Below are 109,106 nucleotides of genomic sequence, written 5' to 3' on the forward strand. Positions count from 1 at the left end.
CCTTGTCTTTGTGCGGAGGGAGAGAAGGGGACCCTTGGGTTGGGTGGGGGGGGGGGGGGGTGGGGGGTGGTTTTTGGGTTCCCACCCAAAACCCCCCCCCACGACCCCCCATTCGGGCCTAAACCAGTCATTGAGTCAGCGAAAAGTGTCCTTTATGGACACTCAGGGGTGCGGTCGGCTCCTGTCGGCCAGGGCAACCGTGCGCGTGACCTGCGGCAATCCTCATCGCTTACGATCAAGACTCCCATCCAAGATCAACTTAAGCTACGTGGCATTGCGCGATCGCCCGGTGCGTCGCGAAAGCCACTTTCGCGACGTCAGGTGTCCCGAAAGTGGCTTTCGCGGCATCGCCTACTTCGTGCAGTGGATCCCGGCTTCACCCCGGTACATCACGAAGCTGATCTTCACCGAGTACAGGTGGATGGTCACGCACTGATCGGGCGTGTACCCGTAGGCGGAGGCCTGGTCGTAGGCCTGCTGCAACGCCGTCCGCTTCGCCGACGCCGCCGTCTTCTCCACGGTGGTCCCGAGGAACGCCCGGGTCTCTTGGGCGCTCGCCACCCCCGGTGCGAGCGTCATGAGTCCCGCGAGGACCACGGCGGCCCCTGTCGCGCGGGCGATCGTTCTGTTCATCGTTTCCCCTCCTGGTGTCAGCGCTGGCAGTAGAGCCAGACGGTGGCGCTGTAGTAGTGCGTCTGCGACCGGACGTCGGAGGCTCGGACGTAGCACTGCGAGTCCAGCCAGCCCGTATTGCGGGCGAAGGTGCGGGCGACCTTTTCCGCCGAGGTGATGGCGTCCGACGGACCCGGGCCGATGCCGCTGGCGTAGAAATCTCCGGTCTCCACGGCGAGAGCCGGGGTCGCCGACACGGTCATGGCGGCCACCGCCAGTGCCGCCGCGGTCAACAACTTCTTCATGGGAGCTCCCCCTCCAGGGTGTCAGCCAGAATCGACCGACTCCCTTCAGTTATTCATCTCAGCTAACGTGATGACCGTAAGGGGCCGCCGGATCGGCTGTCAACTCACATGAACGACAATCTCGCTGAGATTCATCTCAGCTTAAGGAGGTGAAGATGGCCGAACCACGGGCGACCACGCTCACCGACCGGATCGACCGCCTCTTCCAGGTGGTCCGGCGGCCCAACGGCGAGCAGTACAGCCACGAGGAAGTGGCGCGGGCCTGCCGGGAGAGCACCGGCGAGTCGTTTTCCGCCGCCTACCTCTGGCAACTGCGGACGGGCCGCCGGGACAACCCGACCAAACGGCATCTCGAAGCGCTCGCGGCGTTCTTCCAGGTGCCGCCCGCGTACTTCTTCGACGACGAACAGGGAAGGGCTCTTGCCGAAGAGGTCGAGTTACTGGGAGCGTTGCGCAACACCGCGGTGCGCAACCTGGCGTTGCGCGCGGTGACGCTGTCCGAGGAGGGGCTCGGCACCGTGACCGACATCGTCGAGGCGATCAGGCGGCGCGAGTCCAAGCGTGACCAGGGGGAGTAGCCATGTTCGGCAGGAAGAGCGCGCTCTGGCGCAGATGTGAGCGGATCGCGTCCGCCGTGCGGCTACCGGAACCGTTCGACGTCACCACGTTGTTCGGCGAGGTCGCGGCGATGCGCGGGCGCCCCATCGAACTGGTGGCGCTCGAGGCGCGGCCTGGGGCGCCGTGCGGGGTGCTCGCGGCCACCGACCGGGCGGACTACGTGTTCTACACGCGGGACACGTCTCCGTTGCACCAGCGGCACATCCTGCTGCATGAACTCGGCCATCTGCTGTGCGGGCACGTCGAAGGCGAGGTGCGGCCGGAGGCGATCGCCGCGATGGTCGCGCCCTCGCTTTCGGCGGATCTGGTCCGCCGGGTCCTCGGCCGCACGACGTACGCGCAGGAGCAGGAGAAGGAAGCCGAACTCTTCGCGTCGTTGCTCATGCGCCGAGCCGTGAACGCCGGGCCGGAATCCGATCGGCTGCGCCACGCCCTCGGTTCGTGATCAGCTATCTGTCCGCCACGATGCTGGCGTTGATCGGCGTCACCCGGCTGATGACGGTGCGTGCCGGGCCGAGGCATCTGGCCACGTTCTTCCTCAGCATGGCGGCAGGCCTCGCCGTCTCCGCCGACGCCACGGTCCGGCTCCTCGGCGACGACCTGCTCCCGCGGCTGGTCACCAACGCGCTGCAACTGCTCGCGATGCGCGCGCTGGTCCAGGTGGTCCGCAGTACCCGGTCACCGGAAAAGCCGACGCCGTTCTGGCCCATCGTGCTGTGCTGGGCGTTGATGGTCCTGTGCTACCTGGACATCGTTCCGCATCGGCTCGAAGTGGGCACGCCCGCGTTCCAGTGGCGCTGGAGCGTCGTCGCGTACCAAGTGGTCCTCACGGCGTACGGGGTCACCTGCCTGGTGCTGTTCACGCGCACGCTGGCCCGCAGTGCCGCGGGCCGTCCACAAGGGACGTTCCGGACCGGCCTGCGGATCCTGGTCTGCGCCGCCGTCACGACCATCGCGTGGGTGCTGTTCTCCGGGCTTCCCTCGCTGTGGCTGGAGATCACCGACCTCGCGGACCTCGATTTCCTGCCACGCGCCCGCCTGGTCGGCCTCGGCGCGATGGTGCTGTGGGTCCTCGGCGGACTGTTCACCACCTGGGACGGCGCGCTCCGGCTGGCGCGCGCGTGGCGAGGGATCCGGGCGGTGACACCGCTGTGGAAGGCACTCGTCGCCGCGCATCCGCAGATCGCGCTGCCCGTGCGCCACGACCTCGAATTCACGTTGTACCGCAGGGTGATCGAGATCCGTGACGGTCTACTCGCGTTGCGGGCACACGTTCCGCCGCAGCTCGGGGACTGGCTGCGCACCCCGGTCGACGAGCCCACGCGCGCCGCCGCCGAACTCGCGGCGGCGCTGGTGATGCGTGCGGCGGGGCGCAGCTGGCCGCACCCTCCGGCCGGGCCGGAGGGCGCGCATCCCGGCGTGCGGGAGGAAAGCGCCTGGCTGAGCGCCGTGTCGTCCGCCTTCACGAACTCCCGCGTCGTGCGGGAGGTACGGGAACGCGCGCTGGCCGAGGCCGGGCACCTTTCCTGACGGTCAAGGCCTGCCGAGTTCCAGTGTGGCGTTGTGCAGCGACGAGTACATCGGGTCGGAAGTGAAGTCCGGCCCGGTCTCCTCGCCGAGGTAGACGTCGATGTGCCGGTCGCCGCCGAGACCGGGCGTGAACTCGTCCATGATCCGCCAGGAGGCGACCACCGGACGCTGGTGGTCTACGACGCGGGTGAGCGGGACGCGCCGAATCCGCCCGCCGGCGCGGACGAGGCCGGAATGGCCGAGGCGCACGCGATGCAGACCGCGAACCTGGTCTCGCGGGCGGGCAGCTGGACGATGCGGGCCGCGGCCGATTACCGGGCCGGTGAGATCGGCGGATACCAGGCGCTGGTCTACGTCGGCGCGATCAGCGAGGCCGCACTCCCGGCCGCGTTTCTCGCGGACGTGGCGGCCGCGAAGGTGCCCGTCGTCTGGATGGGCGAGAACATCCACCGCCTGGCGGAACAAGACCCCGGTATCACCGCGCGGTGGGGATGGACGCCGGTCGGCCGCACCCCGACCTCGCCGACCGAGGTCCGCTACAAGAACGTGCCGCTCGAACGCAATCCCGAGGTCGGCTCAATTCCGTTGATACGGCGGGAAAACCCGGCGGTCAACGAAGTGCTCGCGGACGGGGTCGCCGTCGGGGAGCACACGCCGTGGGCGGTGCGCTCCGGGACCTTCACCTACCTCGCGGAGGCGCCGTTCTCCTACGTCAACGAGGGGGACCGGTACCTCGCCGCCGCCGACATCCTGCTCGGCACGCTCGCCCCGAAGACCGCGGAACGGCACCGCGCGCTCGTGCGGATCGAAGACATCGGGCCGCGTACCGATCCCGGCCAGATCCGCCGGATCGCCGATCTGCTCGGCGGGCAAGGGATCCCGTTCTCGCTGGCGGTCTATCCGTACTACGCGGACCCGCACGGCGTCGCCAACGGCGGCAGGCCGACCTTCGCCCGGCTCGTCGACAGCCCGGCCTTGGTCGACGCGCTGCACCACGCCATCCGGCGCGGCGCGACGATGATCATGCACGGCTACAGTCACCAATTCGAGGAGATGGCGAACCGTTACGGCGGGGCGAGCTCCGCGGACTACGAGTTCTACACGGCGATCGTGGACAAGAACAACCACGTCGTGGAGACCGGCCCGGTCCCCGGTGATTCCGCGGAATGGTTCCGCGGGCGGATCGCCACCGGGCTCGGCGAGTTCCGCCGGGTCGGGCTGCCGGAGCCGGAAGTGTTCGAGTTCCCGCATTACGGCGGTTCCGCGGTGGACTACAAAGAGGTCAGTTCGCATTTCGCGGGATACTGCCCCCGCGGCGCCTGCGGCTCCACCGCGACCGTGTCCTATCAGACCAAATACGGTCAGTACTTTCCCTACCCGGTAAGGGATGTCTATGGCGCGGTGGTGATCCCGGAGAATCTTGACCATATCGCGCCGGAGCCGTTCAACCAGCACCCGGCCCGGCTGCCCGCGGATCTGCTCGCCGACGGCGCGAAGTCCAAAGTGGTCCGTGACAACGTGGCGAGCTTCTTCTTCCACCCGTTCCTGCCGCTGGAGCACCTGAGCACGGTCGTCCTCGGCCTGCGGGCGCAGGGATACGAGTTCACCACCGCCAGCGAGGTCGCCAGGGGCTGACCTCGGCGGCAAACGTATCGGTTGCGATGGCCGTTCGCGACACATGCCCGGCCCGTGGGGCTCACCGCCACCTGGGCCGGGCACTCGTCCTGCCTCCGCTGACGTTGCGAAAGCCACTCGGGGTGACCCCGCACTTCGGTCCCGGCCGTCGCCGTCGTGCGTGCGTGGTTTTCGCTCACCGCCGCTCAGATATCGGTGGTGGACACCAAGATCTGGGCGAGTCTCCCGTCCCCCCACACCAAGCCGAGCTGATGCCCGGCGAAGTCGTAGTTGACCCAGGTCTCGCCGGTGGCGCGGTTCTGCCAGCTGTCGTGCGCAACGGCCCCGTGCGCCAGCACGAAGGCGTCGACCGACCCACGATGCCCGCCGAGGTCGAGCCCGGAGATCACGCGGTCCGCGTTCGGGCAGCGCGCGACATCGACACTGACCCTCTTCACCAGCCCGTCGAGCACCGTGATGTCGACGCCGTCGACACTCGGTTCCTTGCGGCCCACCAAAAACCGCCGGACGGCCGAGTCCGGGAAGAGCCCGCGCAGGTCCGCGTACGCCGCGGAGTCCTCGGGCGCACCCAGCGCCGCGCATATCGTCACGATGACGCCGGTCAGCGGCGTCCCGGGGGCAGGGGGCGGATCGGCCGCGGGCTTCTCGGTCTTCCTGGGTGCCGGCCGCGGGTCCCGGCCGCCGAAGCCTGCCACGCGGTCCCAGATCCAGTCGGCCATCGAGTCGGCGACGGGCTCGTCGGGCTGTCCTGGCCGGCGCCGGACCAGCGCCCCGAACGCGACGACGACCAGGTACGCCCCGGCGTCGTCGGTCATCACCTGTTCCCAGAGTTCGTTCTCGGGCCAGTCGGGGTGCGCCGCCCGGTCGGCCTCGATCTCGGCGTCCATGGCGACGATCTCGGCCGCGGACATCAGGCGGAACGGCTCTGCCTGCCCCCAGGCGGCACCCGAGCCGGGCTGCTGGCCGTCGTGCCAGGCCACAAGCAGCTTCGCGACCATCGAGCCGACCTTCTTGTCCGCCAGATCGGCGGCCGTGGCGCCCGGCCGAAGGGTGGCACGCAGGTCGGCGGGCAGCACGGCGTCCAGCGCCGCCAGCGCGGAAGGCAGGTCGGTGCCGAGCCGCTGGTCGCGGATCTGCTGCCAAGCCATCTCGAGCGCGCCAGTGCCCTGGAGGTCCGACAGGGTGATGTCGTCGCCGCTCGCTTTCTCGAGGATCCGCAGCATCGCCCGAGCGGCACCCACCAGGCTCTGCAGCAGGTCGTCGGTCGGATCCTCACGCAGCAGCCGAAGACCGAGTTGTTCGGCGTCATCGAACCGGTACTGCGCCAGGTAGGCGTAGCCGAGCAGCATGGCGACCCAGGAGTCCGCCGCGTTGGCCCGGATGGCCTCCTCGGCCGCGGGAGCGAACCGTTCGGGGGGTGCGAAGCTCTCCAGCAGGTACTCCGCGCGTTTCGCCAGCGCCTTGGGGAGGTCATCCGGCGCCGTCCGCGCGCACAGTGCCACCGCCTCGTCGAGTTGCCGCCACCCTTCCTCGTGCGCCCCGGAGAGTGCCTGGGCGGAGCCCAGCTTCATCCAGTCGTCCCAGTCCTCGTGGCTCTCGCCCAGCACGGTGCGCGCCCATCGCAGCGCCTCGTCATGGTTGTGCTCCGCCGATTCCAGATGCCGAAGCGCACGAGCCGCCATCGTGAACCAAGTGTCGCGCCGGCCGGCCACCCGGAGGAACAGCCGCCGCGCCTCGTCGACTTCGCCGCACACCTGGCGGTGATCGCCGAGCAGCATCAACGCGCTGCTCCGCTCCGGCTGGGCCGCGAGCACCCGCAGCGCCAGCTCGGCGATCTGGGGATGCGTCGGCTGGGCTCCGATGAGTTCCCAGGCCAGGTCGAGGTCGCGCTCCACGTCGTCGCTCATCGCATGCCTCGCTTCACCCGGTATGCCCGCAGTTGGTCGAAGGTCCCGTCGTCGACGCCGTACTCCAGTACCGGCGCGACCTGGTCGAACCAGGACGTCGTCGACGGGGTGATGCCGCCGACCGCGGCCAGCAGCGCGTCGGTGGTGACGGGCACCAGCTCACCCCTGCTCATCGACTCGACCATCGCCTTTTGCAGCACGGTGGTCGTCAGGTGGCTGAGGTCGGCACCGGAGAACCCTTCGGTCGCCGCCGCGACGGCCACGACGTCGACATCGTCGGCGGGTTTGCCCGCCAGCGCGCCCTGGACGATCGCCGCCCTGGCGACCGCGTCCGGTGGCAGCACCAGCACCGTCTTGTCGATCCGGCCCGGACGGCGCAGGGCGGAGTCGATGTCCCACGGCCGGTTCGTCGCGGCAAGGAAGTAGACCCCGTCGTTCTTGCCCGCCATGCCGTCTAGCTCTTCGAGCAGCTGAGTGACGAGCATCCGCATCGCGTGCGATCCGCCGCCACCGGAGGTACGCCGTCCACCGAGCGCGTCGAACTCGTCGAAGAAGATCACGCACGGCGTCGCCGCGCGGGCGTGGCGGAACACGCTCTGGATCGCCTTCTCGCTCTCCCCGATCCACTTGCTGAGCAGGTCCGCGAGGGTCACGTGGAGGAAGGAGGCGCCGAGATCGCCGGCGATCGCCCTGGCGATGAAGGTCTTGCCGCACCCGGGCGGGCCGTACATCAGCAGCGACCCGCCGGGCGTCTGCCCGAACGCCGCCGCCAGCTCGGGATTGCGCAGCGGAGCGAGGAACGCGGTGTCCAGGTGCTGCTTGACCTCGGCGAGACCCGCGACGTCGGCCAGCGTCACCGCCGGGCGCTCGGCGTCCCACAGCGACGCCGGCACGGCGGCGCCGCTTTCCTGACGGTCTTCGTCGGCCGGGGCCGGAACCGGGTTCGAGGTGCGCAACCGCGCCGCCATCAGCCGGGCGCGCAGCAGCCGGACCCGCGCCGGATCACCGCCGTGGGCCTCGAACGCCGCCAGTTCGGTGGCGGCGCGGGCCGGCTCCCGCTCCAGCAGAAGCGTCACGAAGTCTTCGCGCAGCGCCAGATTGCCCGGGTCGGCCTCCACCTCGCGCGCGATCACCTCGACGAAGCCGTCGTCCGGATCTGCGTCGTTCACCGCGCGGCTCCTTCGCTCCTCGCCTCGCCGAGGCGGTCGAGTACGGCGACCAGCTCGGGGCTGTTGTCTCTGGTCATTCGGTTCTCTCTCGTCTGAGCCGCGTTCGTGTCGGTTTCGCGACCAGGAAAGCATCCCTTCGATCATCGGGGTGCCCAGGGTGGGGTCGTGGACGGCCCGGCGCCTTTCGACACGCCCGATCATGATCCCTGTCAGGGGTGAATAGGGGACGGTCCCTGATGTGCGCCGGCTTCGCCGGATGGATCGTGGCGTGGTGACAGCATGGACAACCGGGTCATCCCGGCCCGCGACCACCGAAACTCTCGATCGAGCGATGTTCTTCGGCGGCAACGCGCCGATGGAAGGCGTGCTGAATTCGCTGGCGATGGAGCCTTTCATCACCGGGTCGCAGCCGCACTCGAGGGCCGCCGACATCACCGAGGTCTCGCCGGACGCGACATTGCTGCCGCCGGGGGTCGGCGCGGACCTGACGTATGAGCTCGACGGGCGGCATTCGCACCTCGCCTTCGGACCGGAATGGACACTCGTCGCGTTGCGGCGACGCGCCGGTGCCGCGACCGTATGCGTGTCCGCCACCTCCGGCGCCCTGGCGGACGAGGTGCTCGCGGCCGCGGTCCGAACGGCACGGACGGGGACGCCGGGGGAGTCGGCCGTACCCGTCGGTTTCTGGCACGTGCAAGGGTGTGGTGGCGCCGGGGTGCGTGCGCCCAGGACCATGGACTTGCCGCCGTGGCAGGAGATCCGCGGCAACTACCCGCGGTCGGCGGTGACCGCGCTCGACACGCTCATGACGGTGCGGCCGCAGGACATCACCGGCAGGCTGGTGCTCCTCCATGGCCCCGCGGGCACCGGCAAGACGACCGCCGTGCGCGCACTCGCGCACGAATGGCGGGACTGGTGCCAGGTCGACAACGTCCTCGATCCCGAGGTCCTGTTCGCCGATCCGGGCTACCTGACGTCGGTGGTGCTCGGTGAGGAGCGAGCGGACAAGCGGAAATGGCGGCTGCTCATCCTCGAGGACTGCGACGAACTGGTCGGCGCCGACGCGAAACGCGACTCCGGACAGGCCCTGTCCCGGCTGCTCAATCTGACGGATGGCCTGCTCGGTCAAGGCCTGGACATCCTCGTCTGCCTGACCACCAACGAGAACGTCGCGCGGTTGCACCCAGCGGTGGTCCGGCCGGGCCGTTGCCTCGCCGAGATCGAGATCCCTCGGCTGCCCCAAGAGGAGGCGGCCACCTGGCTGGGCACAGGCGCGGAGATCGGCGCGGAGGGCGCCACCCTGGCCGAGCTGTATCGCCTGCGAACCGCGACCTAGTCGCGTCGGATGACCTGACCGGCTTCGCCGTTCGCCGGATCCGCGGGGGCCGGACTGTTAGGGTCCGGCCATGCGGGTGTGGTGGTGTGGCCTGGTCATAGGCGCGGTCGCGCTGCTCGGCGCGTGTGCCGGGGGCGGGGCGGGCCGGGGTCAGGTGGTGCCTTCGACCACGGCGACGATCCCGACGACAGGCGTCGTGGAGACGACGACGCGGCCGCCGGCGACCACCACGACCCGGAGTACGACGACGGACACGACCCGCACGACGACGACCCATCGCACCACGACTCAGCGTAAGACGACGACCGCGAAGCGCCCGACGACCCCGCGCCGCACTCCACCCCGGACACGTTGACGGCTCACATGGCTGGTGCCAATGGGACCCTGGGCGGGTGATGGAGAGCGCGCGGCGTGAGCTGGAGCGGATGCGGGGATCGTCCGGTGCGTGGCGGGAGTTGCGTCATGAGCGTGCGACGGATGCCGATGGCGAAGCCCGCGACGGGAACGCGGTGCGGCGGGCAAAGGTGTTGTGGGCGCTGCAATACGACCGCCGTCCCGAAGACCTCCCGCTGGTGCGGTGGTTGGCCGGGCAGGAGGCGTCGTGCCGTCACGAGGCGCCGTTCCAGGGACTGAGCGAGGAGACCGAGCTCGCCGGTTTCCTGCTCGCCGAATACCGGCAGGTGGAGGACGTGTGGCTGCATTGGGAAATCAAGGTGGCGAATTTCGACACCTGGTGTGGTTACGACCTTGAACACCTGTTCGCCGCTGGAGTAGGGGCCACCACCGCCTTTGTCCGCGGCAGCGGCCATGCCGACCGTGACGCCGTGCTCGAGCGGCTGCTCGACGAGGCGGGCAGACCCTGCGTATCCGAGGAGGGCCTGGCGAAGTGGTCGCAGCGCAAGCGCTCTCACTTCCCCGCGGATCCAGCCGCGGAGGACCCGGTCACCTGGGTCGAGCGCGCCCACCTGACCGGCGACCGTGAACTGACCCGCCGGGAGCTCGACCGGTGGGCGGCCGGTCGCGATCGGAACAAGGAAACACTGGGACGGCTCCGTTACTACCTGGCCGGCTTGGGGGCGTTCGCCGAGGCGGCTCGAGCGCAGCGCGAGAGCCTGGCGTTCGCCGGCGACGACCGGGATTCGGCGTCGGCCTGGCAGACCCTTGCCGGGCTGGAACGCCAGGCCGGCGACCACCCCGCCGCCTGGGAAGCGCTGCGCGAGTGCCGCCGAGCCCTGGAAGGCGTGTCCGGATGGTCGGAGGTGGGGCTGGGCCGGATGTACGTGGAAGAACTGTTCCTGCTGGCCGGCTCCGCGGAGGGCGAGTTCGCCGAGGCTGTGTTCGCCGAGGCGGACCGTCAGGCTCGCGACGTGCCCGGCCTTCCCCTGCTGGTGTTGCAAAGCGCCGCCGAAGCGGCCGACAAAGTCGGCGAACGGACCAAAGCCGGGTACTACCGGAAGCTCCGCGATGCCGAGCGACAGCGCATCGACACCGCGATGGGCCGAGCCCACCATTGAGGCCGCCCAGGCTCGAGCCGGATCTTGTCGACGGAAGCCGATGTAGTAGTGGCCCCTTTGCTGGCCGCTTGTGCGACCGTGAAAGTGGGAACAGTCTGGTATTGGAAGTCGATTTTCGTGCAATGAGGTGGTGGCGATGGTCTCTGTGTGTCGACTATTCGCCGCAGTGTCGTCTGTGGGTCCCGATTAGTATCCAGGTGCCTATGGTTTGGGTGTCACACCATGCTTCCTGGTGTCGTCTATTGCACTGGCCCAGCTAGTGAATGAATCTGACTGCGCTACATTTCGACAGGTCGACGCCATCGGTGGAGTGCAGTTGATCGCCTTTGCTGCGATAAGGAGAATCTGTGCGTTTCAGGAAGAGTCTGTCGATAGTCATTGCAACGCTTGCCTCGACGCTATCAGGTTTGAGCTTTTCGTCTCATTCGGCCCATGCTGATTCGCCTTCTATTGTTGAGGTCGGAACACGCGCTGTGCAGAACGACTACGTCGTATGGAGGCCTGGCAACGGGGTTTGGTATGTGAGCAACTCTGCGACAGGATCGGTCACCACGAGGCAGTGGGGTATCTCCGGAGACATCCCGGTCGGGGGCGACTACACGGGGGACGGCCGAAGCGACTTCGTGGTTTGGCGGCCAAGCAATGGCGTTTGGCACGTCAATGATCGGATCACCGGAGCGGTCGTCATCAGGCAGTGGGGTACCGCGGGGGACGTCCCGGTTGGCGGTGACTACACCGGCGACAGCGCCTTCGACTTCGTGGTTTGGCGGCCGAGCAATGGATTCTGGTACGTCAATAACCGGATCAGTGGAGGGGTGACGACCCAGCAGTGGGGCACGGCAGGCGATGTCCCGGTGAGTGCCGATTTCACCGGGGATGGTCGTAAAGACTTCGTGGTCTGGCGGCCGAGCAACGGGGTCTGGTACGTCAACGACAGCGCAACCGGTGCGGTGACTACCAGGCAGTGGGGCACCGCCGGAGATGTCCCGGTCGGTGGTGACATGACCGGGGACGCCCGTGCTGACTACACCATCTGGCGGCCGAGCAATGGCGTTTGGTACGTCGTCGATTCCGCCACCGGAGCCGTGAGGAATCAGCAGTGGGGCACGGCAGGCGATGTCCCGGTGAGTGCCGATTTCACCGGGGACGGTCGTAATGATTTCGTGGTCTGGCGGCCAGGCAACGGGGTCTGGTATGTCATGGACAGCGCAACCGGTGCGGTGACGACCAGGCAGTGGGGCACCGCCGGAGATGTCCCGGTAGCATCCTTCCGCTGACGCTGTTGCTGCGCTCACCCGGTCACCAGCCGGCGGACGCGGTCGCGCGAAAGCCCGAGCCGGTCAGCCGTTTCCTGAAGCGTCTGCGGACGGTTGTCGTGCAGCCTGTATCGCACCGTGATGACCAGCATCCGCGTGCACGCTGAAGAACGTGCACGCTGAAGAACGGAAAGGGCCAAAGTCGTTTCCCGCGCACAAGCGTTGCCACCGAAGACTTTGTGCCCTAGCGGACGGCAGTTGTGCCTGGGTGCACTGGGGAAATGCTGGTCACAGGTACTTCCCTCGTCGGCGGCCGCTACCGTTTGCTGAACCGGCGTGGCGCCACCCGGGACGGGGCTGTGGAGTTCTGGCGGGGCCGCGACGAACGGGACGCGCGGGATGTCGCGATGACCGTGCTGACCGCCGATACCCGCGGGCGGCACCTCTTCGGAGGCAGTGCCCGCGTGCTCGAGCACGCGCGGCTGACCGCCACGGCCCCCGAAGCGGCCGTGGCACCGGTGCTCGACGCCGTGCGACAGACTTCGGTACCGCCCGAACGTGCCTGCCGGATGCTACGGCCCCTCGCCGCCGCTGTCGACCACGTCCACCATCGCGGCCTCCTCGCCGGGATCGACTGTCCACAACGGATCCGGCTCGGCCAGGACGACGCCCTCATCCTGGCGTTCCCAGGCCCGGCGCCGAATGGAACGCGGCGCGAGGACATCTATGGCCTCGGCGCCCTGCTGTATGCGCTGATCGTCGGGGAGTGGCCTGCCCCCGATGCGCCCCAGAGCCTGCCCGACGTCGTGCCGGAGCAGCTGCAGCTTGTGGTGCAGCTCAGCCTCGGGTGCCCCATGCTGGGGGAGATCCACACGGTCACCCCGCTGGCGGAGGCGATGACGCGCTTCGACACCGGTGCTGTCGTCGCCGAACCGCCGGTGCCCCGCCCCGCTTCGGAGCCGGTGGTGGAGCCGCCGTCCCGGTCCATGCGCCCTCGCGACCGGGACGCGCGCTCGGTGACCACCGCGATCCTGGCGATCACGGTGGTGTTGCTCATCGCCGGCGGGGTGACGCAGGTGAGCGGGCAGTCCGGCCGCGCACCGGCCGAGGCCCCGAGGCCAGCGTCTTCGTCGGCGCCGACGGCGGTGTTGCCTCATCCCGCACCTCCGTCGCCGACCCCGTCTTCGACGACGCCTGCCGTTCCCGTTCCGGTCCGTCCCGACAGCGTGACCGTGTACAACGTGACCGGGAGCCCCGATCACCCGCGTGCGGCCGCGCTGGCCACCGACGGTGATCCGATGACCGCGTGGTCCACCGACCAGTACCGGCGGCAGTTCCCCGAGTTCGCACGGGGAGCCGGGCTTTTGGCCGCGTTCGGCCGTACGCTTCGGGTGCGCGAAGTGGACGTCACCTCGCCCAGCGCCGGGTCGGTGGTCGAGATCCGGACGGCGGCCTCGGCCCGTCCCACCTTCGTCGAGACGGTGCCGCTGGTGACCGCGACCTTGACGCCGGGCACGACCAGGATTTCCGTGCCGCCCGGTGCGGCGAGTGCGGTCGTGCTGGTCTGGCTCGTCCGTCTCACTCCCGGCCCGCGGGGCTACCAGAGCACGATCCAGGAGATCACCTTCCTGGGCGACGCCGACTGATTCATCGCTGACCCGTTCGACAGGGACCTTGGTCTCTTCTGATTGGTGACAGGACGGGAGCACGCTACGAGTTCCGGGAAGAACACGATCCGACAGGAGGTCATGATGACGACCGCACAGGACATCATGCATGCGGGCGTAACGTGTATCGGAGAGCATGACACCTTGGCATCCGCCGCACGGCGGATGCGGGAACTCGATGTCGGCGCGCTGCCGGTCTGTGGTGATGACGATCGGCTTCACGGCATCGTCACCGACCGCGACATCGTGATCAAATGTGTCGCCACGGGCGGTGACCCCGGCGTCATGACCGCCGGTGAACTGGCCGAAGGGGTGCCTCATCTCGTGCGTGCCGACGCCGAAGTGGAGGACGTGCTCGACGTGATGGAACGATATCGAGTCCGGCGGGTGCCGGTCCTCGAAGAGCACCGGCTGGTCGGGATGATCAGCGAGGCCGACCTGGCCCGTCATCTCCCCGAGGCCACGGTTGGCCGCTTCGTCGAGGCCATTTGCGCGGCTCGCTGAATACCGATCCGGGAACGGAGGCGAGAATCGTGGCGCTGTGCGAGGTGTGCGGTAACGACTACGACAAAGCGTTCGAAATCGTGGTGGACGATGAGTCCCACGTCTTCGACAGCTTCGAATGCGCGATACACCGGTTGGCGCCCACGTGTGGTCACTGCGGATGCCGGGTGGTCGGGCACGGTGTCGAAGGAGGTAATGCGGTCTACTGCTGTGCCCGATGCGCCACGACCGCGGGCGTGGCCGGGATGCGGGATCGCGTTTAGGTCGTGTTCGACGCGGCCGCGCTGTCCGGTGTGGATCCGAGGTGGTGGATGAACCAGTCCCGGGCCAGTGTGGCGGCCCAGTCGAGTGTGCCGGGTTCTTCGAACAAGTGGGTGGCGCCGGGCACGATCACGATCTCGCAGTCACATGGCATGGCCGCCTGCGCGACCTGGTTGAGGCCGAGCACGGCTTTGTCGTGCCCGCCCACGATGAGCAATGTCGGTACGTGGACGGAACTCAGCCGCTGTGCGGCGAGGTCGGGTCTGCCGCCGCGCGAGACGACGGCTCGGACGGTGTTTCCGGAGTCGGCCGCGGCCCACAGGGCCGCGCCGGCTCCGGTGCTGGCCCCGAAGTAGCCCACCGGCAGGTGTGCGGTGTCCGGCTGGGCCCTCAGCCAGTGCGTGACCTCGATCAGGCGATGCGCGAGCAGTTCGATGTCGAAGACGCGGGCGCGGTCGAGTTCTTCGAGCGGGGTCAGCAGGTCGAACAGCAAGGTGCCCAAGCCCGCGTCATTGAGGGTCGCGGCCACATGGCGGTTGCGCGGACTGTGCCGGCTGCTGCCGCTGCCATGGGCGAACACGACGACGCCGATGGGGTTTTCGGGAATGGTGAGGTGCCCGGCCAGCGTGACCTGTCCCGTACGCACTTCGACGTCCTCGTCGCGCACGGGCGGATCCGCCGGGCCCATCGCGTCGGCGGCGAGTTGCCGGGCCGGTAGGCCGGCGCGACTGAGGAAATCGGCGACTTCCTCGTCGGAGGTTTGCCGGAATTCGCGGTACCAGCGGCCCACGGCGACGAACCAGGTGGGCGTCTCGAGGCAGATCACATCGTCGGCGACTCGGCGCAGTGAAAGGATCGCGGCCGCGGCGCCCACCGGCACGGCCAACACGACCCTTGCCGCGCCTTGTGCACGCGCGACTTGGCACGCGGCGCGGGCCGTGGAGCCGGTCGCCACCCCATCATCGATGATCAGTGCGGTACGCCCGGCCAACGGGATTCGTTCTCGTCCGGCGCGGAACCTCGCGACCCGGCGCCGCAGCTCGGCCTGCTCGGCACGCTCGACCGCGGCGAGTTCTTCCTTGGTCACACGCGCACAGCGCGCGACCTCGTCGTCCACCACCCGCACGTTGTCTTCGCCGATGGCACCCACCGCGAGCTCTGGCTGGTAGGGCACGCCGAGCTTGCGCACCATGATCACGTCGAGTGGGGCGGAAAGCGCCCGCGCCACTTCGAACGCGACCGGTACACCCCCGCGCGGTAACCCGAGTACCACGATGTCTTCACCACTGAATGCCTCCAGGCGCCGAGCCAGGCGCCGTCCCGCATCTGTGCGATCGGCGAACATCATCGGCGAACCTCCGGTTTCCCTGTGCACGGACCTGTCGCGGGAAGGCCACGACCAAGGCTGGCGCTCACGGAGAGGTCAGCGGCAGAGCCCACTGTCGCTTCAAGGGAGGCCATTGGGCCTTCCGTTCCGGCAGCCTGCGCGGCAGGCCCGCTCACCCTGGGCGGACGGTCAGGTACCCGGTGCCGTCGGCCTCACCGACCCGGGTTCCGAAACGCCTGCTGGTGCGGTCGAGGGTGGACCGCAGCCATTCCGTGTCGTCACGTGTGACGTGACGCAGCCGCAGGTTCTTTGTTTCCAAGGGCACCATGTGCAGGATTGTGAGGGTGCCACTGGCCGGGTCGACGGACGGGAAATACAGCAGCCGAAGCCTCGCCCCCTACACGTCGATGGTCGCGGAGCACCACCACTGGTGACCATGATCTTCACACCGCAAGTCCTGTAACGACACGGCTTTGGGCACCGCGCCGACCGCGACGAGTCTGTCCTTCCTGACCGTGGAGAAGTGCAAGCGCAGACCGGTGGCGATCGCCCGTACCCTGGTCTCGACCGGGACCTGGCCCGCGGTTTCCAGGTGGTAGATGACTTCGTTCAGCGTGGCCGCGAGCAGGTCCGTGTCGTCGGCGCCGGTGACCTCGCAGTCCACCGAACCGGACGGTGCCGGCATGTCACGGCCGAGAAGGCTTTCGGTCACGGCGCTCACCGCGTGTGCGATGCATTGTTCACGGGTCGGCGCCCACGCCTCGATCCGCAGGTCGGCGGTGTGCGACACCGTCCGATGCCCTCCGATCACAATGCCTCGCCCGCGGGGGTGATGAGCCCGTAGTGGCCGTCGTAGCGGTGGTACAGCACGGATCCGCGACCACGTTCACCATCCAGGAAGAACAGGAACGGCGAGTTCAGAATCTCCAGCCGCGCCACAGCCTCGTCGGTGGTCAGGATCGGTGCCGGCTGAGTGCTGACGGTCAACGGAAGCCGGAACGCCGCCAGCTCGTGCGGCCCTGGCGGCGTCACCAGCGCCAGGCGATATCCGGTCGCCCCGGCACGGTAGAGCACCGCGTCGTCACCGGTACCGGCCTCGGTGAACAAGTGGAAGTCGTAGCCGAGCATCCCCATCTCTCGGGCAGCGTCGTCGATCGTGCAGCGGTGCAACGTGAACGTCTTGTGCCGGACGATCTCACGCTCCTCCGGTGGGCGCGGATACCAACGGTGACGACGAGCCCCTTCCGACTGATGCCGCCATTCATGCGGCCAGGCCGAGGGAATCCGGCCGCGCCGGGCCTCCCAGTGCTGGGCTATGCGTTCCAGCCGATGCCGAAGGCGAGCTTCCAGCCGGTCGATCGCCTCCCACGAGTTCTCGCCCTCCGCCTGAGCCCGCACCAGCCGGCCGTTGACGTCGAGGTTGGCCTGCGCCACCGCGGGGTGCGGCACCGCCGGATCACCGTGCCGCGTCACCCGTATTCGGGCGGACAACACCGGACGATGCGCCAGATGCAGCAAAGCGCCGATCTTCTCCCGGGCGTAGTCCGCCGTGCCTGGCAGCACATGCCCGTCCGTCGTAACGCGGATCTCAACAGTGGCAGAGCGCATGCTGCCGTTTTACGAGGGTTTAGAGGCGGCTACCAGGGCCGAACGGCACCTATTTCGTTCACCCGGCGAAACGGGGACTTTCGTCCCGATGCGGAGAGGACGCGGACCCTGGCCACGAGATCGCGGATACGCCAGATTGGTAGGCCTGAATTCGCGAGAGGAAGGGACCGGTAATGGCATCCTTGCTGCCCAAGGCTTCGCGCTTGCCTGAAGTTTTTCATTGGCTCAAACCGCGTAGCGGCGACCGCCTTTCCATTCCGCTGGAGGACTTCGTCGCCGACGACCGGTACGTGCTTCGCGCCGAGCTGCCCGGACTGGATCCTCAACAGGACATCAAGGTCTCGGTGACCGGCCGGGAGATCAGCATCGCCGCCGACCGTCCCAAGGAGGAAAAGGCCGAAGGAGCCAGCGAGTTTCGTCATGGCGAGCTGGCCCGCACCGTCGAACTGCCGGCGGAGGCCGATCTCGCAGGGATCGAGGCCCGCTACCACGCCGGGATCCTGGAGATCAGGCTGCCGATGGTCGGCGTCGGGGAGACGCACACCATCCCCGTGAAGGCCGGCTGATGTCGGTTCCGGCCACTTCGTCGAACAGGGTCCGGAGGTAGTGCTCCGGCATTCGATCCGGCGCGCCGATGTCCACTATGGACTTTTGGCGGGAAATCCCGTGAGCATGTGACATGCACATGTCAAACAGGTGCTTCCACCGGCACCGCGCTCACCACGTTCCGCAGCCGGACGAGAAGGGCACGATGGTCCTTACCGGAAAGACTTCCGCCCCTATCGAGAGCGCAACGCGTCCATGGAGACTGAACGTCCGACGTGACCCGGAAGATGGGAGACGTGTGATGCACGCGTTCGGAATGCTCGCCATGCTCGGTCTCGGGCTCGTGGCGGTATCGGCGGTCGCCGCCCGGTGGCTGGCCTTGGCCAAGGAGTTCTGGGCGATCACCAACCTGGTGATCGGGATCGCGGCGGCCTGGATCGTGGACTTCGACCTGTTCGCGGCCTGGGCATTGACCGTGCGCAGCCACTGGCTCGGTATCGTGTTCACCGGGAGCGCCATCGCCGGCGCCGGTCATTTCTGGCGGGTGATCCTACTGTTCTTCGAGGCCCTTGTGCGTAAGTACAGTGATGAGGCGCAAGTGCTGGAGAAGGCTCAGAATCTCCACCGCGCGGAGTGACCGGGAGGATCGGTGAGCAACGCATACGTTTCCCCCGCTGATCGGCGTAAGCAGGCGGAACAGAATATCGCCGAACTCGGCGCGCACCGCGACAGTCGCCTGCTGTTGCGGGTGCGCTGCTCGGCCAACCACCACGTCGCCACGGTTTACGACACCGCGCACGGCCCGGTCCTCGTCGTCCTGACCGGGCCGCACGCACACGGCTCACGCGATTTCGCCGATGTTCCGCACGGCGCCCATCGCCGGGGCAAGGAGTACATCGACATGCTTGAGGGGAACGGCGGTGACCTGGTCCCAGCCTGGTGTGAATGCGGGACCAGGAGGATCTCCCGGTCCATTCTGCTCCAGACGATCGCTCGCCGGGAAAAGACCATGATCCTCGCTTGAAACACCCCTTGGTTGCCCTGCTCGACGAGGACCTGTCCGGAATCGAAACCGCGGGCGACCCCACGAACATTCGCCAGGCTCCGCGACCCAAGCCCCCTTCAGGTGCTGAGCGATGAGCATCGTGCACGACTTTCAGTTCCGGTACTCCAGGCCATAGCCGTAGGGAAAAAGGGCGGGCTTTCCGTCACCGACGTTGATCGGCTGCTGGCCGGCGCTGAGCATCCAGGTCATCGGCAGCGTGCCAGTCGGGTTGTAGCGCCGAACAGGACATCGGCGACCCCGCCGCCTTCGGTGCCGGGTAGCCATGATGCGAGCAGAGAGTTCCAGCCGGGCAGTTCGGTGGCGATGTCCCATGGCCGGCCGGACACGAGCACGACCACGACCGGAACCCCGGATGCTTTGAGCCGTTGCGAGGCCGCCAGGTCCTCGGCATCCAGTCTCATGCCGTCCGGCCGGTCACCCATGAACTCGGCATAGGGGGTTTCGCCGATCACCACTACCGCTGCGCGGTAGCTACCGTCGATTCCGGTACCGTCCTTGTTGTAGGTGACCGTCGTCGAGGGCGCGACCTTCTGTCGGATTCCTTGCAGGATAGTGGTTCCCGGAGTGATGTCGCCGCTGCTGCCCTGCCAGGTGATGGTCCACCCGCCGCTCTGATTGCCGATGTCGTCCGCGTTCTCGCCGGCCACGAAGATCTTGCCGCCGCCCTTGGCCAGCGGCAGCGTGCCGTCATTCTTCAGAAGCACCTGGGATTCCCGAACGGCTTGGCGGGCGAGTTCGCGATGCTGTTCGCTGCCGATCGTGCCGGTGTAGCGGCGATCGGTGAACGGCCTCTCGAAGAGACCGAGCTCGAAATATTTGCCGACCTCGCACGGTGCGGCGGCCGTGGGCATCTCCAGGGGAGCAGGCCACAGCAAGGGCCGCGGCGCCGAGGACCGGCAGCGCTTTCGATGAAATTCCTCGATACACGAAACCTTCTCAGAAACGCCCATTGGTGTGTTCAAGACCGCGTCGGGCGTCCGGTCGAGCTGTTGATGGCCGGCGCCTGCGTAATTCTGTTCCGCAATGGTCAGCGTAGATTCAGTAGACGCCGGGAGTGCATCTCGCCACGACCCAGTCTCTCGCATTGTCGCCGGTGAAATGGACCCGCTTGAGGCAAAGCCCGTCATGAGGGCGAGGTGCGGGCGACCCGCTCGGAAGCACGGCTCGCGCTGTCGTAACGGTATCCACGGCGTTTCCCTGGGGAGTCACGAGTGTCATGGTGAACACTTCCGGAATGTCGTCCACGATACTGAAGATCTGGTCGGGCGCGGGACCTCCCGCGAACCGCGTACTCGCGAGCAGGTAGACCGCGCCCGGTCGCAACAGGACGCCGTCCGGGATGTGGGCGAGTTCCACGGCGTGGGAATGAAGTGCCACCAGCAACCGAGAGCCCCCGAGGGGCAGCGTACGGGATCCGCGGTTGGCGATCTCGACGAATTCAGCCCGAGAGTCCTGTGCACCGCGAGTGCCGATCTCGTGCATAGTGGCCTCGAGAGTCCGCTGATGTCCCTGGGCTTGTCCATCGGCTCCGGCCGCACCGCACGCGCCGACCGTCAGTACGGCCACCGTGGTAGCGGCGGCCACCGCGCACGCTCTTCTCATGACTGAACCTCCCTGGATCCTGGGGCCATCGCTTGCTCACCCCAGTGCAGTAGCCTGCGGACGGCACCGGCTGGCCAGTACCGCCGCAGTGGACGTGGGCATCGTGAATCCTCCTGCCAAAGCGAGGTTCCTGGGTCAATGTTCGCCTGTCTCGTGCGGTCTCGTTAGGGACGAACGTCCCACTCCGGGTCTGCCAAGGGCCCTCCGTGTCTGGTCACGAGACTCCGACTGGGACGGCCTGTCCCGGAGAGGCCGGACACCCCACGCGCCACACGGCCGTTTCGCGCTGGGAAGCGCGGGGCACGTCCGTCCGGTCAGTGAGCTGTCGCAACGTCCGGAGGACCGTCGCCGGGCGCGATCGTGGCCTCTTGGCAGGGCAGGCTCGCGGTGGAAGGCTGAGCACGTTGGAGGCGACAGAGGCTGTCATCGAGATTGTCGGGGAAAGGAACCCTCGATGTCGTCCGAACCGGAAGCGAGCGGGGTTGATCCGCAGCCGAGTGCGGCCGTTCTGACCGGGTTGCGGCTCGACGAGTTGCTGCGCGAGGTTCAGGAGCGGCTATCGGAGATCGTCAAGACCCGCGACAGGTTGCAAGGGCTGCTTGACGCGGTTGTCGCGGTGGCGACCGGCTTGGAGCTCGACGCCACCTTGCAACGCATCGTCCAGGCCGCGGCGAAGCTGGTCGACGCCCGATACGGCGCCCTCGGTGTCGTTGGTGACGAGGATGGCCTTTCCGAGTTCGTCTATGTGGGTATCGACCCGGAGACCCGCGCGATGATGGGGCACCTCCCTGAGGGACGTGGCCTGCTGGGTTTGCTGATCGAGGAGCCGTATCCGGTGCGGGTCCCGGATCTGTCGGCGCATCCGGCGTCGGTCGGCTTCCCCGCGAACCATCCGCCGATGCGCAGTTTCCTCGGTGTACCCGTCCGGGTCCGGGACGAGGTCTTCGGCAACCTGTATCTGACAGAGAAGCGGAACGCGGCCGAGTTCACCGCCGATGACGAGGTCGTGATCCAGGCGTTGGCCGCCGCGGCGGGGGTGGCGATCGACAACGCTCGCCTGTTCGAGCGGTCCCGGATGCGGGAGCGGTGGCTGGGGGCGGTCGCCGAGGTCACCGGCGGGCTGCTCGGCGGGGCTTCGGTGACCGACACGCTTGACCTGATCGGCGAGTGTGTCCGGGAGCTGGCCGAAGCCGACGGGGTGACGATTCTTCTGGCAAAGGCGGGCGAGGCGCGGTCACTGGCGGTGAGTTCGACGGTGGGTGACCGGATCGGCCCGCTGCTGAACACCTCGACACCCCGCGCCCATCCGGTGCTCGACGAGGTCTTTTCCGAGGGGCGGGTGAGTCTCATCCCGGATCTTGGCGCCGTCTTCCCGGCGGAGGATGAGCCCTCTCTCACCGGCCCTGGCGTGGTCGTGCCATTGACCAGCACGGCAGGGGACGGCGGGGTGCTGCTCGCCGGGCGTGGGAAAGGTGCCGCGCAGTTCGACTGGGAGCAGATCCCCCTGCTGTTCTCGTTCGCCGGCCAGGCGGCCGTCGCCCTTGAATTCGACGAGAAGCAGCGTAACCGGCGTTTGCTGGACGTTTTCGCCGATCGGGACCGGATCGCGCAGGATCTGCATGATCACGTCATCCAGCGGATGTTCGCCATCGGGATGAGCCTGCAGAGCATTTTATCGAGTGTGCCGGACGAGTTCGCCCGGGACCGGATCGCGAATGGGGTGGAGCAACTGGATCGGACGGCCCGGAAGATCAGGACGTCCATCTTCGATCTGCACACGTCCGGCTCGGGCGAGCCGCAAACCCTGCGGCGGCGTTTGCTGGACGTGGTCACCGAGTTGACCGGTGAAGACACGGTGACCACGTCGGTCCGTATCGACGGCGCCGTCGATACGCGCGTTTCGCCGGCGTTGTACGAACACGCGGAGGCGGTGGTGCGCGAAGCACTCAGCAACGCGGTCCGTCACTCCGGGGGCGACGAGATCGGCATCGGCGTCGAGGCGGATCGTGAACTGGTCATCGAGGTCACAGACAACGGGGTCGGTATTTCCGGAGCAGGGCGGCGCAGCGGACTTGCCAACCTCGTGCAGCGGGCGGAACGCTGCGGCGGCAGCGCGGGATTCGCGGCCCGGCCGGGTGGCGGGACCAGAGTGACCTGGCGTGTCCCGTTGCCCTGAATCGGGCTATCCGCCGCCGAACATCGGGCCTGGGCTGCTTCGCGTGGTGGAAGTTCGGAGGACTCGCCACCCATGGCGATAAGAGCGTTCACCGCGTCGAGCGGTTGTCCTGCGGTCCCTGCGAACGAGCTTCAGCTTGATCATCTGGTTCTCTGCTCCAGGAAATTGGTGTGAGAGGGCCTGGTGGCGGCAGCCATGGGTGGTAGTTGTCGTGTGGACGTGTCATCTCTTCGCCGGCGTACTCCGTTCCAGAGCCGGCGAACCATCTTGCCCCCTCGGAGTTGCCCAGGTGAACTCCTTGTCGGCGGTGTCCGCTCATACCGATGAACTTCGTCATCGCATTTGCCTGACACTCGGCGACATATCGGGATCGGTGTGATCGCCTGGCCGGATGACCCAGCGCGCGTGCCGCCCTGGTGAACGGGTTCCATTGTGGACAAGGTGGGGTTGACCCCACCCCGAAAGGGCAGCAGGTGCCATCGCCTCACACCGTCGGACGGCTTAAGGTTCAGCTATCCGGACTGGAGCCGGTACACGCGGCAGGAAATCGATCCACGCGTCAGAAAGTTCACCATTTCGGGGCGCCGTGAACGGCGCCCGAACAAGGAGGAAACGATGCGTTCGTCAGCTCGAACACGACGGCGTGGGATCGTGGCCGCATTGACAGGTGTCTGTCTTCTGCTGCCGGCGTCGGCGCACGCCGACGATCGCACGACCTCGCTCCAAGCCTCGGAGATGAGCACTGTTCTGGACCGGCTGACCATCCCGGATCTCCAGCGGGCCATGGACGGCCGGCTGCTGAGTTCCGAGCGGCTCACCCGCGGCTACCTCGATCGCATCAACGCTGTGAACCCACGATTGAAGGCGGTGGTGCAGACGAACCCGGACGCGCTCGCTCTCGCGCGCCAGAGCGACAGCCGCCGCCGAGCGCACCAGGCGCGGGGGCCGCTGGAAGGTATCCCGATCCTGCTGAAGGAGAACGTCGACACCGCGGACCGGCAGACCACCACGGCGGGTTCGACGGCGTTGCTTACGGCGAAGCCTGCCAAGGACGCGTTCCTGGTCCAGCGTCTGCGTGAGGCGGGCGCGGTCATTCTCGGCAAGGCGAACATGTCCGAGTGGGCCAACTTCTACGGCTCCAGGCAGATCCCGGGCTGGAGCGCCGTCGGTGGGCAGACTCGCAACCCCTACGTCCTCGACCGGAGTCCGTGCGGTTCGTCCAGCGGCTCCGCGGCCGCGGCGGCGGCCGGGCTGGCGACGGTGACGATCGGTACGGAGACCGACTCGTCGATCGTGTGCCCGTCCGCCGCGACGTCGACGGTCGGCGTGAAGACCACGCTGGGGGTGGTCAGCCGTGGCGGTGTCGTGCCGATCACGAACCAGCACGACACCCCCGGCCCCATCGCCCGCACGGTGACCGACGCTGCGCTGACCCTCGCGGTGATGGCGGGAGCCGACGCGGGGGATCCGGCCACGGCACCGGTCGCGGGCGCCCTGCCCGCCGACTACCGCACCATGCTCAATCGCGATTCGTTGCGCGGCAAGCGAATTGGTGTGTGGCGAAAGGGGCACGAGGGAATCGACCGCGATGTCGACCGGGTTTTCGAGTCCACTGTTCAGCGGCTCCGCGCCTTGGGAGCGACAGTCGTCGAAGGAGCGGATGTCCCCGACGTCGTCGGAATGGTCCAGCCGCATCTGCTGCCCGCCGTGCTGACCGAGTTCAAGCACGACCTCAACGGCTATCTCGCGGCGACCCCGGGCGGGCATCCCAAGAACCTGACCGATCTCATCGCCTACAACAAGAAGCACGCCGCGATCGAATTGCCGGGCTTCGAGCAGGACATGCTCGAGATGGCCGACAAGACCGACGGCAACGTGAACGACCCGGCGTATCGTGCTCACCGGGCGGCCGCGACCGGCCAGGCCCGGGACTCCATCGACGCCGTGGTGAAGAAGTACCGCCTCGACGCGATCGTGACGGCCACCGACCTGCCCGCTGGGCCGATCTTCAGCGGCGGCGGTAGCCCCTTCGTCAGCAGCACCCGCAGCACCTCGGCAGCCGGGTATCCCCACATCACCGTTCCGGGAGGCTTCGCCCGGACGGGCCTGCCGATCGGCATCTCGTTCCTCGGCACCCGCGCGACCGACGCGTCCCTGCTCGGTTACGCCTACGCCTTCGAGCAGGCCACCCACGCCCGGAAGACACCGCACTACCTGCCCACCGCACGCTGACCTCACAGGCCTTCGCGCGGGACTCCGGCACGGCGAGGGACCGCAAGGGTACCGAGGACCCTGATTTCCAGCTCGGGCATGATCTCCCAACCTGTTCCCCTTTCCGGAAATAGCTCACGAAATGACCTTCCACCAGGTGCTGGAGCGTGCCGGCCGACCCCCGCCCGTGTCCTGGCGACGACTCCCCTCGGGGGGTGAAGTCGCGGTGTAGCCGAGCTGAAGCCGGATGGACGCACGATCCCACCGTCGCGGGCCTGCGGATCTGCGCTCCGTACCTGGTGGGAGGAACAATGCGGCTACGTCGCACAGTGATCGCCACGGCGGTCACCGCTCTGGTGGGTTCGATGGTGGTCGTCGTCGCGGGGAGCAGCCCGGTCATACCCGCACGACCGGCATCCGTCGCGGAAGCGCCCGACGCGGTTTCGGCGATGGCCGCCGCGCGGGCGCAGGGGACAAGGGTCGAGGTGGCGGGCGAGCGCACCGCGAACCGGGAGGTCTTCGCCAACCCACAGGGAACGCTGACCGCCGAACTGACCCCGGTCCCGGTCCGGACCAAGGTCGCGGGCAAGTGGGTGCCGATCGACACCGCGGTGGTGCGCCGCGCCGACGGTTCGTTCGGCCCCAAGGCGGCCGAGGGTGAACTGTCGCTGTCCGGCGGCGGGAAGACCGCGCCACTGGCCACGCTCCGCCGGGACGGCAAGTCGCTTTCGCTGTACTGGCCGGGCGATCTGCCCGCGCCGGTGGTCGCGGGCGACAAGGTGACCTATCCCGAAGTGTTCCCTGGCGCCGACCTGGTGATGTACGCCGACCGCGATGGTTTCCGGCAGCACCTCACGCTGAAGGACGAGCCCGCCGCGAAGAACCCGGCGCTCAAGTCGATCCGGATGACGATCCGGGCCGACGGCCTGAAGGTGACCGCCGGGAAGGACGGCGCGCTGCGGGTGCTCGACGAGGCGGGCGCCGAGCTGTTCAGCGCCCCGCCGTCGGTCATGTGGGACGCGGCGGGGAAGCGGGCGCCGATCGCGGTGTCCGTTGTGGACGGTGCGCTGGAACTGGTGCCGGACGCTAAATTCCTGGCTGACCCGGCGCGGACGTTCCCGGTCGTCGTCGACCCGACGCTTCGGACGCACGAGAAGACCGCTTGGGCCACTGTGCTTTCCGGCAAGCCTGAGGACGAGTACTGGGGCACCAGCGGCGATGGCACCTACGCGCAGGTGGGTCAATGCCCGCGTGACTACCCGGACAGCTACTGCAACAACATCGGCGAAGCATGGGCGTACTTCCAATACGACACAAGTTTCCTGTGGGACAAGGATGTTCTCGGTATCACGATGTCCGGGGTCGTGGTGTCCGGTCCCGAATGCAACGAGCCCTGGCACGACGTCTACCACATCGGCGACGACCGGCTCCTGTGGAGCGGGATGAACTGGAACAACCGCCTCGGCGGCAACCGGGCCGCTTCCAGCAAGGTGCCCGGCGTGCACACGAACTGCACGGGCTGGAAGAACGCCGGGTTCAGTGTGCCCACCGAGCACATCAAGAAGGCGCGTTCGTCGGTGTACTTCCTCAAGGCCTTCGACTCGGGTGCCCAGTCCGCGTGGCGGAAGTACAACCCGCCGGACATGAAACTGAAGGTGACCTGGAACCGCACGCCGCACGTGCCGGGCAACCTCACCACCGATCCGCCGCTGAAGGCCCCGTGCCACCACTGTGGCGGGATCCCCTACGTCGGCGACGACTGGATCACGCTGAAGGCCCAGGTGTCCGATCCGGACGGTGACGACGTCCGCGCGCAGTGGCGGATCCACGACGGGGTGGAGACCGCGTGGGACGCCAACATGCTGACCAGCGGTTCGATCCACAGTGCCGGTATCGATCTCAGCAAGCGGCACGGGAAGACCATGAACTGGTGGCTGCACGCCTCGGACGGTGCGGCGTCCAGTGGTGCGGCGAGCGGCACGCGGTTCGCCATCGACCGGGAGCCACCCACCGTAGAGCCGACGGTGGCCAGCGAACTGTACACAGAGGACAATCGCTGGCACGGCGGACCCGGCGTGTTCAGTGAGTTCGTCTTCGGTTCCCAGGGAGTCGACGACGTCGACCACTATCTGTACGACTGGTGGGATGAGCCGGGCACCCCGATCGTCGCCGAGACGCGCGGCGGCGCCGCGCGGGTCCGCCTGGCACCGCCCGGCGACGGGCCGCAGACCCTTTACGTCCGCAGTGTGGATCGTGCGGGACACAAGGGCCCGATCCGGAAGTACCGCACGTACGTCCGTGCCGGCAACGGGCCCTTGGCGCACTGGGCGCTGAACGGCAACCCGAACGACTCGGCCTTCCTCGGTGACCGGCACGGCTCGCTCAACGGCGGCGCGACCTTCACCGGACAGGGCGCGGTCGGTGCCGCGGTGCGGCTCGACGGCGTCGACGACCACGTGAGCGCGCCGAACGCGATCCGCAACAGCGCGGCGTTCACGGTCTCGGCCTGGGTGAACCTGAACCGCAAGGACCACGCCAGGGCGGTGGTCAGCCAGGACGGCGCGATGTTCCCCGGATTCGTGCTGTGGCACCGGGCCGAGGCCGACGGGAGCAATTCCCGCTGGGTCTTCGGTGTGCCCAACTCGACGTCCTCGGACAAGGGCGTGCCGATGGCCACCTCGGCGATCGGCATGCCGGAGCTGAACACCTGGACCCATCTCGCCGGTGTCTACGATCCCGAGGCCAAGCACATCAAGCTGTACGTCAACGGGACGCTCGCCGCGACGACACCGCACACGGCGAAACCCGACTGGGCCTCCGGTCAGGTGCGTATCGGCCGCACGGTCTGGGGCACCAACACCGGCGTCGACCATTGGGCGGGCGGGGTCGACGACGTGCAGATCCACGACCGGGCGCTGACCGCTGCCGAGGTCTCGGCGCTGGTCGGGGCGGGCGACGTCCAGGTGGCGCACTGGAGGTTCGACGAGACCTCGGGTACGACGGCGCGGAACTCCGTCGAGGGCGGCGCCGACGCGGTGCTGCAGAACGGCGCGGCCTTCACCACGACGGGCGCGGTGAAGGGCGGGGTCCGGCTGGACGGGATCGACGACGTCGTCTCGACCAACAGCCCGCTGCTGCGCACCGACCAGAGCTTCACGGTCGCCGCGCAGGTCAAACTCGACCGGGCCGACGACGGTACGTACACCGTGCTCAGCCAGGACGGCGACCGGATCTGCTCGTTCTGCCTGCAGTACCAGAACCGCAAGTGGACCTTCGTCTTTCCGCAGTCCGATTCGGACAGTCCGGCCGGGTACAACTGGGTCGGTACGTCGACCCAGCCGCCGGAGGGAGTGTGGACCCAGCTGACCGGTACCTACGACGCCGGTGAGAACAAGATCCGGCTGTATGTGGACGGCGAGCTGATCGGGGAGTCCACCCGTGTCACGCCGTGGCAGGCGAAGAACGCGTTCCGGATCGGGCAGGCGGTCCTCAAGGGGGTTCCGGAGCAGCGGTTCCCCGGCACGATCGACGAGGTCCGCGCCTACAACCGGGCGATCTCGCAGGACGAGGTCCGTGGGCTCGTGAGCCGCGACAACGTCACCGCCGGTACCTGGAAATTCGACGGCAACCCCGACGACGCCAACGGAAAGGTGAACGCCACGGTCAACGGCACCGGGGACTGGACCGCCGGGCAGACCAGCATGCCCGACCCGGCGGACCTCGCGCTGCGGCTCAACGGCGGCCACGCCGCCACCACACAGAGCGTGGTGGACACGGACAAGAGCTTCACCGTGACGGCGTGGGCCAAACTGGACAAGATCGACGGGCACCACACCGTGGTCTCCCAGCAGGGCCAGACGGCCAGCGGGTTCGACCTCGGCCTGCTGCCCGACGGCCGGTGGGACTTCACGGTTTCGAAGGTCGACGCGCCGGACGCCCTCATCGACCACGTGGCGGGCGGCGCCGCGCAGCCCGGGGTCTGGACTCATCTCGCGGGGGTGTACAGCAAGAGCAGGCAGCGGATCGAGCTCTACGTGAACGGTGTGCTGGCCGGTTCGGAGATCCATCTCGACGGCGCGGACTTCAACGGGCCCTTGCAGATCGGCCGGTCGAAGTGGGGCGGGAACGAGAATCTCGAGCTCTTCCCGGGCGCCATCGACGATGTCTCGGTCTACAGCCGGGCCTTGCCGGCGGGCGAGATCCTGACGATGGCCGGGCGGGATCTGAGCCTGGCGCACAACTGGACCCTCGACGACGGCTCCGGGGTCACCAGCGGTGACGCCGTGGGCGCACGGCAGGCGACGTTGTCGGGCGGGGCGACCTTCGCACCGGGGCGGGTCGGCAACGCCGTCCAGTTGGACGGCGTCGACGACGTCGCCTCGACGAGTGGCGTCGACGTCCGCACCGACACGAGCTTCAGTGTGTCGGCGTGGGTTCGCATGACCGGTAAGGAATGCGATCTCGACGTCACCTCGCGCTGCATGTTCAGCGCGGTCTCGCAGGATGGCGGCGTCGCCCCCGACGGCAGCACCAGGCCCGCCAGCAAGTTCCGGCTCGGTCATCTCGAAGACGACAACGGGCATCCCGGGAACTGGGTGTTCGAGATGCCGGAGGCGAACGGCACGATCACCAAGGCCTCGGTGGACGTCATTCCCAGCGACCTGACGGGGTGGGTACACCTGACGGGCACTTACAACGCCACGGCGAAGTCGATCCACCTGTATGTCGACGGAACCCGCAAGGGCGAGGGCACCTTGCTCACCGCCTGGCAGGCCACAGGTGGGCTGCAGATCGGCCGCGGCCGTGAGGGCGGTGAAGCGAAGGGGTTCTGGAAGGGGTCCGTCGACGACGTCCGGATGTACGGTGGCTCGTTGACCGCCGAGCGGGTTTCCGCGCTGTACCGCGGCTATCCGGCGGCGGAGGGTTCGACGACCCTGCCCGCCGCGGACAAAGGACACTGGAAGTTCAACGAGAGCACCGGAACCACGGCGGCCGATTCCGGCGGCCGCGGCCTGACCGCGACGCTGCGGGGCGGCGCGGGCTGGAACCCTGGGCGAGACGGCTACACCGGGTGGTTCGACGGTGGTGCCGGATACGCGGAGACCGCCGTGCCGGTGGTCGAAGACACCGGCCGGGACTTCTCAGTCGCCGCGTGGGCGTACCTGAAGGCGGGCACGCATTACGCGACCGTGTTCGGGCAGGACGCGGGCCAGGTGAGTGCGTTCCACGTGCAGTACGACCACGGCTCGAAGACGTGGGGCGTGGTGGTACCGAAGGCCGACCAGAACAACCCGGAGCTGCGAACCGTGCTTTCCAGCGAACCGGCGAACGTGGGCGGCTGGTCGCATCTGGTGATGACGTACGTCGCCGCGCAGAAGCAGGTACGGCTGTACGTCAACGGCGTGCTGTCGGGAATGCAGTCGGATATCACGATCCCGGCGGCACCCGGGAAGTTCTCCATCGGCAGGTGCCGGTGGAACGGCGGTGACGGCTGCTACTTCCCCGGCGGCATCGAGGAGGTCAGGGCGTACGGGAAGGCGTTGTCCGACGGCGAGGTCCGGCGGGTCCACGACGACATCCCGCCCGCGTCGCACGGCTACTGGAGGTTCGACGACGGCACCCCGCGCGACTACTCGTGGGCGCAGAACCACATGGCCGTGACCGGGACCGCCACCTACCCCGACGGCATCACCGGGAAGGCGCTGCAGCTCGACGGCAACTCCTACGCGCAGGGCACCAAGCCGGGCGTGAGCATGCGGGACAGCTTCACCGTCGCCGCGTGGGCACGCCTCACGAGGGGCGACAAGGTCGCCACGGTGCTCGGCCAGGACGGCGCCACCCACAGCGGTTTCGTCCTCCAGTACCGGCCGGAGGTGAACCGGTGGATCTTCGGCGCGGCGACGGAGGATTCGGAAGGGGCGAACCACACGCCGCTGGTCTACGCGAACTCGTTGCAGCCGCCCGCGTTGAACACGTGGACACATCTCGCCGGGGTGTACGACTACCCGGCGCGGCAGCTGCGGCTGTACGTCAACGGGGAACACGTCGGCACCAAGGAAAACGTCCTGCTGTGGACGGCGTGGGGCAGCTTCACCATCGGCAGGGGCAAGGCCAACCGGGTCGCGGACGGGTTCTTCCCCGGTGCGATCGACGAGGTGACCACGGACATGGGCGTGGTCTCCCCGGACGAGCTCCGGAAGCGGGCGGGCTGGCCCGAGCCGGCGGGTGGCCAGCTCGGCCGGTTCATCCGGACCGGCGGTGACCACCGGACGGTGCTCCTCGGCGGTGACCTCTACGGCAAGGCGGGCGAACTGCCGCCGGGCTACCGGTTCGAGAAGTCGCTCGGCATGATGCTCACCGCCGAACGGCCCGGAACGCGCCGGGTGTACAGCTGCCTGCTCGGGGAGACCGACGCGTTCACCTCGACCGATCCGGCCTGCGAGGGCAAGACGAAACTCGCGGATCTCGGCTGGGTGTACTCGGCGAAACCCGCCGGGGCCGCGACGGTTCCGCTCTACCGGTGCCTGCACAACGGAGAACGGTTCGACGCCTACCTGGCCGACTGTGAAGGCCAGCAGGTGGACGTCCTGATCGGATATCTCCTGGCGTACGCGCCGCTGACCCGGTACTACCACCCGCGGATCGGCGAGCACGACGTCTCGACGCGGGGTACGCCACCAGGGTACCGCCACGAGGGCACGTACGGCCTGCTCGCGATGTCGAACGAGCCGGGCACCCAGCTGGTGAAGTCCTGTGTGGACGGTACGGACCGGTTCCTGTCTCTCGACGCCGCCTGTGAAGGGAAGACGGTCTACCGCGACGTGGGCTACATCTGGACACAGCCTCCCGCCGGGTTGCCGAGTATCCCGCTCTACCAGTGCGCGCTCAATTTCGGCGCGTCAGCGGGCGAGCTGTTCGTCTCCGGTGAGGCGAACTGTGAAGGACAGACCGTACGCGGACAGCTGGGCTACGTGGTCCGCGCGGCACCGGCCGCGGTCTGACAGGCGGGACCGATTCGGGGTCGTGAACCGCTCTTGCTCGCTTGAAGTACATGAAGGCCCCCTTCCTTGCGCCAGGCGCAAGGAAGGGGGCCTTCATGTACTTGGGAAGGTGTGAAGGTCGAGTTTCCTCGGCTGAGCCGCGTGAAGGGGTCCTTCACGCGCCGCGGCTGTGACTGCTGGGGCTGGTTGTGTTGCTGAGGCTGCGGATGGCGATCGCGTAGTCCGTGAAGGCCTCCTTCCCTACCTTCAAGGTCGGGGTCTCGGCAAAGTCGTATAACTGCGCTCTTGGTGATTCGAGCTGGATCTCCGAACGGGGTAGGTGGCGATGCCGCGCCCAATGTGGCATTGGGGACGCTGAGCGTCTCCGATGTCACATTGGGCGCACCGAATGAGTCGCCGGCGCATCCGAATCGGGCGCTTTCACCCCGAAGTGTCCCCTGTGGACAGTCGAGAAGGAGTCAGGCCACCGTGACGAGCCCTCCGTCTCCCGCTCGACCAGCGCGGAGTCGCATAACGGCTGGTCAGATGCGACATTGGGGACATCGCAATCGGGTCCCTCGCCACCAGCGCCCGAATCGCCGCACGTAACGCAGGAGGCCTTCACGGACCTGCGACCAACTGCTGCCACATTCAGTACGTACCTGAAACACCTTTGGTTCTATCGCCACTCACTCGGACTCCGGAACGCCCAGCTCCCGGAGTATCGCCAGCGCGGACGTCCGGTTCTCCCGCGCCGCGGCCGCTTCTCCGTTGATGTCGCGAATCTTTTCGGCAACCAGGAGCGCGCGGGCCTGGCTCAGGCGCTGGCCGTCTTCCTGCGCGATCTTCAGCGCGCGTTCGACCTGGCGGTTCGCCGCGTCGAGGTCGCCCAAGCCCAGCTGGGCGGCGGCCAGTTCGGTCAGCGCCGCGCATTCGAGGACCCGCATTCCGGTCTCGTTCATCTTCGTCAGCGCGAGTTCCGCGTGCGCGACGGCGCCGGTGGGATCGCCGGTGGCGCGATGCGCGGCGGCGAGGCCGATGAGAATCGACACCTCGCCGTACCGGAAATTGATCGCCCGGGACAGTCCCAGCGCCACCGTGTAGCCTTCGATGCTTTCCGCGAACCGCCCGCGGCGCCGGGCGGCGGTGGCGAGGATTTCCAGCGCGCCGGCTTCAAGGCGGCGTTCGCCGACCTCCTGGCCCTGTACCAGTGCCTCCCTGGCCACGTCGTCGGCTTCGGCGTACCGGCCGAGATCGCAAAGGGTCTCGGCCAGGCACACCAGTGCCGCGTTGCCGTAATGCCGCAGGCCCCATTGTTTACAGAGCCGGACGCTTTCCTCGTGGTATTCGGCGGCTTCGGGGAGCCGTCCGGCGGTCCAGTGAGCGAGGCCGAGCCCGTTCAGGGCGATCAGCGAGATGTGGTGGTTGTCGATTCGTGAGCTGAGTTCGACCGCTTTTGTGTGACAAGCGATCGCGGAGTCGATCCGCCCGAGAGACAGGAGGGCGACGCCGACGTAGTTGATCTCCCTGGCCTCGGTCCGCTCATCGCCGATCCGCCGTGCGACGGCGAGCGCGCGCTCGTGGTGGCGCTTCGCCTCATGCGGCTTCCCGAGCTGCGCGTACACCCGGCCGAGGAAATGCCGGCATTCCACCTCCGCCACCTGGTCCTGGCCGCAGAGCCCCAGCGCGCTGGTGACCTGGACCACGGCGTCGTCGTAGTCGCTGACGTTGTAGGCGATCATCCCACGCAAGGCGAGCGCCACGACCTTGGCTCGCGTGTCGGCGGCCGCGTCCGCCGCCTTGAGCGCGGCGTTCGCCAGCGCCAAGCCGTCCGCGGCGTATCCGCAGCCGGAGAAATAGCCGCGCAACGCGTCGGCCAGCTCCCGGCAGTAGCCGCGGAGCCCGCAAGAGATGGCCGCGCGCTCGGCGGCGGCGACCAGGTTCGGCCGCTCCTCATCGAGCCAGCGCATCGCCGCTTCGTCACCGTCGAACACGTCCCTGGCCACTGGATCCGTCGGCAGCAGCCTGCGGACCAGCGGAAACAGACGTTCGTGCGCGGCGGCCGCTGTGCCGGCGTAGTGGTCGTACAACCGGATATCGGCCGCGGCCAGCTCGCCCGATGGCTCGTCGTCCCGGGCACACGCGGCCGCGAACTCCCGGAGCAGATCGTGGAACTGGTAGCGGTCGGCGCTGCGCCGGGCCAGGAGATTGGCCGAGACCAGCCGGTCGAGCCACCGGCGTGTCCGTTCGGCCGGGCCGAGGAGCGCGACGGCCGCCGCGAACGTGAAGGACGGGCCGGGTATCCGCCCGAGCAGCCGGAACGCCCGCCGGGCGGGTTCGTCCAGCGCCTGGTAGGAGAGCTGGAACGTGGCCTGTACCGCGATGTCCGGGTCGCCTTCGATGGCCAGTTCGGCGAGGCGGTCGGCCCGCAACGTCGCCACATAGCTCCCGACGGACGCGTGTTTCCCGCCGACCAGGTTCGCCGCCGCGATCCGCAGCGCCAGCGGCAGATGCCCGCAGAGATCGGCGAACTGGTCGACGGCTCCGGGCTCGGCGCCGACGACGTCCTCGCCGAGCAGCTGGGTGAGCAGCGCTCGCGTGTCCGGGGGTGTCAGCACGTCGAGGCTCAGCACCTGGGCGTCGTTGAGGACGGTCAGGCCACGCAGGTCGCCACGGCTGGTCACCAGCGCGACGCAACCCGAGTTCGGCGGCAGCAGCGGGCGGACGTGATCGGCGTCGGCGGCGTTGTCGAGCACCACGAGTACCCGGCGTCCGGCCAGCAGCGACCGGTAGAGCACGACCTGTTCGTCGAGCGTCACCGGCACCTGCCCGCCCGACACACCGAGGCCGCGCAGGCAAAGCGTGAGGGCCTGGGTCTTCGACACCGGTGAGGTCGACGCGTAACCGCGCAGATCGACGAACAGCTGACCGTCGGGAAACCGGTCGCGGACGCGGTGAGCCCACTGGACGGCCAGCGCGGTCTTGCCGATGCCACCGGGACCGACGATCGCCATGGTCCGGTGCGCCGAAGCCAGGAACCCGTCCAACGTCTCCAGGTCCGACGTCCGCCCGGAGAAACTGGGCAGGTCGGCCGGTAGCTGGCAGCCCGCCTGGGGAGTGACGGGCAGGTCGTCCGGCTGGGTGAGGACCTCCTGATGGGCCGCGCGCAGCTGCGTGCCCGGCTCGACGCCCAGCTCGTCGGTGAGCATCCGGTGCACGGTCCGGTAGGTCTCCAGCGCGTCCGCTCTACGCCCTGATCGGTGCAGCGCGAGGATCAGCAGCGCCCACAACGATTCCCGCCAGGGATTCTCGCGGGTGAGGGCGCCGAGATCGGCGATGATCTCGACGTGTTTGCCCAGCTCGAGGCTGACTTCGAGATAGCGCTCGCGAGCCCGCAGCCGTTCCTGGCCGAGCTGGACGGCCGCTTCGCGCTGAAACGACTCGGCCGGGACGTCCGACAGCGCGTCGCCACGCCAGCAGGCCAGCGCCTCGGCCAGGAGCTCCCGTTCCCTTTCGGGTTCCGCGGTCTTCGCCCGGCCGACGAGCTGCCGGAACCGGAGCAGGTCGAGCCGCGCCGGTTCGAGGCGCATCAGGTAGCCGTCGGGGCGGGTTTCGATCATGGCGTTGTCGCCGAGCACCCGGCGCAGGCGCAACGCGTGGAGCTGGGCGGCCTTGCGCGCGGTCGGAGGCTGGTGTTCGCCCCAGAGATCCTCGGCGAGCTCGTCCAAGGACACGGTCGCGTTCGCCCGGAGCAGCAGCGCCGCGAGGACGACGCGCAGCTTCGGTCCGCCGACCGCCACCGGCAGACCGTCGCGTGTCACCTCGAGCGGGCCGAGGATTCCGAAACCGAGACCGGATCCTTCCACTGCTTCTCCCCTTCCACGGGCACATCACTCACGGATCGAGCAATGTGCCCGTGGTCGGAAGAGTACGTCCGGATCGCCCGGGATGGGAGGTTCGCCGGTTGTCAGCCGGTACAGCGGTAGCCGGGCGCGGACCGCAGCCAGGAACATTCGAACCCGGCGGTGAGTGACCAACCGATCTTTTTGCCTTTCCAGTTCATATCCAACTGGGGCGCATTGCGGCGATTCCATTCGAGCGCGGCCGCGCCACCTCCGAATGTGTACTTGTCCGTCATCTTCGCCCAGGTCCGGTCGGCCCCTTGGGGACAGTCTTCAGTCATCCCGAAGCAGATCCATTGCTTGCGGTCGTCCCAGGTGTAGTCCTCGACGCTGCGCGACACGGACCCGTCCAAGGCGAAGAGGCTGCCTTCCACGAACAGCGCCGGTCCGGCCGCTTCGCCCATGGATTTCTGATCGACCGCGTACTTGAGCGAGTTCGAGATCGCGACACCGGTGGTGAAGCCGAAGCCGATCTTCCAGCCGTCCGTGATGTCGCCACTGGAGTCGATGCAGGTCTCGACACCGAGGACGATGCCCTGACCGGCGGATCCGGACACGCAAGAGAACAGCAGTCCTCCACCCGGGGTGTACGGCGGCGGCGCGATGCCCGTCTTCTCGGACGCCTCCTTGACTCGCTGCTTCCTGATGTCCTCCTTCACGATGGCCCTGGTGACGTTGTTCTCGCGCCACGCGTTGGCGGCCATGCATTCGAGGTTGCCCGCCGCGACCGCTTTGGGCGGACTTCCGCCACAGACCGTGTCGATCACGTACGACTCGATAGGGATCTGCCAGAACGTGACGTCCTCCTGGTCCTTGCGGGACACCACTCCCGACTTGTACGGCGTCGTCCGCCGAGCCGGTGCGGGCGCTCCCCAAGGAGTGACGGGCTGCGCCTGCGCGGGCGGCGCGGGCGTGGACTTCGCCGGTGCTCGCGACCCGCTCTTACCGTTCCGGCAGTCGCCGTCGGGGCAGGACAGCAGACCGGACGGGTCACTCCTCGTGATCGGGCTGTTGTTGCTGTAGGCGTACCCGTTGAGCTGCTGCGGATCCCCCGCGTCCAGCACGGGGTCGACCGAGATGAACCGGCCGGTGTCCGGGTCGTACTCCCGGGCGCCGAGGTGGGTCAGGCCGGTACTCGCGTCCTTGGTCCCGCCGACGAACCCGCGTTCCCCCGGGAAGGCCGACGCCTCGCCACGCGGGCCGCCGAACGGCAGCTGACGTCGGTTGGTGACCGCCAGCGTGCCGGAGTCCACAGCCGTCCGCGCGGTGCTCTGGTGATCCGATGCCAGCCACGTCAGTGCTCCGCGACCCTGGCGCATCGCGATCGCCTGGCCGCCGTGGCCGTAGTACCGGGTGACCGTGGGGTTGCCACCCGACGCCGAGAGCCGCAGTTCCTGATTGCCCAGGTACAAGGTCGTCCCGGTCGGGTCGCGTCGGATCAGCCTGTCGCCGGACGGGCCGTACACGAACGAGGTCGCCTTGTCTCCCTTCGCCACCGACGCGAGCTTGCCCGTCTCATTCCACTTGAACGTCTCCGCGACGTCACCTGACGTCCGCGAAGCGAGTTGCCCGGCGGCGTCGTAGGCGTACGAGGTGACACCGCCTGGCCCGGTCACCGAGCCGAGGGCGTGGGCGTGCCCGGGAACCTGACCGGTGTAGGTCCGGACGACGTCGCCCGCGGCGGCGTGCTGTGTCTCCGTTGCCCGGTTGCCGGCCTTGTCGTAAGTGAACGACTGCCAGTACGGCGCCGGGCCCCGCAGACCCGCCACGGACGGATCGGCGTCGCATGCCGAAGCGGGCGTCCACGCCTCCGTGAGCCGCTGCAGGCCGTCCATGCGGAAACACTGGACATCGCCGTTGAACTTGTCCGCGATCGACGTGATGGAACCGGCCGGGTCGTAGCGGTAGTGCAGGTCGGACAGCATCGGCGACGGCGTTTCGGCGTCCACGATGGACCGGGTCAGCCGCCGGTCGCTGTCGTCGTAGTACCGCGACAGCCAGACCCGCTTCGTCCCGCTCCCCAGGGTGACCCGCTGCACCTCGCTGTAGCGGGTGAAGTCGGTCGCCGACACCAGTTCGACGGTCGAGCCTTCGTAACCGCCCCAGCTGGTGGCCAACGGCCCGAGTTCGTGATATCCGAAGCTGACGGTCTCCGCGGGCAGCTCACCGGCCGCCGGGTACGACTGGCTGGACAGGCCCCCGTCCGGGTTGTACCCGGTGTAGGAGTTGTATGTTCCCGCGAGCAGGCCTTCCTCGGCCGGGATGATCACGGACGTCCCGGTGGGCCGGTAGGCGGGATCGTAGCTGAGCACCTTCGAGGTGTACGCCCTTCCGTCCACGAACGAGGTCGACGACGCGGGTTTTCCCTTGCCCTTCGTCACCGTGTCGTACGTCCATTCCGTCAGCTTCTTCCCGCCGACGGAGCCCGAGAACTTCGCCGTCGGGCGACCGAGGGCGTCGTAGCTGTAGGCCAGCACCTCACCCCGCGCGTCCCGCGCGGTGAGGATCTGCCCGGCGTCGTCGTAGGTCTTCGTGATCGTGCCGCTGTCCGGATCCTCACTGGTGGTCTGACGGCCGAGGAAGTCGTACCCGAATCGCCAGACCGCGCCCGAAGGGTCGGTCATCGTCGCGGTCCGGCCCGCCTTGTCGTAGGTGTACCGGGTCGAGTCGTACCCGCCTTGCCCGTCGTGCTGGCGCAGCTCGACCGCCTGGCCGCGCGCGTTCGTGTAGGTCGAGGTCGGCGTGCCCCCGGCGGGCGGGGTGACGTCCACGTGGTCGCCGAAGTACGCGGTGGTGGTCCGCCGCTTTTCGAACGCGCCCGCGAAGTAGATCGACGCGTCGGCACGTCCGGCTCCGTCGAAGTGCGACCGGGTGTGTCCCGGGACGTCCACATCGGACGCCACCCACAGGGCGTCGTCGACGGGTTTGTCGTTGTAGTACGGCTGGGTGGTCTTCCACGCGCGGCCCTGTGAGTCGTGCCGCGTGTCGGTGAGCAGCCGGCCGCCGCCGATCGCGGGCAGCTGCACCTGCCGCGCGCGCAGCAGCCCGTCGTAGATCGTGGTCCAGGAATGCTCGGCGCCGGTCGGGCCGATCCTGGTCGAGGTGACCACGGTCGGTTTGTCCCCGCGCACCAGGTACGCGGTACGGACGGCCGGTACCTCGGGGTGAGCCGCCCTGGTCCAGGTCGGCGTCCACACCGCGATCGGGCGGCCGAGCGGGTCGTACTGGGTCTCCTTCCTTCTCGAGTTCGGGTCACTGATCAGGGTCGCGACGCCCCAGGCCGGATCGAACGTCGTGGTCGTCACCAGCCCGCCCGGGACGGCGGTCGTGCCGGGACCGGTGACCACGGTCTTGGTGACCGGGCCGCCCAACGCCGGGGTGTAAGCCGTCGTCGTGGTGCGGCCGAGCGCGTCCGTGGTCGATTCGACGCGGCCGTGCACGTCGTAGGTCGTCGTCCCGATCGTGAAGTACACCGGATCGGCTGCCGGACGCTCCTTCGCGATCTCCGTCTTCACCGCGTTGCCGAACGGGTCGAACGTCGTCTTGGTGTCCGACAACGCGTCCCGCGGATACTCCACGTTCGCTCCACAGTGGACGGAGTCCGACCACGTGTGGCCTGCCAGGTTCATCAGCCAGGCGGCGTCCTTGCGCGTGTACTCGGTATGGGTGCACCGGTCGTCGTCGGCCGTGCCGACATCGCCGAGGTCGTTCACCTTGGTCGGGAGACCCAGTTCGTCGTAGGTGGTCTCGGTGCGCGTCTGCCGCCATCCGGAGCCCACCGCCGTGTACGCGCGCTCGACGCCGGTGCGCACGAGGTACGCCTTGTACGAACCGCGTGTCGCCGTCGGGCCCTGGACCGAAGGCTCGGTGATCGTTTTGCTCACCCTAGGCGGATCCGGCTGGTTCGAAGGACCTTCCCGCTCGAACGTCGCGGTCTCGAATTCGGAGCCCGCCAGCCAGTCGGAGTCGGCGCGCACGCCACCTTCGGTGTCGGACACCGAGACCTGCCGCTTGCCGGAAGGCAGGTGATCGCCGTCCATGCCGCGGTGGAACCGCTGCTCGGTCATGGTGATCGGACCCGCCGGATCGTCCGCCGTGCCCGCCCGCACGCGGACCCGGCCGAACCCGCGGAACTCGTTCCAGGTCCGCTTGTCGTCCTTGGTGAACTCCGAGGTGTCCCAATGCCAGGCCGCGCCGTCGAGGTACTCGTACCGTGTGGTCTCCTCGGGGAAGGTCGAGGTCGGCTGGCCGTCCACCTGCAGCCGGTCCGTCCGCGTCACCGAGGAGACCACGTACTTGTGGAAGTAGTCGGTCCGCTCGGCCATGTACTTCTTCGCCCAGCGCACTGGGAAGCACCGCTTGTCATTGGTTTCCGGATTCGCGGGAAGGTTGTCGGACCTGCACTCCGACTCGTACCTGATCGAGGTGACCCCGCCGGTCTCGGACACGATCCCGCTGACCCGGTAGCGGATCAGCTCCGACACGCCGTCCCCCGGCTTCTCGACCCGGTTGTACAGCGGGGTGCCGTGGAACGTCACCGACGGCATCTCCGCGGTTCCGCCCGCCAGGCCGATGTGCTTGATGCCCTTGAGCCACAGCGCGGCCTTCTCGCCGTCACCGGGGTCGGGGTACTGCTGGTCCAGTTCCCAGCGGTCGACGTCGCCGAAGTCGTTGCCACGCCACACCTTCGTGGTCACCGACGCCAGGCGCTGCGTGGTCCAGAACGTCGGCGAGTGCGCGTCCGGGCAGGTGGCCTTGTCGCATTTGGCTTCCCACGGCACATCCGGCCAGTTGCCGGGCGCTTCCGGACGGCAGTCGCTGCCCGGCACGCACCGGTTCGCCGTCGTGAAGACGACTCGTCCGGACGGCTGGGTGACACCGTCGCGCAGGCCGTAGTCGATGTGGTCGAGGTGCCCGCCGCGGGTGTAGGAGACCGCGGCGTCCTTGCCGTTGAAGCCGTAGGAGTTCGACTCGGTGGTGTAATGGAACCGCATCTCGTTGCCGTTGCGGTCCACCACGCGGTCCAGGTTCCACCGCCATGGCTGCGCGCACGACGAGGCGTCGAAGGTCGCGCCGTGGCAGGGCTCGCCGGAGTCGTCGCCGAACACCGGCACCGTCCAGGTCGATTCCTTGCCGGTACCGAAGAAGTACTGCGTCCCGTCGACGGTCGTGATCTTCCAGTGCTCACCGTCGTTGTCGCCGTTGTCCGCACCGGTGAACCGCTCGATCCGCGAGCCGTCGTCGGAGCGCGGCCGCCACTTCCCGGTCGCGTCGTCGCGGATCAGCGTTCCGCCGGCGCCGCCGTAGGAGGCGGTGGCGTTGTCACTGCGCCAGCACAGGTCCGCTGCCTGCGGCTTCGCGTCGCCCTCGGTGTCGGCCGAACAACCCCCGTACATGCGCTCGATGAATCCCGAGGACAACGACCAGCCGTCACCGACCCACGATGGCTGGTTGTTGGTCACCGTCGTCCGGCCGTCCACGGCGGACGATCGGTACGACAGCGCGAGACCCGGCGTCAGCCCGCCCGCCGCGGGCGGCACCCGCAGCGGGTATGACCAGGTGAAGTCGCCGGTCTGCGGCGAAACCGACCAGTTCGCCGACGGTGACAGTGGCGTCGCCGTCGCCGTGCCCGCGCCTTCCTGCGCGGGTTTGAGGGCCTGGTTGCCGGTCAGCGCGTTCGCCGAGGCGTGGTCGGTGCCGATGGTCCGCCACGACGGGCTCGTCACCGGTACGGAAGGGACGTTCGTGAGATTCGTCGACGGTCCGGCGGCCAGCGCCGCGGGCGCGGCCATGGCCAGCAACAGGGACGCGCCCAGTTGCGCGGCGACCGCGAGGGTCAGGCAACGTCTCGTTCTCGAGCGCATCCGTTCACGCATCGTCGTTCCTCCCGTGTCCCCCAGTGGACAGATAGGCGGAATCGTGCGTAGCTCCGGCTTCAATCCGGTTTCAGCGAGGCTTCGCGGGAAACCAGGCGAACTTGACGAACCAGACGGTGAGCGATTCGCCGGTTTCGGGTTGCCGACGGCCGAAAATATCCGACGGTTCGCCGCGGGGGGCAGGATCGCCGAACCGGTCCCGAGCCCTGCCGATAGTCCTCTATGGACATACGTGCCGGGTGTCGTCATCCGGCAGTGCACCTGAGATCGCGTTACCGCCGTTCCTCGCCAGGTCGCTGTGCCGGCATCTGGAGACGCATCCGTACGAGTTCGTGTTCACAAACGCCTCCAGTATGGCCGTCGCGACGGCCGCAGTGTGGAACCTGTCGCCGTGGCCGCCGCACGAGGTCCGAGCTTCCACCGGACGATCCTGTCGACCGATCGCGACGATCCCGACGTCGCAGCCATCCGTTTCCGCCCGGCTTCAGCCGTCTCCCGGCCGGAGACGCTCTGGACTCGGCCTCTCCGGCCGGGGTGTACAGCGTACGAAGGAAGAACACAGGGAATCCGTGCTCGACCCCTGCGGTCTCTGGTGGCGGCCGACGGCCTCGACAACGCCGGACCGCCGGAGAGGGGCAGCATGGGAACTGGTCTGAGCCTGCTGACCTGCGACTGAGGTCTCGACCGGATGCGGGGTGCACCGAATCCCCGCACACTCGTCGGTCGCCAAGGCAACCATAGCGACCAGTCGTGCGTGATCTCGTAGACAGCTTCCCGCGTTCCAAGGGGTATTCCATGCGTAAAGCCGTACTAAGCGCCGTACTCGGCGCGGCGCTCGCGTTCGCCGTCACCACCGCCCTCCCCGCCACCGCGGCTGCCACACCCTCGGTGGCGCCCTGCACCTGGGTCGCCTCCGACCTGCCGGTCCCCGTCGGAGCCAGCGGTGGCTCGGTGGCCGTCGCCGGACCGAACGGGTACATGGCCGGGTTGGTGTGGAAGGAGAACAAACGCGTGAACGTGCTGTGGCACAACCGCGAGGTCGTCGAAATGCCGCAGCCGCCGAACGGCGCCGCGCTCCAGTTCTCCGCCATCAGTGGCCGCGGCGAGGTTGTGGGGTATCAGTCCTCGAGCGACGTCAGCGCGGGATTCCGTTACCACGACGGCGTTTACGAGACCTTGCCGAGCCCGCCCGGGGTGCGGGCCACTGCCACCGCCATCAACGAGTCCGGTGACATCGTGGGGTACGTCGGCGATGGACGAGTGCCCTACCAGGTCATCCTCTGGTCGGCGAATGCTCCCGGAAGCTACCGGATCATCGCCGACGGCAGAGCGGTCGGCATCGACAACGCGGGCCGGGTGGTGACCGAGCCCGGGCTGGTGTGGTCGCCCGACGGTTCGACCCGGCAGCTGGCCGGGTACGGCGATCTCGTCATCCAGCGATACCAGGGCGAGCGGATCGTCGGCCTGTCATGGACCCAGGGTGAGCAGCTCATCGAGTGGGACGTGAACACCGGTGCCGTCCTGGGCAAGACACCGGGGAACGTCGCGATGGGCATCAACGCGAACGGCCTGCTCGCAGCGTGGTACTTCAACGACGACGGCTCGCACACGCTCGGCATCTGGCGGAATCGAACCTTCATCGGCGACTTCGCCCCAGCCAGCAGGATCTCCGCGGTCACCGACGACGACCAGCTCGCCGGTTCGCACGGCCCGGCGTCGCCCTGGGTGCCCGCTACGTGGAGCTGCGTTTCCGCGCCATGACCGGCGTTTCAGATCGAATCGGTTCGAGGTGCCCGACGCGCCGGTCATCGGTCGCCTCGGTGAGGGAGGAGTTCTCGTTGCCGAGAGGCGACGACGGCGACGGTACGGTCGTCGACGTCGAGTTCGGTGAAGATCCGCGGTAGGTGGTCCGCCCGCTGCTGGGTCTCCAGGGGCTACCCGTTCGGGGTCCCTTGCTGGAGCGGTCGATGTGACCCAGATGGCCGGGGAGCGACGAGCGACGAGTACCGCAACGGCATCTGCACGAGACCCGGGAACTTGTTACCGGGTCTCGTGCAGGATGGAGCACACTACTTCAGAAACGCCCCAGGGATGAGAGATCTGGATAGCCGAGGGCAGTACCGCCGAGGATCGCGACACGTCGCGGCTGGAGAGCATTGAGCTGTGAGGGCCTGGGCGCGGTGACGGCCTAGGACGGCGACAGTGTTGTTGCGCGACTGGTTCCACAAGATCGGCAACGTGCTCGCCACGCTGCCCAAGTCCGCGCATCCCGGCGCGAAGAAGGCTTTGGCCGAGATCTGGAACGCCGAGGACCGCCGCCACGTCCTGGACGCGGTGAAGACCTTCGACGCCGCCTACGGCGCCAAGTTCCCCAAGGCGGTCGCCAAGATCACCGACGATCTCGGCCGGCTGCTCGCGTTCTACGACTACCCCGCCGAGCACTTGGTGCACTTGCGCACCACCAACCCGATCGAGTTCACCTTCTCCACCATCCGGCACCGCACTAAGGTCACCCAAGGGGCCGGGCTCGCGCGCGGCCGGGCCATGGCGTTCAAGCTCATCGCGCTCGTCCGCGCCGGCGTCCGATTCGTGAACGGCGAACTCGTCGAATGACCCGACGAACACACCCCGGCATCAGCCGCCTAATGGAAGCTCTCCAGAAAGAGGAGAGCCACACGGGCCCGTCGTCAGTCGACCGGGGCCGGGCTCGCTCCAAGCTACATCTGATCAAGTACCGGGCGGGGTGGTGCAGGGTGGGTAGACACTGTGGGCATGGAGTTCTTCTGCTACCACCGCGATCGGCCCGGCTCCATGGCGCTGCGCAAAGAGCTGCTGGAAGAGCACTGGTCCTACATGGACCGGTACGCGACGGAGATGATCGCCCGCGGGCCGACCCTCGCCAGCGACGGCGACACGCCCACCGGCAGCGTGCACATCCTCGACCTGCCAGATCCCGCCGCCGCCCGCGCGTTCGCCTTCGACGAGCCCAACTACCAGACCGGCGTTTACCGAGACGTGCTGCTGCGCCGATGGCGCAACACGCTGGGGCGCACCATGTGGGATTTCCCCGGTGGCCGCACCGGTGGCAACCGGTACCTGGTGCTCGGCCTCGGCACGGGACGGGCAGCCGACCTCGCCATGCCGCCCGATCGGGACGAGCTGATCGCGTATGGGCCGCTGATGTCCGACAACGACACAAGGTGGTTGGGCACAGCCGCCCTGGTCCGGGCACCGGACCCGGACACGGCACGCGCCGTCCTGACCCCGGACCGGTACGCCGACATCGAGGTCCACAACTGGCAGTTCGGCGGACGGCCGTCATGAACCGAGATCACCGCGTGCCCTTTTAATCCGAGGGAATCTGCAGCTCGTCGGTGTGGATGGACTTGCGTCGGTACGGGGCCAAGGCCAGGACCATCTGGTCGGTTACATGGCTGAAGCAGGCGATGTGACCCCATTTGGCGGGGGTGAGACGGCGTGCTCAAGATAAGGTGTAATAAAAAACCGCCCTACCTCGGCAAACCTGCCAGGTGGGCGGTGTTTCGTATTGTGGACCTTGGGGGAACTTACCCTGCTCCGGAAGCTGCCCGACCCCGCCGAACCGGCAGCACCGCCCGTCGACCGACCCAAACCACGACGGGCACGGCAACTCGACGCCGACCAGGTCCAGGAACTCATCACCGGCTACCAAGCCGGAGCGACGGTGTACGAACTGGGCGACCGGTTCGGCATCGAAAGGCGGACGGTCAGCAACATCCTCAAACGACACGACGTGCCGATGCGCCGCCGCGGACTCTCCCCCGAGCAGGTCGACGACGCCATCCACCTCTACGACCTCGGCTGGTCCCTGGCACGGGTCGGCGAACATCTGGGCGTCGACCACACCACCGTGCTGGCCAAACTCCGCGAACGCGGCATCCCCACCCGCGACACACATGGTCGACCTCGGTCTTGATGTACTGGGGATTCTCCGGTGCACCGTCCAACGGCGGTACGTCGCATCGATCTCACCGAGTTCACTACGCTGACACCCCATGGCAAGGGCTCCGAAGTTCAGCGCCCGGATGTCCGGTCGATGGCGGATCGTGGCGATGAGTGGCTGGGACCGCGACGCGATCGACCTGGTCGAACCGGGTTATGTCGAGTTCACCCGGAACGGGACCGGCCAGTTCGGTTTCATCGCCGTCCACGGTTGGCTGGACTGCCGCCCTGTCGAGCGGGACGACCGACCAGGCGTGGAGTTCACCTGGGAAGGTTCCGACGAGGGCGATCAGGTCAGCGGACGCGGCTGGGCAGTCCTGGCCGACGACGACACGATCGAGGGCCATCTGTTCTTCCACCTGGGAGACGACTCGAGTTTCCGGGCGAAGCCGTTCACCGATGCCGACGAACTGGACGGACCATGAGCGAGTACCAGTACTACGAGTTCCTGGCGATCGACCGGCCGCTGGACGAGGACGAACAGGCCGCGGTCCGGTCGCTGTCCACTCGGGCGCGGATCTCTTCGACCAGCTTCGTGAACGAGTACCACTGGGGCGACTTCAAGGGTGACCCGCGCCGTCTGATGGAGCGCTATTACGACGCGCACCTGTACGTCGCCAACTGGGGCACCCACCGGGTGATGTTCCGCCTGCCGTGCGAGCTGCTCGATCCCGATGTCGTCGAGGACTACTGCGTCGGTGACGAGGCAAGTGCCCGCGTCACGGACGAGTTCATCGTGCTCGAACTCATCAGCGAGGACCACGCTGGTGAGTTTGACTTCGACTACGACCCCGAGAACCTGCTGTCGGCGATCGTCGGAGTTCGCGCCGAACTCGCCGCCGGTGATCTCCGGCCGCTCTATCTGGCCTGGCTGGCGGCCTATGGTGCCTGGGAGCGCGATGAAGATGTTTTCGATCGTGATGCTGACGACGATCTCGAACCACCGGTTCCGCCCGGGCTGGGCGCGCTCACTGCCGCGCAGCGGGCGCTGGCCGACTTTCTCCGCCTCGATGACGATCTGATCGCGATCGCGGCTCAGGCTTCTCCACCGCTGGGCGAGACGACCGACGACCCTGCTGACCTCGCCGTGTGGGTGGCTCGCCTGCAGGTCACCGAGAAGGACCGGCTCCTGGCGCGGGTTGCGCAGGGTGAGGCGGCGCGGGTGCAGATGGAGTTGCTGCGTCGCTTCCGAGACCGACACTGCCGCGGCGACACCGCTCCGATCATCCCCATCCCAGCCCGCCGGAACGTGGCCGACCTGCTCGACAACGCGGCGCGGCGACGTGCCGACCGTGCGCGTCGGCTGGCCGCCGAGCGCGCCGAAGACGAGGCACGCCGGGAACAGGCGCGCCTGCAGGCCCGCGAACGACGACTCGACACACTTGCCGACGAGGAAGACACCGCGTGGTCGCGCGTCGAGGCGATGATCGCCACCCGGAAACCGGCCGAGTATGACGCCGCCGTCACGCTTCTCACCGATCTCCAGGCGCTGGCCGAACGCGAGGACCGCTACGACACATTCACCACCCGCACCATCGCGTTGCGGCAAACGCATGCACGCAAACCCAGCCTCATCGAGCGCCTCGACCGGGCGCGCATCTGACCCATCTACGGCAGGCTCTGTGAAAGACGATCTCCAGTCGGCGAAGGCTGCGGGGCTCGCGGAGGAACTCGCGGAGCTCCGTGCGCTGACAACTCAGTTGCGAGCGGAGAACACGCGGTTGCTGCGGCTGTTGGAGCTGACATCGAAACAGGCGGCTCCGCCCGGACCGATTCAGACCGGCTTCTTCGAAGCGCACCCCGGCCCGGTCGACCGGCGATCGGCCCCGGAGGTGAAGGTCGATTTCTTCGCCGCCCTGTTCGCCGCCCGCATCGACATCTACGCCACGCGATGGGAGAACACGCGTACTGGCCAATCTGGTTGGCTGCCGGCGGTGCGTGGTGGGTGGCGCAAAGACGTCCGGCACGAGGACCGCGACTACCTGCCGCTGAGCAAGGACGTGCTGCGCACGCATCTGACCGGTGACATGCATGTCGGGCTGTATCCGCTGGTGGACGGCGACCTGTGCTGGTGGCTGGCGGCCGACTTCGACGGCCCGATGGCGATGCTGGACGCCCTGGCTTACCTGAAGGCCGCCAGGGTGTGGTCGGTGTCGGCCGCGTTGGAAGTGTCGCGCTCAGGTGTGGGCGCCCATGCGTGGGTGTTCTTCACCGCACCCGTGCCCGCGGAGACAGCTCGCCGACTTGGCACCGCCCTCTTGCGGGAGGCGATGGCGGTACGTGGCCGCATGGACCTGGCCAGCTACGACCGGCTCTTCCCGTCCCAGGACGTGCTGCCCTCGGGCGGCGTGGGGAACCTGATCGCCGCACCTTTGCAGGGCAAGGCCCGCCAGGACGGCGCGACGGTATTCCTCGATCTGGCGACCATGGAACCCTGCGATGACCAGTGGGCCTATCTGTCCTCGCTTGGCCGGATGAGCCCTGCTGAGGTCAATCGGGTCGCGCGCCGCGCCGGTGGAATCACTGTCGGCGTCGGCATCGACAAGATCGGTGCTGCGGTCTCGACTCGGATCCGTACTACCGCCTCCGCGATCGTGCGCGCGCGGCTCGACTCGGGAATCCGCCTGGAATCAGGGGAGTTGACCCCAGCGTTGCACGCGACGCTGAAGCACGCGGCATCGATGACAAATCCGGTGTTCTACGAGCGTCAGCGGCTCCGAATGTCCACCTGGGACACAACGCGGTTCCTGCGCAACTACGACGAAACTCTCGACGGCGGGCTCATCCTGCCCCGAGGTCTGCACGACACGGTCGTCTCGCTGGTCGAGCAGGCGGGCAGCCGCCTCGAGGTGATCGACGAGCGGCAGGCCGGCGAGACGCGGGAGTTCACATTTGCCGCTACATTGACCCGTCAGCAGCAAGCCGCCGTAGCCGATCTACGCGAGCATGACCTGGGTGTGCTGGTCGCGCCACCGGGTGCGGGCAAGACCGTGATGGCCTGCGCGGTCATCGCCACCCACGCGATCTCCACGCTCGTGCTGGTCGACCGCAAGACCCTGGCCGACCAATGGCGCACCCGGATCAGCGAACTGCTGGGCGTCAAAGCCGGCCAACTCGGCGGTGGCCGCCGCAAAACCCGCGGCGTGATCGATGTCGTCATGCTGCAAACCCTGGCCCGCATGAACGACATCGAGGAACTCGCCAGCGGCTACGGACTGGTCGTAGTCGACGAGTGCCACCACATCCCCGCCGCCGCGTTCGAGCACGCCGTCAAGCAGATCCCGGCCCGCCGCTGGCTCGGACTCACCGCCACCCCATACCGACGCGATAAGGTCGACGACCTGATCGCACTGCAACTCGGCCCGATCCGGCACACCATCACCCAACCCACCCGCCCTAGCGAGGACAGCGCACCCCAGCTCGAATTGGACACGACCGCGCAGCGTCCGACGCCCGTGCTCCACGTACACGACACCGCCTACCGCTATGCCGGTGACGCCGACCCGACGAAGCCCGGCGGGATGGCGGCCATCTACCGCGACCTCGTCGCCGACGACACCCGCCTCACCCAGATCGTCGACGACGTGATCGCCGCACTGAACCGAGGCCGGCACTGCCTACTGCTCACCCAATGGACCACCCACGTCGAACGGTTCACCGACGAACTCAGGCGACGTTCGCTTGACCCGATCGTGCTGCGCGGCGGCATGAGCGCGACCGCCCGCCGCGACGCCCTCGCCCGCCTCCAGCCTGCGAACGGAATACCGCTGCTGGTCGTCGCCACTGGACCATTCGTCGGCGAAGGATTCGACTGCCCCGCACTGGACACGCTCTTCCTCGCCGCACCGATCGCGTTCAAAGGACGCCTCGTCCAGTACGCGGGTCGGATCCTCCGCGCACACGCTGGCAAGGCCACCGCCGAAGTCCACGACTACCACGACATCAGCACCGGCGTCCTGGCCTCTTCCCTGGCCAAACGCGCGCCCGGCTATGTCAGCCTCGGCTTCCCCGACCCGCGCCGGGCAGCAACACGTTGAGCAGGAGTAGCCGTCGATGAGCAGGCACATTGGGCTGCTCTTGATCAGAATGACCAGGCGACAACGCACACCGTCCACGGGATATACACGATCGACTGTGCGTCCCGCGCGCGCAGTAGTTCAGTCGTAGCGCGTTGGCGTTGCGTGCCGCACTAAGCTACACTGAATCACATCAACCGATCATGATTCAGTCCATCAAGGGTGGCTGCGATGACAATGGGTTCCGGTGTGCCTATTGAGCGTGCCCGCGTTGCTGCGGGCCTCAGTCAGCGCGCCCTTGCGGACGCGACCGGCATCTCGCAGCCCACCTTGTCGCGGATCATCACCGGGGATAGAGCGGCGAAGATGCCGGAGGTGGTCGCGATCGCGTGGGCAACCGGACATACGGTCGCCCAACTCACCGAAGCTGGGACGGTGGCCGACCGCGTGCAGTGCGCCGCCCGCGCCACCAACGACTCCGACATGGACCGCATGCGTGAAGCGCTGCTGCACTTCCTGGAACTGGACAACTACCTGGACGACCAGGCCATCCCCGCCACGGTCTGATGTGGATAGATAATCTTGAGCGCTGAAACTGAAGGTCGTATCGTCGCCGCGCGGTTCCGCCAAGAGCACCACCTGGGTGTGCAGCCGTTGGGTGACCTTGTGGCAGTCATCGAGCAGGCAACCAGGATCGACGTGGCCGTACTCGATGTCGGCCCGGACGAACACGGCCTGACGATGCGGGACCCTGCGCGCGGTGCCGTGTTCATCGGCGTCGCGCGCACCCCGAACCCGATGCGACAACGCAGCACGCTTGCCCACGAACTTGGCCGCGTGCTGTTCGAGGACTGGGCTGACAACGGTACGGGCAACTGGAGCGAACGCAGCTCCGCGGAGATTCGAGCCGCCGCCTTCGCGCGACACCTGCTCGTACCGGTCGAGGGCTTGCGTGAGTTCCTCGGAGATCAAGAGTTCGTGACCCAAGCCGCCCTCTCTGCGGTCGTTCAGCGATTCTTGGTATCACCCCAGATTGCCGCCATCGCGCTGCACCAAGCCAATTACGTCGATGACGGCACCAAGCAGGAGTGGATGGCGCTGACCGCGCCCCAACTGGCGTCCCGGTTCGGGTGGAGCGATCAGTACCGCGCATTACAGGCCGACTCTAATCAGCGGAGGGCACCGCAACAGTTGCTCGCCCGCGCGATCAGGGGCTACGCGGAGGCGGTGCTGCCTGCGCAAGCCATCGCCACCTTGCGCGGCATCACACTGGAGGCCGCCGAGGCGGACCTGCGTGAGGCAGGTGTCGTGCCCACCGAACAGGAGATCGCGTGGGCCGCTCCGACCGAACTACCCGACGTGCACGTAGATCTGGCGGTTCTGGAAGAGGATCTCAACGCGCCAGATGACAACGGCCAGGTTGCGGCGGCAGAGAGAGATTCAGGATGAGCCACCGGCCGATCATCGACGCCGGCCCCGGCCTGAATTTTCTCTCGATCAACAAAGAGCGCCTCCTCATCGAGATCTTGGGTCCGCTCAGCACCCCGGAGACCGTGCAAGACGAAGTGCTCCGCAAGGCCCGGCAGGATGGGCGCTTCCGCTCCGCGGCAGTGGTCTGGCGAAAGCTGACGCCCAAGTGGGTGCAGATACTTTCCGATGACCAGACACCCGAGCTTGCAGCGGTCGTCCACCGGATCACCCAGCTACCCATGGAAGAGCGGCTGAAACACCCGAAAGATCTGGGCGAGACAATGGTCATCGCGCACGCGGTCGTCGCCGCCGAATCCGGCGAGACAGTGACCGTGCTCATCGACGACGGATCAGGAGCACGGATCGCCACCTCGGAGATCAACCGACTCAGACGGCTCCGGGCCAGCGGTCACGCTGTGGGGGCGATCATGCTTGTGAGCACGCGGGCAATCCTGGAGCGTGCGGCAGGCGGACAGCACATTCCAGACAAGGCCACGATGCGCAGCATCTACGACCGGCTGCGCGGTCTCGATGACGGTCTACCACCGATCGAGAACACCAACCTCCTGGCATCTGTCCACTGGTCCTAGACCTGCGCGCGCCCTCACCCGTGTCCGCTGAACCGGGAGCAGTTCATCCGCATTGCCCTCTTTGCAGGAGAAGATATCCGGATGCGCCACTCGTCGCACCAGCAGTAGACCTCTCGATCCTGGGACTTCTGCTTGACACTCGGCACCCCACACTCACCGGTGTCTCCGACGAGGTGTTGCGACCGGCGCGCCAGCTCCTGATCTTCGCGAGCGTGGTCACCGTGGCACTGAACGTCGCGGACCCGCTCGTTGCCGGCAAGTACGGCAAGGCGGCGTTCGATGCGGTGGCCTACTTCGTCGCGTTGCCTGTGCTGGCGGTCGCGGCGCGGCTGCCGGACACCCTGGTCACCAGCGTCGTGCACGTCGTGGTCGGCGGGTCGCTGGTGTGGCTGTCATGCGGTGTCTCGGATGCCGGCATTCTGCTCGCGCTGGCTTATCGGCTCAGGTCGAGGTCGGTGACGACCTGAGCGTTGCCTTGGGATGCCGGCCACCGCCCGCCGCGACGCCCGGGTCGTCAGGGCTGGGGCGCGACCGTGAACTCCAGTGCCCAGCGGCCGTTCGTCACCGGGGCCGCGTCGCGGAAGGCGAGTCCACAGCCGGTCGCCAGTTCGGTCAGCTCCTCGACGGTCCTTTCCTTGCTGCCGAAGCACATCAGCATGAACAGATCGATCGCGGTGTCGGCACCGTGCCCCCGCACCGGCTCGATCAGCACGACGGACGCGTCCGGTTCGGCGGCGCGACGGCAGCCGGCGAGGATCTCGCGGGCGTGCTCGTCGTCCCAGTCGTGCAGGATGTCGGACAGCAGGTAGGCGTCAGCCCCCGTGGGCAGCGGGTCGAAGAAACTGCCGGGCACGGCGCTCGCCCGGTCGTCGAGTCCGGCGGCCTTCAGCCGTTCGGCGGCGGCCGCGGCCGTCGGCGGCAGGTCGAGGATCCGGCCGCGGACACCCGGATGGGCCCGAAGGATCTCGACGAGCAAGGGGCCGTCGCCGCCACCCACGTCGACGATGTCGGGGAAGCGGCTCCAGTCGAAGTTCCGGGCGATCAGCGGTGCCTGCTCACGGAACCGCCAGTTCATCTGGGCGTCGAACGAGGTCCGCAATTTCGGTTCGGCGTCGAGGTCGGCCCAGAAATCGCGGCCGTACCGGTGCGGATAGGCGGGTGCGCCGCTGGTTATCACTTCGAGGAGATCGACGAATGCGAGTTCGGCGCGGCCCCCGGCGCAGGTGATGTCGAGCAGGGGTTTAAACCCTTCGGGCGCGTCTTCCCGCAGTTGGGCGCCGAGGTCCGTCGGTCGGTAGCGGCTGGATTCCGTGTCCAGGTCGAAAACACCCGCCGCGACCAGGTGATCGAGCAGCCTGCTCAGTGCCGCCGCCGACGTCCCAGTCAGGGACGCGAGCCGTTCCGCCGTCGCTCCGCCCGTTCCCGCGTGTTCCGCCAGGCCGAGCGTCGCGGCCACCCGGACGGCCATCGGGGTGGCCAAATCGGCCAAGGGCATGATCGACCGCTTCGCTGTGGGTTGGTTCATTCCGCAAGCCTATCCAGTCGTGGTTCAGTGGTATAGACCGGTGGTCGGCGCGATACCAGAACCGCGCGGACAAGGGCAAGCGTGCCCGCGGGATTGCCGTGCAACTGCGGAAGTGCCGCACTTGACAGTCGTCTTTCCCGGTCGATCGCGATGAGGTTTGCCGTTTCGGATCGGCTGCTCATATGGTGGCCGAGGCAATCCGCCGAAAAGCCGCCGGCTGTCCGTTCTCACCGGAAGCGGGCAGAGCAATGAATGGACGTGATATCCATTTCTCGTCGAAATCTTGAGTTGCCGAATTGGCCGCAGTACGACGATTCTGAAAAGACCGCTCTCCTGCGTGCTCTCGACCAGGACGGGTGGTGGCGTTTCGGTGGACAGGAGGTGTCGGAGTTCGAAAAGGAGTTCGCCGAGTACCACGGCGCGCGCAGCGCGCTGGCGGTGACGAGCGGAACCCACGCGCTGGAACTTGCCCTCCAGGTCATCGGCGTGGGTCCGGGGACCGAGGTCGTCGTCCCGGCGTTCACCTTCATCTCGTCGTCGCAGGCCGTGCAGCGGCTGGGCGCGGTGGCCGTGCCGGTCGACGTCGATCCGGACACCTACAACATCGACGTCCGAGCGGCCGAGGCCGCGGTGACCGAGAAGACCCGCGCGATCATGCCCGTCCACATGGCGGGTCTGCTCGCCGATCTCGACGCGCTGGGCAAACTGTCCGGCGACGCCGGGGTTCCCCTGGTGCACGACGCCGCGCACGCCCAGGGCGCCGAGTGGCGGGGTGTGCGGCTCGGTGAACTTTCGTCCATCGCTGCTTACAGCTTCCAGAACGGCAAGCTGATGACGGCGGGGGAGGGCGGTGCTCTCACCTTCTCCGATTCGCTGGAGTACGAGACCGCTTTCCTGCGGCACAGCTGCGGCCGTCCGCCGACCGATCGCGCCTACGAGCACAGGATGTCAGGCTCCAACTTCCGGATGAACGAGTTCTCGGCGAGCGTCCTGCGCGCCCAGCTCGCCCGCCTCGGCGGCCAGATCGACGTGCGCGAACAGCGCTGGCCGGTGCTTTCCGCGCTGCTCGCCCGCATTCCGGGTGTCGTCCCGCAGGGAACGGATGACCGGTGCACCCGCAATCCGCATTACATGGCGATGTTCCGGGTGCCGGGGATCACCGTCGAACAGCGACGGCGGCTGGTCGACGAACTCATCGCGCACGGGGTTCCGGCGTTCGCGGCGTTCCGTGCGATCTATCGCACCGACGCCTTCTGGGAAATGGCCGCTCCTGACGAAGACCTCGAAACCATCGCCGCCCGGTGCCCCAACGTCGAGGCGATTTCTGGTGATTGTGTCTGGCTGCACCATCGGACCTTGCTCGGCACCGAGGAACAGATGGCCACGGTCGCGGAAATCGTCGCGGACGTGGTGGCGAAGGTGGCTGTCTCCTGATGTCCGATGAGATCGTGGCCGGCTCCGTCGTGGAATACCGGGCCGCCGGGACCGCGCTGAACGCCGTGGTCTTCGACCTCGACGGCGTTCTCGTGAACTCGTTCGAGGTGATGCGCCTGGCGTTCACCCACGCGTTCCGGGAAGTGGTCGGCGACGGAGAGCCGCCGTTCGAGGTGTACCTGCGCCACCTCGGCGGGTATTTCCCCGAGATCATGCGGAAAATGGGGCTCCCGCTCGACATGGAAGGCCCCTTCGTCCGCGAGAGCTACCGGCTGGCGGATCGGATCGAGCTCTATCCCGGTGTGCGGGAACTGCTCGCCGGACTGCGCGAGCACGGCATTCCGTGTGCGGTCGCGACCGGCAAGGCGGGGGCGCGCGCACGGTCGCTGCTCGACGGGCTCGGTGTGCTGGACCGGTTCGAGCACGTGATCGGCTCGGACGAGGTCGACCGCCCCAAGCCCGCCCCCGACATCGTGCGCAGGGCTCTCGCGTTGATGGACGTCGAAGCGAGCGAAGCCGTGATGATCGGTGACGCCGCCTACGACCTGGAGGCCGCGCGGGCCGCCGGTGTCACCGCGGTGGCGGCCCTGTGGGGAGAGTGCGATCGCGACGTGCTCCTGGCCGCCGGACCGGACGCGAGCCTGGAGAGCGCCGACGAACTCCTCGCGTTCGTCCTCGGGACGAGAAAGTAGGCCCGGATGACGATGACCATCGAGCAGGTGCTCGCCGACGTCGGGACAGCCCGGCTCGTCGTGGACGACGTCGAGTGGTCGGGCGAAAGCCTGCTGCGCGCGGGGACCCTGCTGGCCGCCGAGATCTCCCGGCGGTTCGGGGGCGCGCGGATCCTGGCGACCTCCACCGCGAACCCGGCCCTGATCGTCACCGCGGTGTCCGCAGCCGGCCGGCTGCGCGTCCCCGTGCTGCTGCGTGACCCGGCGGCCAACGGCACGTTCGACGCGGCCGACGTGCTGATCAGCGACAAGCCGTCGTCCGGTCATCCGGTGACGCTCGGCGGAAACCTCGCTTGTCACCTGGAGCGTCGCGTCGAAGAACCCGCGACGGCACTGCCCGCCACCCTGCCGGGGGACTCGATCCTGTTCCAGACCTCGGGGTCGACCGCCGCGCCCAAGGCGGTGGTGAAACCGGTCGACGCCGTTCTCCGTGACGCCGTCCGGATCACGGGCTCGCTGCACGGCGACGGCTCTCCGGACGGAATCGTCTGTGCCGCACCGGTCTTCCACTCCTACGGGTTCACGCACGGGCTGCTCGCCGGACTGCTGGCCGGCGCGAAGACCACCTATCGTGCGCCTTCGTCGCTGCCCCAGTCGCTCGTGAAGGCCGTGGCGCGCACGGGCGCCGGAACACTCGTCGCGCTGCCGAACCACGTCCACATGATCGCTGCGGCCGGCTCGCTCGACTTCACCGGTTTGAGGCAGACGGTGTCGGCCGGTGCCCCGCTGCGGCCGGAAGCAGTGGCCCGAATCTGCCGCGACCACGGTTTCCGCCTCCTCAACGCCTATGGGGCGTCCGAGGTGGGAACGATGGCGATCGCGTCCTTGAAGGAGACGTCGGCGCCGGGGAGCATCGGCACGCCGCTGGACGGTGTCGACGTCCGGATCGGGCCGGGGGAGGGCGAACTGCTCGCCCGGAACGACTCGTTCGCCGCAGGCTATCTCACCGAAGGGGAGATGCGTCCGCTGCCCACCGAGGACGGCTGGTACCGCACCGGTGATCTCGCCGAACGCGATGCGGACGGCCTGCGCATCACCGGACGGCTCGGCGATCTGATCAACATCGCCGGCCGGAAGACCCGCCGCTCTCGGCTGGAGGCCGTCCTTTCGGCGCATCCGGACGTGGTCCAGGTTCAGGTGATCGTCGCCGAAGACAAGGTGCGAGGGGAGTTCCCGGTGGCGAGGGCCGTGGTCGAACCCGGGCACGAGCGCCCGGACCTCCTGGGCTGGAGCCGTGACCGGCTCGACGCCTTCGAGGTGCCGCGGCAGGTCGAGTGGGTGGACCGACTGCCGCAGACCTCGACCGGGAAATTGATCTACGCGCCCCGTACTGAAGACGTAGACCGTTGACGTTGGGAAGGACGAAGCATGTCGAGCATTGATGAGGCCGCGGCCAGAGGCGACGTCGTCGACCTCTGCGAGGCTAAGGAAGAGTTCTACCGCGACCCGCACGCCGTCATGAAATCCCTGCAGGAGGCCGGGCCTGTGCACAAGGTGCGGTTGCCGTTCGACCTGCCCGCCTGGCTGGTCGTCGAGGCCGAGGCGATCCGCGAACTCCTCTTCGAGACGACGCTGGCGGCCGGCCCGCGCTTTCTCGGGGTCGCGCATCCGGACGGCGGCGGCAATTCGACACTGGGGATGCTCACCTGCGACGAGCCGCGGCACGGTCAGCTGCGCCAGACGGTCGCCGGTGCGTTCAAGCCCAAGGTCATCGCGCAGATGGTGCCTCGGCTCGAAGAGATCGCCGACGAACTGCTCGGCAACCTCCACGAGGGCGAAGAAGTCGACATCGTCGAAGCGTTCGCATACCGGTTCGCGCTGGAGATGATCATCGAGATTGTCGGGGTGCCGCTGGTCGACCGCACCCTGTTCCGACACTGGACCAACGAAACCGTGACCGACGGCGACGACTCCGACGCCATCACGGCGGCGCGGGAACATCTGGAGGAAGTGCTGCGTCGGACCTTGCGCGACGGTGACGGCAGCAGCCTCGCCGAACGCATGGCGAAGGCGGAGGGACCCGACGGCGCGCCCCCCATGTCCTTCGACGAACTGGTCTCGATGGTGTACCTGCTGCTGATCGCCGGTCACGAGAGTTCGACCAACCTGATCGCCAACACGCTCGTGACCGTGCTCGAATCGGAAGAACTGACCGGCAAGGTCCTGGCCGGGAGCGTGGACTACGAGACCCTCGTCGAGGAATCGCTGCGGTTCGACACGCCGCTGATGATCTCGACGAGCCGGGTCACCACTTGCCCGGTGTCGGTCGGCGGGAAGACGATACCCGGCGACGGTGAGATGATCTTCTTCTCGTGGGCGGCGGCAGAGCGGGATTCCTCCACAATGGACAACCCGGACGAGTTCGATCCCCATCGCAAGCGCAGCCGGACGCTGGCCTTCGGTGCCGGTACGCACTACTGCCTCGGTGCGAACCTCGCCCGGCTGGAGGCCGTGGTGGCGTTGAGGGAACTCTTCACGCGGTTCCCCGGTATGCGGCTGTCCAGGCCGCCGAAGCGGTGGGCCAGCACGGTGACCCGCGGGGTCGAAAGCCTGTTCATCCGCCTTTAGGCACGGAGGAGGGAAAGCGATGGTGGACACCGAGAAACGGCCGCTCGGCCGGACCGGGCTGACCGTGTCCCCAGTGACGGTGGGCGCGGCGGGCTGGCGGCATTGGGCGGACGGCTCCGGGCCGACTCGCGCGCGGTCCGCGGAAGTGCTGCGCCGCGTGGTGAGCGACGGCCGGATCACCGTGGTGGACACCTCGAACAACTACGGCGAAGGGGAGAGCGAGCGGCGGATCGGTGGTGTGCTGGCCGAACTCGGCGGCATGCCACCGGGTTTCCTGGTGCAGACCAAGGCGGACCGGCATTTCACCGGCGACTTCTCCGGTGCGCGGATGCGCGAGTCGATCCGGGAAAGCCTGGACCGGCTGGGCCTGGACCGGCTGCCGGTGTGCTACCTCCACGACCCGGAATACGCCGCGCCCGGCGAGCTCCTCGGGCGCGGCGGGGCGGTCGAGGCCTTGCTCGCGGTCAGGGACGAAGGTCTCGTCGAGCATCTCGGTGTCGCCGGTGGCCCGACCCCGCTGCTGTGCGATCTGGTGGCCACCGGTCATTTCGAGGCCCTGATCACCCACAACCGCTGGACGCTGGTGGACCGGTCGGCGGACAAGCTGCTCGACCTGGCAGCCGAACGCGGTCTCGGGGTGTCCAACGCCGCGCCCTACGGCGGTGGGCTGCTGACGGCCTGGCCGCTGGAGCGCAGCCACTACGCCTACCGGGAGGCTCCGCCCGCTCTGCTGGCGGCGGCCGACGGGATCGGGCGGCTGTGCGCCGAAGCGGGCGTGCCGATCGCCGCGGCGGCGCTGCGGTGGTCGCTTCGCGATCCGAGGATCACGTCGACGATCGTCGGCGCGGCGAGTATCGCCAGCTATGAGCGAACACTGGCGTTGAGCGAAGTGGTGATCGAAGACGCGCTGATGGCGGAGATCGAAGCGGTCCCGCTCGATGAAAGCACCTGGCAGGACGGTCCCGCCGCGTGATTCCGAGGGAGGAATGGGATGAGCAACCGGCCACGCGCCCGGGTCACCACCGGGCTGGTCGAGGGTGAAGCACTGGACGGGATCTGCGCCTTCCGGGGTATCCCGTTCGCAGCTCCGCCGGTCGGCGCGAACCGGTTCACCGAGCCCCGGCCGGCGGCGCTTTGGGACGGGGTACGCGATGTCACCGAGTTCGGCACCGCGCCGCCCGGCCCTCAGGCACCCACGGCCGGCGACGAATGGCTGACCCTGGCGGTCTGGACTCCGGATCCCGGTGCGGGCGGGCTGCCGGTGATCGTCTGGATCACCGGTGGGGCGTATCTGCAGTGCACCACCGCGAATCCGCATTTCGACGGGACGAGGCTCGCCCGTGGCGGCGCCGTGGTGGTCAGCGTCAACTACCGCGTCGGTGCCGAAGGGTGGGCCCATGTCGAGGGCCATCCGGACAATCGCGGGCTGCTCGACCAGGTCGCCGCGCTGCGCTGGGTGAAGGACAACATCGCCGCTTTCGGGGGCGATCCCGGCAACGTCACGGTGTACGGCCAGTCGGCCGGCGCCGGTTCGTGCGCCGCCCTGCTGGTGATGCCGAGGGCGGCAGGGCTGTTCGACCGCGCCGTTCTGCAGAGCCTGCCCGGTACGTATCTCACGCCGGAGCTGGCCGCCGACGTGACCGAGCACATCCGCGCCGAGACGGGCGTAGCGGAGCTCGCCGACGTCGATCCGTCGCGGCTGCTGGCGGCCGTGATGGCGGTCAGCGAACGCATGGACCCGCGGTGGGGTCCCGTCGTCCACACCCCGACCCCGTTCTCCCCGGTGGTCGACGGCGAGATCCTGCCCGTCGCCCCCTGGGAGGGGCTGGCCGCGGGGGCGGCGAACCTGGTCCCGCTGCTGCTCGGTCACACCCGTGACGACGCCAGGATGCTCGCCGCCAGGCTTGGTCCCGCTGAAGACGCCGCGGTGGAGGAGCTGGTCGCCACCCTCGCGCCGACCGTGGACGCGGACCGTTACCGCGCGGAGTTCCCCGGGCTCGACGCGGCCGGGTTGCGGGAAATCGCGCTGGGGGACTGGCTGCTGCGGATGCCGACGCTGCGCCTGGCCGAAGCTGCGCGAGCGGGTGGGGCACCGGTCTGGTTTTCCGAGCTGTGCTGGGGTTACGGGCCGGAGGGCGCCTGCCACATGCTGGACGCGTCACTCGTCTTCGGCACCACCGACGTGTCGGGCGATGTCACGAGCGCGGGTCCCGCCGCGGTCGAACAGCATCGCGTGCTTTCGGAGCTAATGCGCGCCGAGTACCTCGCGTTCGCCGCGACCGGCGATCCCGGCTGGCCCTCCTTCGAACCGCGTGGGCGCGCCACCCGGATCTACGACACCACGCCTTCGGTGCGGCCCTATCCCGAAGAACGGTCCGCCGCTGTCTGGCGTGACCATCGATTCGGTGTCGTGGACCTGGTCCGGACCGACGCCTGATTCCCGGCTCCGAAGTACGTGAAGGCCCCTTTTCTTGCGCTAGGCGTAAGAAAAGGGGCCTTGAACGGTTCGGAGGCCATCGGCAAGTTCTGTTCATGAAGGAATCGGGACACTCGACGTCCCGATTCCTTCATGAACAGAACAAAGGGAAGCTTCAGCCGCCCGATCTCGGAGCACCGGCCGATCGGTAGAGCCGTTCGATGACGTCGATCGTCCGGATCACTTCGGCGGTGGCCGCGCCCCGCTGTGCCGGATCGCTGAGCAGCGCCGGGAGATGGTCGAGCTGGCGGCGGTATTCCGTACCGCGGGCCTCTCGCACCGTCTCGATCGTCTTGGCCCGCCCGTCGCGGTGGAGCACCAGGGAACTGTCCACGCCGTTCGGGCTGAGACCGAAGGTGCAGGTCAGCTCGGCACGGGCGTCGGCCCCCTCGAGGACGACGCGGGTCACATCGCGCGCGGCGTGCGAGGCCCAGGCCGCGCTGACGCCGAACAGCGGCCCCCCGTCCAGCGCCAGGACGCCGCGAACGGTGTCCTCGACGTCCTTCGGCGCGATCTCGCGCAACGGACCATCGGGTGAGTCGCCCCGCCACGTCGCTTCGGCGCCGGCCCGCGCGAGGAAATCCGTCGACACGGCGCCGATCGTGTGCGTCACCCGCGGCCACGAAAGCATCCGCATGCCGAGGGTGATCAGGTGCCAGCCCAGGTCGACGAGCGCCCCGCCACCCGCCCGGCGGCGTTCGGTGAACCAGCTGCCGGGGGCGGGAACGCCGGCGGCCCGGATCCACGACAGGTCCACCGAACGGAGCGGGCCGAGGTCCGGTAGGAGCTCGCGCAGGGCCACGACGTCCGCGCGGTACCAGGCCGCGGTTCCCGAGAGCATGCGCGCCCCGCCCGTCCGCTCCGCGGCCGCCAGCGCCGCCGCCTCCTCCGGGCTCACGCAGACCGGCTTCTCGACGAAGGTGGGGATTCCCCGCTCCAGCAACGGGATCGCGGTGGAAGCGTGCAGGTGGTTGGGCGTCGCGACCACGGCCAAGTCCACCTCGTCCGCCCCGAGCTCGCCGGGATCGCGCAGCGACCGTGCAGCCGGGAACCGGTCCGCGGCCCAAGCGGTGGCGGCCGGGTCCAGGTCGTGCACGGCGACGACGGTGAACCCCGGATGGTCCAGGATTCTCGGTGCCCAGAGCTTGCGGACGGCCCAGCCGAGGCCGATGAGAGCGAGGCGAACCTCCATGGTGTCCCTTCCCTGAGAAGCGTTCTCGTCCGGCCTGGTCAGCGCGGCCTGCCGCCCAGCAGGACGATGCTTTCCGCCAGCGAGCCGATCGAGCCCGCGCTTTCGATCGCGTGGTCCTGATCGGCAAGGTCGACGCCGAATGCGTCCTCGGCCTTGGCAAGCAGCTGGACGATGGCGATCGAGTCGAACCCGGCGAAGTCCGTGAGCGAGGTGTCGTCGTCGAGCGCGGACTCATCGCAGCCGGGCACCAGCTCCACCACCCACGCGGTCAGCCGCCGCGCGACCGCGGCACGATCGGCGGGTTCCGTCTCGTTGATCATCTGAGGCCTCTCAGTCGGTTTCGGTGGCTTGGGAAAGGGCGAGCTTGAACGCTTCGACGGCGGGGACGTCCCGGTGCTCCGAGAGCTGCGCCAGCGCGAAGTGCTCCATAGCGAGGAGGACCTCCTTAGGCTCGGCGAACGGCAAGAAGCACCGGTCGAGCATCAGCTGGGGGGCGGGGCCGCCCTCGCCGTTGCGGATCTCGACGTGGAATTTGTCGTCGTAGTAGTGCAGAACCTGCGGCGGCCCGACGATGGTCCTCGGTCGGAGCGCGTGGATCTCGAGATCGGACAGCAGTTTCTGCGGCCTTCTGGTGACCGCGGTGTCACGGAAGTCGTTGTGCATGGCGTCGAATTTGCCCGGCGGAATGACCTCCGCCAGCTGTTCCATGCGGTACCGGCCCATCGAGTAACCGCGGATGCTCGCGGCCATGGTGCGCCGGACGACCTCGTCGAAGACCGCGTCGCCGATCTCCACATCGAAGGCGCCCGACTGTGCCATGTTGCCGATATAGCGCTTTTCGGCCTCGGTGAACCGGTTGGAGATCATGCAGCGGATCGCGCTGTCGGACCGGCCCGAAAGCATCGAGACTACCGTCGCCGACATCGCCGCGTAAACGGCGGGCGAAGTGACCTTGTTCTGGACGGCGATCCGGTCGAACGCGGCGCCGAGCGCGGGCGAGCACATGGCGACGCGCACCCAGCGCGGCTCGCGGTCGGCGGATGGCGCCGTCGGGAAGTTCGTCACGTCGACCCGTTCCCCGAACCGCCGCCACCGCTCGATCGTGCGTTCGTTCCGCAAGACCCCGCTCGGGCCGGTCTCCTCCAGCGCCTGCGCCACGGGGGTCAGTGGCGGTCGGTCTTCACCGTAGTGGCCGTCGCCCGCCAGCCGCGCGGTGAACTCCTCGTGGAGACGGTTGCGCGCCAGGCCGTCGATGGACAGATGCGACACGACGACCAGGAGCCAGGCCGGGCGCTGTCCGAAGTGGACGACGCCGAACCGGGCGGGGAGCCCGCGGTCGACGTCGAACGAGTGGTCGGCGAACCGGGCGAGCAGGTCGTCGAGGGGCTCCTCCGGGTCGTGGTCCAGCCGGACCTCGTACTCGCCGGAGCCGAGCACCTCCTGCCTGCCCGCCCCGTCGGCCGCGTCGAAGTACCGGGTCCGCAGCGATTCGTGCCGCACGACGACGTCGCGGATCACGGCGAGGACGTCGTCGAGCGCGAGGCCTTCCGGGATCTCGACCCGGCAACTGACGTTCAGGTAGGCGTCGTGCGGATGGAACATCTTGACCGCGCCCCAGATCCCGAACTGGGACCAGGTCATCGGCGCGACGGCGCCTGCCAGGCCGGAGAACCGGACCGTCGCCGGCGTGGGAGACGAGGTAGTCATTTGCGGGTCGACCTCCTGGTGGGATCTCAGATGGTGGTGAGGACGTCCGTGAACCGTGCGACGAGCGCGCTGGCCTGACCGGGATTGAGGCGGGGATCGCAGGCCGATCGGTACCGGGCGTGCGGCGGCCCGGTCGCCAGCTCCGCGCCGTCGTCCACGCATTCGCTCACGTCGTCGGGGGTGATCTCCAGGTGCAGCCCGCCCGGATACCGCCCGTGCCGGTGGAGCACGGCGCAGAACTGCTCGACCTCGTCGGCCAGCCTGCTCAACACCCTGGTTTTGAGCCCCTGGGCGGAGCGGACCGTGTTGCCGTGCATGGGATCGCTGAGCCAGACCACGTTCGCCGCGTGGTCGTCGAGCCCCCGCACGATCGGCGGCAGCCGCTCGCCGATCGTGTCGGCGCCCATCCGGACGATCAGGCTCAGCCGTCCCGGCGGGCGGTTCCACGTCAGCCGTTCGACCAGGGCCAGCACTTCGGCCGGGTCGGCGTCCGGTCCGACCTTGACCCCGATGGGATTGACGATCCCGTCGGCGAAGGCGATATGCGGCCCGTCCACCGCGCGGGTGCGTTCGCCGATCCAGACCATGTGCGCCGACGACGCGTAGACCTCGTCCCGGACGGGGTCCGTACGCCTCAAAGCGTGCTCGTAGTCCAGAAGCAGCGCTTCGTGGCTGGTGTACACCACCGGGCCGGACGCGAGGGTCTGCAGCCCCCGCGCGGCGTGCGCGTAGGCCAGCAGCAGCCTGCGCGGGTCGGGGCGCCTGCCCTCCGCGGTCGGGGCCAGGTCGTTGACCGCGTCACCGAGATAGACCGGGACCTCGACGTCACCGGCGCCGAGCTCCGCCTGGTGTGACCGCGGTTTGGCGTACTGGCCAGCCATCCGCCCGATCAGGACCGGCGTCCGGCCCGTGCGGTGCAGGTGCTCGCCGAGCCCGGCTAGCTGCGCGGTCTTGGCGCGGATCGTCTGCGGCGCCGAGTCGCTGAACAGTTCGGCGCAGTCACCCGCCTGCAGCACGACGCGTTCCCCGCGCGTGACGGCCGCGAGTTCGCCGGAGAGGCGGGCACACTCCTCCGCCTCCACCAGCGGCGGCAGCCTGCGCACCAGCTCGACCGTGTCGCGCAGAACCTCCGGTTCCGGCCAAGCGGGCTGGTGCGCCGCGCCGATGAAGTCCGATACCGCGGTCACGATCCTCCTCTCCGCACCTCGCCGGAGAACTTCATGGTGAGCACGCCTTCGACCTCCAGGAGCAGTTCGCCACGGCAGATGTCCACGTTGAACAGCTCGAGCGGCACCAGCGGCCCGACCTCCTCGCGGAGTCTTCGCCGGACGTGCGGTATATCGCTTTCGTGGCGCACGTAGGCCTTGAGCATGGAGAACGAATCGATTTCCACCTTGCCGTCGGTCTTCTCCGATACGTTCGCGAGGAGGATCCGAATGTTCTCGAGGGTCGTATCGCACTGTCCGTCGAGATCACCGACATGCGTCGACCGGTGCCCGATGATACTCGCCGTGCCGGACAGGAACAGTTTCTCCGACGACGGCAGCAAGGTGGCGCGGGCGAAGCTCGGCGAGCGTGGGCCGTATTCCCGGGGATAGCGGTGAGCGGGTACCTGCCGTGGGTTTTCGAAATGGATGGGCGCGCCGGACCGCTCGGCGATGAAGTAGACAGCCACGCCGTCGCCGCGTGAGCCGATCCCGGTGGCGGCGGGCAGGCCGGCGGACATGTCCGTGCCCGCCTCTTCGAACCCTTCGGCTCGTCCTTGGCAGAAGCCTCGGTAGACCTCCATGCCGTCGGCATTGGTGTGGTTGATGTCGGCGATGTGGTTCCACATGCGGACGAGGTAGGGATATCCGAGGTCGTGGAGCAGCGCCATCATCCGGCGGTAGACCGACCTGGTCGCCTCACGGTAGGTCTCCGCGGCGGGTAGCCGGAACGCGCCGAACAGATGCACGCCGTCATGACCGTAGACGATCCCGTCACGAACGCCGCTCGTCACCTCGAAAGCGCTCGTCCACACTTCGCGAACAGGTTTTTCCCGCCGTTCGCGCATCGCTATTCCGACCGTCGGGTGGCCCGCGGACAAATCCGGATTCCGGGATTGTCCGCCGAATTCGACGACGCCCAGTATTCCGCCGTAGTCCCGCAGAGGCTCGTCCGTAGAAACGGCAACATCGATCATCGGCGTCACTTTCGTCACAAGCATCTCACAGTGGCTTGTCGGAGCATTGCGAATGGTTCCGCTCCGCGAGTGAGAAGACCATCTCGCAGAACATTGTGCAGTGCAAATTTCGCTCGTCGTCGAGAAAGACGCGGCACGAACCGCGGATTCGGCCGGTCCTCAGGGGACCCGGTCCAAAAGGGCTTGCGCGGCGAGACGATAGCCGAGCGCGCCGAGACCGGCGATCACGCCACTTGCCAGCGGGGCGATCACCGACTCGTGCCGGAACCGTTCGCGGGCCCACACGTTCGACAGGTGCACTTCTATCCACGGCCGGGGATAGGCGGCGAGTGCGTCCCGCAGACTCCATCCGGCGATCATCAGCGCGCCGGGGTTCACGATCGCCCCGACCGTCCCGTACGCCTCCTGCACGGACCGCACCATCGCGCCCTCGCAGTCGTGCTGGACCGGGACCACCCGCCAGCCTCGCTCGGCCACTTCCTTCTCGACGGCGGCCTGGATGTCCGCCAGCGTGTCGGTGCCGTAGATCTCGGGTTCCCGCCGACCCAGGATGCCGAGGTTCGGTCCGTTGAGCAGAAGCAGTTCTTCCACGGTCACCTCACCGTCTGCGGTTTCGCGCGGAGCCTGCCGATTTCCCCGCCGTCGGGCCGGGTGCCCTGCAGGTGCTCGTTGAACATGGTCCCGTCGTCGCGGGTGGCCGGTGGCCGGGAATGGTTCAGATGGGCCATGACGAGGTCGCCGCGCCCGGTCCGGCCGTGCGCCGCCGCGAGCTCGTGGAACGCGTTGTCCTCGCCGCCCCAGCCCGCGTAGCGCTCGTCGTGACCGCCGATCGCGAGATAGAAATCGCGTCGTACGGCGAAACAGCCGCCGAAAAGGCCGTCGATGCTCAGACCCCGGGCGGCCGACCCGTCGATCCGGTAGGCGTCATTCGCTCCGGTGATGGCCGCGATGGTGCGCGTCGTCGACACCTCGTCCATCCAGGTCACGCGGCGATAGGGAACGAACATGTCGACGTCGTCCAGCCCCCGGAGCATCGCGTCCAGGACGTACCGGTCGACGAGCAGGTCCGCGTCGAGTACGCAGATCCGCTCGTGCGCGGACCTGAGCACCCCGGCGTTGACGCTCCACGATTTGTTGTAAGGACCGCTGTCTGCCACGAGGATGTGCGAGTCGTAGAGGGTTCGCGGGACGTCGCGCAGCCGGGTGTCGGAGTCCTGCTCGACGAGGGTCACTTCGATGTCGGGCGCTTCGCGGGCGGCGTCTCGCAACGCACGCAGGGCGATCGCGAGGTTCCGTGTCCTGTCTTCGGTCGACGCGCGGAACGGCACGATCACCGTCATGGCGTCTCGGCCGGTCACCGGCGGGGTGGCGGGGTCCGCGACGAACGCCCCGGTCGCCGTCCCGTGTCCGGGGGAAAGCCTGGTGCGGAAGACCAGCTGGTCGATTTCCCGGAACGACGCGGTCAGGCTGGGGTGGGCGCCGACGCCCGCCAGCAGCAGCTCCAGCCGGTCGAGCGCGACGCGGTCTCCCTCCTCTGCGGCGGCCGCCATCGCCGCGGCCTCCACCTCGGTCCGCTCGCCGGGGGACAACGAAGCGAGCCCTGCGTCGACGGCGCTTTCGAGGAGTGCGCGTTCGGACAACCAGCTGCGGTCGTTGAGCCGCCGTCGTGGATAGGCGAGCAGGACGAGGGCTTCGGTGAGATCGCGTGCCGTGGCGGTACCGGCCGGCCTCGGCGCAGTTCTTCCTGTCATTTGATCCCATCTTCGATTCGAAGTTCCGGCCCTTACCGGCGTGCTGGACCTGCCGGGCAGGGAACCCCGAGGCGAGATTCGAATTACCTTCGCGTTTCGGGGAAAGTCGATCTGCGGGACGTTTCGCGCAATGCCGACGACCGGTGGTGGTGTTCTCCTTCTACCAGCAGTACAGGCCCGGCCCAACCGTGCGGCCGCCCGGGCAACTGCCGCGAGTCCGCAGTTGAAGACCGACGCTCCCTCATGCAGGGGGCGTGGAACAGGCCTTTTCGTGACTACCCTGCGTAAAGGACCGGGGCAGAGGGAGGTCCAGACCAAATTTCCGCAACTGCTTGATCATGGTGGATGGCGCGCGGTAAGGTGCGAAATGCGACATCAACTGTTCTGACTGGGGGAACACTGATAGTGCATTCGTATGTTGATGAATGGGTGCAGTCGTCCGAATCGAAGGCTGCGGAAGAGAGACCAGAGACCGTACAGTCTGCCGTTGTCGATATAAAATCACTGCTTCCCGGGGAATCCCTCCGGCTTTCGGGTGAAGACCTCGACTACGTCAGTATGCTTGCCGAACTCGACCAGAAACTGCCGCCGATTCTCGTCCACCGGCAGACCGGAAAAGTGATCGATGGGATGCATCGCCTCCGCGCGGCAGAGCTGCGAGGCGATTCCACCATCGAGGTCACCTTCTACGACGGAGGATCCGAATCCGCGTTCGTCCACGCGGTGGAAGTGAATACCAAGCACGGCCTTCCGCTGACCAAGGCCGATCGTGAGTCGGCCGCGGAAAGAATCATCAGATTCTTCCCGCACTGGTCGGATCGCTCGATTTCGAAGATCGCCGGGTTGTCGGCGAAGAAGATCAGTTCCATCCGGGGCAAGGTGTCTCCGGATTCCGGAAACGCCAGGGCGGTGCGTATCGGGAAGGACGGCCGTGCGCGTCCGCTCGACAGTTCCGCGGGGCGGCTTCGTGCGGCCGAGTTGATCTCGGAGCGTCCGGACGCCTCGCTCAGCGAGGTCGCGAGGTCGTCGGGGATCGCCGTCGGCACCGTCCGCGACGTGCGGGACCGGCTCAGGCGCGGCGAGGATCCGATCCCGAAGGCGTACAGCAAGAATTCGCCCGAAGCGGATAAGACGGCCTCGGCCGAGGAACGCCGGATCGCTGGCGCGGTGGCCGCCGCGGCGGAGGCGTTGCAGGCAAAGCTCGGATCCGTCAGCGCGCTGCAGGCCCTGGAGCGCGATCCGTCGCTGCGGCTCAGCATCACCGGCAGGCGGATTCTCCGCTTGATCGGCGCGACGCATTCGATGTCGGCGCATCTGAACGGCCTGGTCGACTTCCTTCCCTCACATTGCACGAACGTCGTCGCCGACCTCGCCCGGAATTGCGCCGAGACCTGGGAACTGCTCGCCGGTGAGTTGGAGAAGCGCTGCGACACCCAGCTTGAGGCCAACGGATAGCCGAACGTCGCCTCGCGGCGGCCCGGGTGCCGGCTCCCGCCGATACCCGGGCCGACGGTGCCTTCCACCTGTCAAACCGTTGTCCGCCCATGCCTGAAACTGCGCGGCGGCGGGGCTTCGCACGTGAACTGGAGAACGCAATGAAAGACACCGGCGGAATCGGACGACGCAGGTTCCTGGCGGGCACGGTCGCCGCGGGGACCGCCGCCACCGTGCTAGGGCCCTCCGCCCTCGTACCCGCCCAGGCGGTTCCCGCGGCGGTCGCGGGCACGGAGGCCGCCGGTTTCGGCCCGGTCGCGATAACCGCGGCGGACGGGCGGTATCGCGACCTGATCCGCGGCCTCAACCCGAGGTACGTCGCCGATCCCGAGGCGATCTACGTCGCGGACTCGACGGCCTCGGTGATCGAGGTCGTGCGCAAGGCGGTCAGCGAGCGCAAGCGGCTCACCGTCCGGAGCGGCGGCCACTGCGTCGAGGACTTCGTGTTCAATCCGGAGGTCCAGGTGGTGCTGGACCTCTCCGAGATGAACCGGGTGTACTTCGACGCCGAGCGCGGCGCGGTCGCCGTCGAACCGGGCGCCATCCTGATGGACATGTACGACCGCCTCTACAAGGCTTGGGGCGTCACGATTCCCGCCGGCATCATCTACTCGATCGGCGCGGGCGGTCATTTCGCGGGTGGTGGACACGGGTTCCTGTCCCGGCTGCACGGGATGGCGGTCGACCACCTCTACGCGGTCGAGGTGGTCGTGGTCGACGCTCGGGGCGGCGTCCGCAAGGTGGTGGCGACGAGGGAGCCCGGTGACCCCCACCGCGACCTGTGGTGGGCCCACACCGGCGGTGGCGGCGGGAACTTCGGCGTGGTCACCCGCTATTGGTTCCGTTCGCCGGGGGCGAAGGGGAACGACCCGCGCAAGATCCTTCCGCAGCCGCCCGCCGAAGTGCTCTTCGCCGGCCTCGGGCTGCCGTGGGCGGACTTCACCAAGGAGAAGTTCGCCCGGCTGCTGAAGAACTACAGCGGGTTCCATGAGAAGCACAAACACCCCGACTCGCCCTACCTGGCGCTAACCGGGGGACTGGGGCTTCCCCTCCGGTCGGCGGGCCCGATCGGCATGGGCACCCAGGTGGACGCGACCCTCCCGGGCGCTGAGCGGATGCTCGAGCGCTACCACGCGGAGATCCTCGACGGTGTCGCGCCGAACGCGAAACACCACGTGACGCGGATGCCGTGGCTGCGATCGACCCTGCAGCGCGCGACGACGAACAGTCAGGCGAACGACCCGGCACTGCGCAGCGATTTCAAGTCGGCCATGATGCGCGGGACCATGCCGGATTCGCAGATCGACGCGCTCTACCGGTATCTCACCCGCACCGACATCGACAACCCCACGATCGGGGTATCGTTCCTGTCCTTCGGTGGCCGGATCAACGCGGTCGGCCGCAACGACACCGCCTTCCCGCACCGGGACTGCTCCTTGAACCTGCTGTGGACGGTGATCTGGAACGATCCGGCCGACGACGCCAAGTTCGTCGGCTGGAACAGGGAGTTCTACGGCGCGGTGTACGCGGAGACGGGTGGTGTCCCGGTGCCCAACGGCGTCACCGGCGGCAGCTACGTCAACGACGCCGACACCGATGTCGCCGATCCACGGTTCAACACCTCCACCGCCGCCTGGCACGACCTCTACTACCGGGACAACTACCCGCGCCTGCAGCAGGTCAAGGCGCGATGGGATCCCCGGAACTTCTTCCGGCACAAGCTGTCCGTCCGGCTTCCCTAACCGTGGCGAAAGGTCTCACACCCATGTCCCAGTCCCGCGCCGCTTCGTCCTGGCTGGCGGATTCCGTGTTGTACCACGTGTACCCGCCGTCGTTCGCCGATTCCGACGGCGACGGCATCGGTGACCTGGCCGGGCTCACCGGGCGCCTGGACTACCTGAGGTGGCTGGGGGTCGACGCCATCTGGCTGAGCCCCTGCTTCGCCTCGGAGTTCGCCGACGGCGGGTACGACGTGGTGGATTACCTGACGATCGCGCCGCGGTACGGCACCGACGAGGACGCCGTGGCGTTGATCGAGGCGGCCCGCCACCGCGGTATCCGCGTGCTCTTCGATCTCGTGGCCGGGCATACCTCCCATCGGCATCCCTGGTTCCGGGAGTCGGCCGAAACGCCGGGCGACGACCGGTACATCTGGTCCGACCGGATCTCCTCACCGGTCCGCGAATGGGTGCCCAACCTGGGCAACAGGGGCGGGTTCTACCGGGCCAACTTCTATCCGGCCCAGCCCGCGCTGAACTTCGGTTACGCCCGGCTCGATCCGGCCGAGCCCTGGCGGCAACCCGTGGACGCACCCGGCCCGCTCGCCAACCGGGCGGCGCTGCGGGAGATCATGAGCCACTGGTTCGACCGCGGGGTTTCGGGTTTCCGTATGGACATGGCCTACTCGCTGGTAAAAGACGACCCCGGCTGGGAGGAGACGGCCAAGCTGTGGGGCGAGCTGCGCGAGTGGATCGACCGCGAGTACCCACACTGCGCGTTGCTGTCGGAATGGGGGGTTCCGAAGACCGCCGTCCCCGCCGGTTTCCACGCCGACTTCTTTCTGCACTTCGTCGGGCCGGCGGTGCACTCGTTGTGGGACAACGACTCCGGTACCCAGGGCCCGTGGACCGACGGCAGGCCGTGCTACTTCGACGTGGACGGCCGGGGCTCGATGAAGCCGTTCCTGGAGGAATGGCAGGAGGTCGACGCCGCGACGGCCGGGCGCGGGCTGGCGGCGCTGCCGACTGCCAACCACGACTTCTCCCGGCTGGTCTGCGGCCCGCGCACCAGGGACATGGTCGCGCCGGCGTTCGCCTTCCAGCTCACCTGGCCGACGCTGCCGGTCATCTACTACGGCGACGAGATCGGGATGCGGTACGTCCCGGGACTGCCGGACAAGGAGGGCAGCCAGGCGGACATCACAGCCCGTCAAGGATCGCGCACGCCGATGCAGTGGGATGAGGGCCCGAACGCCGGGTTCTCCACCGCCCTCGCCGCGGATCTGTACCTCCCGGTCGACCCCGATCCGGACCGCCCCACGGTCGCGGGCGCCCAGGCGGACGAGGCCTCCCTGATCCACCACGTCCGGCGGCTGGTCGAGCTGCGCAAGCGGATCCCCGCGCTCGGCACCGGAGCGTCGGTGCGGGTCCTGTTCCAGGACTACCCCTTCGTCTACCTCCGGGGCGAGAGTCATCTGGTGGTCGTCAACGGACGCCGGGAGCCGGCGACCGCCCGGCTGGATCTCGACGTCGTCCGCCCGCTCGCCGTCCACGGAGTGGAGTGGGGCGACGGGGAAGTCCGGGCGGACGGTTTCTCCTACGGCGTTTTCGAAGTGCGCGCATGAGCGACGACGAGGCGGAAACCACTCCGGTGGGCTCGTCGGTCCACGCCGTCCGCACCGAGACGAAGAACGTCGTCCTCACCTACGACGACGGCCCCGAGCCGGATGGCACCGAGCGGGTGCTCGACGCGTTGCGCGAACACGGTGTCACCGCCACGTTCTTCGTCCTGATGGGCCGGGTCCGGCGGTTCCCGCGGCTTTTCGCCGAGATGGCGGACGCGGGGCACGAAGTCGGACTGCACGGCGTCGACCACCAGCGGCTGACGTCGATCGATCCGCGCGAGGTCCACCATCGCACCAGGGACGCGCGCAGCGAACTGGAGGACCGGCTCGGGAGTGAGGTGCGGTGGTTCCGGCCGCCTTACGGCCTGCATTCCCGTGACAGCTGGACCGCCGTGGACGCCACGGGGCTGACCACCGTGCTTTGGACGGATGCCCTGCGCGACTGGTGGGACAGGCCGACCGAGACGCATCTCGAACCGGTGATCAACGCGGCCCGGCCGGGAGCGATCATGCTCGCACACGACGGGTTCGCGTCCTTTCTGGACGGTGTCGACGACGGGCGCCCGCCGACGCTCGACCGCGGTCGCCTGACGGATCTGATGGTCGGCGTCTACCAGGAACAAGGCCTGTCCTGCTGTTCCCTCACCGAAGCACTCGACGTCGGCGAACCCGTCACAGACGTGCGGCTGACCCCGTGACAACCGGAGGAAACTGATGCACATCCGTCCCTTGGAGACAGCGGACCGGGCGGAGATCGCCGCACTGTGCGCCGCTGGGCTCCCGTTGGACCCGTACGCCGCGGACTATCCGGAGATGCTGTTGCGACGGCAGGGCATCGGCCTCGTCGCCATCGACGAGGGCAGGCTCGTGGGCACCGCGCTGGGATCGGCCAGAGGGGAGGACGAGGGATCGCTCGACCTCTTGGTCGTCGCCGAGGGCTTCCGGCGCCGGGGGATCGCCCGGCGGCTGGTGACGGCCTTGGAAAGCCGGCTGGCGGACCAGGGAGCGGCCGGGATCGCGGTCGAAGGCAACGCACCCTACTACGTGTGGCCCGGCGTCGACCTCCACTACACCTCGGCCATCTGCTTCTTCGAGGACAGCGGGTACGAACGAGGACGGTCTGTGGTCAACATGGACGTCGACCTGCGGGAGATTTCGCTGGACACCGCGGATGACGAGAAACGCCTGCTGGGCGAGGGAATCGAGATCCGCGAGGCGACCACGGCCGACCGGGACGCGCTGCACGCCTGGCTGTCTGCCGGATCCGGGTGGCCGCCCGCCGGCTGGCCGCCCGGCTGGGCGGAGGAGGCCGCCGCCTCCCTCGGCAGGGAGAACGCGGGGTGCCATATCGCGGTGTCCGAGGGGAAACCGGTCGCGTTCTGCGCGTACGGGGTGAACCAGCCGCACATCATCGGCCCGATGGCCACCGATCACGCGGTACGCAGCCGCGGCATCGGAATGACCCTGATGAAGCGGTGTTACGCCGATCAACGCGATCAGGGCATCACCGTCGCCGAGATCTCCTGGGTGGGACCGCTGTCCCTGTTCTCTGACCGGTTGAAGGCCAGTATCCGCCGGTGCTTCTGGCAGTACCGCAAGCCGCTGAAAGCCGAGGTCTCCGATGGGGGCGAATGAACCGCAGTCCACCTTGCCGACGATCGTCTGTGCGGTGGACGACAATTTCGAGCTCCCGGTGAGGGTCGCGCTACAGTCGCTCGCCGTCACGCACGAGGACTGCCTCGACGACCTCAGGATCGTGATCCTGTACGACGCCTTGAGCGCGGACGCGCGGACACGCATCCGGGCGCACGGCGACCGGCTGGGCCTGAAACTGGAACTGGTGGAGAGCCCGCCGGTCGATCCTCGCTTCCCCGTGCTGAGGCGGTACACCGCGGCCATCTACCTGCGCCTCAACGTGCATCACGTGCTCGCCGACGAGCCCCGTGTCCTGTACCTGGACTCGGATCTGGTCATCTTGGACGACCTCCGCGAGCTGCTGACGTTGCCCATGGACGGCCACGCCGTCGGCGCCGTCCGTGACTCGGCGCGGCCGACGATGAGCCGCGGCGGCGCGCTGCCCTCATGGGGACAGCGCGAGTTCCCCGGAGACCGCGAATACTTCAACTCGGGGGTGCTCCTGCTCGACCTGGACGAATGCCGGTCCACCGGTGTGCTCGACCGGGCGGGTGACATCCTCCTGCGACAGCCCGAAGTGGCGCGTTTCCCCGATCAGGACGCGCTGAACTGGTCGGTCGCGGACGACTGGCTCCGGCTGGACCGCAAGTGGAACACCTTCGCCATGTCGATCATGGCCAGCCGGGACGACTACGTCCACGTGGCGGAGGACATCGCGAGCCTGGACTCGCTCGTCCGCGCCGAGCGGACCGCGTCGATCCTGCACTTCAGCGGCCGGGACAAACCGTGGCAGGACACCTGCCCGCCGAGCTGGTCCCGCGACCGGTACCGGGAGTTCCTGCGGGCCATCGAGGACCCGCTCCCGTGACGGAGGCCCGCTATCTCGGGGTGGACATCGGCGGCACCAAGGTCTCCTTACGTCTGGTGCGCCGGGCGGAGGAAGCGGACGGCGAGGTGCTGTGGAGTTCACTCGACCGCTGGCCGGAATCGCCCTCGGACGTCGTGGACGACCTGGCCGTCCTGCGGTCGCGGGTCAGGGAACTGCGGGGCACCACCCAGCATTGGTTCGCCGGGGTGGGCGTCGCCGTCGCGGCGACCGTGGACGCCGCGGGCCGAGTGGTGACGTGGCCGAACCGGGAGACATGGGGCGGGCTCGACCTGTTCGGTGAACTCCGCTCGCTGTTCCCGGAATCGGAGATCGTCTGGGCTGACGACGGCGCGCTCGCCGCCGTCGCGGAAGCCTCGGCGGCGAAGGTCCCAAGCCTGGTCTACGCGGGCGTCGGCACCGGTGTCGGGGGAGGGGTGGTCCTCGGGGGCCGTCTGCTGTCCGCGATGTCCGGCGGTGCGTGCGAACTCGGGCACGTGATCGTGAACCGCGGCGGCTCGCCGTGCACCTGCGGCCGGAGGGGCTGCGTGCAGGCGGAGGCCTCAGGACCCGCGACACTGCGGCGGGCCTCCGCGGCGCGCGGTGCGACCGTGACTTTCGACCGGCTCTGCGCCGGCTACCTGGACGGCGAGCCGTGGGCGGTCGCCGCGATCGAGCACAGTTGCCAGGCGCTGGCGGCCGCGCTGGCCGGTATCGGCGAACTGGCGGCCCCGGTGGTCCACGTCGTGGGAGGCGGGTTCGCGGCGGGGATCCCCGGCTACGTGGACGAGGTCGGAAGGCAAGCCGCGGCACTGTCGCGGCCGGGACACCCGGTGGCTCCGGTCGTGCCCGCGCACTTCGGTGGTGAGTCGTCGTTGCGCGGCGCCGTCCTCGCTGCGATGGGCGCGTTGTCCTACCAGGCCCTACCGCCCCGCGGGGATCAGAAGGCGCGGGACAGGTAGACGGCGTCCGCGCCGTAGCCCGGTACCGGCACCTCGGGATACGGGTGGAAACCATTGGCGGACCAGAAGACCGTGGTGCCCGCGACGGCGATCAACGACATCCGGTCGTGCCGCCTCGACCGCGCCGTCGCGATGAGCCGGTTCAGCAAGACCTTCGCCAGTCCGCGGCCCCGCATATCCCGGGCGATGACGAGATCGTGCAGATGCAGGTTGCCCGACGTGAACGCTTGCCCTTCCGGCCGGTCGAATCCGGGAAAGCGGAACAACGGATAAGGCAACGCCAGCACGTAACCCGCGATGCGCCCGCCCGCCCGCAGGACGAAGCACGTCTCCGGTGAGGCTCGCACCCGTGACTTGAGCACGCATCGCCGCTCGGACAATCCCTTCTCCGCATAGGACTCGGTTTCCAGCCGGACGATGCTGGCCCAATCGCCGGACGAGATGGCCTTGATCCGCACGGCGCCGCCTTCGTCCCGGCCGGTCACGACCTCGTCACCGTGATCGGCAAGGGCGAGAACCCGTTGAAGCCCCGCGTCGTGTAGCTCATGGAGTACGCCCCGCACGAGAGCAGCCACACCGGATCTCCCGACTCCGCCGCTTCCGGCACCTGCGCGAAGGTGAGCCCGTCGCTGAACACGTCGTCGCTGTCACAGGTGGGTCCGGCGACGATCGCCGGGACGAGCTCGCCGCCGGGATGACCGGGGAACACCAGCCGGTAGCGCAGCATGTCGGTCTCGTAGAGCCCGTTGAACTTCCCGCAGCTCAGATACAGCCACCTTTCGCGAATCCCGTTCAGCTGCCGCCGAGACGACAGCCGGGATACATGGGCCCGGATCACGCCGTGATCGGCGACCAGGTGCCTGCCCGGCTCCACGACGAACGCCAGCGGTCGGCCCGCCAGCCGCCGGAGGCGGAGCATGCCGTCCCGGAGGGCGGCGAACATCTTTTCCACCGGGGGCCGCAGGGGGTTGCCCGCCTTGTCGAGATAGCCGGCCGCGGGCAGGCCGCCACCCAGGTTGACATGGTCGATGTGCACTCCCCGCAGGGAAAGCGCGACGAGTACGTCGGCGATGCGGTCGAAGGCGTCGTGCCAGGCTGCGACCGTCATCTGCTGGGAACCCACGTGAACCGACAGGCCCGAAGGGTGCAATCCGAGCCGCCGCGCGGTGAGCAGGACACGCACGGCGTCGGTTCCCGCGCAGCCGTACTTGCGCCCGAGGCCCCACAAAGCGCCGGCTCCGGTCGTCGCGAGCCGGCAGAACACCCGTGCGCCGGGTGCGTTGGCCGCGATGGCGACCACGTCCTCGACGCTGTCGGTGGCGAAATCACGTACGCCGAGCCGGTGCGCTTCGGCGATGTTCTCGTCGGACTTCACCGTATTGCCGTAGTGGATCAGCCGCGGCGGGCTGCAGGTGCCGAGGGCCTGGACGATCTCGTCGGGACTGGCGGCGTCGAAGCCCGCGCCCCGGCGCGCCAGACAGGTCAGGACCTCGTCCACCGGACAGGCCTTCATCGCGAACCGGACGGTCACACCGGGGAGTTCACGGGTGAGCGCGTCGTAGGCGCGCTCGATCCCGGCGAGATCGATGACGAGCTGATCGTGCTCCGCAGCGGTGAGCGCTTCCCGGATCCGGCCGCCGTCGAATGCGGTCCGGTCGGTTTCCGCTAGTGCCATACCTGATCGAGCCCCTGCGCCGCACTCGCGGTCATCAGCCGTTCCCACGTGTCGATCAGCACGGCGAAGTCGCCGATGTCGTGCCGTGCCGTGGCGATCAGTTCTTCCCGTCGCGGCGCGAGGAAGTCGGCGAAATCGGCGTACCGGCCGCCCAGCCCGCGGTAGGTCTTGTCGATGCGGTCGAGGCGCTCGACGTTCGCGTCGACGGCCGAACCGGTGCTCTCCCGGGCGAAATCGGCGATCATCGCGGGGCGTACGCGGTGGCGGTGATCGAGCAGTGCCTCACCGGCACCGGCCATCCGGCCGTAGATGTCGTGGAAGTACAGCATGGACAGGAAGAATTTGGTCAGCCTCAGCTGGTAGGACAGGAATCCCGCGTCGGTCTTCCGTTCACCGGTGTGGAAGTTCACGATGTGGCGGTTGTGCACGACCCCCGGCAACCGGGCGCTGTGCGCGAGATGGAACAGGAAGTAGTCGCTGCCGATGGTGTCGGTCGCGGGTGGCAACGGCACCTGTTCCTGGATGTGCTGGAAGGCGATGTTGCACATGTCGACGCGCATCGGGTCGACGAAACCGGCTTCCGACCGGTCTTCGGTGAACGGTTCGGTGCCCGCGCCGGTAAAGGATTCCTCGACCAGCTCCGCCTTTTGGGTGTCCGTCCAGCCATCGGGCGCCCACAGGCTCACGATGTCGTGGTACGCGGTCCGGTCCCGGGCGCGGAGGTCGCCGATGTCGACCGAAAGTTCGCCGACGAACGAACCGCCCACCAGCACCACGGGTTTGTGGCCGTGCTCCGGTGTGAGCGACGAGGTCGTCACGTGCTCCTTCACGTCCGCGGCCCGGCGGCCGAGCGAGGCGAGTTCGTGGTGTACCGGGAACACCTTCTCGCCGTTGGAGAGCTGGTAACCGCTGTCGGAATCCCTGCGGTGCACAGAACGGCAACCGAGCGCGCGGGCGATCAGGAAGGCGCGGTCGGTGCAGGCCCCGTACGAAACCCCTCGCGGAAGGAGAAGGCCGAGCATCGATTCGCCGGCGTCGGCGCCCTCGGTCACTCGGCGAAGGAACGCCCGTTGCTCGGTTTCACCGAGGTGCAGTACCACGACATTTTCGGTTCGGCGCCTGCCGCCGATGATTCCGGCATGTTCGGCGTACTCCTGTTCCGAGGACGAATCCAGGATCAATGAGAAGACCTCGACGTCGAAATTCCTGGCCGCGAACTCCCCTTCTTCGAGGAAGTCCGACAGCGTGCTGGCACAGGCCCGATCGGTGGGGAGGGCCAGGCAGATCCGGCGCATTTTCTCGTGCTCCGATCGCGGGTTATCGTGATGGAGTCGGCTGATTCGACGGCCGACGCCAGCGTACCGACGGAGTCGATCACGTCAAGAACGCCGGAGAACCGCCGTCAACCGACGAGAATCCGCAGTTGCCCGCGACTTGACGCGCGGAGCGAAAGACAGGCGTCGGAAGCGTTCACGGGTGGTCGTTTCACCGACGCGACAGCGGGGCCACGAACCGGCAAAGATGACGGTACCGACGCGAAGTCGCGGTCTTTTCATTGACGAATAACCGCTGGAAAAAGGAACGGGTAATGACCGATTCGGGGAAGAAGTCGGCCTCTTGGCTTGTTCGCGCCCAGAAGAGCGTCAACTACGAGGTGCGGTTCTGTGAGGATCTCTTCCGCTCCGACCGTACGGACCTGCTGGAGAAGGGGGAGGATCAGGGCAGACCGCGCCGGTTCGTCGTGATCGACGCCAATGTCGACCGCCACCACGGAGACCGGATCCGCGCCTACTTCGAGCATCATGGCTTGGAGTACGCGATGATGACGGTGACCGCGGACGAGACGGTCAAGAATTTCGAGACGACGGCGCGAATAGTCAAGGAACTCGACGGATTCGGTATCGCCCGGCGTCGCGAGCCCATCATCGTCATCGGCGGCGGTGTCCTGACGGACATCGTCGGCCTCGCCGCGAGCCTGTACCGGCGCGGTACCCCGTTCCTCCGGGTGCCGACCACGCTCATCGGTCTCGTCGACGCGGGTGTCGGCGTGAAGACGGGCGTGAACTTCAACGGGCACAAGAACCGGCTGGGTACCTACGCCCACGCCGAACTGACCCTGCTCGACCGGAACTTCCTGGCCACCCTGGACCGGCGTCAGATCAGCAACGGGCTCGCGGAAATCCTCAAGATCGCGCTGATCAAGGACTTCGCGCTGTTCGAACTGCTGGAAGAACACGGCGCGCGCCTGCTCGCGGAGAAGTTCCAGGGCCACAGCCCGGAAAGCGACCAGGCCGCGGTGGCCGTGCTGTACGCCGCCACCCACGGCATGCTCGAAGAGCTCGAACCGAATCTGTGGGAAGCCGAACTGGAACGGTGCGTCGATTACGGCCACACCTTCAGCCCGACGATCGAGATGCGTGGGCTGCCCGCGCTCCTGCACGGCGAGGCCGTTTGTGTCGACATGGCGCTCTCCACGATCCTCGCCTACCGTCGCGGGCTGCTCACCGAAGCCCAGCGCGATCGCGTCTTCGCCGTGATGACGATGCTCGAACTGCCCATCTGGGACGCGCTGCTCGAGCCGGGAATGCTCGCCCAGGCCTTGCGCGACGCCGTCCGGCACCGTGACGGCGAGCAGCGGTTGCCGTTGCCGGTCGGGATCGGGGGCGCCACTTTCGTCAACGACGTCACACCGGAGGAACTGAGCGCGGCCCTGGAGATCCACCGCGGGCTCGGTGGCCGCCGGCGGCTTCCGGTGGGGTGAACCACCGGGTGCGGCGGCGCGCCCAGGCGAGGTCGGTGGCGAGCCTGGTGGGATCACCGTCGCGATAGTCGTTCTCCAGTACCAGGGCGCTCACCGGTATCGTGTGTTCGCGCAGGGCTTCGAGGGTGTCTTCGACCCGTCCCGCACCGTCGCCGAGAGCGGGCGTGTTCCCGACGTCGGGCGGGCCGTCCTTGAGGTGGATCTGGTCGGCGAGCAGATCCCCGGCTTCGGCGACGAGCGACTCGGGCCGGAGCCCGGCCTTGACGGGATTGAAGGTGTCCAGCACCAGCCGGAACGCCGGGGAACCGACCCGTTCGGCGAGTTCGGCCGCTCGGTGGGGCGCGAGGACGTTCTCGCTCGCCAGCCACAGACTCCGTGCCTCGGCTTCGGCGGCGGCCCAGGCGAGGACCCGGGCCGTGCGATCGAAGGCGGCGGGTCCGTCGATGGCGCTGCGCCGGAAGCTCGGCAGGAAGACCAACGGCACTTCGAGCGCGTGCGCGGAGTCAAGCAGGCGCTCGATGAGTGGCTGCGCCGACGTGGTGGTCAGGCCGATGTCGTTGAGATGGTTGCCCGCCACCGCGAACAACCGGACACCGGATGCCGCGGCGGCGTCGCGCAACGCCCGGAGCCGCCCGGGCGCGTCCAGCCATTCGCCGCGGCCGGGGCCGCCGAAGTCGAGCTGGAGTCCATCGGCTCCGGCGGCCGCGGTCCTGCGGATGGCCTCGGGGCCTGCCTCGGCGAGCCGCCATTCGGTCAGGCCGAGTAGGCAGCGACTCACTTTCTCGCTCCCAAGTGGACGGACAGCTTGAGCAGTCTCCGGCCGTCGATCACACGCTCGCGCGAACCGGCCAGCGTGCGCATCACGCGGGCGGCGCCTTCGAGATCGGTCTCGTGGGTGATCAGGTCGCGGTACCGAGCGGGTTCGGCGGCGAGTTCGGACGCGGAGTCGAACAGGTGCCGGGCGGCCACCCCGCGGTGGCCGAACACGCGGACCCGGTTTCCGTCGGCCGATCCGGTCGTCACGATCCGCGCGGGATCCGGGAGACCGCCGCAGTTCGCGGCCCGGGCCGCGGTGAGGTCGACGCCGGGGAGCAGCGGTGTCGTGGCGGCCGGTGGCAGCCCGCCCACGATGTCGACGGCCAGTTCTTCGATGCCCAGGGAAAGCACCGCCTCCAACGCGAACACCGTCGCGTCGCGCGGGGTGGCGAGCAGCGCTCCGACGGGACCGGGTTCGAGATGCGCCCAGTCCAGCCGGGTGCACAGCACGTCCGCGCGGTACGGGGCCGCTCGGCTGAACGCGAGACCGGCTTCGGTGTGGTGCACCAGGATCACCCGGGTCGCCGAGCCGAGCCAAGAGCGGGCTGCGCGCACGGCGAGATGCCCGATCACGCCGTCGCCGTAGACGATCAAGGTCCGGGGCGTGAACGCGTCGAGTTCCCCCAGCGCGTACCGGGCCACGGCGAGCGGCTCAAGCAAGGGCCCGAGCGTCCGGTCCGTGTTCGCGGGCAGAGGGAGCACCAGGCCGCCTTCGACGGCCGAGGCGGGCAGTAGGGTCCGCTCCTGCAACAGGCCGTCGACGTTGTGTCCCAACAGGAAACTCGGATCCGTCGGATGGGTCGGGTTGATCGCGACGAGCGTGCCCGCGGCGAACTCCGGCCGGACTCCCGGACCCGTGGCCACCACCGTCGCGATCCCTTCATGGCCGATCACCGGCGCCGGATCATCCCGGAGACCACGCAACATCTGGATGTCCGTCCCGCACAGCCCCGCGTACTCGGTCGCCACGACGAGCTCGCCCGGCCCGGGTTCGCTCGTCAGCCGCGAGGCGACGGACAGCGATCCGCCCGCGCGGACGACCGCGCGGTGACTGCGCCGGCCCTGGGCGGCGAGCCCGGCGCCGACAAGGCCGTTCGCCTCGCCGGAATCGCAGATCAGGATCCTGTCGAGCACCCAACCGGCGTCGCGTTCGCTGGTGAGGTACAGGCCTTCCGCGGTCAAGTGGAAGGTCAGCGCGTCCCGGTAATGCTGGCCGAGCCCGGTCGCGACACCGCCGGTGAAGGCCACCAGATCGATCTCCGGATCGAGGCACAGCGCGGTGCGGACGACGTCGGCCACCGGTTTGGCGGCGGCCCGCAACAGTTCGATCGCCACCGGATCCGCCTCGTCGAGCGCCGACTTCAGCGTGGCTTCGAACGGCCCGTCCCCGGCCAACCGAGACCGTGCCCACCGCTGAGGTCGCCGGTCCCGGAACACCTTGCCCAGCCGGCGTAGTCCCGGGCCCGAAGCGAAGGCCGCGACATGACCAGGTTGTCCGCAGTCACACCGGAGGTCGACCGGTTCGCCGTCGATCGTGACTGTCGCGGGCAAATGTCCCATCTCGCCTTGCAAGCCCAGGCTATCGAGCGCGATCTCCCCGGTGCGCGAGTCGATGGTCCGGCAGGCGACGCCGGTGCTGATCGTCGCCAGCAAGATCTTCCGGCGGTTTTCCGCGTGCGGCGACGCGGCGAGGTGCAGAAGCGCGGCGGTGACGTCGTTGACCACGTGCCAGCGCACATCGGGACGCGCGGACCGCAGCGCGCCGAGAAGATCGAAGGGCTCGACGTGCGACCCCCACAAGGGCGCGGACGCGTACACGACCCCGGTACGGTGATCGAGCGCGGCGCCGAACGAGACCCCGGCAACCGCGTCCGGCAGAACGGGTTCGGTCATCGCCTTCACCAGTGACGCCCGCAACTCCTCGACTGTCGCGTGTGGACTGTTCCGCAGGCTGGGCGTCATCGCGCTGCGGACTTCGTCAAGCCCGTGTTCGGCAGACCAGCGAGCCCAGCGAAGATGCGTGCCGCCGACATCGAGAACGGTGATGGACACGGAAACCCTCCGGTCGGATCGTGGTCGTGAGCGCCAAGATGACCACTTCACCCGGCCATCCGTCCACCCCGTGGGTTGCAGGCTCTGCCACGGCACCCCAGGGACCTCGTGAGCTGCCGGCGCGGAGCAGGGGTGACGAGCCTCAACCGACGTGCGCGCGGTGATCACCCACGGTCACCGCGAACAGGATCGACTCATGGACCCCGCTGGCTCGCTCGTCCGCGCCGTGCACCTCACGGGCTGAGCCACCTCGATCGCATCGCCTTGAGTGCTTGTCGTTTTACCTGCGACGCAGTTCGCCGAGCTGCGCTCTATCTGTCCCGATTACTTGCATGTTCAGCGACCCGGCCGAGGGTCGCCAGTCGGTGCCGGGAGGGCCAGCGCTGACTCTGCTCAGAGCTTCCTCAGGCCCAGCAGTGCTCGGCCGAGGAAGTGGAGGTCCGGATCGGGCCGGGGGCGCGCAGCTGTGGCTGCTCCGGCTTGCTCGTCTTCGACGCTGACTGCGGTGGTCGCTATGTCATCGGCGGGTAGGTCGAGCTGACCCACGCACGGCAAGTATTCGGTCGGCAGGCCGTGTTCGGCCGCGCGGTGGGCCGAATGGCAGTCGGCCGAGGTGCCGGTGCCGCGCAGCGGGCTGGACGGCAATCGCGGAACCGGCAGTGCACCGATGACGCTACCCCGATCGGGGGACATCTCGTCTGCAGCGCCGCCGGCACCAGATGTGTCACAGGAAGTCGCTGTTCATCAGCTTGCGGACCCGCCTGAACTGGAACTCGAACTCGTCGACTCGCTCGTTGCGCTGTTTCATAGGACGCTGAGCCAGCGGATCGTGACGGTGCGCCGCGCAGCAAGGAACCGGCGGCTCGTCGCGACGTCGACGATGCCGAGGTCCGGCAACAGCGAGATCCACAACTCGTCGTCGATGGCGTGGGCGCTGAGGTGTTCGACGAGCTCTGCGGCGTCGTACGGCGTGTCGCTGTAGCCGACGAACTCCCAGTCGACGAGGTGGATGTTCAGCTCGGCCCAGAGCCAGTTGGTGCTGGTGGGCCCGGACACTCGTGGAATCGACACTGACCACGAACTCGACGTTGTCCTCCAGCGTGCCGAGTGAGTCGTCCTTGACGATCACGTGCTCCAGGATGCGGTCCCACGTCCCGTCCGCGGTCCACTTCCGCAACCGCTCATGCGCGGTCTTCCACGGCCCATACCGTTCCGGCAGATCACGCCACGGCGCACCCGTCCGCTCATGCCACAAGATCGCGTTGATCACCTGCCGATGACTCCGCCACCGGCCACCCCGCTGCCCCGACTGCGCGGGCAGCAACGGCGCGATCGCCGCCCAGGCCCTATCCGTCAGCTCACCACGTCCGACCACACACCATCATCTGCACACGATCATGAAAAAGATCCGCAGGGCACGCCCTAGCCGCTCCACTGACCTTCAACTCGATGAACAAGTGGGCGTCGGGTTTCAGCGACACGTTCGCGTTGGGCGTGCTCAACGAGATGCTTGGCACCGAAGTCCCCATCGTTGCCGCTCCGTGTGTCAAACCCGTCCTTCGTCGGCACCCCGCGTACGCGGACAGCGTCGCTCGACTGACGAAGGCTGGTGTGACGCTGCTCGACCCGGACACGATCACCACCCGTGCCGAGGACAGCCTGGCGACCTTCGACTGGTCGTACGTCACCGCCGCCCTGCGCAACGCGGTCAAGTCCGATGTGGATAGATGACTGGGTATCTCGTAGCGAGATAGGACGCCCCTTTCGCCGTGCACAAGGTTGATCACTGCCCATCGTGTACCGATGGGCCATCATCGTCGTGGACCCGTTCGCCGACTGCGAGCGGCAATGGCACGTGTGCCAACGATGTGGCGCTGACTCGCTGACGTCCGCTCATGCCGAGAAGCGGACGTTGACGTGTTCTCAGCCTGGACTGGGTAGAGACCATCGTCGGCGTTCGGGGGTCACCCAGGATTGCGGCGGCGATGCCCAGCGTTGGCTCATGCCGAGGGAGAACCCGCCGACGCGCTTGGTTGCGGCCCCGGAGAGGCTGGGCATCTCGATGACCCGCTGACGTGGGAAGTCTTGATGTTGTTGGGTGGCGGCCATCGCACGCAGGTGCGGGCGGGCGCTGCGGCCGGGGTGCACGGCTTTGGTGTCGAGCAGGGCGCCGACCTCCCGCAGCGGGGAACGGTGCTGCCCGTAGGGCTTGCCGTTGACCGTGACGGTGCCCGAAGTCGGCCGGTCCAGTCCCATGATCAACCGCATGTCGTGGACTTGCCTGTGCAGCGTGGGACCGGGGGAACCCGGTGACGGTGCCGGGCGCGATGGTGAAGCGGAGGGTGTGCACGGCGGTCTTGTCGCAGTAGCGCTTGGTGAGCTGGTGTGCCTGGATCATGACCGGGACCTCCTGGGTGTTCGGTGGGGACTGGCGGACGTGATATGTCGGCTCGTCGTGGCGGGTGCCAGTGACGCGAACGACGACGTTGCCGCGCTGGGGTCCGGTGCCGACGATGCGGTGGGCCTGTGTGCGAATCCGATGATCTGACCTGCCGGTAGGGGCCTTGGAAGGCCCCTACCGGCAGGTCAGTCGTAGTCGGTGTCCCACCGCTGGCAGGCCCACACCGCGGCACCGAGGCAGATGGCTCTGAACAGGATGGGGAATGGGCTTGGGTTCACGCTTACTGCTGGGCGCGAACGGTTTCACGGTCCGGGCTGGTGGCCATGGTCGTCGTGGTCGCCGACGGTGCGGTGCGGGGCCAGGTCCAGGCGTACCGCAGGATGAGGGCGAGAACGATCAGTTCCAGTGCGACGCCGAGGCCGTAGAAGTACGTCCAGGACTCGCCCACCGCGTTGAACGCCGCGAAGGGGACCTGTACCGAGGCCACGATGAGGTTCGTGGCGCGGTTCGCCCGGGCAGGCAGGATCATCGACAGCACGACCATGAGGATCGGGATCGCCATGAGCGTGAGGAAGACGGTGAACAACGTCTGGCTGATGTCGAACTCGAAGACGACGCCGGCCTCGATGTCTTTGATGACGCCGGGTTTGAAGAAGGCGAGAATGTCCACGTAGGCGTACAGGAGCACGAGGCTCGTCCACGCTGCGGCGAGCTTGGCTCTCACCGGGATCCGCTGCTCGTCCAATACGGTCGTGGGTTGACGTGTTCTCATCGTGGGCTCCGTTGTCGTGGTGAGGACTGGTGGGCCAACGATCGCCGAGCCCGGCGGCGGGCACATCGTCGTCGAGGCCGGACCCGCCCCGGCCGTGGGGAGGAGCGGCGTCTCGTTCTTTCGGTCGGTCCCCGGCGCCTCGGCGGTCCCTAGGCTGGGTGCGTGACCACCAACGCCCTGCGCTCGCTGTGGGCCGAGCCGCGCGCCACGGACGTTCCCGAACGGGTGTCGCGCGACTGGGCGCTGGTCGGGGCGTTGATGGTGACGGCGCTGCTCGAGGGAGTCCTCCGGGACGACGTCGCCTGGCGGCCGTTCGCGACGATCGTGGCGGTCGGACTCGCGCCGGTGCTGCTGTGGCGGCGTACCCACCCGTTGGCCTGTGTCGTGGCGGCCTTCGGCACCGCGATGGCGTCGGGACTGGCGAGCCTGCTGGGCGGAGCCCCGAGCGTGGGCCTCGACACGATGATCTACGTCCTGGTGCTCGTCTACGCGCTGGTCCGCTGGGGCTCAGGGCGCGAGATCGTGATCGGGCTGACGGTGGTGGCGGTCGCCGCGGGAATCGGTATGGTCCCCGACTACATCGGGCCGACCGAGATCTTCGGCGGGCTCGCCATCCTCGCGGCGGCCGCGGCGGGCGGAGCGGCGTTCCGCTACCGCGCCGAGAGCCGGCGCCGGGAGTTGGACCGGATCCGCGTCCAGGAGCGGGTCGGTCTCGCGCGCGAGTTGCACGACATCGTCGCCCACCACGTCTCGGCGATCGCTGTGCAGGCGCAGGCGGGCCGGGCGATGGCCGGGCAGCGACCTGAGGCGGCACTCGAGGTGCTGGCGGCGATCGAAGGGGAAGCGTCGCGGACGCTCGCGGAGATGCGGGTGATGGTCGGTGTGCTGCGCGACGGAGCGCCGGCGGGGTACGCCCCTCAGCCCGGCGTTGCCGACCTGGTGTCCCTCGCCAGACACGCCCCGGTCCCGGTCGTCGACGTGGAGTTGCCGGATGACCTGGACGAACTTCCGCCCCAGATCGACGTGGCGGTCTACCGGCTGGCGCAGGAGGCGCTGACCAACGCCCTGCGGCACGCCCGCAACGCCTCACGTGTGGAGATCCGGGTCGTGGACGGCGCGGAAACGCTGCGACTACGCGTGACCGACGACGGACAGATCGACCCGGCACGGTCGGCGAACCACGGCTTCGGGCTGCTGGGGATGACCGAGCGTGTGCAGCTGCTCGGCGGCACACTGCGTGCCGGACCGGCGCCCGAGGGCGGGTGGACCGTCGACGCCGAACTGCCGACTAAGGTACGCCGATGACGGTGCGCGTGCTGGTGGCCGACGACCAAGACCTGGTGCGCACCGGCCTGTCGATGATCCTTGACGCGCAGCCCGACATCGAGGTCGTCGGCCAGGCCGCCGACGGCCACGCCGCCGTCGAGCTGGCGCATCGGCTCCGCCCCGACGTGTGCCTGGTCGACATCCAGATGCCCGGGCTCGACGGCATCGAGGTGACCAAGCTCCTCGCAGGGCGGGGCGTCCCGGACCCGATCGCAGTAGTTGTGATCACGACATTCGACCTCGACGAGTACGTCCAGGGCGCGCTCCGAGCCGGCGCCCGAGGCTTTCTGCTCAAGGACGCCGGGACGGAACTGCTCGTCCAGGCCGTCCATGCCGCCGCCGTCGGCGATGCCCTGATCGCGCCGAACATCACCCGGCGGCTGCTGGCCACGCTCGCCGCCAGGGAACCGTCGAGCCGACGAACCCAACCGATCGAGCCGCTCACCGAACGCGAGGAGGAGGTCCTGACGCTGGTCGCCCGCGGCCGCACGAACGCAGAGATCGCCGCCGAGCTATTCATCGGCTTGACGACCGCCAAGACCCACGTCGCCAGCCTGCTGACCAAAATCGGCGCCCGAAACAGGGTCGAGATCGCGATGTGGGCGTACGACACCGGCCGGGCGGGGGACTGAACCGAACCTGACATACACGCACGACGACTGGTCCCCGGCCGAGTGGCTGCAGGCGGCGGCCTGGGCTTGACAGTCGTCCTTGGTCTCGGCGGTGAGCTCAGGCGACGCACCTAGCGTCGACCAGCCAACGACTGGCGGCCGCATAGGCCAGTGGCGCTGCCCACTCGCCGATGACCCATGACCAGGGGGTGCGGAGGATGACGCTGACGGTGGTGCCGATGAGTTGGGCGGTAACGGCCAACACAGCGGTTACCACCAGCGCTGCTCCCACGGGGACGCACAACGGAATGAGCAGCCAGGTGGTGGCAGCCAGGCCTGACCGGCCGAACGAAACTACTGCCAGCAGCGCAGGCAGCCAGAGCCCGGTGACGGCGAGTGCCGCGGAGAGGTGCCTCATGATCGGGGAAGTCAGGGGCCAGAACAGGGAACGAGATCGAGCCGCGAACAACGGCGGCAACAGGGATGCCACGAAGCCGATCAACGGAATGGTGAGGGCCCCTTCGCATTACCGCCGACTCCACGACAACAGTAGCGAAGCGAACACTCTCGGCACTACCCATGGGCGACAAGGGCAACGAGCGCCGACACACGCCGACCCGGCACCTCCTCGCACAGACCGAGCAGTCCACCTGTTCGTCCTACTACGAACATCCGCTCATGCCGCGATGCGGGCGTGGTCCCGGCGCTGTCGAGCCCGCCTGTGCCGTTGAGCACGGGACTCTCACGGCTCAGGGCGCCTTGTGGTGGCGGCGAGTGGCAGGCGGTCGTGATCGGATATCGGCCAGCGCCCACGGCAGCTGGCCGTGTCGCAGGTGGCCGGCGAGGAGGTATCCGATTCCCTCGGGCGTGAAGTTGGCGTCGTGGATGGCGGCTGGGGTGAGCTCGATGCAGTTCCAGGAACACCCGCCCGGTGCTGGAGGGAACAGCTCAGTGAAGTCTCCCGAAACCGAGTTGTCCCCGTCGGCGTACGCGATGAACACGTATTCGTCGTCAACGCCAGTCTTGTCGATGTTGATGAGCGCCCCAATGGTCGTGTTGAGGTTCGCCTGCTCGCGGAGGACACGCCGCAATGCGTCCTCGAACGGCCGGTCGGTGTCCTCGACCCTGCGGCCAGGCAGGAGATGTCGATGGGTGCTGTCAGGCAAGTCTTGTCGTAGGGCGAGCAGGTATCCGTTCGGCGCCTTGACGACCGCGCTCAGGCGAACAGACATGGACGGCTCCTCCTGCCGGGTCGGGCCCCGTTGAACTCCGGTGGGCAATTCTCCGCTCATGCCGCTGATCGTTCGTTCGGGACCCTAGCGTTCAGCCAAATCGCCGGGCGATTTCCTGCTCTGCTTCTGCGCCGCCCGTCGGCGGCACCAAGAATGGCAACGAGGTGGTCCCACGACGGGCAAGCGGCACAGCCGGCGCGCCTGGACTGGCTACGGAGGTCTCGTCCGACACCACTTGTAGGCGAGTTCGAGCACCGACGAGGATCCATCGGGTCAGCATGTTGGCGAGAGTCGACACCACCGGGTGGCATCCCAGATGATTGGGCGCGCGAGCCGCCATCTACTCGGGGGGCCGCGGGTGATTCCCTACGGTCTGCACGATGTGGTCCAGATCAGCACGAAGGTGTGCCCAGTCGAGTTCGCCGACCGTGGCTTCCAGTTCCGCGACCCATTCGTGGTGAGCGCGCTGGATCGCCGCGAGTGCGGTCTTGCCGGCTGCTGTTGTGACGAGAAGTCGGGATCGTCGGTGGTGAGGGTTGTCTTCGTAATGGGCTAGGCCTGCCTGGACCAGTTCGTCGGCGACACGCTGGACGCTTTGTCGCTGGAGTCCGAGTTGGCGGGCGATGTCCGGCACGGTGGCGCGGTCGCCGGCGGTTTGGAGGACCATGCGACGGGAGTGCGTCTGGCCAGCGGTTGCGGATATTCGCTCTCCAGCGTCACGGAGGAGCCGGTTCACCTCGAAGATGGCATGTAGAGCCGCGTCGACATCGGCGTTCACCGCAACCCCCCTTTGACAGCACCCTGTCATATTTCCTAGAGTGACAATGTGACAGGATGCTACCAACTGCTTCTGGGTGCGCTCACGTCCCCGGGGCCGGACTTTGAGGCACTCCGTGGCCGTCTGAGTGAAACGCGATGGCCAGTCTTGCCGTCCTCAGAAAACTGGGTACACGGTGTCACGCCGTCGATCGTGGAGCAGTATGCGGCCGAGTGGGATCAGTGGCTTAAGCAACCAAAGCGTCGGGGAATCGGCGACCACGTCAATCTCGACATTGGCGGTCGTCGAGTCCACGCCGCAAGGTTCCCCGGATCAGGGCAAGTCCCGATTCTGCTCCTGCACGGCTGGCCCACCTCATTTCTCGCCTTCCACCGGGTAATCGAGCCGCTGCAGACCCTGGCGTCCGAGGTTGTGGTGGCAACTCTCCCCGGATTTGGCACCTCAGTGCTGCCACCCGGTGCTTGGTCGGTCACCGACTCGGCACGCCTCCTGGCTGATGCGATGTCGGCGATGGGGCATGACCGGTTCATCGTCCACGGACAGGACTGGGGATCCGTAGTCGCCCGAGCCATCGGGGCAGTCGAACCCGGGCGGGTCATCGGTGTCCACGTCAGCGCCGGCTTACGAGGCTTCATGGCCGAAAACGCGGACGACGAGCCAGCATGGAGCAGGCTGAGGAGCTTCGCCGTTGATGGCGGTGGATACCTCCAGTTGCAGAGTCGCCGCCCGGACTCGCTGGCGTTCGCGCTGTCCGACTCTCCGGTGGGACTGCTCGCCTGGCAGCTCGACAAGTACCAACTCTGGCAAGGCGAACTCGGAGACGACTTCGGTCTAGGAACGGACTTCATCTTGGCCAACGCGACTCTGTACTGGCTGACAGCGAGTGCTGGCAGCAGCATGCGGATCTACTCGATGGATGCAAGCGACCTCGATGCCGTTGCTGCGGGTGTGCCGACCGGGGTGAGCGTCTTCGGTAGCGGTGACTTCGCCGCGCGCTCCGTGTCAGCCCGCGAGAACAACCTCATTGCCTGGTACTCGCACGACACCGGCGGCCACGTCGCCTCGCTCGATTCCACCGTCGAGCTCATCACTGACCTGACCGACTTCATCAACCGCGTAGGAGTGGACACATGACCGCCAGCAACCCCATCGTGCTCGTCGGAGGCAGCGGACTCGGCCCTTGGGCCTGGGGACGCGTCACACCGATTCTGAACGACCATGGGTTCCAAGCCATAACGCCGCAGTTGCGCACCACGGGCGACGACTCGACCCCCGCGAGAACCGTCGGCCTGGGCGACTGGGTCGAGGACGTCACCACCGAACTCATCGGTCTTGCGGACGTGACCCTCGTTGCCCACTCGTTCGCCGGCTATGTAGCAGCAGCAGTACTCGAGCGACAACCACACAGCATCCGGCAACTGATCCTGATCGACGCCGCTCTGCCGCAACCCAACAAGTCGTGGTTCGACGTCATGGGACCCGACGTCGCCGCGTTCATGACGAGCCTGGCTCACGATGGGGCAATCCCCTGGTTCTCCCGGGAGCAGCTCGACCAGCTCTACCCGGGGCACGGCATCACCGACGCTGATTTCGTGTGGATGCAACAGCACCTGACTGCGCAGCCGATCGGCACCTACACCCAGCCGGCGATCAAGGAGCCCCTGAGCACAACGAACGCGAGTGTGGCCTTTGTGCGCTGCCTGCAGACCAGCCCCCCGGCCGCTGACGTGTCCGCGGAGCAGCTCGGCTGGGGCTACCGCACGCTCGACGCCGGCCATTGGCCGATGATCACCAACCCGGCGGAGACGGCACAAGTCATCAGGGATCTGGCCGAGTCATGAACTCCGTCGCCTTCTTCCGCAATCTCAACCTCGGCCACCCGGGCAGTCCGACAAGCGCCGAGCTGGTGGAGGCATTCGGCGGTCCGGCGGCTGCTCGCTGTTTCCAGAGCAACGGGACGGTCGTGTTCGAGGCGGCTGACCCTGAGAAGGCGGCAGCCCAGGCGATTGTTGAGTTGCGGGCTGCTGGGTACCGGCATCCGGTCACCGTCCGGACGCTGGAGCAGATCCGGCGTGCTGTCGGGGAGACGCTGCCGGTGGATCCTGGGGAGGGCATATATCGCTCGATGATCTCGTTCTACGACGTGCACGAGATCCCGGATGTCCAACTTCCATATCGCAGCCCGGACGGTCTGGTCGAGATCCGCATCCTAGGTCCTGCGTTCGCCCACAGCGTTTGCTGGAAGCCTCGCCAGACCGCAGGCAACGTCACGGGTTCCCTCGAACAACTCCTATCCGTCCCCGTCACCACGCGAACCGTTGCGACACTGCAGCGCCTTGTCGGGACTTATCCGGCCAGCACCCGCTGAAGCCGCCATCGCGGACGCCGGACAGTGAATCGAGTCGACCTGTACGCGGCGATCCGACGGGACGCGCGATCAGGGATGTCGAACCGCGCGATGCAGCGCAAGTATGGGTTGGGTACCGCACTGTCGCCGCGGCCCTGGAGTCGGCGTGGCCGAAGCCGCGCCATGCGCAGCCGAAGCGGGGCTCGCGCCTCGACGACTACAAGGCGGTCATCGACGACTGGCTTCGTGACGACCTGGATGCGCCCCGCAAGCAACGGCATACCGCGAAGCGGGTCTTCGACCGCCTCCTGGACGAGCACCACGCCGCTGACGTGTCGTACTGGATGGTGCGCGAGTACGTCGCCACGCGACGCCGTGAGATCCGGATCGAAGCGGGCCGGGAGCCCGCGAACACGTTCATTCCGCAGGAGCACCTGCCCGGCCGCGAGGCCGAGGTCGACTTCGGCGAAGTCGCGATCCGGCTACGCGGAGAGCTGGTCAGCTGCACGCTGTTCAGCCTGCGGCTGTCCTACTCCGGCAAGGCCGTGCACAGAATCAGTGCCTCGGCCGGTCAGGAAGCCTTCTTCGAGGGTCACGCACACGCGTTCCGGGTCCTCGGTGGCGTCCCGATCGGGAAGATCCGCTACGACAACCTCAAGGCTGCCCTCGCAAGCGTGATCGGGTTCTCCCGCCAACGCGTCGAGGCCGACCGGTGGACCGCCTTCCGGTCCCACTACGGCATTGACGCCTTCTACTGCCAGCCCGGCATCCAAGGGGCGCATGAGAAGGGCGGCGTCGAGGGGCAGATCGGCTGGTTCCGTCGCAACCACCTCGTCCCCATTCCAGAAGTCGACTCCCTCGCCGAGCTCAACACCATGGTCGACGCCTGGGACGAAGCCGACGACGCACGGCGGATCGGGTCCCGTGCCCGCACAATCGGAGAACACTTCGCCACCGAGCAGCCACGGCTCGCTCCACTGCCAAGCGAGCCGTTCGAGACCGGTCGCTGGTTCACCCCACGCGTGGACCGCTACGCCCAGGTCACTGTCAGGATGAACAAGTACTCCGTCCCCGCGCGCATGGTCGGTCGCCAGGCCTGAGGTTCCTGGGGGCAACCTCAAGGACAGGACAGGTCCATTCACAGTGACCTGTCCAGCAGAGCAGTGCGTCAACGTTGAGGTCTCCGCCAGGGGTGGGTGCGGTCCGTGACCGGTCACCTGACACTCCACGCGTTGACCGCGCGGACTGCGCTGCAGAACGCCGGACGACGTTCTTACTCGGTTAAGGAAATTGGGGCCTCGACGACGTCGCATTCGTCGACCCAACGGGCCAGAAGGCTCAGCGCGGACAGTCGCTCGAGGGCTGCTTGCTCGTCAAGTTCGCCGAGGCTGTGGGCAGCGCTGTTCCGGATTGTCATCTGCACACCGGGAGCGAAGGAGAGCAGACCGGAGTTCATGGTCTTGACGTCTTGGTCGTTCGGGTCGCCGGGCCAGCGCAGTCGCGGCTGCCCAGGGCGAGGGTCCTTGTCCGAAAAGGTTTGTCTCCACAGGTCCGTGGCGGAGACGTCGTTGCGTTTCGTACGGGCCTTTACCATCGCGACGACGGACTCGGATGCGGCCGCCACCGCTTCCCGGAAGTGCCCGTCACGCCATAGCCGAGCGATTGGCCCCCAGACCGCTGGATGCATGGCCTCTGCACCTACGGTCGGTGGGATCTCGGCCTCGGCTCGCAGGATCAACTCCTCGAGCTTGCCAAGGGCGTAGTCGCATGCACTCAAGACGTCGACGCTCTCCAACATCGGCTTGGGACGCGTGATCGTCACCCAGTTCATGAACGGGTCGACCACACCACTGCCCATCGGGCCTTGAACGGAGATGGACGTCGCCGTGAGTTCCGCGGCAGCAGACGCGCGGCCGGCCAAGCGAGTCACCTTTTCCCGTCGCCGCGTGATCTCGCCTGGATCAGCCTCATCGAGCGGTATGACCGCAGGGGCGATTCCCGGTGCCAGCGAGCCGAAGCCTTCGTTGATCACGTGCAGCTCGAGGAACTCGACCAGCGCGGCGCGGAACTCCTCAACGGCCTTTGCCACCGCCTTCAGGTAGTTCGGGTTCTTACGAGCTTCCATCGCTTGATCGTCGCACGGCGTCCAGCGCTGGTGAGGAAGCTGACCCGTGTCGGTTGTGGACGGATGGGCAGTGACCGAGTCACCGGGCCGCCGCGACATCCATCATCGGAGTCACCAGACGGCACACCGCCCAGGAGAGCTGATGACTCGGCTGGTCAAGCCACCCAGCAGGGACCAAGTCCGCGCGGCCGCTCAGGATGTCATCGAGCCACGTTCGCCTGAACGGGCACCGCCCCAGCGTCATCGCCGGTCGCTCGTCGGTTGCAGGCCGCAGATCTAACCTGAGCGGCGTAGATGCCTCCAAAGGATCACCCGGCTGGGGTACTGGCCTGGGGCAGTTTTGGTGACCCCGTTTGAAACGGGGTCATGGGCGTGCCCCAGGTTTGCCCCAGTTACTGAACGGTAGCTGAAGTTCGGTGCATCGTTTCTCAAAGTGAGGTACAACGAAAAAACCGCCCTACCTCGGCGTATGTTCCAGGCGGGCTGTGTTTCGTCACTGTGGAGCTAAGGGGACTCGAACCCCTGACCCCTCACTGCCAGTGAGGTGCGCAGGGGCTTTCTACCTGTGGGACCGGAGAAACTGCAGGAAAAGCGCTGTGGTTCAGCGCTGCTGGATGCAGTTCAAGACCGTTTGAGACCCCCTCGTGCCCCAGTTTTGCCCCAGGGAAATTCGTGTGAATGATGACAGGCGATATCGGGAGCGCGCAGCAACTGCGAGGAAAGAGGTGGCTCCACGCCGAGGGGGGGCGCGGAGCCACCTGGATAATCTTGGCACGATTGGGCGGCGGGCACCGGGTTGATGGCCCTTCGAGACTGGCGACCCAGTCGGCATCTGAGAGACCATGGCTCGGCGAAGGGGCGCTACCTGTCGTCCTGGAACAGTGTCTCAGCTTAACGTTCAACCGAAGTGGGCGTTCGCCGTTGGAATCGCCAGCAAGATGATGATCAGTAGTGAGCCCGCTGTTGCCAGTACCAGGCGTAGTGCAATCACGGTGCGGTACCAGGCGGGGACGGTGGTCACCGCGGCGTTGACGAACGCTGCGACCTCCAGGTTTCGCAGTGTCGGATCATCGGACTTGGCGAAGGCCGACGTGATGAAGCGCGTGACGAACACTTCGCCCGGCATGATGACGCATCCGAGGATGAGAACGATCGGCTGGAAGATCCACGACAGGAGCTGACCCGCCCCGTTTCCGGCGAGGTTGAGCGAGGCCAGCGTCGCGAGGCACAGACCGATCGCGACCGCGACCACGATGCTGGCGCGGCTGGTCCCGAAGTTGATCCCGCGCTCGGCCAGGAGTGTGGCCGGGAAGCCTTGCCTCACCACCTCGGTCTCGGCGGCCCGCTGGGCGTGGGGACCGTGGAGAGCGCCGGCGACGGGAGTGACCACGAAGGTCGCCGCCAGCAAGAACTGCAGTATCGAAGCGGCAACGACGACGAACGGGGCCACTGGAGTTCCCTTCCTAGGACTTGCACACTGTTCGAGTTCAACCGTAGGGAGCACTCGAACAGTGTGCAAGTGTGTTCTCGAACACCGTGCGAGTCGTGGCCTATCCTGAGCGGATGCCGCGCGAAACCTTGACCAGGGAACAGATCGTCCGAGCCGCAGTCGAACTGCTGGACGCGGGCGGAGTCGAGGGCCTGAGCATGCGGCAGCTGGGTAGCCGGCTCGGCTCGGCCGCGACCTCGGTCTACTGGCACGTCCAGAGCAAGGACGATCTCGTCGTGCTCGCCGCCGACTCGGTATGGGGTGAGCTCGAGCTGCCTGACCTGGACGAGGCCGACTGGCGGACCGCGGCCACCGCGATGGCCGACAGCATGTACGCGATGATCCTGCGGCACCCCTGGCTGGTGCCTGCCATGAGCACTCACCTCGTTTACGGCCCAGGCAAAGCGCGTCACGACGACCACCTGCTCGCGATCTACGAAGCCGCCGGGTTCACCGGACGCGACGCGGAACAGGCGATGAAGGTCGTGTTCACCTTCGTGCTGGGCACCGCTCTCGGCGCGGCGTCCGAGATCGCGTGGAAAGCACGCGCCGCCGGTGACGGGGACGACCAGGCCAGGGCCGCACGGATGACCGAGATCGCGATGCAGTTCCCGCGGCTGCGCGCCCTCAGCGAGGGATGGAGTGAAGACGACCCGGCCACCACCTCCGGCCGGGAACTCGCATTCGGCCTCCAGGCGATCCTGGACGGCCTGCAAGCCCGACTCCCTGCCCGGTCATAGACACGCCGCCCAGCGCTCGCCCGATGATCGGTGCCGTACGCCCAGGGGCAGCGCAGCCACCGCCCCCCTGAAGCCGCCCCGATTCCGCCTTGCGGAGAGGTTTAGCTTGTCGTTTACCCCTGAACCGAAGTCACCGCGGCCGGCTAATCCCGGACTGCCGACGAAACGGACTTTCCCCGCCCCAAAACCCCGGAGTTCGACGGTTGGCGTGCGCTGTTCTTCACCGCTGCGGTGTGTCGTAGTCGTGCTGGGAGATCGACCTGGCCGACCGGATCCCGGAGATCATGGGCGTGGCGGCCGGGCTGGGTTATCTGGTGCTGGACGGGGAGATCGTCGCGCTGCGGGGTGGCCGGCTGTTACTGGTCCGACATACAGATGATGAAGTCCTTGGTTTCCCTGTTGGGGCAGGTCACTCCGACAGCCACGTCGAGAACGGGCTTCGCTGCTGGGGCGATGTCGAAGACGGTGCAGTAGAAGCCGCCGTCGGTCGGGTCGGTGTGGCATCCGTTGTTCCCGAACGGGCCGGACTGGTGTTCACTGCCGGCCGCCGTGGCTGCGGCGGCTGATGGTGTCATCAGTCCCATGGCGCCCAGTGCGAGGCCTGTGGCGGCGAGTGCGGCGGGTTACTCGGGCGCGGGTCAGCATGCGTGTACGTTGCGACATTCTTGTCCTTTTCAGTCCCTGCTCCCGCAGGAGTTGAGGGAGGTCGTCGCCTTCCCGGGAATGCCGCGAAGATCGAATCAACCGGTCTGTAACTAAGGCAAGCCCTGGACCGACGTCTGGGCGAAGGTATAACGAGTGTCCGTTCAGAGCCGACGTGGTGATGGCTGAAACAACTGGGAAGAAGCGTTGGCTTTGGGCAGGCTCGGTGGTGGCGCTCGTAGCTGGATTGCTTACCATGTTGGCAAATAATCGATGGTGCATGGTCGTTGGGGGAGAGATTTTTGGCGCGGGCTCCGAGCCTGCGGCAGAGGCTCCTCGCTCGAGTCTCACGCCGCCGACAGGTGAGACCGGTATAGACGCTACCGCGACTGCAGGGGCAGAAACTGCTCAACCGGCGACCGAGTCGGCTCGTCAGTCTAGTGACACGGTGCTGCCGCCAAAGGTATCGCGAGCAACGCCGTCGAACCGGTCGCGAGGTCCCCTGTTGATAACTTTCGCGATCGCCGATGGTTTGGCAGTCGGCAAGGATAAGGCTGGAGCCTGCAATGCCGCACGGGTGTGGTGTGTCATCTTGAAAGACTCGGTCTCAGGGGATTCGGGACGGACTACCTCTGGGTGCACGCTGTCGTGGCGGCTCTACGCCGACGTCTCGGAAGTCCTTGTCGAAAAGGGATCTGTCGCCTGCAATGTCAACTCTGAAGGAATACGGCTTGGCGTCAAAAGGGCATGCCTGTTGGCGATTACCGTCTTGATGCCAATGAGTCTTTCCGCGTAAGCACTGGTGACTCTGGGGGGCGACCTTGGGTGTGGCCGGTACCGGCGACTGAAGGTGGCGGCACGTGGTGCCGACCGCGGCTATTCAAACCGGTGCGGTCCGAATTGTTTCCGGACCGTGTGTGGACCATCGGTAGATGCTTGTTCGGAATCGCCAGAAAAATGGGCTGCAAACTGGGGTTTGGCGCACCCAGCAATACCCGTTGCAAACCCAAATCTACAGGTCAGTGGCGCAGAGGTGGTCGTAGAACCAGCACATACCAAGATTCGACGCCACGGATACCGGTTGTCGAACAAGACGGTCAAGCGCTGTTGATCGTTGTCCGCTCATGCCGATGAGAGCGCGGTCTAGCGGCTGGAGCGGGCATGATCAGCATTCAACAGGGTCGCGTTCGAAGCGAATGTCGACATAGGTTGATCTTCAGAGGGTTTACCCCCAGCCAGGACATCGAGATTGGAAGCGCCAGAGGGGCGATGGCGGCACGGCTAAGCGCCGCGGGCAGCTCGGTCAGGAACCGAAGAGGGCGCGGATTCCGCCCAGTGTGGTGAACCTGGCCCATAGGTCATTGTCGGGCGAGCGCAGGATCTGTCCGGTGATCAGCAGTTCGAGGAAGGCGCTGTGCAGGTCTGGCCGGTCGTTGCGGCCAGCCTCCGTCCAGGCCGTGGTGATTCGGTAGCCACCTTCGCAAGGGGCGAAGATGGCGTCGTAGGCGCACTGCCCGACTCCGGCGCGATAGATGGACAGCCGGTCGCCTTCGACCAGCGCCACCCATTTGTCGTCCATGTCCTTCTCCTGCAGTCCCAGCCTGATCCGCTCCCATTCCGAATTGGCCCACAACCGTTGCGGAGCGGGCAGCTCGCGGGGGTTGGCGATTGGCAGCAAGGCGTGCTTGAACGAGGTTCGGGTCACGGGGCGGGACATGCGGTGAGGGTACTTCGTTGACACCGGTTCGAGGGTAAAGCCACGACTTGCTTCCCGCTCAGGGTGATGAGCGGGCTGATCTCAGCGGCCAGAGCCGGGCTGCCGTCCGCAGCGACCGCCAGTTCTTCCTCAGGCTCAGCGCCGGAGTGCCTGGTAGCGCTTGAGAAGGGCGGTGATCCGAGCGGGGTCGCGTGCGCCGTTCAGCTCGGCGAGCAGGTCGTCGGGGCACAGTTCGTACTGGTCCCCCCCACCACCGCGACGCCTTGTTGTCCCAGATCCGATAGCCGCCGGGCACGCCCCTCGCCACGTACCGTCGCTTCGCCAACCAGCCCTCCCTGTTCCGCCGTCCGCCACCATGATCGCACCGGATGGCGACCTGGTCTCCTGGGTTCAGGCTGGACGTACTCCTGGGACGCCAGCGCACGACAGCCGAAGCGACCACTCACGATCGGCGCTTGGGATGATGGCTCGGTGACTGCAACGACCCGAAGCCTGCGGTTTGAGCGGATATTGGTTCGGTCCTGAGGCACCCGGGTGGCCTGACGTTCGGTCGTTCGTCGATCAATCACTCGATGCCGCGCTGCGCGATCGAGCGGTGGAATACCGTCGTGGCGGGAGCGTGTTCGCCGCTGCCGCCGGCAGGTCGCTTTGTCGCATCTGCGGGCAGGCGAACGGTAGTGCGGAGCTGACCAACGGCGTTCGCTTCATCTGGCCGGAAGGGCTCGCGCACTACGTCGAAACGCACAACGTCAGACTGCCGACTGAAGTCACCGCTGCGATGGACGCCGCCCCACCGCGGGTGGACGTCACTGAGTTCGAGCGCCACCTGCTCGACACGGACGATTTGATCGTCGACGAACACTGGTGGCCTGACCTCAGGGGATACTGAAGGCCGGGCGCACCGGCTCGCCACACTGACATTCCGCTCATGCCGCGATGAGGAACTTCGGACAGGTGGCTGTACCAGAACCGAGAACGCCCAGGTCAACAAGATCGACACGCCATGGCCGGCGAGAACCTACAACCGTTGTAGGTTCTCAATTTCGACGTCGTAATCTCACGAATGATGTCGTACGAAAGTCATATACGACATCACCTTGAGACTTGCTCCTTCGCCGGTCTGCCAGGGCTTATACGATCGCGGCCTCGTGGGCGAACGGGGAAACTCGCTGTTCAAGGCCACCTTCAAGGCACTGCGCAACGTCAGCATCTGCGCCTGGATGATCGGCAAGATCGCCGCCGCGCCGGTGCTCCTCCACGTCGAGCACGACCCACCAGCTGATCATCCAAGGCCACGAACCGTTATGCGGTAAGGCCCGCTAGGAGCGGCTGTCGGTGAGTCTGCCGCGCAGGCGGCCGGCGTCGCGCACCGGCGGCAGGCCGTAGGCGCGGCGGTATTCCCGGGTGAACTGGGTGGCGCTGGTGTAGCCGACGGCATCGGCGGTGTGCGCGGCCGTGGTGTCGCCTGCCACCAGCAGGCGCCGCGCCTCCTGGAGTCGCAGGTGCTTCTGGAACCGCAGCGGGCTCATGCCGGTGGCGGCCTTGAAATGCCGATGCAGGGTGGCCGGGCTCATGTGTGCGACCGCCGCGACCTGCTCCACGGTGATGGGCTCGGTGAAGTGGGCGGCGATCCAGTCGGCCGCGGCGCGCACCCTGGTCAAGGCCGAGCCGGTGGCCGCGAACTGGCGCAGGGTCGGGCCAAGCGCGCTGCCGAGCAGGCGGTAGAGGATCTCGGCCTCCACGCGGGCGGCCAGCGGCCGGATGTCGTCGGGGGTGTCGAGCAGCCGCACCCAGCGGGTGACGGCGTCGACCAGTTCCGGGGTCATCGTGGCGGAGACCTGGCCCGCGGCCGGGGTGGCCGGGGCCTCGCCGTCGAGTTCGAGCAGCAGGTCGGCCAAGGCGGGGCCATCCAGGTGCAGCACGGCCGAGCGGTACGGCACCTCCTCGAACACGGCGGTGACCGGCAGGTCGAGCGAGTTGAGGAACATGTCGCCGCGGCGGGCCGACCGGCTGTGTTCCCCCGTGACGGTGCGCTTGGAGCCCTCGGCGATGAAGCACACCATCGGCTCGTAGCGCAGGTCGAGAGGGTTGACCACCTCGTCGAGGGCGACCACGGTGAGCCGGGGCACGGCGGTGGTGCCGGACCACAGGCCGTTGCGGTGACGGCCCACGGCCGCCGCGAGCTGGTCGAGCACGGGGCTGCTCCGAACAGGATGGGTGAGAGGATCAGGCAATCCTATGCGGTTCACCGCTCATGCCGGCGCGACGAGTGCGCTCTAGCGTCGAAGGTATGACACAGCTGCAGAACCTGCCCACACGCGTGCTCGGCACGCAGGGCCTGGAGGTCGGCGCGATCGGCCTCGGCACGATGGGCATGACGATGGCGTACGGCGCGGGCGACGAGGCGGGCGGCATCGCCACTATCCGCCGCGCCCACGAGTTGGGCGTCACCCTGTTCGACACCGCTGAGCTGTACGGCATGGGCACTGGCAGCAACGAGCGGCTGCTGGGGCGTGCGGTGGCCGGGTTCCGGGACGAGGTCATGCTCGCCACGAAGTTCGGCTTCGACCTGACCGACCCGGCGAACGCGGGTGCGAAGCTCGACAGCAGGCCCGAGCACATCCGCGAGGTCACCGAGAACAGCCTCCGGTACCTGGGTACCGACCACGTCGACGTCCTCTACCAGCACCGGGTGGACCCGGACGTGCCGATCGAGGACGTGGCGGGCATGGTCGGCGAGTTGATCGCCGAAGGCAAGGTCCGCTTCTTCGGGCTGAGCGAGGCGGGCCCGGACGTGCTGCGGCGCGCGCACGCCGTGCACCCGGTGTCGGTGCTGCAGACCGAGTACTCGGTGTTCGAGCGCGCGGTCGAGGTCGAGGTGCTGCCGGTGGTGCGGGAGCTGGGCATCGGGTTCGTTCCGTACTCGCCGCTGGGCCGCGGGTTCCTCACGTCCGCGGTGAAGCCGGCGGCCGAGTACCCGGCGGACGACATGCGCAGCTGGGACGACCGGTGGCAGCCGGGCAACTACGAGCGCAACGTCGCCGCGGTCGAGGCGCTGACCGCGCTGGCACGGGAGAAGGGCGCGACGGTGACGCAGCTTGCGCTGGCGTGGCTGCTGGCGCAGGGCGACGACGTCGTGCCGATCCCGGGCACGCGCAGCCCGGGGCGGTTGGCCGAGAACGTGGCGGCGGCGCACGTGGTGCTGACGGCGGACGACCTGGCGCGAGTACAGGAGGTCCTGCCCAGAGGCGCGGCCGGATCCCGCTACCCCGAGGCGATGATGCCGACCTGGTGAGGTGGTCGGGCCAGCCGTAAACGCTACGCCCGGTGCGCTCGCGCCACAGCCCTACTGCCGGGCCCGGCAGTAGGGCTCACTCCCGGGATGCGCCGGGCCTTGTCCGCAGTGACTGAACGGCCGCGTCCCGATCTGGTCGTCGTTTGACAGCGGGCTCGATCAATAGCGAATATCCGCTCATGCCGCTGACCGCATCGCCGCAGTGTGCGCATCACCGGAACTGGCACTGCTCTCTACGGCACAGAGCACCCCCGGCGACCCTGATGCCCCTCGCCCCTTGCGCAGCGGACCAGTTCGGTCGCGGCGAACCGGCGGGTATTTCGGTGCGGTGGTCGGTGCGGCACTCTCGGAATGAGCTCTGCAAGGGCTAAGGCTTGGTCGCAGGGGGTTCACGGCGTCGAGAAAGTTTAAGGTGCCAGTCAGAGTTGCGAGGACCCCGAGAATCCGCCTCGGAGATGGGCCTTTGCCATGTCCGGCATCAGCCGATCTTGAGCTGGATCTCCTCGCTCATCTTGTCAGACTCGACCCACGTCGTTTCTCGGTCCGGGCCGCCAGCATGGAAACCGTACCGGTCATGTCCGCCCTCAATCCCTGTGATCTCGAATGTGAAAGTTCGGTTGTAGCTCGACAGAATCGACAGCGACGGATCGTCGATGACGACTAGCTTCACCGTGCCGTTACCGATGACGTCGCCGCTACTGTCGACGACAGTGATCTGCGCGCCGTCCTTCAGATCGTCGTTGACCGAGGAGTTGCACGGGTAGCAGTTGAAGTTCAGGTAGCCCTTGGCGATGACCGGTTCCGAACCAGTGAGCAGAACGATGACGATGACCACGATCGCGACGAGAACTGTTGCGGCTGCCGCGGTGATGAGTTTCAGTCGGCGGGGTCTGGTGGATGCGGCGGTCTGGTCCATCGTGGTCTCCCTGTGAGCTGTGGGTACCTGTGGCTGGTCGTACGGATCACGGTTTCCGTTGCGCACTTGACCGGACCGTGACGTCACCACCTGCCGGCGGTGAAGAACATGACTGCGAAAGACCAGAGAGTTATAGCCGCGGTTACGTCGTCTCCGATTGGGCTTCGGTGCCGAAGCAGAGCCGGACACGCAATGACACGGCGTGACACCTGGCCGTCAGGCAAGGCCCGTTTTGACCTGCTTAGATGGTCGAAATTCGACAGCTCGCGGCACCGGCTGATCTTCCGGCGGAGCGGACTTGTAAACAGAAGGTCAGGGGTTCGAGCCCTCTTGGCGACTCAAGATCAAAATAGCCTTTGACCTGCTGATTCACTGCCTGCCCCAGGTTTGCCCCAGTTACTGAACGGTAGCCGAAGTTCGGTGCGTCGTTTCTCAAAGTGAGGTACAACGAAAAAACCGCCCTACCTCGGCGTATGTGCCAGGTGGGCGGTGTTTCGTCACGGTGGAGCTAAGGGGACTCGAACCCCTGACCCCCTCACTGCCAGTGAGGTGCGCTACCAGCTGCGCCATAGCCCCGGAGCGGCTTTGTTCTCCGCATCTCGTGTGTCCATACATTACACCGCCCGCGAGAGCCGTTCACGCGGGGGTCACTCTATGCACCCCTGCCTGCCGCAAACTGCGCTGACCAGCATCTTCGCACCTTATTTTTAGCCGTGTATTGACTCCGCGTGTGACCGCCGTTACGTTTTCGACCATCGTGACGCCGAGGTCCCCGCCCGCTACGCCGCGTCTCCACTGGGCTCCGCCTCAGCTCGCCCCTGCCCGAATGACGCGGAGGAGGTCCCGATGCGGGCCAGAGCAGCCCTGATAGCCTTGTTTTCCCTGGTCGGCGCACTGTTGGTGGTGGCTCCGGCAGCGCAGGCGGCCATCGTTCCCGACACCTGGTACACCGTGTCGACCACCGGTGGGAAGTGCGTGGACGCGCGTGCCGCCGGCACGGCGAACGGGACGGTCGTCCAGCAGTACGCCTGCAACCAGACCTTTTCCCAGCAGTGGCAGTTCCAGCCCACCTCGGGCGGCTACTACCGGGTCAACACGCGCAACAACCCGGCCCAGGTGTGGGATGTCGCCGAGGTGTCGACGGCAGACGGCGGGCTGATCCATCTGTGGGCCTACGGCGGCGGGAACAATCAGCAGTGGCAGCCGGTCGAGGAATCGGGTGGGGCCTATCACTTCGTGAGCCGTAACAGTGGCAAGTGCCTGGACATCCCCGGTCTCTCGACCCAGGACAGCACCCAGCTCCAGCAGTACGCCTGCAACGGCACCGGCGCCCAGTCCTTCCGGCTCACCCCGGTCTCCGGCACCGCGAACCCCGACCTCGGGCCGAATGTGCTCGTCTTCGATCCGGGTATGTCGCAGTCGGCGATCCAGTCCCAGGTCAACAGCGTGTTCTCGCAGCAGGAGACCAGTCAGTTCGGCTCGAATCGCAAGGCGTTGCTGTTCAAGCCGGGCTCGTACAACGTCGACGTCAATGTCGGGTTCTACACGCAGGTGCTGGGGCTCGGCCTTTCTCCCGACAACGTGACGATCAACGGCGCGGTGCACGCGGAGGCCGACTGGTTCCAGGGCAACGCGACGCAGAACTTCTGGCGTGGCGCGGAAAATCTGTCCGTGAACCCCAACGGCGGCACCGATCGCTGGGCTGTTTCGCAGGCCGCGCCGTACCGCCGTATGCATGTCCGCGGGAACCTGCAGCTCGACGACGGCGGCTGGTCGAGCGGCGGGTGGATGTCCGATGTGAAGGTCGACGGCCAGGTGCGGTCCGGGTCGCAGCAGCAGTGGATCTCGCGCAACTCGCAGTTCGGGAGCTGGAGCGGTTCCAACTGGAACATGGTGTTCGCCGGCGTCGGCGGCGCGCCGTCGACCAGTTTCCCGAATCCGCCGTACACCACGGTGAACACGACGCCGGTCGTGCGGGAGAAGCCGTTCCTCTACGTCGACAGCGCGGGCGCGTACCAGGTTTTCGTGCCTTCCAAGCGGACCAACACCTCCGGCATCACGTGGGGCGCCGGTCAGCAGGGCTCTTCGCTGCCGATCAGCCGGTTCTTCATCGCGAAGCCCGGCACGACGGCGTCGCAGATCAACGCGGCCCTCGCCGAGGGCAAGGACCTCCTGATCACGCCGGGCGTCTATCACCTCAACGAGACGCTCCGCGTCACCCGGCCGGATACCGTGGTGCTCGGCCTCGGACTGGCGACGCTGATCCCGGACAACGGCATCACCGCGATGACGGTGGCCGACGTCGACGGCGTCAAGATCGCCGGCGTGCTGATCGACGCGGGCACCACGAACTCGAACACACTGATGGAGGTCGGCCCGGCGAATTCGGCGCAGGACCACGCGGCCAACCCGACCTCGCTGCACGACGTCTTCTTCCGCGTCGGCGGGGCGGGCGTCGGCAAGGCCACGAACAGCCTGGTGGTCAACAGCGACGACGTCATCGGCGACCACCTGTGGATCTGGCGTGCCGACCACGGCAGCGGCGTCGGGTGGACCGCCAACACCGCCGACACCGGCCTGATCGTCAACGGTGACGACATCACGATGTACGGCCTGTTCGTCGAGCACTACCAGAAGTACCAGACGATCTGGAACGGCGAACGCGGCCGGACGTACTTCTACCAGAACGAAATGCCTTACGACCCACCGAATCAGGCCGCCTGGATGAACGGCTCGACGCGGGGTTACGCGGCCTACAAGGTGGCGGACTCGGTGACGAACCACGAGGCTTACGGGCTCGGCAGTTACTGCTACTTCAACGTGAATCCGAGCGTGGTGGCGGATCGCGCGATCGAGGTGCCGAACAACCCGAACGTCCGGTTCCGCAGCATGGTCGCCGTCTCCCTCGGCGGGAACGGGACCATCAGCCGGGTGATCAACGATCGCGGCGGACCGGCGAACTCGGGATCGACCGTGGCCAATCTGGTCGCCTATCCCTGATGACCCCGGTGCGCGCCGTGATGGCGGTCGCGGCGCGCACCGGCCTCACCCCAACGGGTGGCGTGCCGCGCGCTCCCGCACAGGCGCTCAGATACTCGGGGCATGCCTCTCGCCGGTCTCACCGTCGTCGAACCCCGCCTGGCCTGGCCGCTCGCCGCCGTGCGCGGGGTTTTCGCCATCCTCTTCGGCATTCTCGCGTTGATCTGGCCGGGAACGACTGTGCTCGCCCTCGCGTTCCTCTACGGCATCTATGCCATCTTCGACGGCATCGGCGGCATCATGCAGGCCTTCCGGCCGGGCGACGCCGCTCATCGCGCCGCCTACGGAGTGCTCGGCGCGTTCGGGATCATCGCCGGTGTCCTGGTCCTGATCTGGCCGGGGATCACGGTGCTCGTGCTGGCCCTCCTGGTCGGTTTCTGGGCGATCTTCACCGGCATCGTCGAGATCGTCGCCGCGATCCGGCTGCGCAAGCAGATCGAGGGCGAGGCGTTCCTCATCGCGGCGGGCGCGCTTTCGCTGATCGCGGGGATCGTGATCGTGTTCAACCCGATCGCCGGTGCGTACGGGATCGCGCTGCTGGTCGGGATCTACGCCCTGCTCTACGGCGTGATGCTGCTCGTGCTGGCCTTCCGCCTGCGGAAGCTCACCCGAGCCTGAAGGCCTGCCGGAGCCGGATCCGCGCTCCGGCACGCCGCAGGTTCGACAGGCTCGGCGAGCCTTCCACCGCGGTCGCGACGGCGAAGCGGCGGCCTTCGCGTGCGGCCGCGGTCAGGCCGTGGAGGAGCAGCCGTGCCTGTGCGCCTTTGCCGCGATGCGCCCGTGGAGTGGCGGACCCGCCGAGGACGACGCCCGGACCGTGCGCACTCAGGGCCGCGGCGGAGATCGGCACCCCGTCCTCGATCAGCAGCGACCGCCTGATTCGCGGGTCGGCGTGTTCGGCGGCCATGAACGCCGTCACGACGTCGTCGCTTTCGTACCCGCCGAGCAGGACGCGGAGAAACGCGTCGAGGTCGGGTGAGTCGTCGACGTCGGCATCCGGCGGCGCGAGTTCAGCGAGCGGAAGGGTCGCGATCGGACGGACGCCGGCGGGTACGAGACCGGTGACGGGGAGCAGGCCCGGCGGCAGCACCAGCGTCGGCGGGTCGCCGTTCCAGCACGACGCCCCGGCCAACCGGACGGCCCGCGGCAGGTTCTCCCCGGTGATCCCGGAGATCGTGCGCAGGAACCGCAAGTCCGGCGCCGTGGCCAGGACCGCCAGCAGGCCGTCTTCACGCCAAGCCTCGAAACGGCCGGGAAGCCCCGCCGCGGTGGCCGCCTCGCACGCGACGGCGGCACGGGCGTGAATCACTTCTTCGGCTTCGGTCAGCATGGATCGAACGTAATAGGCTGATCCGGTGAGCCAGCCGATCCTCTTGACCGTCGACGACGATCCCGCCGTGTCCCGTTCGGTCGCCCGTGACCTGCGCAGAAGGTACGGAAAGGACTACCGGATCATCCGGGCCGATTCCGGTGCCGACGCCCTCGAAGCGTTGCGCGAGATCAAGCTGCGCGGCGACGCCGTGGCCGCGATCCTCGCCGACTACCGGATGCCGCAGATGGACGGCATCGTCTTCCTCGAGAAGGCGATGGACCTGTTCCCGAACGCCCGTCGCGCGCTGCTGACCGCCTACGCCGACACCGACGCCGCGATCCAGGCGATCAACGTCGTGGACGTCGACCATTACCTGCTCAAGCCGTGGGACCCGCCGGAGGAGAAGCTCTATCCGGTCGTCGACGCGCTGGTGGAGACGTGGCGCGCGGTGGGGGAGCGGCCGGTCGACGAGATCAAGCTCATCGGCCACCGGTACTCCTCGCCGTCGTTCCACCTGCGCGACTTCCTGGCGCGCAACGCCGTGCCGTACCGCTGGTACTCCGTCGACGACGACGAGGGCCGCCGGATCCTCGAGGCGGCGGACGCGGCGCCGCAGGACATCCCGGTGCTGGTCACCCCGGACGGCACGGTGCTGCGCCAGCCGTCGGGGCCCGAACTCGCCGACGCGGTCGGCCTGTCCACCCGTCCCACCCAGGAGTTCTACGACCTGATCGTGATCGGCGGCGGGCCCGCCGGGCTCGGGGCGGCCGTGTACGGCGCGTCGGAGGGCCTGCGCACCGTCATCGTCGAGCGCAAGGCGACCGGCGGACAGGCGGGCACCAGCTCCCGCATCGAGAACTACCTCGGCTTCCCGGACGGCGTTTCCGGCGCGCAGCTCACCGACCGCGCGCGGCGGCAGGCGCTCAAGTTCGGCGCCGAAGTGCTCACTGCCCGCGACGTCGTGGGCCTGGAGGCTCGCGGTTCCGCGCGCGTGGTCATGTTCGGCGACGGAACCGAGATCTCCGCGCATTCGGTGGTGCTGGCCAGCGGTGTCACCTACCGAGCGCTTGAGGCTCCGGGTGTCGCCGAGCTCGCCGGCCGAGGCGTGTACTACGGCTCGGCCGCGACCGAAGCGCCCGAGTGCAAGGGCGAGCACGTCTACATCGTCGGCGGCGCGAACTCGGCGGGCCAGGCGGCGGTGTTCTTCTCCAAGCACGCCGCCGACGTCACCATCCTCGTCCGCGGCCAGTCGCTCGAAGCGTCCATGTCGCACTACCTGATCGAGCAGATCGCCGGGATACCGAACATCCACGTCCGCACCCGGACCACGGTGGTCGAGGCGCACGGCGACGATCACCTCGAACGGCTGACCCTGTGCGAGAACGGCGGCGCGACCGAGACCGTGCCCACCGGGCACCTGTTCATCTTCATCGGCGCGGCCCCGCGCACCGACTGGCTCGGCACGGAGATCCAGCGTGACGACCACGGTTTCGTGCGCACCGGCCCCGATCTGCTCACCGAGGGCGGCCC

The 109,106-nt window shown here is 67.8% G+C and carries 93 protein-coding genes, 1 tRNA gene and 4 pseudogenes; 56 read left to right on the plus strand and 42 right to left on the minus strand.

Going from position 1 to position 109,106, the window contains the following annotated elements; all coding sequences use genetic code 11:
• Positions 1-351 precede the first annotated feature (351 nt).
• Together AC0685_RS32935 and AC0685_RS32940 are read right to left on the minus strand one after the other, a co-directional pair.
• Complete coding sequence (locus AC0685_RS32935; RefSeq protein ID WP_478229070.1) at positions 352-633, minus strand: hypothetical protein; 282 nt, start codon at positions 631-633, stop codon at positions 352-354.
• Positions 634-650: 17 nt separating this feature from the next.
• Positions 651-917, minus strand: a complete 267-nt coding sequence (locus tag AC0685_RS32940; RefSeq protein ID WP_478229071.1) for a hypothetical protein — start codon at positions 915-917, stop codon at positions 651-653.
• A gap of 155 nt (positions 918-1,072) precedes the next feature.
• Between AC0685_RS32940 and AC0685_RS32945 the strand changes: the two genes are divergently transcribed.
• From AC0685_RS32945 to AC0685_RS32955, 3 genes are read left to right on the plus strand one after another with little or no spacing between them, the layout of a single operon-like run.
• Complete coding sequence (locus AC0685_RS32945) at positions 1,073-1,495, plus strand: XRE family transcriptional regulator (protein WP_478229072.1); 423 nt, start codon at positions 1,073-1,075, stop codon at positions 1,493-1,495.
• 2 nt (positions 1,496-1,497) lie between these two features.
• On the plus strand, positions 1,498-1,980 hold the full coding sequence (locus tag AC0685_RS32950) for an ImmA/IrrE family metallo-endopeptidase (protein ID WP_478229073.1): 483 nt from the start codon (positions 1,498-1,500) through the stop codon (positions 1,978-1,980).
• On the plus strand, positions 1,977-3,065 hold the full coding sequence (locus tag AC0685_RS32955) for an MAB_1171c family putative transporter (protein WP_478229074.1): 1,089 nt from the start codon (positions 1,977-1,979) through the stop codon (positions 3,063-3,065). The genes AC0685_RS32950 and AC0685_RS32955 overlap by 4 nt, the downstream gene beginning before the upstream one ends.
• Before the next feature lie 3 nt (positions 3,066-3,068).
• Here the strand turns inward: AC0685_RS32955 and AC0685_RS32960 are convergent, their stop codons facing one another.
• Positions 3,069-3,227 carry a hypothetical protein gene (locus tag AC0685_RS32960; RefSeq protein WP_478229075.1) on the minus strand — a complete coding sequence of 53 codons (159 nt, stop codon included), beginning with the start codon at positions 3,225-3,227 and terminating at the stop codon, positions 3,069-3,071.
• 9 nt (positions 3,228-3,236) lie between these two features.
• On the opposite strand from AC0685_RS32960, the gene AC0685_RS32965 reads away from it, so the two are divergent.
• A complete protein-coding gene (locus tag AC0685_RS32965) occupies positions 3,237-4,700 on the plus strand; it encodes a DUF2334 domain-containing protein (protein WP_478229076.1) in 1,464 nt (487 codons plus the stop codon).
• A gap of 185 nt (positions 4,701-4,885) precedes the next feature.
• Here the strand turns inward: AC0685_RS32965 and AC0685_RS32970 are convergent, their stop codons facing one another.
• Both AC0685_RS32970 and AC0685_RS32975 read right to left on the minus strand, forming a co-directional pair.
• Positions 4,886-6,607, minus strand: a complete 1,722-nt coding sequence (locus tag AC0685_RS32970; RefSeq protein WP_478229077.1) for a tetratricopeptide repeat protein — start codon at positions 6,605-6,607, stop codon at positions 4,886-4,888.
• A complete protein-coding gene (locus AC0685_RS32975) occupies positions 6,604-7,776 on the minus strand; it encodes an ATP-binding protein (RefSeq protein ID WP_478229078.1) in 1,173 nt (390 codons plus the stop codon). The genes AC0685_RS32970 and AC0685_RS32975 overlap by 4 nt, the downstream gene beginning before the upstream one ends.
• A 271-nt stretch (positions 7,777-8,047) precedes the next feature.
• Between AC0685_RS32975 and AC0685_RS32980 the strand changes: the two genes are divergently transcribed.
• Positions 8,048-9,112 (plus strand): DUF5925 domain-containing protein, encoded by a 1,065-nt coding sequence (locus AC0685_RS32980; RefSeq protein ID WP_478229079.1) that lies wholly within the window; start codon positions 8,048-8,050, stop codon positions 9,110-9,112.
• Between the two features lie 150 nt (positions 9,113-9,262).
• On the opposite strand, the gene AC0685_RS32985 is transcribed toward AC0685_RS32980, so the two are convergent.
• Positions 9,263-9,394 carry a hypothetical protein gene (locus tag AC0685_RS32985; RefSeq protein WP_478229080.1) on the minus strand — a complete coding sequence of 44 codons (132 nt, stop codon included), beginning with the start codon at positions 9,392-9,394 and terminating at the stop codon, positions 9,263-9,265.
• A gap of 110 nt (positions 9,395-9,504) precedes the next feature.
• Between AC0685_RS32985 and AC0685_RS32990 the strand changes: the two genes are divergently transcribed.
• A complete protein-coding gene (locus AC0685_RS32990) occupies positions 9,505-10,626 on the plus strand; it encodes a hypothetical protein (RefSeq protein ID WP_478229081.1) in 1,122 nt (373 codons plus the stop codon).
• Positions 10,627-10,973: 347 nt separating this feature from the next.
• The gene (locus tag AC0685_RS32995; protein ID WP_478229082.1) at positions 10,974-11,903 is read left to right on the plus strand and encodes a VCBS repeat-containing protein; all 930 of its coding nucleotides are present in this window, start codon (positions 10,974-10,976) and stop codon (positions 11,901-11,903) included.
• Positions 11,904-11,917: 14 nt separating this feature from the next.
• On the opposite strand, the gene AC0685_RS33000 is transcribed toward AC0685_RS32995, so the two are convergent.
• On the minus strand, positions 11,918-12,034 hold the full coding sequence (locus AC0685_RS33000; RefSeq protein ID WP_478229083.1) for a sigma factor-like helix-turn-helix DNA-binding protein: 117 nt from the start codon (positions 12,032-12,034) through the stop codon (positions 11,918-11,920).
• Positions 12,035-12,163: 129 nt separating this feature from the next.
• On the opposite strand from AC0685_RS33000, the gene AC0685_RS33005 reads away from it, so the two are divergent.
• From AC0685_RS33005 to AC0685_RS33015, 3 genes are all read left to right on the plus strand, one after another.
• The gene (locus AC0685_RS33005) at positions 12,164-13,528 is read left to right on the plus strand and encodes a hypothetical protein (RefSeq protein WP_478229084.1); all 1,365 of its coding nucleotides are present in this window, start codon (positions 12,164-12,166) and stop codon (positions 13,526-13,528) included.
• Positions 13,529-13,630: 102 nt separating this feature from the next.
• The gene (locus tag AC0685_RS33010) at positions 13,631-14,053 is read left to right on the plus strand and encodes a CBS domain-containing protein (protein ID WP_478229085.1); all 423 of its coding nucleotides are present in this window, start codon (positions 13,631-13,633) and stop codon (positions 14,051-14,053) included.
• 29 nt (positions 14,054-14,082) lie between these two features.
• Positions 14,083-14,316: a hypothetical protein gene (locus AC0685_RS33015; RefSeq protein WP_478229161.1), complete on the plus strand. Its 234-nt coding sequence runs from the start codon at positions 14,083-14,085 to the stop codon at positions 14,314-14,316.
• Here the strand turns inward: AC0685_RS33015 and AC0685_RS33020 are convergent.
• From AC0685_RS33020 to AC0685_RS33035, 4 genes are all read right to left on the minus strand, one after another.
• Entirely contained in the window at positions 14,313-15,662 is a 1,350-nt protein-coding gene (locus AC0685_RS33020) for a phosphoribosyltransferase family protein (protein WP_478229086.1), read from the minus strand. The genes AC0685_RS33015 and AC0685_RS33020 overlap by 4 nt on opposite strands.
• 151 nt (positions 15,663-15,813) lie before the next feature.
• Positions 15,814-15,969: a hypothetical protein gene (locus tag AC0685_RS33025; RefSeq protein WP_478229087.1), complete on the minus strand. Its 156-nt coding sequence runs from the start codon at positions 15,967-15,969 to the stop codon at positions 15,814-15,816.
• Positions 15,970-16,038: 69 nt separating this feature from the next.
• Entirely contained in the window at positions 16,039-16,452 is a 414-nt protein-coding gene (locus AC0685_RS33030) for an archease (RefSeq protein WP_478229088.1), read from the minus strand.
• Positions 16,449-17,204, minus strand: coding sequence for a ribosome hibernation promotion factor (locus tag AC0685_RS33035; protein ID WP_478229089.1), 756 nt, complete (start codon positions 17,202-17,204; stop codon positions 16,449-16,451). The genes AC0685_RS33030 and AC0685_RS33035 overlap by 4 nt, the downstream gene beginning before the upstream one ends.
• Positions 17,205-17,422: 218 nt before the next feature.
• Between AC0685_RS33035 and AC0685_RS33040 the strand changes: the two genes are divergently transcribed.
• The 3 genes from AC0685_RS33040 to AC0685_RS33050 all read left to right on the plus strand — a co-directional run bounded on the left by AC0685_RS33040 (position 17,423) and on the right by AC0685_RS33050 (position 18,819).
• Positions 17,423-17,815, plus strand: coding sequence for an Hsp20/alpha crystallin family protein (locus tag AC0685_RS33040; protein ID WP_478229090.1), 393 nt, complete (start codon positions 17,423-17,425; stop codon positions 17,813-17,815).
• A 281-nt stretch (positions 17,816-18,096) separates the two neighbouring features.
• Positions 18,097-18,432, plus strand: coding sequence for a hypothetical protein (locus AC0685_RS33045; RefSeq protein WP_478229091.1), 336 nt, complete (start codon positions 18,097-18,099; stop codon positions 18,430-18,432).
• Between the two features lie 12 nt (positions 18,433-18,444).
• A complete protein-coding gene (locus AC0685_RS33050) occupies positions 18,445-18,819 on the plus strand; it encodes a hypothetical protein (protein WP_478229092.1) in 375 nt (124 codons plus the stop codon).
• Positions 18,820-18,951: 132 nt separating this feature from the next.
• On the opposite strand, the pseudogene AC0685_RS33055 reads toward AC0685_RS33050, so the two are convergent.
• Positions 18,952-19,679 (minus strand): annotated as a pseudogene (locus AC0685_RS33055) (glycoside hydrolase family 3 protein); the annotation flags it as partial.
• Positions 19,680-20,917: 1,238 nt separating this feature from the next.
• On the opposite strand from AC0685_RS33055, the gene AC0685_RS33060 reads away from it, so the two are divergent.
• The 3 genes from AC0685_RS33060 (at position 20,918) to AC0685_RS33070 (ending at position 31,851) form a co-directional block, all read left to right on the plus strand.
• Positions 20,918-22,639: a sensor histidine kinase gene (locus AC0685_RS33060; protein WP_478229093.1), complete on the plus strand. Its 1,722-nt coding sequence runs from the start codon at positions 20,918-20,920 to the stop codon at positions 22,637-22,639.
• Positions 22,640-23,290: 651 nt separating this feature from the next.
• Entirely contained in the window at positions 23,291-24,871 is a 1,581-nt protein-coding gene (locus tag AC0685_RS33065; RefSeq protein ID WP_478229094.1) for an amidase, read from the plus strand.
• Between the two features lie 290 nt (positions 24,872-25,161).
• Complete coding sequence (locus tag AC0685_RS33070) at positions 25,162-31,851, plus strand: LamG domain-containing protein (RefSeq protein WP_478229095.1); 6,690 nt, start codon at positions 25,162-25,164, stop codon at positions 31,849-31,851.
• A 668-nt stretch (positions 31,852-32,519) separates the two neighbouring features.
• Here the strand turns inward: AC0685_RS33070 and AC0685_RS33075 are convergent.
• Positions 32,520-35,696: an AfsR/SARP family transcriptional regulator gene (locus AC0685_RS33075; protein WP_478229096.1), complete on the minus strand. Its 3,177-nt coding sequence runs from the start codon at positions 35,694-35,696 to the stop codon at positions 32,520-32,522.
• Positions 35,697-35,797: 101 nt separating this feature from the next.
• Positions 35,798-41,608: an RHS repeat-associated core domain-containing protein gene (locus AC0685_RS33080; RefSeq protein WP_478229097.1), complete on the minus strand. Its 5,811-nt coding sequence runs from the start codon at positions 41,606-41,608 to the stop codon at positions 35,798-35,800.
• Between the two features lie 795 nt (positions 41,609-42,403).
• On the opposite strand from AC0685_RS33080, the gene AC0685_RS33085 reads away from it, so the two are divergent.
• The 11 genes and pseudogenes from AC0685_RS33085 to AC0685_RS33135 form a co-directional block, all read left to right on the plus strand.
• Positions 42,404-43,369 (plus strand): hypothetical protein, encoded by a 966-nt coding sequence (locus AC0685_RS33085; protein ID WP_478229098.1) that lies wholly within the window; start codon positions 42,404-42,406, stop codon positions 43,367-43,369.
• A 450-nt stretch (positions 43,370-43,819) separates the two neighbouring features.
• A pseudogene (locus AC0685_RS33090) lies at positions 43,820-44,221 on the plus strand (transposase); the annotation flags it as partial.
• A 159-nt stretch (positions 44,222-44,380) separates the two neighbouring features.
• Positions 44,381-44,932 (plus strand): YciI family protein, encoded by a 552-nt coding sequence (locus AC0685_RS33095; protein ID WP_478229099.1) that lies wholly within the window; start codon positions 44,381-44,383, stop codon positions 44,930-44,932.
• Positions 44,933-45,164: 232 nt separating this feature from the next.
• Positions 45,165-45,563 carry a hypothetical protein gene (locus AC0685_RS33100; RefSeq protein WP_478229100.1) on the plus strand — a complete coding sequence of 133 codons (399 nt, stop codon included), beginning with the start codon at positions 45,165-45,167 and terminating at the stop codon, positions 45,561-45,563.
• A 79-nt stretch (positions 45,564-45,642) separates the two neighbouring features.
• Positions 45,643-46,014, plus strand: a complete 372-nt coding sequence (locus AC0685_RS33105) for a hypothetical protein (protein WP_478229101.1) — start codon at positions 45,643-45,645, stop codon at positions 46,012-46,014.
• Positions 46,011-47,192 carry a hypothetical protein gene (locus AC0685_RS33110; RefSeq protein WP_478229102.1) on the plus strand — a complete coding sequence of 394 codons (1,182 nt, stop codon included), beginning with the start codon at positions 46,011-46,013 and terminating at the stop codon, positions 47,190-47,192. The genes AC0685_RS33105 and AC0685_RS33110 overlap by 4 nt, the downstream gene beginning before the upstream one ends.
• Positions 47,193-47,211: 19 nt before the next feature.
• A complete protein-coding gene (locus AC0685_RS33115; protein WP_478229103.1) occupies positions 47,212-49,626 on the plus strand; it encodes a TOTE conflict system archaeo-eukaryotic primase domain-containing protein in 2,415 nt (804 codons plus the stop codon).
• A 210-nt stretch (positions 49,627-49,836) separates the two neighbouring features.
• Complete coding sequence (locus AC0685_RS33120) at positions 49,837-50,172, plus strand: helix-turn-helix domain-containing protein (protein ID WP_478229104.1); 336 nt, start codon at positions 49,837-49,839, stop codon at positions 50,170-50,172.
• A 15-nt stretch (positions 50,173-50,187) separates the two neighbouring features.
• Positions 50,188-51,054, plus strand: a complete 867-nt coding sequence (locus AC0685_RS33125; RefSeq protein WP_478229105.1) for an ImmA/IrrE family metallo-endopeptidase — start codon at positions 50,188-50,190, stop codon at positions 51,052-51,054.
• A complete protein-coding gene (locus tag AC0685_RS33130; RefSeq protein WP_478229106.1) occupies positions 51,051-51,665 on the plus strand; it encodes a PIN domain-containing protein in 615 nt (204 codons plus the stop codon). Before AC0685_RS33125 ends, AC0685_RS33130 begins: the two co-directional genes overlap by 4 nt.
• An 83-nt stretch (positions 51,666-51,748) precedes the next feature.
• Positions 51,749-51,952 (plus strand): annotated as a pseudogene (locus AC0685_RS33135) (hypothetical protein); the annotation flags it as partial.
• A gap of 227 nt (positions 51,953-52,179) precedes the next feature.
• On the opposite strand, the gene AC0685_RS33140 reads toward AC0685_RS33135, so the two are convergent.
• Positions 52,180-53,190 (minus strand): methyltransferase, encoded by a 1,011-nt coding sequence (locus tag AC0685_RS33140; RefSeq protein WP_478229107.1) that lies wholly within the window; start codon positions 53,188-53,190, stop codon positions 52,180-52,182.
• 252 nt (positions 53,191-53,442) lie between these two features.
• On the opposite strand from AC0685_RS33140, the gene AC0685_RS33145 reads away from it, so the two are divergent.
• Genes AC0685_RS33145 through AC0685_RS33170 form a run of 6 tightly spaced genes read left to right on the plus strand, consistent with a single transcriptional unit; the run spans position 53,443 to position 60,360 of the window.
• Positions 53,443-54,624 carry a DegT/DnrJ/EryC1/StrS family aminotransferase gene (locus AC0685_RS33145; RefSeq protein ID WP_478229108.1) on the plus strand — a complete coding sequence of 394 codons (1,182 nt, stop codon included), beginning with the start codon at positions 53,443-53,445 and terminating at the stop codon, positions 54,622-54,624.
• A complete protein-coding gene (locus AC0685_RS33150; RefSeq protein ID WP_478229109.1) occupies positions 54,624-55,316 on the plus strand; it encodes an HAD-IA family hydrolase in 693 nt (230 codons plus the stop codon). The genes AC0685_RS33145 and AC0685_RS33150 overlap by 1 nt, the downstream gene beginning before the upstream one ends.
• A 6-nt stretch (positions 55,317-55,322) precedes the next feature.
• Positions 55,323-56,705 (plus strand): class I adenylate-forming enzyme family protein, encoded by a 1,383-nt coding sequence (locus tag AC0685_RS33155; protein WP_478229110.1) that lies wholly within the window; start codon positions 55,323-55,325, stop codon positions 56,703-56,705.
• Positions 56,706-56,723: 18 nt separating this feature from the next.
• Positions 56,724-57,923 (plus strand): cytochrome P450, encoded by a 1,200-nt coding sequence (locus AC0685_RS33160; protein ID WP_478229111.1) that lies wholly within the window; start codon positions 56,724-56,726, stop codon positions 57,921-57,923.
• A gap of 19 nt (positions 57,924-57,942) precedes the next feature.
• Positions 57,943-58,896 carry an aldo/keto reductase gene (locus AC0685_RS33165; protein ID WP_478229112.1) on the plus strand — a complete coding sequence of 318 codons (954 nt, stop codon included), beginning with the start codon at positions 57,943-57,945 and terminating at the stop codon, positions 58,894-58,896.
• 18 nt (positions 58,897-58,914) lie between these two features.
• The gene (locus AC0685_RS33170; protein WP_478229113.1) at positions 58,915-60,360 is read left to right on the plus strand and encodes a carboxylesterase/lipase family protein; all 1,446 of its coding nucleotides are present in this window, start codon (positions 58,915-58,917) and stop codon (positions 60,358-60,360) included.
• A 154-nt stretch (positions 60,361-60,514) separates the two neighbouring features.
• On the opposite strand, the gene AC0685_RS33175 is transcribed toward AC0685_RS33170, so the two are convergent.
• From AC0685_RS33175 to AC0685_RS33205, 7 genes are all read right to left on the minus strand, one after another.
• Positions 60,515-61,591: a Gfo/Idh/MocA family protein gene (locus tag AC0685_RS33175; RefSeq protein ID WP_478229114.1), complete on the minus strand. Its 1,077-nt coding sequence runs from the start codon at positions 61,589-61,591 to the stop codon at positions 60,515-60,517.
• A 38-nt stretch (positions 61,592-61,629) separates the two neighbouring features.
• Positions 61,630-61,911: an acyl carrier protein gene (locus AC0685_RS33180; protein ID WP_478229115.1), complete on the minus strand. Its 282-nt coding sequence runs from the start codon at positions 61,909-61,911 to the stop codon at positions 61,630-61,632.
• Positions 61,912-61,921: 10 nt separating this feature from the next.
• Complete coding sequence (locus AC0685_RS33185) at positions 61,922-63,298, minus strand: condensation domain-containing protein (protein ID WP_478229116.1); 1,377 nt, start codon at positions 63,296-63,298, stop codon at positions 61,922-61,924.
• A 26-nt stretch (positions 63,299-63,324) separates the two neighbouring features.
• Positions 63,325-64,485: a 3-deoxy-7-phosphoheptulonate synthase gene (locus tag AC0685_RS33190; protein WP_478229117.1), complete on the minus strand. Its 1,161-nt coding sequence runs from the start codon at positions 64,483-64,485 to the stop codon at positions 63,325-63,327.
• Positions 64,482-65,480, minus strand: a complete 999-nt coding sequence (locus tag AC0685_RS33195) for an FkbO/Hyg5 family chorismatase (protein ID WP_478229118.1) — start codon at positions 65,478-65,480, stop codon at positions 64,482-64,484. Before AC0685_RS33195 ends, AC0685_RS33190 begins: the two co-directional genes overlap by 4 nt.
• A gap of 159 nt (positions 65,481-65,639) precedes the next feature.
• Positions 65,640-66,071 carry a type II 3-dehydroquinate dehydratase gene (locus tag AC0685_RS33200; protein ID WP_478229119.1) on the minus strand — a complete coding sequence of 144 codons (432 nt, stop codon included), beginning with the start codon at positions 66,069-66,071 and terminating at the stop codon, positions 65,640-65,642.
• A 2-nt stretch (positions 66,072-66,073) separates the two neighbouring features.
• Positions 66,074-67,231, minus strand: a complete 1,158-nt coding sequence (locus AC0685_RS33205) for a galactosyltransferase-related protein (protein ID WP_478229120.1) — start codon at positions 67,229-67,231, stop codon at positions 66,074-66,076.
• A 345-nt stretch (positions 67,232-67,576) separates the two neighbouring features.
• Here AC0685_RS33205 and AC0685_RS33210 point away from each other — a divergent pair, with 345 nt between their 5' ends.
• From AC0685_RS33210 to AC0685_RS33240, 7 genes are all read left to right on the plus strand, one after another.
• Positions 67,577-68,686 (plus strand): ParB/RepB/Spo0J family partition protein, encoded by a 1,110-nt coding sequence (locus AC0685_RS33210; protein ID WP_478229121.1) that lies wholly within the window; start codon positions 67,577-67,579, stop codon positions 68,684-68,686.
• 140 nt (positions 68,687-68,826) lie between these two features.
• Complete coding sequence (locus AC0685_RS33215; protein ID WP_478229122.1) at positions 68,827-70,467, plus strand: FAD-binding oxidoreductase; 1,641 nt, start codon at positions 68,827-68,829, stop codon at positions 70,465-70,467.
• A gap of 23 nt (positions 70,468-70,490) precedes the next feature.
• Positions 70,491-72,068, plus strand: a complete 1,578-nt coding sequence (locus AC0685_RS33220) for an alpha-amylase family glycosyl hydrolase (protein WP_478229123.1) — start codon at positions 70,491-70,493, stop codon at positions 72,066-72,068.
• Positions 72,065-72,766, plus strand: a complete 702-nt coding sequence (locus tag AC0685_RS33225) for a polysaccharide deacetylase family protein (protein ID WP_478229124.1) — start codon at positions 72,065-72,067, stop codon at positions 72,764-72,766. Before AC0685_RS33220 ends, AC0685_RS33225 begins: the two co-directional genes overlap by 4 nt.
• 16 nt (positions 72,767-72,782) lie before the next feature.
• Positions 72,783-73,703: a GNAT family N-acetyltransferase gene (locus AC0685_RS33230; protein ID WP_478229125.1), complete on the plus strand. Its 921-nt coding sequence runs from the start codon at positions 72,783-72,785 to the stop codon at positions 73,701-73,703.
• Positions 73,704-73,737: 34 nt separating this feature from the next.
• Positions 73,738-74,571: a glycosyltransferase family 8 protein gene (locus AC0685_RS33235; RefSeq protein WP_478229126.1), complete on the plus strand. Its 834-nt coding sequence runs from the start codon at positions 73,738-73,740 to the stop codon at positions 74,569-74,571.
• Complete coding sequence (locus tag AC0685_RS33240) at positions 74,568-75,530, plus strand: ROK family protein (protein ID WP_478229127.1); 963 nt, start codon at positions 74,568-74,570, stop codon at positions 75,528-75,530. The genes AC0685_RS33235 and AC0685_RS33240 overlap by 4 nt, the downstream gene beginning before the upstream one ends.
• Here the strand turns inward: AC0685_RS33240 and AC0685_RS33245 are convergent.
• The 3 genes from AC0685_RS33245 to AC0685_RS33255 are packed head-to-tail and all read right to left on the minus strand — an operon-like array spanning position 75,509 to position 78,500.
• Positions 75,509-76,015 (minus strand): GNAT family N-acetyltransferase, encoded by a 507-nt coding sequence (locus AC0685_RS33245; RefSeq protein ID WP_478229128.1) that lies wholly within the window; start codon positions 76,013-76,015, stop codon positions 75,509-75,511. The two genes, AC0685_RS33240 and AC0685_RS33245, sit on opposite strands and share 22 nt — an antisense overlap.
• On the minus strand, positions 76,012-77,205 hold the full coding sequence (locus tag AC0685_RS33250; protein ID WP_478229129.1) for a type III PLP-dependent enzyme: 1,194 nt from the start codon (positions 77,203-77,205) through the stop codon (positions 76,012-76,014). Before AC0685_RS33250 ends, AC0685_RS33245 begins: the two co-directional genes overlap by 4 nt.
• A complete protein-coding gene (locus AC0685_RS33255) occupies positions 77,196-78,500 on the minus strand; it encodes a DUF6271 family protein (RefSeq protein ID WP_478229130.1) in 1,305 nt (434 codons plus the stop codon). The genes AC0685_RS33250 and AC0685_RS33255 overlap by 10 nt, the downstream gene beginning before the upstream one ends.
• Before the next feature lie 293 nt (positions 78,501-78,793).
• On the opposite strand from AC0685_RS33255, the gene AC0685_RS33260 reads away from it, so the two are divergent.
• On the plus strand, positions 78,794-79,966 hold the full coding sequence (locus AC0685_RS33260) for a sedoheptulose 7-phosphate cyclase (protein ID WP_478229131.1): 1,173 nt from the start codon (positions 78,794-78,796) through the stop codon (positions 79,964-79,966).
• Here AC0685_RS33260 and AC0685_RS33265 read toward each other — a convergent pair.
• The 5 genes and pseudogenes from AC0685_RS33265 to AC0685_RS33285 form a co-directional block, all read right to left on the minus strand.
• Positions 79,890-80,744 (minus strand): sugar phosphate isomerase/epimerase family protein, encoded by an 855-nt coding sequence (locus AC0685_RS33265; protein WP_478229132.1) that lies wholly within the window; start codon positions 80,742-80,744, stop codon positions 79,890-79,892. The genes AC0685_RS33260 and AC0685_RS33265 overlap by 77 nt on opposite strands.
• The gene (locus AC0685_RS33270; RefSeq protein WP_478229133.1) at positions 80,741-82,834 is read right to left on the minus strand and encodes an ROK family protein; all 2,094 of its coding nucleotides are present in this window, start codon (positions 82,832-82,834) and stop codon (positions 80,741-80,743) included. The genes AC0685_RS33265 and AC0685_RS33270 overlap by 4 nt, the downstream gene beginning before the upstream one ends.
• 393 nt (positions 82,835-83,227) lie before the next feature.
• Positions 83,228-83,527 carry a hypothetical protein gene (locus tag AC0685_RS33275; protein ID WP_478229134.1) on the minus strand — a complete coding sequence of 100 codons (300 nt, stop codon included), beginning with the start codon at positions 83,525-83,527 and terminating at the stop codon, positions 83,228-83,230.
• 111 nt (positions 83,528-83,638) lie between these two features.
• The gene (locus tag AC0685_RS33280) at positions 83,639-83,890 is read right to left on the minus strand and encodes a hypothetical protein (RefSeq protein ID WP_478229163.1); all 252 of its coding nucleotides are present in this window, start codon (positions 83,888-83,890) and stop codon (positions 83,639-83,641) included.
• A 7-nt stretch (positions 83,891-83,897) separates the two neighbouring features.
• Positions 83,898-84,209, minus strand: a pseudogene (locus tag AC0685_RS33285) (transposase); the annotation flags it as partial.
• A 74-nt stretch (positions 84,210-84,283) separates the two neighbouring features.
• On the opposite strand from AC0685_RS33285, the gene AC0685_RS33290 reads away from it, so the two are divergent.
• Entirely contained in the window at positions 84,284-84,565 is a 282-nt protein-coding gene (locus AC0685_RS33290; protein ID WP_478229135.1) for a hypothetical protein, read from the plus strand.
• Positions 84,566-84,757: 192 nt separating this feature from the next.
• Here the strand turns inward: AC0685_RS33290 and AC0685_RS33295 are convergent, their stop codons facing one another.
• Complete coding sequence (locus AC0685_RS33295) at positions 84,758-85,102, minus strand: hypothetical protein (protein WP_478229136.1); 345 nt, start codon at positions 85,100-85,102, stop codon at positions 84,758-84,760.
• Positions 85,103-85,515: 413 nt separating this feature from the next.
• Positions 85,516-86,007: a DUF6326 family protein gene (locus AC0685_RS33300; protein WP_478229137.1), complete on the minus strand. Its 492-nt coding sequence runs from the start codon at positions 86,005-86,007 to the stop codon at positions 85,516-85,518.
• Between the two features lie 162 nt (positions 86,008-86,169).
• Between AC0685_RS33300 and AC0685_RS33305 the strand changes: the two genes are divergently transcribed.
• Both AC0685_RS33305 and AC0685_RS33310 read left to right on the plus strand, forming a co-directional pair.
• Positions 86,170-87,312, plus strand: coding sequence for a sensor histidine kinase (locus AC0685_RS33305; RefSeq protein ID WP_478229138.1), 1,143 nt, complete (start codon positions 86,170-86,172; stop codon positions 87,310-87,312).
• Positions 87,309-87,965, plus strand: a complete 657-nt coding sequence (locus AC0685_RS33310; protein ID WP_478229139.1) for a response regulator — start codon at positions 87,309-87,311, stop codon at positions 87,963-87,965. Before AC0685_RS33305 ends, AC0685_RS33310 begins: the two co-directional genes overlap by 4 nt.
• Positions 87,966-88,062: 97 nt before the next feature.
• Here AC0685_RS33310 and AC0685_RS33315 read toward each other — a convergent pair whose 3' ends face one another.
• From AC0685_RS33315 to AC0685_RS33325, 3 genes are all read right to left on the minus strand, one after another.
• Positions 88,063-88,446, minus strand: a complete 384-nt coding sequence (locus tag AC0685_RS33315; RefSeq protein ID WP_478229140.1) for a hypothetical protein — start codon at positions 88,444-88,446, stop codon at positions 88,063-88,065.
• 247 nt (positions 88,447-88,693) lie between these two features.
• A complete protein-coding gene (locus AC0685_RS33320; protein WP_478229141.1) occupies positions 88,694-89,176 on the minus strand; it encodes an NUDIX hydrolase in 483 nt (160 codons plus the stop codon).
• 340 nt (positions 89,177-89,516) lie between these two features.
• Entirely contained in the window at positions 89,517-89,954 is a 438-nt protein-coding gene (locus AC0685_RS33325) for a MarR family winged helix-turn-helix transcriptional regulator (protein WP_478229142.1), read from the minus strand.
• A 48-nt stretch (positions 89,955-90,002) separates the two neighbouring features.
• Between AC0685_RS33325 and AC0685_RS33330 the strand changes: the two genes are divergently transcribed.
• The 4 genes from AC0685_RS33330 to istA all read left to right on the plus strand — a co-directional run bounded on the left by AC0685_RS33330 (position 90,003) and on the right by istA (position 93,401).
• Positions 90,003-91,088: an alpha/beta fold hydrolase gene (locus AC0685_RS33330; protein WP_478229143.1), complete on the plus strand. Its 1,086-nt coding sequence runs from the start codon at positions 90,003-90,005 to the stop codon at positions 91,086-91,088.
• Positions 91,085-91,795, plus strand: coding sequence for an alpha/beta fold hydrolase (locus AC0685_RS33335; protein WP_478229144.1), 711 nt, complete (start codon positions 91,085-91,087; stop codon positions 91,793-91,795). The genes AC0685_RS33330 and AC0685_RS33335 overlap by 4 nt, the downstream gene beginning before the upstream one ends.
• Complete coding sequence (locus AC0685_RS33340; RefSeq protein ID WP_478229145.1) at positions 91,792-92,322, plus strand: DUF1697 domain-containing protein; 531 nt, start codon at positions 91,792-91,794, stop codon at positions 92,320-92,322. Before AC0685_RS33335 ends, AC0685_RS33340 begins: the two co-directional genes overlap by 4 nt.
• Before the next feature lie 68 nt (positions 92,323-92,390).
• On the plus strand, positions 92,391-93,401 hold the full coding sequence (gene istA / locus AC0685_RS33345; protein WP_478229162.1) for an IS21 family transposase: 1,011 nt from the start codon (positions 92,391-92,393) through the stop codon (positions 93,399-93,401).
• Positions 93,402-93,574: 173 nt separating this feature from the next.
• Here istA and AC0685_RS33350 read toward each other — a convergent pair whose 3' ends face one another.
• Together AC0685_RS33350 and AC0685_RS33355 are read right to left on the minus strand one after the other, a co-directional pair.
• On the minus strand, positions 93,575-94,426 hold the full coding sequence (locus tag AC0685_RS33350; protein ID WP_478229146.1) for a TIGR02391 family protein: 852 nt from the start codon (positions 94,424-94,426) through the stop codon (positions 93,575-93,577).
• An 898-nt stretch (positions 94,427-95,324) separates the two neighbouring features.
• The gene (locus AC0685_RS33355) at positions 95,325-95,876 is read right to left on the minus strand and encodes a hypothetical protein (protein WP_478229147.1); all 552 of its coding nucleotides are present in this window, start codon (positions 95,874-95,876) and stop codon (positions 95,325-95,327) included.
• A gap of 113 nt (positions 95,877-95,989) precedes the next feature.
• On the opposite strand from AC0685_RS33355, the gene AC0685_RS33360 reads away from it, so the two are divergent.
• Together AC0685_RS33360 and AC0685_RS33365 are read left to right on the plus strand one after the other, a co-directional pair.
• Positions 95,990-96,655, plus strand: coding sequence for a TetR/AcrR family transcriptional regulator (locus AC0685_RS33360; RefSeq protein WP_478229148.1), 666 nt, complete (start codon positions 95,990-95,992; stop codon positions 96,653-96,655).
• Between the two features lie 284 nt (positions 96,656-96,939).
• Positions 96,940-97,221 (plus strand): hypothetical protein, encoded by a 282-nt coding sequence (locus tag AC0685_RS33365; RefSeq protein ID WP_478229150.1) that lies wholly within the window; start codon positions 96,940-96,942, stop codon positions 97,219-97,221.
• Positions 97,222-98,600: 1,379 nt separating this feature from the next.
• On the opposite strand, the gene AC0685_RS33370 is transcribed toward AC0685_RS33365, so the two are convergent.
• Entirely contained in the window at positions 98,601-99,014 is a 414-nt protein-coding gene (locus tag AC0685_RS33370; RefSeq protein ID WP_478229151.1) for a hypothetical protein, read from the minus strand.
• Between the two features lie 619 nt (positions 99,015-99,633).
• On the opposite strand from AC0685_RS33370, the gene AC0685_RS33375 reads away from it, so the two are divergent.
• Both AC0685_RS33375 and AC0685_RS33380 read left to right on the plus strand, forming a co-directional pair.
• Entirely contained in the window at positions 99,634-99,903 is a 270-nt protein-coding gene (locus AC0685_RS33375; RefSeq protein WP_478229152.1) for a hypothetical protein, read from the plus strand.
• Between the two features lie 259 nt (positions 99,904-100,162).
• Positions 100,163-100,327, plus strand: coding sequence for a hypothetical protein (locus AC0685_RS33380; RefSeq protein ID WP_478229153.1), 165 nt, complete (start codon positions 100,163-100,165; stop codon positions 100,325-100,327).
• Positions 100,328-100,333: 6 nt separating this feature from the next.
• On the opposite strand, the gene AC0685_RS33385 is transcribed toward AC0685_RS33380, so the two are convergent.
• Positions 100,334-101,209, minus strand: coding sequence for an AraC family transcriptional regulator (locus tag AC0685_RS33385; protein ID WP_478229154.1), 876 nt, complete (start codon positions 101,207-101,209; stop codon positions 100,334-100,336).
• 95 nt (positions 101,210-101,304) lie between these two features.
• Between AC0685_RS33385 and AC0685_RS33390 the strand changes: the two genes are divergently transcribed.
• Complete coding sequence (locus AC0685_RS33390; protein WP_478229155.1) at positions 101,305-102,309, plus strand: aldo/keto reductase; 1,005 nt, start codon at positions 101,305-101,307, stop codon at positions 102,307-102,309.
• 478 nt (positions 102,310-102,787) lie between these two features.
• Here AC0685_RS33390 and AC0685_RS33395 read toward each other — a convergent pair whose 3' ends face one another.
• On the minus strand, positions 102,788-103,225 hold the full coding sequence (locus AC0685_RS33395; protein ID WP_478229156.1) for a hypothetical protein: 438 nt from the start codon (positions 103,223-103,225) through the stop codon (positions 102,788-102,790).
• Between the two features lie 503 nt (positions 103,226-103,728).
• Positions 103,729-103,801, minus strand: a tRNA-Ala gene (locus AC0685_RS33400).
• A gap of 270 nt (positions 103,802-104,071) precedes the next feature.
• Here AC0685_RS33400 and AC0685_RS33405 point away from each other — a divergent pair.
• Positions 104,072-106,225, plus strand: a complete 2,154-nt coding sequence (locus AC0685_RS33405; RefSeq protein WP_478229157.1) for an RICIN domain-containing protein — start codon at positions 104,072-104,074, stop codon at positions 106,223-106,225.
• Between the two features lie 102 nt (positions 106,226-106,327).
• A complete protein-coding gene (locus AC0685_RS33410; RefSeq protein ID WP_478229158.1) occupies positions 106,328-106,882 on the plus strand; it encodes an HdeD family acid-resistance protein in 555 nt (184 codons plus the stop codon).
• On the opposite strand, the gene AC0685_RS33415 is transcribed toward AC0685_RS33410, so the two are convergent.
• Entirely contained in the window at positions 106,869-107,594 is a 726-nt protein-coding gene (locus AC0685_RS33415; RefSeq protein ID WP_478229159.1) for a hypothetical protein, read from the minus strand. The genes AC0685_RS33410 and AC0685_RS33415 overlap by 14 nt on opposite strands.
• Positions 107,595-107,619: 25 nt before the next feature.
• On the opposite strand from AC0685_RS33415, the gene AC0685_RS33420 reads away from it, so the two are divergent.
• Positions 107,620-109,106: NAD(P)/FAD-dependent oxidoreductase (locus AC0685_RS33420; RefSeq protein ID WP_478229160.1), on the plus strand; the 1,487-nt coding region annotated here is incomplete at its 3' end.

The organism is Amycolatopsis sp. NPDC043889 (assembly GCF_056435645.1).

What these genes read in the sequence shown, in the direction of transcription:
- AC0685_RS32935 (WP_478229070.1), bottom strand. Translation starts at nt 633, where the DNA reads ATGAACAGAACGATCGCCCGCGCGACAGGGGCCGCCGTGGTCCTCGCG.
- AC0685_RS32940 (WP_478229071.1), bottom strand. Translation starts at nt 917, where the DNA reads ATGAAGAAGTTGTTGACCGCGGCGGCACTGGCGGTGGCCGCCATGACC.
- AC0685_RS32945 (WP_478229072.1), top strand. Translation starts at nt 1,073, where the DNA reads ATGGCCGAACCACGGGCGACCACGCTCACCGACCGGATCGACCGCCTC.
- AC0685_RS32950 (WP_478229073.1), top strand. Translation starts at nt 1,498, where the DNA reads ATGTTCGGCAGGAAGAGCGCGCTCTGGCGCAGATGTGAGCGGATCGCG.
- AC0685_RS32970 (WP_478229077.1), bottom strand. Translation starts at nt 6,607, where the DNA reads ATGAGCGACGACGTGGAGCGCGACCTCGACCTGGCCTGGGAACTCATC.
- AC0685_RS33000 (WP_478229083.1), bottom strand. Translation starts at nt 12,034, where the DNA reads ATGCTGGTCATCACGGTGCGATACAGGCTGCACGACAACCGTCCGCAG.
- AC0685_RS33005 (WP_478229084.1), top strand. Translation starts at nt 12,164, where the DNA reads ATGCTGGTCACAGGTACTTCCCTCGTCGGCGGCCGCTACCGTTTGCTG.
- AC0685_RS33010 (WP_478229085.1), top strand. Translation starts at nt 13,631, where the DNA reads ATGATGACGACCGCACAGGACATCATGCATGCGGGCGTAACGTGTATC.
- AC0685_RS33020 (WP_478229086.1), bottom strand. Translation starts at nt 15,662, where the DNA reads ATGATGTTCGCCGATCGCACAGATGCGGGACGGCGCCTGGCTCGGCGC.
- AC0685_RS33025 (WP_478229087.1), bottom strand. Translation starts at nt 15,969, where the DNA reads ATGGTGCCCTTGGAAACAAAGAACCTGCGGCTGCGTCACGTCACACGT.
- AC0685_RS33040 (WP_478229090.1), top strand. Translation starts at nt 17,423, where the DNA reads ATGGCATCCTTGCTGCCCAAGGCTTCGCGCTTGCCTGAAGTTTTTCAT.
- AC0685_RS33045 (WP_478229091.1), top strand. Translation starts at nt 18,097, where the DNA reads ATGCACGCGTTCGGAATGCTCGCCATGCTCGGTCTCGGGCTCGTGGCG.
- AC0685_RS33060 (WP_478229093.1), top strand. Translation starts at nt 20,918, where the DNA reads ATGTCGTCCGAACCGGAAGCGAGCGGGGTTGATCCGCAGCCGAGTGCG.
- AC0685_RS33070 (WP_478229095.1), top strand. Translation starts at nt 25,162, where the DNA reads ATGCGGCTACGTCGCACAGTGATCGCCACGGCGGTCACCGCTCTGGTG.
- AC0685_RS33080 (WP_478229097.1), bottom strand. Translation starts at nt 41,608, where the DNA reads ATGCGTGAACGGATGCGCTCGAGAACGAGACGTTGCCTGACCCTCGCG.
- AC0685_RS33085 (WP_478229098.1), top strand. Translation starts at nt 42,404, where the DNA reads ATGCGTAAAGCCGTACTAAGCGCCGTACTCGGCGCGGCGCTCGCGTTC.
- AC0685_RS33095 (WP_478229099.1), top strand. Translation starts at nt 44,381, where the DNA reads ATGGAGTTCTTCTGCTACCACCGCGATCGGCCCGGCTCCATGGCGCTG.
- AC0685_RS33105 (WP_478229101.1), top strand. Translation starts at nt 45,643, where the DNA reads ATGGCAAGGGCTCCGAAGTTCAGCGCCCGGATGTCCGGTCGATGGCGG.
- AC0685_RS33110 (WP_478229102.1), top strand. Translation starts at nt 46,011, where the DNA reads ATGAGCGAGTACCAGTACTACGAGTTCCTGGCGATCGACCGGCCGCTG.
- AC0685_RS33120 (WP_478229104.1), top strand. Translation starts at nt 49,837, where the DNA reads ATGACAATGGGTTCCGGTGTGCCTATTGAGCGTGCCCGCGTTGCTGCG.
- AC0685_RS33130 (WP_478229106.1), top strand. Translation starts at nt 51,051, where the DNA reads ATGAGCCACCGGCCGATCATCGACGCCGGCCCCGGCCTGAATTTTCTC.
- AC0685_RS33140 (WP_478229107.1), bottom strand. Translation starts at nt 53,190, where the DNA reads ATGAACCAACCCACAGCGAAGCGGTCGATCATGCCCTTGGCCGATTTG.
- AC0685_RS33145 (WP_478229108.1), top strand. Translation starts at nt 53,443, where the DNA reads ATGGACGTGATATCCATTTCTCGTCGAAATCTTGAGTTGCCGAATTGG.
- AC0685_RS33150 (WP_478229109.1), top strand. Translation starts at nt 54,624, where the DNA reads ATGTCCGATGAGATCGTGGCCGGCTCCGTCGTGGAATACCGGGCCGCC.
- AC0685_RS33155 (WP_478229110.1), top strand. Translation starts at nt 55,323, where the DNA reads ATGACGATGACCATCGAGCAGGTGCTCGCCGACGTCGGGACAGCCCGG.
- AC0685_RS33160 (WP_478229111.1), top strand. Translation starts at nt 56,724, where the DNA reads ATGTCGAGCATTGATGAGGCCGCGGCCAGAGGCGACGTCGTCGACCTC.
- AC0685_RS33165 (WP_478229112.1), top strand. Translation starts at nt 57,943, where the DNA reads ATGGTGGACACCGAGAAACGGCCGCTCGGCCGGACCGGGCTGACCGTG.
- AC0685_RS33170 (WP_478229113.1), top strand. Translation starts at nt 58,915, where the DNA reads ATGAGCAACCGGCCACGCGCCCGGGTCACCACCGGGCTGGTCGAGGGT.
- AC0685_RS33175 (WP_478229114.1), bottom strand. Translation starts at nt 61,591, where the DNA reads ATGGAGGTTCGCCTCGCTCTCATCGGCCTCGGCTGGGCCGTCCGCAAG.
- AC0685_RS33180 (WP_478229115.1), bottom strand. Translation starts at nt 61,911, where the DNA reads ATGATCAACGAGACGGAACCCGCCGATCGTGCCGCGGTCGCGCGGCGG.
- AC0685_RS33185 (WP_478229116.1), bottom strand. Translation starts at nt 63,298, where the DNA reads ATGACTACCTCGTCTCCCACGCCGGCGACGGTCCGGTTCTCCGGCCTG.
- AC0685_RS33195 (WP_478229118.1), bottom strand. Translation starts at nt 65,480, where the DNA reads ATGATCGATGTTGCCGTTTCTACGGACGAGCCTCTGCGGGACTACGGC.
- AC0685_RS33205 (WP_478229120.1), bottom strand. Translation starts at nt 67,231, where the DNA reads ATGACAGGAAGAACTGCGCCGAGGCCGGCCGGTACCGCCACGGCACGC.
- AC0685_RS33210 (WP_478229121.1), top strand. Translation starts at nt 67,577, where the DNA reads ATGGCGCGCGGTAAGGTGCGAAATGCGACATCAACTGTTCTGACTGGG.
- AC0685_RS33215 (WP_478229122.1), top strand. Translation starts at nt 68,827, where the DNA reads ATGAAAGACACCGGCGGAATCGGACGACGCAGGTTCCTGGCGGGCACG.
- AC0685_RS33220 (WP_478229123.1), top strand. Translation starts at nt 70,491, where the DNA reads ATGTCCCAGTCCCGCGCCGCTTCGTCCTGGCTGGCGGATTCCGTGTTG.
- AC0685_RS33225 (WP_478229124.1), top strand. Translation starts at nt 72,065, where the DNA reads ATGAGCGACGACGAGGCGGAAACCACTCCGGTGGGCTCGTCGGTCCAC.
- AC0685_RS33230 (WP_478229125.1), top strand. Translation starts at nt 72,783, where the DNA reads ATGCACATCCGTCCCTTGGAGACAGCGGACCGGGCGGAGATCGCCGCA.
- AC0685_RS33250 (WP_478229129.1), bottom strand. Translation starts at nt 77,205, where the DNA reads ATGGCACTAGCGGAAACCGACCGGACCGCATTCGACGGCGGCCGGATC.
- AC0685_RS33255 (WP_478229130.1), bottom strand. Translation starts at nt 78,500, where the DNA reads ATGCGCCGGATCTGCCTGGCCCTCCCCACCGATCGGGCCTGTGCCAGC.
- AC0685_RS33260 (WP_478229131.1), top strand. Translation starts at nt 78,794, where the DNA reads ATGACCGATTCGGGGAAGAAGTCGGCCTCTTGGCTTGTTCGCGCCCAG.
- AC0685_RS33275 (WP_478229134.1), bottom strand. Translation starts at nt 83,527, where the DNA reads ATGTCCCCCGATCGGGGTAGCGTCATCGGTGCACTGCCGGTTCCGCGA.
- AC0685_RS33290 (WP_478229135.1), top strand. Translation starts at nt 84,284, where the DNA reads ATGAACAAGTGGGCGTCGGGTTTCAGCGACACGTTCGCGTTGGGCGTG.
- AC0685_RS33295 (WP_478229136.1), bottom strand. Translation starts at nt 85,102, where the DNA reads ATGCGGTTGATCATGGGACTGGACCGGCCGACTTCGGGCACCGTCACG.
- AC0685_RS33300 (WP_478229137.1), bottom strand. Translation starts at nt 86,007, where the DNA reads ATGAGAACACGTCAACCCACGACCGTATTGGACGAGCAGCGGATCCCG.
- AC0685_RS33310 (WP_478229139.1), top strand. Translation starts at nt 87,309, where the DNA reads ATGACGGTGCGCGTGCTGGTGGCCGACGACCAAGACCTGGTGCGCACC.
- AC0685_RS33320 (WP_478229141.1), bottom strand. Translation starts at nt 89,176, where the DNA reads ATGTCTGTTCGCCTGAGCGCGGTCGTCAAGGCGCCGAACGGATACCTG.
- AC0685_RS33335 (WP_478229144.1), top strand. Translation starts at nt 91,085, where the DNA reads ATGACCGCCAGCAACCCCATCGTGCTCGTCGGAGGCAGCGGACTCGGC.
- AC0685_RS33340 (WP_478229145.1), top strand. Translation starts at nt 91,792, where the DNA reads ATGAACTCCGTCGCCTTCTTCCGCAATCTCAACCTCGGCCACCCGGGC.
- AC0685_RS33350 (WP_478229146.1), bottom strand. Translation starts at nt 94,426, where the DNA reads ATGGAAGCTCGTAAGAACCCGAACTACCTGAAGGCGGTGGCAAAGGCC.
- AC0685_RS33360 (WP_478229148.1), top strand. Translation starts at nt 95,990, where the DNA reads ATGCCGCGCGAAACCTTGACCAGGGAACAGATCGTCCGAGCCGCAGTC.
- AC0685_RS33365 (WP_478229150.1), top strand. Translation starts at nt 96,940, where the DNA reads ATGGGCGTGGCGGCCGGGCTGGGTTATCTGGTGCTGGACGGGGAGATC.
- AC0685_RS33370 (WP_478229151.1), bottom strand. Translation starts at nt 99,014, where the DNA reads ATGTCCCGCCCCGTGACCCGAACCTCGTTCAAGCACGCCTTGCTGCCA.
- AC0685_RS33390 (WP_478229155.1), top strand. Translation starts at nt 101,305, where the DNA reads ATGACACAGCTGCAGAACCTGCCCACACGCGTGCTCGGCACGCAGGGC.
- AC0685_RS33395 (WP_478229156.1), bottom strand. Translation starts at nt 103,225, where the DNA reads ATGGACCAGACCGCCGCATCCACCAGACCCCGCCGACTGAAACTCATC.
- AC0685_RS33405 (WP_478229157.1), top strand. Translation starts at nt 104,072, where the DNA reads ATGCGGGCCAGAGCAGCCCTGATAGCCTTGTTTTCCCTGGTCGGCGCA.
- AC0685_RS33410 (WP_478229158.1), top strand. Translation starts at nt 106,328, where the DNA reads ATGCCTCTCGCCGGTCTCACCGTCGTCGAACCCCGCCTGGCCTGGCCG.
- AC0685_RS33415 (WP_478229159.1), bottom strand. Translation starts at nt 107,594, where the DNA reads ATGCTGACCGAAGCCGAAGAAGTGATTCACGCCCGTGCCGCCGTCGCG.